Source organism: Tepidibacillus fermentans (assembly GCF_004342885.1).
In the GTDB taxonomy this organism is placed as follows: domain Bacteria; phylum Bacillota; class Bacilli; order Tepidibacillales; family Tepidibacillaceae; genus Tepidibacillus; species Tepidibacillus fermentans.
Window position 1 is genome coordinate 115344 of the sequence record NZ_SMAB01000002.1, and the last position, 115343, is coordinate 230686.

The 115343-nt window shown below is 35.1% G+C and carries 114 protein-coding genes, 3 tRNA genes and 2 pseudogenes (2 of these 119 cut by a window edge); 110 read left to right on the forward strand and 9 right to left on the reverse strand.

Features of this window, described 5'->3' with window-relative positions; genetic code table 11:
* The 14 genes from spoVAEA to EDD72_RS02020 form a co-directional block, all read left to right on the forward strand.
* Positions 1–169, forward strand: the final stretch of a protein-coding gene (gene spoVAEA, locus EDD72_RS01955) for a stage V sporulation protein SpoVABEA (protein WP_132766952.1). The gene continues 434 nt to the left of window position 1, outside the view; only the last 169 of its 603 coding nucleotides appear in the window; the start codon falls outside the window, past its left edge; its stop codon occupies positions 167–169.
* Entirely contained in the window at positions 129–1673 is a 1545-nt protein-coding gene (locus EDD72_RS01960; RefSeq protein ID WP_132766953.1) for a spore germination protein, read from the forward strand. Before spoVAEA ends, EDD72_RS01960 begins: the two co-directional genes overlap by 41 nt.
* Before the next feature lie 96 nt (positions 1674–1769).
* A complete protein-coding gene (gene lysA, locus EDD72_RS01965; RefSeq protein WP_132766954.1) occupies positions 1770–3104 on the forward strand; it encodes a diaminopimelate decarboxylase in 1335 nt (444 codons plus the stop codon).
* Positions 3105–3130: 26 nt separating this feature from the next.
* Positions 3131–3871 carry a segregation and condensation protein A gene (locus EDD72_RS01970; protein WP_132766955.1) on the forward strand — a complete coding sequence of 247 codons (741 nt, stop codon included), beginning with the start codon at positions 3131–3133 and terminating at the stop codon, positions 3869–3871.
* A gap of 22 nt (positions 3872–3893) precedes the next feature.
* A complete protein-coding gene (gene scpB / locus EDD72_RS01975) occupies positions 3894–4460 on the forward strand; it encodes an SMC-Scp complex subunit ScpB (RefSeq protein ID WP_132766956.1) in 567 nt (188 codons plus the stop codon).
* A gap of 76 nt (positions 4461–4536) precedes the next feature.
* Positions 4537–5202, forward strand: coding sequence for a DUF2953 domain-containing protein (locus EDD72_RS01980; RefSeq protein ID WP_132766957.1), 666 nt, complete (start codon positions 4537–4539; stop codon positions 5200–5202).
* Positions 5203–5268: 66 nt separating this feature from the next.
* The gene (gene ytfJ / locus EDD72_RS01985; protein WP_132766958.1) at positions 5269–5727 is read left to right on the forward strand and encodes a GerW family sporulation protein; all 459 of its coding nucleotides are present in this window, start codon (positions 5269–5271) and stop codon (positions 5725–5727) included.
* A gap of 100 nt (positions 5728–5827) precedes the next feature.
* Positions 5828–6943, forward strand: coding sequence for a D-alanyl-D-alanine carboxypeptidase family protein (locus EDD72_RS01990; protein ID WP_132766959.1), 1116 nt, complete (start codon positions 5828–5830; stop codon positions 6941–6943).
* Positions 6944–6946: 3 nt separating this feature from the next.
* On the forward strand, positions 6947–7525 hold the full coding sequence (locus tag EDD72_RS01995; RefSeq protein ID WP_132766960.1) for a nucleoside recognition domain-containing protein: 579 nt from the start codon (positions 6947–6949) through the stop codon (positions 7523–7525).
* Positions 7526–7550: 25 nt separating this feature from the next.
* On the forward strand, positions 7551–8081 hold the full coding sequence (locus EDD72_RS02000) for a spore maturation protein (RefSeq protein WP_132766961.1): 531 nt from the start codon (positions 7551–7553) through the stop codon (positions 8079–8081).
* 102 nt (positions 8082–8183) lie between these two features.
* Positions 8184–8912: a pseudouridine synthase gene (locus tag EDD72_RS02005; protein ID WP_132767080.1), complete on the forward strand. Its 729-nt coding sequence runs from the start codon at positions 8184–8186 to the stop codon at positions 8910–8912.
* Between the two features lie 67 nt (positions 8913–8979).
* Positions 8980–9702: a response regulator transcription factor gene (locus EDD72_RS02010; RefSeq protein ID WP_132766962.1), complete on the forward strand. Its 723-nt coding sequence runs from the start codon at positions 8980–8982 to the stop codon at positions 9700–9702.
* Complete coding sequence (locus EDD72_RS02015; protein WP_132766963.1) at positions 9703–11457, forward strand: ATP-binding protein; 1755 nt, start codon at positions 9703–9705, stop codon at positions 11455–11457.
* A gap of 212 nt (positions 11458–11669) precedes the next feature.
* Positions 11670–12866, forward strand: a complete 1197-nt coding sequence (locus EDD72_RS02020; RefSeq protein ID WP_132766964.1) for a M14 family metallopeptidase — start codon at positions 11670–11672, stop codon at positions 12864–12866.
* Between the two features lie 48 nt (positions 12867–12914).
* Here the strand turns inward: EDD72_RS02020 and EDD72_RS02025 are convergent, their stop codons facing one another.
* Both EDD72_RS02025 and EDD72_RS02030 read right to left on the reverse strand, forming a co-directional pair.
* Positions 12915–13409: an inorganic diphosphatase gene (locus EDD72_RS02025; protein ID WP_132766965.1), complete on the reverse strand. Its 495-nt coding sequence runs from the start codon at positions 13407–13409 to the stop codon at positions 12915–12917.
* 141 nt (positions 13410–13550) lie between these two features.
* Positions 13551–13760 (reverse strand): ferredoxin, encoded by a 210-nt coding sequence (locus EDD72_RS02030; protein ID WP_132766966.1) that lies wholly within the window; start codon positions 13758–13760, stop codon positions 13551–13553.
* Between the two features lie 310 nt (positions 13761–14070).
* Here EDD72_RS02030 and EDD72_RS02035 point away from each other — a divergent pair, with 310 nt between their 5' ends.
* The 15 genes from EDD72_RS02035 to EDD72_RS02105 all read left to right on the forward strand — a co-directional run bounded on the left by EDD72_RS02035 (position 14071) and on the right by EDD72_RS02105 (position 30858).
* Positions 14071–15174 carry a helix-turn-helix domain-containing protein gene (locus tag EDD72_RS02035; RefSeq protein WP_132766967.1) on the forward strand — a complete coding sequence of 368 codons (1104 nt, stop codon included), beginning with the start codon at positions 14071–14073 and terminating at the stop codon, positions 15172–15174.
* Positions 15168–16703 (forward strand): RecQ family ATP-dependent DNA helicase, encoded by a 1536-nt coding sequence (locus tag EDD72_RS02040; protein ID WP_132766968.1) that lies wholly within the window; start codon positions 15168–15170, stop codon positions 16701–16703. Before EDD72_RS02035 ends, EDD72_RS02040 begins: the two co-directional genes overlap by 7 nt.
* 5 nt (positions 16704–16708) lie before the next feature.
* The gene (locus tag EDD72_RS02045) at positions 16709–17299 is read left to right on the forward strand and encodes a CPBP family intramembrane glutamic endopeptidase (protein ID WP_165894926.1); all 591 of its coding nucleotides are present in this window, start codon (positions 16709–16711) and stop codon (positions 17297–17299) included.
* A 151-nt stretch (positions 17300–17450) separates the two neighbouring features.
* Positions 17451–18065, forward strand: coding sequence for a LysM peptidoglycan-binding domain-containing protein (locus EDD72_RS02050; protein ID WP_132766970.1), 615 nt, complete (start codon positions 17451–17453; stop codon positions 18063–18065).
* A gap of 403 nt (positions 18066–18468) precedes the next feature.
* Positions 18469–19464, forward strand: a complete 996-nt coding sequence (locus EDD72_RS02055; RefSeq protein ID WP_132766971.1) for a 2-oxoacid:acceptor oxidoreductase family protein — start codon at positions 18469–18471, stop codon at positions 19462–19464.
* Positions 19465–19480: 16 nt separating this feature from the next.
* The gene (locus EDD72_RS02060; protein WP_132766972.1) at positions 19481–21763 is read left to right on the forward strand and encodes a transketolase C-terminal domain-containing protein; all 2283 of its coding nucleotides are present in this window, start codon (positions 19481–19483) and stop codon (positions 21761–21763) included.
* A 170-nt stretch (positions 21764–21933) separates the two neighbouring features.
* Entirely contained in the window at positions 21934–22851 is a 918-nt protein-coding gene (locus tag EDD72_RS02065; protein WP_165894927.1) for a MerR family transcriptional regulator, read from the forward strand.
* 320 nt (positions 22852–23171) lie between these two features.
* On the forward strand, positions 23172–24797 hold the full coding sequence (locus tag EDD72_RS02070) for a lactate permease LctP family transporter (RefSeq protein WP_132766974.1): 1626 nt from the start codon (positions 23172–23174) through the stop codon (positions 24795–24797).
* Between the two features lie 112 nt (positions 24798–24909).
* Positions 24910–24985 (forward strand) — tRNA-Asn (locus tag EDD72_RS02075).
* A gap of 44 nt (positions 24986–25029) precedes the next feature.
* Positions 25030–25120 (forward strand) — tRNA-Ser (locus EDD72_RS02080).
* 142 nt (positions 25121–25262) lie between these two features.
* Positions 25263–25559: a hypothetical protein gene (locus EDD72_RS02085; RefSeq protein WP_132766975.1), complete on the forward strand. Its 297-nt coding sequence runs from the start codon at positions 25263–25265 to the stop codon at positions 25557–25559.
* A 479-nt stretch (positions 25560–26038) separates the two neighbouring features.
* On the forward strand, positions 26039–26629 hold the full coding sequence (locus EDD72_RS02090; protein ID WP_132766976.1) for a genetic competence negative regulator: 591 nt from the start codon (positions 26039–26041) through the stop codon (positions 26627–26629).
* A gap of 311 nt (positions 26630–26940) precedes the next feature.
* Positions 26941–27879, forward strand: a complete 939-nt coding sequence (locus tag EDD72_RS02095; RefSeq protein WP_132766977.1) for a D-alanine--D-alanine ligase family protein — start codon at positions 26941–26943, stop codon at positions 27877–27879.
* Positions 27880–27988: 109 nt separating this feature from the next.
* On the forward strand, positions 27989–29485 hold the full coding sequence (locus tag EDD72_RS02100; protein WP_132766978.1) for a DnaB-like helicase C-terminal domain-containing protein: 1497 nt from the start codon (positions 27989–27991) through the stop codon (positions 29483–29485).
* An 83-nt stretch (positions 29486–29568) separates the two neighbouring features.
* Positions 29569–30858 (forward strand): Glu/Leu/Phe/Val family dehydrogenase, encoded by a 1290-nt coding sequence (locus EDD72_RS02105; RefSeq protein WP_132766979.1) that lies wholly within the window; start codon positions 29569–29571, stop codon positions 30856–30858.
* Positions 30859–31035: 177 nt separating this feature from the next.
* Here the strand turns inward: EDD72_RS02105 and EDD72_RS02110 are convergent, their stop codons facing one another.
* Positions 31036–32013, reverse strand: a complete 978-nt coding sequence (locus EDD72_RS02110; RefSeq protein ID WP_165894928.1) for an asparaginase — start codon at positions 32011–32013, stop codon at positions 31036–31038.
* A 233-nt stretch (positions 32014–32246) separates the two neighbouring features.
* Here EDD72_RS02110 and ypeB point away from each other — a divergent pair, with 233 nt between their 5' ends.
* From ypeB to EDD72_RS02285, 35 genes are all read left to right on the forward strand, one after another.
* Positions 32247–33596, forward strand: coding sequence for a germination protein YpeB (gene ypeB / locus EDD72_RS02115; protein WP_132766980.1), 1350 nt, complete (start codon positions 32247–32249; stop codon positions 33594–33596).
* Between the two features lie 106 nt (positions 33597–33702).
* Positions 33703–34371 carry a flagellar brake protein gene (locus tag EDD72_RS02120; RefSeq protein WP_132766981.1) on the forward strand — a complete coding sequence of 223 codons (669 nt, stop codon included), beginning with the start codon at positions 33703–33705 and terminating at the stop codon, positions 34369–34371.
* A 363-nt stretch (positions 34372–34734) separates the two neighbouring features.
* Positions 34735–35418 carry a (d)CMP kinase gene (gene cmk / locus EDD72_RS02130; protein ID WP_132766983.1) on the forward strand — a complete coding sequence of 228 codons (684 nt, stop codon included), beginning with the start codon at positions 34735–34737 and terminating at the stop codon, positions 35416–35418.
* Positions 35405–35998 (forward strand): lysophospholipid acyltransferase family protein, encoded by a 594-nt coding sequence (locus EDD72_RS02135; RefSeq protein WP_132766984.1) that lies wholly within the window; start codon positions 35405–35407, stop codon positions 35996–35998. Before cmk ends, EDD72_RS02135 begins: the two co-directional genes overlap by 14 nt.
* 369 nt (positions 35999–36367) lie before the next feature.
* Positions 36368–37522 (forward strand): 30S ribosomal protein S1, encoded by a 1155-nt coding sequence (gene rpsA / locus EDD72_RS02140; RefSeq protein ID WP_132766985.1) that lies wholly within the window; start codon positions 36368–36370, stop codon positions 37520–37522.
* 187 nt (positions 37523–37709) lie between these two features.
* Positions 37710–38240 (forward strand): YphA family membrane protein, encoded by a 531-nt coding sequence (locus EDD72_RS02145; RefSeq protein ID WP_207893616.1) that lies wholly within the window; start codon positions 37710–37712, stop codon positions 38238–38240.
* Positions 38230–39114, forward strand: coding sequence for a YIEGIA family protein (locus EDD72_RS02150; RefSeq protein WP_132766987.1), 885 nt, complete (start codon positions 38230–38232; stop codon positions 39112–39114). The genes EDD72_RS02145 and EDD72_RS02150 overlap by 11 nt, the downstream gene beginning before the upstream one ends.
* A gap of 2 nt (positions 39115–39116) precedes the next feature.
* Positions 39117–39311, forward strand: coding sequence for a capping complex subunit for YIEGIA (locus tag EDD72_RS02155; RefSeq protein WP_132766988.1), 195 nt, complete (start codon positions 39117–39119; stop codon positions 39309–39311).
* 82 nt (positions 39312–39393) lie between these two features.
* On the forward strand, positions 39394–40713 hold the full coding sequence (gene der / locus EDD72_RS02160; RefSeq protein ID WP_132766989.1) for a ribosome biogenesis GTPase Der: 1320 nt from the start codon (positions 39394–39396) through the stop codon (positions 40711–40713).
* A 17-nt stretch (positions 40714–40730) separates the two neighbouring features.
* Entirely contained in the window at positions 40731–41777 is a 1047-nt protein-coding gene (locus EDD72_RS02165; RefSeq protein ID WP_132766990.1) for an NAD(P)H-dependent glycerol-3-phosphate dehydrogenase, read from the forward strand.
* A gap of 5 nt (positions 41778–41782) precedes the next feature.
* A complete protein-coding gene (locus tag EDD72_RS02170; RefSeq protein ID WP_132766991.1) occupies positions 41783–42139 on the forward strand; it encodes a 2Fe-2S iron-sulfur cluster-binding protein in 357 nt (118 codons plus the stop codon).
* Between the two features lie 307 nt (positions 42140–42446).
* Positions 42447–43928, forward strand: coding sequence for a stage IV sporulation protein A (spoIVA, locus tag EDD72_RS02175; RefSeq protein ID WP_132766992.1), 1482 nt, complete (start codon positions 42447–42449; stop codon positions 43926–43928).
* 220 nt (positions 43929–44148) lie between these two features.
* Positions 44149–44421, forward strand: coding sequence for an HU family DNA-binding protein (locus EDD72_RS02180; RefSeq protein ID WP_165894930.1), 273 nt, complete (start codon positions 44149–44151; stop codon positions 44419–44421).
* A gap of 126 nt (positions 44422–44547) precedes the next feature.
* A complete protein-coding gene (gene folE, locus EDD72_RS02185) occupies positions 44548–45111 on the forward strand; it encodes a GTP cyclohydrolase I FolE (protein ID WP_132766994.1) in 564 nt (187 codons plus the stop codon).
* A gap of 71 nt (positions 45112–45182) precedes the next feature.
* Positions 45183–45259: transfer RNA gene (locus tag EDD72_RS02190), tRNA-Pro, on the forward strand.
* Positions 45260–45487: 228 nt separating this feature from the next.
* Positions 45488–45709: a trp RNA-binding attenuation protein MtrB gene (mtrB, locus tag EDD72_RS02195; RefSeq protein WP_132766995.1), complete on the forward strand. Its 222-nt coding sequence runs from the start codon at positions 45488–45490 to the stop codon at positions 45707–45709.
* A gap of 66 nt (positions 45710–45775) precedes the next feature.
* Positions 45776–46297: a hypothetical protein gene (locus EDD72_RS02200; RefSeq protein WP_132766996.1), complete on the forward strand. Its 522-nt coding sequence runs from the start codon at positions 45776–45778 to the stop codon at positions 46295–46297.
* 111 nt (positions 46298–46408) lie between these two features.
* A complete protein-coding gene (locus EDD72_RS02205) occupies positions 46409–47299 on the forward strand; it encodes a heptaprenyl diphosphate synthase component 1 (RefSeq protein ID WP_132766997.1) in 891 nt (296 codons plus the stop codon).
* A 31-nt stretch (positions 47300–47330) separates the two neighbouring features.
* Positions 47331–48059, forward strand: coding sequence for a demethylmenaquinone methyltransferase (locus tag EDD72_RS02210; protein WP_132766998.1), 729 nt, complete (start codon positions 47331–47333; stop codon positions 48057–48059).
* A gap of 16 nt (positions 48060–48075) precedes the next feature.
* Positions 48076–49536, forward strand: a complete 1461-nt coding sequence (locus EDD72_RS02215) for a menaquinone biosynthesis decarboxylase (protein ID WP_132766999.1) — start codon at positions 48076–48078, stop codon at positions 49534–49536.
* The gene (locus tag EDD72_RS02220) at positions 49523–50389 is read left to right on the forward strand and encodes a UbiA-like polyprenyltransferase (protein WP_132767000.1); all 867 of its coding nucleotides are present in this window, start codon (positions 49523–49525) and stop codon (positions 50387–50389) included. The genes EDD72_RS02215 and EDD72_RS02220 overlap by 14 nt, the downstream gene beginning before the upstream one ends.
* Positions 50390–50391: 2 nt before the next feature.
* On the forward strand, positions 50392–51003 hold the full coding sequence (locus tag EDD72_RS02225; protein ID WP_132767001.1) for a UbiX family flavin prenyltransferase: 612 nt from the start codon (positions 50392–50394) through the stop codon (positions 51001–51003).
* Positions 50990–51853 carry a menaquinone biosynthetic enzyme MqnA/MqnD family protein gene (locus EDD72_RS02230; protein WP_243643751.1) on the forward strand — a complete coding sequence of 288 codons (864 nt, stop codon included), beginning with the start codon at positions 50990–50992 and terminating at the stop codon, positions 51851–51853. Before EDD72_RS02225 ends, EDD72_RS02230 begins: the two co-directional genes overlap by 14 nt.
* Before the next feature lie 41 nt (positions 51854–51894).
* Positions 51895–52860: a heptaprenyl diphosphate synthase component II gene (gene hepT, locus EDD72_RS02235; protein WP_132767003.1), complete on the forward strand. Its 966-nt coding sequence runs from the start codon at positions 51895–51897 to the stop codon at positions 52858–52860.
* Positions 52861–53036: 176 nt separating this feature from the next.
* Positions 53037–53480, forward strand: coding sequence for a nucleoside-diphosphate kinase (gene ndk / locus EDD72_RS02240; protein ID WP_132767004.1), 444 nt, complete (start codon positions 53037–53039; stop codon positions 53478–53480).
* 134 nt (positions 53481–53614) lie between these two features.
* A complete protein-coding gene (locus EDD72_RS02245; protein WP_132767005.1) occupies positions 53615–54394 on the forward strand; it encodes a CheR family methyltransferase in 780 nt (259 codons plus the stop codon).
* Between the two features lie 107 nt (positions 54395–54501).
* Entirely contained in the window at positions 54502–54654 is a 153-nt protein-coding gene (locus tag EDD72_RS12455) for a hypothetical protein (RefSeq protein WP_165894931.1), read from the forward strand.
* Between the two features lie 158 nt (positions 54655–54812).
* A complete protein-coding gene (gene aroC / locus EDD72_RS02250) occupies positions 54813–55982 on the forward strand; it encodes a chorismate synthase (protein WP_132767006.1) in 1170 nt (389 codons plus the stop codon).
* A gap of 1 nt (position 55983) precedes the next feature.
* Positions 55984–57072, forward strand: a complete 1089-nt coding sequence (aroB, locus tag EDD72_RS02255; RefSeq protein WP_132767007.1) for a 3-dehydroquinate synthase — start codon at positions 55984–55986, stop codon at positions 57070–57072.
* Between the two features lie 30 nt (positions 57073–57102).
* A complete protein-coding gene (aroA, locus tag EDD72_RS02260; RefSeq protein ID WP_132767008.1) occupies positions 57103–58386 on the forward strand; it encodes a 3-phosphoshikimate 1-carboxyvinyltransferase in 1284 nt (427 codons plus the stop codon).
* Positions 58387–58597: 211 nt separating this feature from the next.
* Positions 58598–59887 (forward strand): tetratricopeptide repeat protein, encoded by a 1290-nt coding sequence (locus EDD72_RS02265; RefSeq protein WP_132767009.1) that lies wholly within the window; start codon positions 58598–58600, stop codon positions 59885–59887.
* 269 nt (positions 59888–60156) lie between these two features.
* Positions 60157–61329 carry a hypothetical protein gene (locus EDD72_RS02270; RefSeq protein WP_132767010.1) on the forward strand — a complete coding sequence of 391 codons (1173 nt, stop codon included), beginning with the start codon at positions 60157–60159 and terminating at the stop codon, positions 61327–61329.
* 131 nt (positions 61330–61460) lie between these two features.
* Entirely contained in the window at positions 61461–62021 is a 561-nt protein-coding gene (locus tag EDD72_RS02275; RefSeq protein WP_243643752.1) for a ReoY family proteolytic degradation factor, read from the forward strand.
* A gap of 255 nt (positions 62022–62276) precedes the next feature.
* Positions 62277–62903 carry a DUF1405 domain-containing protein gene (locus EDD72_RS02280; RefSeq protein WP_132767011.1) on the forward strand — a complete coding sequence of 209 codons (627 nt, stop codon included), beginning with the start codon at positions 62277–62279 and terminating at the stop codon, positions 62901–62903.
* Between the two features lie 42 nt (positions 62904–62945).
* Positions 62946–63734 carry a sporulation protein YpjB gene (locus EDD72_RS02285; RefSeq protein ID WP_132767012.1) on the forward strand — a complete coding sequence of 263 codons (789 nt, stop codon included), beginning with the start codon at positions 62946–62948 and terminating at the stop codon, positions 63732–63734.
* Between the two features lie 216 nt (positions 63735–63950).
* On the opposite strand, the gene EDD72_RS02290 is transcribed toward EDD72_RS02285, so the two are convergent.
* Positions 63951–64781 (reverse strand): YitT family protein, encoded by an 831-nt coding sequence (locus tag EDD72_RS02290; protein ID WP_132767013.1) that lies wholly within the window; start codon positions 64779–64781, stop codon positions 63951–63953.
* A 210-nt stretch (positions 64782–64991) separates the two neighbouring features.
* On the opposite strand from EDD72_RS02290, the gene EDD72_RS02295 reads away from it, so the two are divergent.
* The 15 genes from EDD72_RS02295 to EDD72_RS02365 all read left to right on the forward strand — a co-directional run bounded on the left by EDD72_RS02295 (position 64992) and on the right by EDD72_RS02365 (position 80862).
* The gene (locus EDD72_RS02295) at positions 64992–65501 is read left to right on the forward strand and encodes a tetratricopeptide repeat protein (RefSeq protein WP_132767014.1); all 510 of its coding nucleotides are present in this window, start codon (positions 64992–64994) and stop codon (positions 65499–65501) included.
* 18 nt (positions 65502–65519) lie between these two features.
* A complete protein-coding gene (gene dapB, locus EDD72_RS02300; protein ID WP_132767083.1) occupies positions 65520–66281 on the forward strand; it encodes a 4-hydroxy-tetrahydrodipicolinate reductase in 762 nt (253 codons plus the stop codon).
* Between the two features lie 27 nt (positions 66282–66308).
* Positions 66309–66746, forward strand: coding sequence for a methylglyoxal synthase (gene mgsA / locus EDD72_RS02305; protein WP_132767015.1), 438 nt, complete (start codon positions 66309–66311; stop codon positions 66744–66746).
* Between the two features lie 136 nt (positions 66747–66882).
* Positions 66883–68121: a CCA tRNA nucleotidyltransferase gene (locus EDD72_RS02310; RefSeq protein ID WP_132767016.1), complete on the forward strand. Its 1239-nt coding sequence runs from the start codon at positions 66883–66885 to the stop codon at positions 68119–68121.
* Positions 68105–69064: a biotin--[acetyl-CoA-carboxylase] ligase gene (locus EDD72_RS02315; RefSeq protein ID WP_132767017.1), complete on the forward strand. Its 960-nt coding sequence runs from the start codon at positions 68105–68107 to the stop codon at positions 69062–69064. The genes EDD72_RS02310 and EDD72_RS02315 overlap by 17 nt, the downstream gene beginning before the upstream one ends.
* Before the next feature lie 237 nt (positions 69065–69301).
* The gene (panB, locus tag EDD72_RS02320; protein WP_132767018.1) at positions 69302–70147 is read left to right on the forward strand and encodes a 3-methyl-2-oxobutanoate hydroxymethyltransferase; all 846 of its coding nucleotides are present in this window, start codon (positions 69302–69304) and stop codon (positions 70145–70147) included.
* 2 nt (positions 70148–70149) lie between these two features.
* The gene (panC, locus tag EDD72_RS02325; protein ID WP_132767019.1) at positions 70150–71010 is read left to right on the forward strand and encodes a pantoate--beta-alanine ligase; all 861 of its coding nucleotides are present in this window, start codon (positions 70150–70152) and stop codon (positions 71008–71010) included.
* Positions 71011–71012: 2 nt separating this feature from the next.
* Positions 71013–71396 carry an aspartate 1-decarboxylase gene (gene panD, locus EDD72_RS02330; RefSeq protein WP_132767020.1) on the forward strand — a complete coding sequence of 128 codons (384 nt, stop codon included), beginning with the start codon at positions 71013–71015 and terminating at the stop codon, positions 71394–71396.
* A 68-nt stretch (positions 71397–71464) separates the two neighbouring features.
* Positions 71465–72880, forward strand: coding sequence for a tetratricopeptide repeat protein (locus EDD72_RS02335; RefSeq protein WP_165894933.1), 1416 nt, complete (start codon positions 71465–71467; stop codon positions 72878–72880).
* 157 nt (positions 72881–73037) lie between these two features.
* Positions 73038–75854 (forward strand): ATP-dependent DNA helicase DinG, encoded by a 2817-nt coding sequence (dinG, locus tag EDD72_RS02340; protein ID WP_165894934.1) that lies wholly within the window; start codon positions 73038–73040, stop codon positions 75852–75854.
* Between the two features lie 55 nt (positions 75855–75909).
* Complete coding sequence (locus EDD72_RS02345) at positions 75910–76788, forward strand: ComEC/Rec2 family competence protein (RefSeq protein ID WP_165894935.1); 879 nt, start codon at positions 75910–75912, stop codon at positions 76786–76788.
* 69 nt (positions 76789–76857) lie between these two features.
* Positions 76858–77673 (forward strand): non-homologous end joining protein Ku, encoded by an 816-nt coding sequence (gene ku / locus EDD72_RS02350; protein ID WP_132767024.1) that lies wholly within the window; start codon positions 76858–76860, stop codon positions 77671–77673.
* Positions 77674–77690: 17 nt separating this feature from the next.
* Positions 77691–78632 carry a non-homologous end-joining DNA ligase gene (ligD, locus tag EDD72_RS02355; RefSeq protein WP_132767025.1) on the forward strand — a complete coding sequence of 314 codons (942 nt, stop codon included), beginning with the start codon at positions 77691–77693 and terminating at the stop codon, positions 78630–78632.
* Positions 78633–79529 carry a non-homologous end-joining DNA ligase gene (ligD, locus tag EDD72_RS02360; protein ID WP_132767026.1) on the forward strand — a complete coding sequence of 299 codons (897 nt, stop codon included), beginning with the start codon at positions 78633–78635 and terminating at the stop codon, positions 79527–79529.
* A gap of 1 nt (position 79530) precedes the next feature.
* On the forward strand, positions 79531–80862 hold the full coding sequence (locus EDD72_RS02365) for an amidohydrolase (RefSeq protein ID WP_132767027.1): 1332 nt from the start codon (positions 79531–79533) through the stop codon (positions 80860–80862).
* Positions 80863–80981: 119 nt separating this feature from the next.
* Here EDD72_RS02365 and EDD72_RS12460 read toward each other — a convergent pair whose 3' ends face one another.
* A complete protein-coding gene (locus tag EDD72_RS12460; RefSeq protein ID WP_165894936.1) occupies positions 80982–81155 on the reverse strand; it encodes a hypothetical protein in 174 nt (57 codons plus the stop codon).
* A gap of 122 nt (positions 81156–81277) precedes the next feature.
* Between EDD72_RS12460 and EDD72_RS02370 the strand changes: the two genes are divergently transcribed.
* From EDD72_RS02370 to EDD72_RS02410, 9 genes are all read left to right on the forward strand, one after another.
* Positions 81278–81487, forward strand: coding sequence for a YpmA family protein (locus tag EDD72_RS02370; RefSeq protein WP_243643754.1), 210 nt, complete (start codon positions 81278–81280; stop codon positions 81485–81487).
* A gap of 40 nt (positions 81488–81527) precedes the next feature.
* Positions 81528–82013: a hypothetical protein gene (locus tag EDD72_RS02375; RefSeq protein ID WP_132767029.1), complete on the forward strand. Its 486-nt coding sequence runs from the start codon at positions 81528–81530 to the stop codon at positions 82011–82013.
* Between the two features lie 136 nt (positions 82014–82149).
* Positions 82150–82683, forward strand: a complete 534-nt coding sequence (locus tag EDD72_RS02380; RefSeq protein WP_132767030.1) for a hypothetical protein — start codon at positions 82150–82152, stop codon at positions 82681–82683.
* Positions 82676–84187, forward strand: coding sequence for an AAA family ATPase (locus EDD72_RS02385; RefSeq protein WP_132767031.1), 1512 nt, complete (start codon positions 82676–82678; stop codon positions 84185–84187). Before EDD72_RS02380 ends, EDD72_RS02385 begins: the two co-directional genes overlap by 8 nt.
* Positions 84188–84299: 112 nt before the next feature.
* The gene (locus EDD72_RS02390) at positions 84300–85169 is read left to right on the forward strand and encodes a 3-hydroxyacyl-CoA dehydrogenase family protein (RefSeq protein ID WP_132767032.1); all 870 of its coding nucleotides are present in this window, start codon (positions 84300–84302) and stop codon (positions 85167–85169) included.
* Between the two features lie 15 nt (positions 85170–85184).
* Positions 85185–86387 carry an acetate/propionate family kinase gene (locus EDD72_RS02395; RefSeq protein ID WP_132767033.1) on the forward strand — a complete coding sequence of 401 codons (1203 nt, stop codon included), beginning with the start codon at positions 85185–85187 and terminating at the stop codon, positions 86385–86387.
* Positions 86388–86432: 45 nt separating this feature from the next.
* Positions 86433–87623, forward strand: coding sequence for a pyridoxal phosphate-dependent aminotransferase (locus tag EDD72_RS02400; protein WP_132767034.1), 1191 nt, complete (start codon positions 86433–86435; stop codon positions 87621–87623).
* Between the two features lie 73 nt (positions 87624–87696).
* Positions 87697–88986, forward strand: a complete 1290-nt coding sequence (gene asnS, locus EDD72_RS02405) for an asparagine--tRNA ligase (protein ID WP_132767035.1) — start codon at positions 87697–87699, stop codon at positions 88984–88986.
* Positions 88987–89061: 75 nt separating this feature from the next.
* Positions 89062–89799: a DnaD domain-containing protein gene (locus EDD72_RS02410; protein WP_132767036.1), complete on the forward strand. Its 738-nt coding sequence runs from the start codon at positions 89062–89064 to the stop codon at positions 89797–89799.
* Here EDD72_RS02410 and EDD72_RS02415 read toward each other — a convergent pair.
* A complete protein-coding gene (locus EDD72_RS02415; protein ID WP_165894937.1) occupies positions 89796–90059 on the reverse strand; it encodes a hypothetical protein in 264 nt (87 codons plus the stop codon). The two genes, EDD72_RS02410 and EDD72_RS02415, sit on opposite strands and share 4 nt — an antisense overlap.
* A 191-nt stretch (positions 90060–90250) precedes the next feature.
* The gene (locus tag EDD72_RS02420; RefSeq protein ID WP_132767038.1) at positions 90251–90691 is read right to left on the reverse strand and encodes an OsmC family protein; all 441 of its coding nucleotides are present in this window, start codon (positions 90689–90691) and stop codon (positions 90251–90253) included.
* Between the two features lie 241 nt (positions 90692–90932).
* On the opposite strand from EDD72_RS02420, the gene EDD72_RS02425 reads away from it, so the two are divergent.
* The 3 genes from EDD72_RS02425 (at position 90933) to EDD72_RS02435 (ending at position 94403) form a co-directional block, all read left to right on the forward strand.
* Positions 90933–91886: a TAXI family TRAP transporter solute-binding subunit gene (locus tag EDD72_RS02425; protein ID WP_132767039.1), complete on the forward strand. Its 954-nt coding sequence runs from the start codon at positions 90933–90935 to the stop codon at positions 91884–91886.
* 74 nt (positions 91887–91960) lie between these two features.
* Positions 91961–92434: a DUF1850 domain-containing protein gene (locus EDD72_RS02430; protein WP_207893618.1), complete on the forward strand. Its 474-nt coding sequence runs from the start codon at positions 91961–91963 to the stop codon at positions 92432–92434.
* A gap of 1 nt (position 92435) precedes the next feature.
* A complete protein-coding gene (locus EDD72_RS02435) occupies positions 92436–94403 on the forward strand; it encodes a TRAP transporter permease (RefSeq protein ID WP_132767041.1) in 1968 nt (655 codons plus the stop codon).
* 55 nt (positions 94404–94458) lie between these two features.
* Here EDD72_RS02435 and EDD72_RS02440 read toward each other — a convergent pair whose 3' ends face one another.
* Positions 94459–94908, reverse strand: a complete 450-nt coding sequence (locus tag EDD72_RS02440) for an OsmC family protein (protein WP_132767042.1) — start codon at positions 94906–94908, stop codon at positions 94459–94461.
* 247 nt (positions 94909–95155) lie between these two features.
* On the opposite strand from EDD72_RS02440, the gene EDD72_RS02445 reads away from it, so the two are divergent.
* The 7 genes from EDD72_RS02445 to EDD72_RS02475 all read left to right on the forward strand — a co-directional run bounded on the left by EDD72_RS02445 (position 95156) and on the right by EDD72_RS02475 (position 103361).
* A complete protein-coding gene (locus tag EDD72_RS02445) occupies positions 95156–95521 on the forward strand; it encodes a hypothetical protein (protein ID WP_132767043.1) in 366 nt (121 codons plus the stop codon).
* 128 nt (positions 95522–95649) lie between these two features.
* Entirely contained in the window at positions 95650–96216 is a 567-nt protein-coding gene (locus tag EDD72_RS02450) for a non-canonical purine NTP pyrophosphatase (RefSeq protein ID WP_165894939.1), read from the forward strand.
* 34 nt (positions 96217–96250) lie between these two features.
* Positions 96251–97507 (forward strand): MFS transporter, encoded by a 1257-nt coding sequence (locus EDD72_RS02455; protein WP_132767045.1) that lies wholly within the window; start codon positions 96251–96253, stop codon positions 97505–97507.
* A gap of 15 nt (positions 97508–97522) precedes the next feature.
* Positions 97523–98779, forward strand: a complete 1257-nt coding sequence (locus tag EDD72_RS02460) for a metallophosphoesterase family protein (RefSeq protein WP_165894940.1) — start codon at positions 97523–97525, stop codon at positions 98777–98779.
* A 13-nt stretch (positions 98780–98792) separates the two neighbouring features.
* Positions 98793–101555 (forward strand): ATP-binding protein, encoded by a 2763-nt coding sequence (locus EDD72_RS02465; RefSeq protein ID WP_165894941.1) that lies wholly within the window; start codon positions 98793–98795, stop codon positions 101553–101555.
* A gap of 272 nt (positions 101556–101827) precedes the next feature.
* Positions 101828–103045, forward strand: a complete 1218-nt coding sequence (locus EDD72_RS02470) for an MDR family MFS transporter (RefSeq protein WP_132767048.1) — start codon at positions 101828–101830, stop codon at positions 103043–103045.
* Positions 103038–103361: a zinc dependent phospholipase C family protein gene (locus tag EDD72_RS02475; RefSeq protein ID WP_132767049.1), complete on the forward strand. Its 324-nt coding sequence runs from the start codon at positions 103038–103040 to the stop codon at positions 103359–103361. Before EDD72_RS02470 ends, EDD72_RS02475 begins: the two co-directional genes overlap by 8 nt.
* Positions 103362–103504: 143 nt before the next feature.
* Here EDD72_RS02475 and EDD72_RS13000 read toward each other — a convergent pair.
* Positions 103505–103944: pseudogene (locus tag EDD72_RS13000) on the reverse strand (MFS transporter).
* 829 nt (positions 103945–104773) lie between these two features.
* On the opposite strand from EDD72_RS13000, the gene EDD72_RS02485 reads away from it, so the two are divergent.
* The 12 genes and pseudogenes from EDD72_RS02485 to EDD72_RS02540 form a co-directional block, all read left to right on the forward strand.
* The gene (locus tag EDD72_RS02485; protein ID WP_132767050.1) at positions 104774–105226 is read left to right on the forward strand and encodes an Lrp/AsnC family transcriptional regulator; all 453 of its coding nucleotides are present in this window, start codon (positions 104774–104776) and stop codon (positions 105224–105226) included.
* 112 nt (positions 105227–105338) lie between these two features.
* Entirely contained in the window at positions 105339–105488 is a 150-nt protein-coding gene (locus tag EDD72_RS12675) for a hypothetical protein (RefSeq protein ID WP_207893619.1), read from the forward strand.
* 43 nt (positions 105489–105531) lie between these two features.
* Positions 105532–105789: pseudogene (locus EDD72_RS02495) on the forward strand (hypothetical protein).
* Positions 105790–105917: 128 nt separating this feature from the next.
* On the forward strand, positions 105918–106037 hold the full coding sequence (locus EDD72_RS02500; protein WP_132767052.1) for a hypothetical protein: 120 nt from the start codon (positions 105918–105920) through the stop codon (positions 106035–106037).
* Positions 106038–106060: 23 nt separating this feature from the next.
* Positions 106061–106909, forward strand: a complete 849-nt coding sequence (locus EDD72_RS02505) for a M55 family metallopeptidase (RefSeq protein WP_132767053.1) — start codon at positions 106061–106063, stop codon at positions 106907–106909.
* Positions 106910–106940: 31 nt separating this feature from the next.
* Positions 106941–108563: a peptide ABC transporter substrate-binding protein gene (locus tag EDD72_RS02510; RefSeq protein ID WP_132767054.1), complete on the forward strand. Its 1623-nt coding sequence runs from the start codon at positions 106941–106943 to the stop codon at positions 108561–108563.
* Between the two features lie 92 nt (positions 108564–108655).
* Positions 108656–109264, forward strand: coding sequence for a pyroglutamyl-peptidase I (gene pcp, locus EDD72_RS02515; protein WP_132767055.1), 609 nt, complete (start codon positions 108656–108658; stop codon positions 109262–109264).
* A gap of 55 nt (positions 109265–109319) precedes the next feature.
* The gene (locus tag EDD72_RS02520; RefSeq protein ID WP_132767056.1) at positions 109320–110231 is read left to right on the forward strand and encodes a fumarylacetoacetate hydrolase family protein; all 912 of its coding nucleotides are present in this window, start codon (positions 109320–109322) and stop codon (positions 110229–110231) included.
* A gap of 283 nt (positions 110232–110514) precedes the next feature.
* Positions 110515–111675, forward strand: coding sequence for a sugar diacid recognition domain-containing protein (locus tag EDD72_RS02525; RefSeq protein WP_132767057.1), 1161 nt, complete (start codon positions 110515–110517; stop codon positions 111673–111675).
* A 162-nt stretch (positions 111676–111837) separates the two neighbouring features.
* Positions 111838–113109, forward strand: a complete 1272-nt coding sequence (locus EDD72_RS02530) for a GntP family permease (protein ID WP_132767085.1) — start codon at positions 111838–111840, stop codon at positions 113107–113109.
* A gap of 28 nt (positions 113110–113137) precedes the next feature.
* Positions 113138–114274 (forward strand): glycerate kinase, encoded by a 1137-nt coding sequence (locus EDD72_RS02535; protein WP_132767058.1) that lies wholly within the window; start codon positions 113138–113140, stop codon positions 114272–114274.
* Positions 114275–114415: 141 nt separating this feature from the next.
* Positions 114416–115343: the 5' portion of a phospho-sugar mutase gene (locus EDD72_RS02540; protein WP_132767059.1), read on the forward strand. 806 nt of this gene lie beyond the right edge of the window; only the first 928 of its 1734 coding nucleotides appear in the window; it begins with the start codon at positions 114416–114418; its stop codon lies off the right edge, out of view.

Consider the following 115343-nt stretch of genomic DNA (forward strand, 5'->3'; position numbering starts at 1 on the left):
TAAACTAGACATCCCTGTGGTTGTTGGAATTGGTGATATTGGAAAAATGGGGGGACGTGATCAGGTTAAATATGGCTCTCCAATCACCTTAAAGGCCATTCAAACAATTTTAGATTGGGGTGAACAACATGAAAAAGGGAATAAAATTAAAAAGCAATGGAACAAATGAAAAAAAAGGGCCGGAAACAGCTACTATAGATACAACGGAAGAAAGTCTGCAAAAAACACTTCATATATCTCGGGATATCGAAGAAAATAAAAATATATTGGATGAAAAGCTTGGTGTGGGTAAAAGTTTTGATTTAATATGTCGTGAAATGAATTTTGGTGGAAAGGATTTTGCAATTTATTTTGTGAATGGATTTGCCAATTCTGATGTTATGACACAAATATTAAAAGAATTGGCGAATTTAAAGCGAGAAGATCTAGTTCCGAATACTTTAAAACATTTAATTGAAACTTATGTTTCCCATATTCAAGTAAATAAAATAAAGACAATCAATGAAGCGAATGACAATATTCTATCTGGTCAATTAGTTATGTTGATTGATGGTGAAAAAGAGGGATTAGTAATTGATGTACGAAGTTACCCTGGAAGAACACCTCAAGAACCAGATACAGAAAGAGTGGTTCGTGGTTCAAGGGATGGTTTTACCGAAACACTTGTCGTAAATACCGCATTAACAAGAAGAAGAATTCGGGATGAAAGACTTCGAATGGAAATACAACAAGTTGGTGAACGATCCAAAACTGATGTTTGTATCGCTTATTTACAAGACGTGGCAGATCCAGGATTGGTCAATTTAGTTAAACAAAAGATCCAAGAAATTAGTATCGATGGACTTCCAATGTCAGAAAGGTCATTAAATGAATTCTTGATTGGTAGAAGTTGGAATCCTTATCCGATGGTTCGTTATACAGAAAGACCTGATGTTGCAGCACAACATTTACTAGAAGGGCATGTCTTAATTTATGTGGATACCTCTCCGGGTGTAATAATCACTCCTACAACTTTTTTTCATCATGTTCAACATGCAGAAGAATCAAGACAAAACCCTATGACAGGTACATATATTCGGTGGATTCGTTTTTTTGGGGTAATAGCTTCGTTATTTTTATTACCATTATGGTTAATCTATGTTTATGAACCGAATCTACTACCTCATTCTTTAGAGTTCATTGGGCCTAAAGATACATCAAAAATACCCATTTTTTTTCAATTTATTTTAGCCGAATTAGGAATAGATCTCATGCGAATGGCAGCCGTACATACCCCAACACCTCTAGCGACTGCTATGGGGTTAATCGCAGCGGTTTTAATTGGTGAAGTTGCTATCAAAGTTGGACTTTTTGTTCCCGAGGTTATCCTTTATCTTTCCATCGCAGCGATAGGTATGTATGCTACACCAAGTTACGAATTGGGTTTAGCCAATAAAATTGCTAGACTGATCTTTTTGTTAGCGGTATATTTGTTTAAGATTCCTGGTTTTGTGTTTGCGACAACCATTTGGCTTATCGTTTTAACTATGACTAATTCTTTAAATACTCCATACTTATGGCCGTTTATTCCTTTTAATTTTCATGCGATGGTGAATATTTTACTGAGAAAACCTGTTCCATTTATGAATAAAAGACCAAGTATTGTCCATCCACAAAATCAGAACCGACAGTAAATCATGATTGAAAAATAAAAATCATTATGATATATTCACATATTAATATGAGCTAGTCTTTTTAGTTAGACATATGAAAAGGATGGGAGAGTATTTATGTATTTCACTGGTACGAGTAGAATAAATGAAAAACAACATTTAGAAATTGGTGGCGTTGATACTGTTGAACTAGCAAAACAATTTGGAACGCCTTTATATGTTTTGGATGAGTGGGAAATAAGAAGACGAATGAGAGAATTCGTTTCAACTTTTCAAGAACTAGATGTATCAGCTCAGGTTGCTTATGCTAGTAAAGCCTTATGTACGAAGACTTTATGCTATCTAGCGAATGAGGAAGGATTATCGTTAGATGTTGTATCAGGTGGAGAATTATACACAGCATTAGCATCTGGATTTCCAAAAGAACGCATTCATTTTCATGGGAATAATAAAACGATGGAAGAAATTGAAATGGCGATAGATAATGAAATTGGAGCATTTGTGATTGATAATTTTTATGAAATTGAATTAATCGAGAGAATAGCAAGAGAAAAAGGGAAAGTTGTCAATGCATTAATCCGTGTTAGTCCAGGGATTGAAGCCCATACCCACGAATATATCCAGACAGGTCAGGAAGATTCTAAATTTGGTTTCAATCTCATCGATCAAGCTCTACAAGCGACGGAAAGGGTTTATCATTCAAAGCAAATTAAACTTTTAGGATTTCATTTTCATATTGGATCACAAATTTTTGATATGAACGGTTTTGATAAAGCAATTGAACGTGTCGCTGATTTTTATCAGTTATTAAAAGAACAATTTCAGATGGAATTCTCGATCCTAAATACGGGTGGAGGATTTGGTATTCATTACACAGATGAGGACCAACCTTTAACGATTCGTAGTTATGTTCAGACATTAGTAGAAATGGTTCAAAAACATTTCACTATGAGAAATTTAGCTTTTCCTGAAATATGGATTGAACCAGGTCGTAGCATTATAGGGGAAGCAGGTACAACACTTTATACGATAGGATCCAATAAGACTATTCCCCATATTCGAAAATATGTTGCTGTAGATGGGGGAATGATGGACAATCCACGTCCAGCATTGTATCAAGCAAAATATGATGCAGTCATTGCGAACAAGATGAATAACAACCATAAAGAAAAGGTATCGATTGCAGGTAAAGCTTGCGAAAGTGGTGATATGTTAATTTGGGATATTGAATTATCTCAACCAGAACCTGGAGACATACTAGCTGTTTTTTCTACTGGAGCTTATAATTATTCAATGGCAAGTAATTATAATCGGGTTCCGCGACCAGCAATGGTTTTAGTAGGAGACGGAAAAGCGGATCTGATTGTACGCAGAGAAACTTATGATGATATTATTCAATACGATATAGTTCCTGAAAGATTTGAAGCCAAGAAGGCGATCCAATCAAAATAAATTTATAAGAAATTAGGTAGGGAAGTATGTCATATCAGGTAAAATTAGATACCTTTGAGGGTCCGTTAGATCTTTTATTGCACCTTATTGATAAAGAAGAAATGGACATTTATGATATTCAAATCTCAAAAATTACCGATCAATATCTAGAATATTTGGATACTATGCAATCGTTGAAATTAGACATCGCGAGTGAATTTTTAGTAATGGCCTCTACACTATTATCAATTAAAAGTAAAATGTTACTTCCAAGCCGAAATGAACATTCTTTCCAAGGTTCGTTCATTTTAGATGTAGAAGAAGACCCTAGGGATGAACTTGTTCGGCGATTGATTGAGTATAAAAAATATAAAGAAGTATCAATGGCTTTAAGAGAAAAAGAATTGGCAAGAAGCAAAATTTTTACTAAAGCACCGAGCGATCTTTTACCTTATGTTGAGGTAGGAGAAGTAAATCCAGTGGAAGGGATTAGTATTTATCATCTAATCGAAACTTTCCAAAAAGCATTAAAACGTTATTCTTACAAAGAGCCAATTAGCAAGGTTTCTCGAGAAGAAATTTCCATGAAAGATCGAATGGAACAAATCATCCAAATACTCCAATCATCAGGGAGAGAGCTTTTTTTTTCAGACCTTCTTGCAGATGTTTATTGTCGATCAGAGATAGTGATTACGTTTTTAAGTCTATTAGAATTAATTAAACAAAAACAAATTATCTGTATACAAAAGAACCCTTTTGATGATATTGTAATTCAGTATTCCCCATGATCGGAAAAAGGAGGGAATGTTGATGGATTATGATTATAATAAAATTAAAGCTGCTATAGAGGGATTGCTTTTTGTGGCAGGGGATGAAGGAATTGAAGCAAAACAACTCTCGCAAATTCTAGAAATTGATGTAGAGACGATCGAAGATATCATATATGATATGCAAGCTGATTATAGAAGAGAGAATCGGGGGCTTCAAATCATTCAAATGGCGAATATGTATCAATTAACCACATTACCTGAGCATGCGATTTATTTTGAAAGGTTGGCTGCATCACCTACACATGCCACTCTATCCCAAGCAGCCTTAGAGACATTATCAATTATTGCTTATAAACAACCCATTACTCGTTCAGAGATCGAAGAAATCAGAGGGGTTAAATCGGAAAAAGCAATAAATACTTTAACAAGTAAAGGGTTAATTAAAGAAGTAGGACGAATGGAAGGAATCGGTCGACCAATACTATATGGAACAACAACGGAGTTCCTTAATTATTTTGGTCTTAAAAATTTAAATGATTTACCACCTTTACCCGAGGACATTATGGTTGATGAAGATGAAGAATTTGAATTGTTTCGACGAGATTAACGAACTGAGGCTTTTTATAGCCTCTTTTTTGTATTCATTTCAAAGATTTGGGAATACTACCCATGGGTGATAAAGGATGGATGGACTCCTATGGCTTATTTTTATTTTATTTTTGATTGTTTTTCTTACTCTTATTTCTGAGATTAAAATCCAAGTTCGTATAAAAAAAGAAGACAAAGATGACCGAATTGAAATGGATGGTTGGTTATTTCGGTTCATTCACATTAAGAAAATAGTTTCTTTAGTCGTTTTGGAGTCGCTAAATGAAGGCGTGAAGTATAAGAGTCGTTCCAATCTAATCAATCAGCAAGAAAAAAAAGACCGGATCACGAAAAAAAAGATCAAGAAGTGGAGTTGGGATTACACTAAATTATTAGTACGCATTGACGATTTTTATGGGGTTTTTAAGGATTTTCTTAAAAAGGTTCATATTGATCAATTAAAATGGGAGACTAAAATTGGGTTGGACGAGGCTGTTGCAACAGGTATATTTGCAGGATTGATTTGGAGCATAAAAGGGAACCTAATTGGTTTCCTTTCCAAATATATTATCTTGGATGATAAACCTAACCTTAATGTGCATCCCGTGTTTAACAATATTCTTTTTCATACGTTTCTGGAAACAACGATTCGATTTCGGGTTGGATCGATTGTATCGTTAGGAATCAAGATCATCTTTCGATTCGTAAAAAAATGGTTTAAAAATCGAAAACATCTGATCACTTTATCAAAGAGTACATAGTTTCTTTGTTGATGGGTATTCTAAACTATATGGATCTTTTAAAAGGATGTAAAGGAGGAATTCAGTTTGTCAGAACATCCGATACAGGGCTTAATGAAGACTGCAATGGAAAATTTAAAAGAAATGGTTGATGTAAATACAATTGTCGGGGATCCTGTTGAAACCCCTGATGGAACAGTGATACTACCCATATCAAAGGTCGGTTTTGGTTTTGCTGCTGGTGGAAGCGAATTCCGTTTTGAAAATAATGTGGATCAACAAAACAATTCCGCAAAAAACCAAGAAAAACCATTTGGCGGTGGTAGTGGTGGCGGGGTATCGATCACTCCTGTCGCTTTCCTAGTCGTTGGGAAAACTAGCGTTCAATTACTTCCGCTCGATTCTGAAACTCATCTTTACCAAAAGTTAATGGATTTAGCACCACAAGTTATTGATAAAATCCAAAATGCTTTAAAATCAAAAAGTGAAGTTCAATCCAACCAAAACCAAAATCCTACGACAAACCAAACCAATATTATTGTATAAAAAGCGCATTACATTGCGCTTTTTACTTTGAGTCATATAGAAATTCATACTGACTTGAATTTTGCATATATATTGTTTTAGACAAGTTAGGAGGAAGACCATGTTTTTGGCAACTAAGAAAAGGATTTTCATTCTTATCATATTTCTATTTTGGAGTATCTCACAATCTGTATTTGCTTCGAGCCATATTGAAATTAGTGCACAGGGTGCCGCATTAATTGATGTGAATAGTGGCCGAATTTTGTACGAAAAAAATGGAGATCAACGAATGAGAATCGCTAGTCTAACCAAAATTATGACTGCGATTGTTGCCATTGAAAATGGAAATCTAAAAGATATGGTGACAACAAGTGATCATGCATTTGGCACAGAGGGTTCTTCGATTTATTTAAAAAAGGGTGAACAATTAACGTTAGAAGATATGTTGTATGGTTTAATGTTGCGATCAGGTAATGATGCAGCTGTTGCCATTGCAGAACATATTGGGGGATCTGAAGAAGGATTCGTATTTATGATGAATCAAAAAGCAGCTGCATTAGGTATGACTCGTTCACATTTTATGAATCCCCATGGGTTAGACCATAAAGAACACTATTCAACACCCAAAGATATGGCGATTTTAACAGCCTATGCATTGAAAAACCCAATATTTAAGAAAATTGTTAGTACTAAGGTAAAAACTGCTCCTTTGGCAGATGAACCTTGGGATCGAAAATGGTTGAACAAAAATAAATTATTACAAATGTATGAATATGCGGATGGTGTAAAAACAGGTTATACCAAATTAGCGAAAAGATGTTTAGCTTCCTCAGCTACCAAAAATGGGGTACAATTAGCAGCTATCACATTGAATGCACCAGATGATTGGAATGACTCCATTCAGTTATTAGAATATGGCTTTCAAGAATATAAACAAACCCCAATTGTTCAAACCAATCAAATTATCAAAAAAATAAAAATAGACAATAAAGAAAAAAATATCGTCCCTATTCGAGAATTTAAATATCCATTAAAACCTGGGGAAGAACAACAAATAAAAAAAGTCATCGAGCTGAATCAACCTGATCAATTGAATTTGAACAATCATATTGGTAAGATCAAAATTTATTTCGAGAAAAAATTTATTGGTGCGATACCTTTGCAAGTTCAAAAAGAGAAAGAAACGCTATCGGAAACAGTAAAAAGCGTGTGGAGAAGAGTATGGAAAGGGGATTAACAGTTGGTCAATTGGATTTGGTTGGTACTCATTTTGTTTGGAGTTCTTACGGCTGCCTTAAACGGTAATATCGGGGTATTAAATCATGCAATTTTTGAAGGAGCAAAGACAGGAGTAACGATTAGTTTTGGCTTAATCAGTATATTGGTTTTTTGGTTAGGAATGATGAAAATTGCTGAAGAAGCCGGCTTATTGACATGGATAAGCCGACTTCTTCGCCCTTTTATTCATTGGTTATTTCCTGAGCTACCTAAAAATCACCCTGTTGTAGGGTATATCTTATCAAATATGACGGCTAACATCTTCGGACTAGGAAATGCAGCAACTCCAATGGGAATAAAGGCCATGCAAGAACTGCAAAAATTGAACCCTACTAAAGAGAAAGCATCTCCCTCAATGGCCACATTATTAGCCATTAATACATCCAGTATAACAATTGTCCCCACTACAATCATATCCGTTCGTATGACTTACCATTCAGTAAACCCAACAGAGATTGTTGGTACTACTTTAATTGCTACAACTTGTTCTACAATCGCAGCATTATTATTGGATCGTTACTATAGAAACAGAAATCGCTAAAACATTATATGAGAAGAGGGTTATTATGCAATCTGTAATTACCTCTATTTCAATGTGGATTATACCAGGTATTATTAGCTTAATTATGGTATTTGCAATATGGAATCGGGTTCGTGTCTACGAAACATTTGTAGAAGGAGCAAAAGATGGGTTCTCAACGGCAATTCAAATTATGCCTCATCTTGTAGGAATGATGGTAGCCATTACGATATTTCAGGAGTCGGGCGCATTACAATTCATCATTAACCTTATTAAGCCAATCTTTGATTGGCTGCATTTTCCAACGGAAGTATTTCCTTTAGCGATTATGAAACCATTAAGTGGAACAGGATCATTAGCGATCGCAACTGATTTGATTGCTCGTTATGGTCCAGATTCGTATATTGGCCGTTTGGCTTCAACCATGCAAGGAAGTGCAGACACTACATTATTTATCGTAACCGTGTATTTCGGTGCAGTTGGTATAAAAAAAGTAGGTTATTCCATAAAAGTTGGGTTATTTGCGGACTTAATCGGAATTATTGCATCTCTCATCGTTGTTTCTTTGTATTTTTAATCAAAATTGCAAAAGATTCCTTTTTAGTTAGAGCATTGAAGAAAGATAAAAATATGTGATAAACTGAACATAATAATGAATACGGATAAAGTAGGGATGGTATTGCAACGTTTACAAAAAGTCATTTCTGAAGCTGGTATCGCTTCTAGAAGAAAAGCAGAGCAACTAATTATTGATGGGCAAGTTATGGTTAATGGAAAGACAGTAACTGAGTTAGGTTTTAAAGTAGATCCTCTTCATGATCAAATTCTTGTTAACGGAAAAGAAATAAAAATAAAGACGAAAAAGGTTGTTGTATTATTAAATAAACCAAAAAAAGTGATTACAAGCATGAAAGATCCTCAAGGAAGAAAAACAGTAATCGATCTGATCCGTTTGCAGGAAAGAATTTACCCAGTTGGAAGATTAGATTATGATACGGAGGGACTCTTATTATTAACAAATGACGGTGAACTGGCTAATCGTTTGATGCATCCCCGATTTGAATTGGATAAAACCTATGAAGCGATTGTTGCTGGAAATCCTTCAGAGGCTGAATTAGATCAACTAAGAAAAGGAATTCAATTAGAAGAAGGTGTAACATCACCAGCAAAGGTGGAAAAAATATTGATTAATAAAAAGAATCAAGCAAAGATTAAAATTACCATTCATGAAGGACGAAACAGGCAAGTACGAAGGATGTTTCAAGCCATTGGTCACCCAGTAGTCCATCTAAAAAGAATTCAATATGGGTTTCTAACTTTATCCGGTGTATCGGTAGGTAAATATCGTTTTCTTAGTGAAGATGAGATTTGTCAATTGAAACAACTCGTTTCCTTATCATGTAATTAGAAAGATAGTCAATTTTAAGAAAATCAGATAAAATGTTGAAAGGAATAAGAGTTGAGAGGTGAAACCAATGAATAGCGAAAGGGAATATACAATTCTTATTGTTGATGATGAGGAAAGAATCCGTCGTTTATTAAAAATGTACTTAGAAAGAGAAGGGTTTAAGATAGACGAAGCAGGGGATGGAGATACAGCTTATGGAAAGGCGATGCAATTTGACTATGATCTAATTATCCTAGACTTAATGTTACCTGGTATGGACGGAATTGAAGTATCAAAACTCATTAGAGAGACGAAATCTACACCGATCATTATGTTGACTGCAAAAGGAGAAGAGTCAAACAGGGTTCAGGGGTTTGAAGTAGGTGCAGATGATTATGTTGTGAAACCTTTTAGTCCAAGAGAGGTTGTCTATCGAGTGAAAGCTGTTTTAAGACGTGCATCTGCAACAGCATATTTAGTAACAGAGAAGAATTCAGCATCAAATGTCATTGTCTTAGATGACCTAGTGATTGACCATGATGCCCATCGTGTAACTGCGGGCGGTGTTGAAGTGAATTTAACTCCAAAAGAATATGAATTACTTTATTATTTAGCTAGTTCTCCTGACAAAGTTTACAGTCGTGAAGACTTGCTTCATGATGTATGGAATTATGAATTCTTTGGTGATCTTCGGACAGTAGATACTCATATCAAAAGATTAAGGGAAAAACTAAATAAAGTGTCATCAAAAGCCGCGAAAATGATTACGACAGTTTGGGGCGTAGGTTATAAATTAGAGGTGCATAAATAAGTGATTTTCCGTAAAGTAGTAGGGAAATTATGGTTGACAATCGTTGGACTTGTTTTTGTTATTTTATTGTTACTCAGTTTATTTCTCATTCAATATTTTGATCACTATTATTATCATGAACAATCCAAAAACCTTTCTAAGTTGGCTTATAAAGTTTCACAAACATTAGAAGCACATCCCGAACGAAAAAATGCAGTGAGTACAACAAGAGAATTGGTAGAAGCCTATGATATTGATTTAATTGTGATTGATTTACCATCAAAGAAAGAAGATTCTGATCCACCAATACAACTTCGTTCAATCATACCAAAAGAAGATTTAAATGATATTTATTCTGGCAAAGAATTAATTACTCGGATCAGCTATAAGACATCTCAAAATATAACATCAAACAATGAGAAAAGTGATCTATTAGTGGTATCTGTTCCAATTAAGAGGAACAATCAACTAGTTGGTGCTGTGGTCTTATCTCAATCCCTTGATATTGTGAACCAAACAACCAATGATTTAAAGAAGATTATATTTGGGTTTGCCGCCGTAGGTTTTATCATGGTAACTGTTTTTTCATTTTTTTTGTCAACAAAAATTACTGCTCCTATTCGACAAATGCAAAAAGCAGCCAACCTTGTAGCTCAAGGAGATTTCAACATACGTGTAAATATTCGAACCAATGATGAAATTGGTGATTTAGGAATAAGTTTCAATCAGATGGCAAGTCAACTGGAGCAGACGGTAAAAGATCTGTCAACGGAAAAAGAAAAATTATCGAATATTTTAAAAAGTATGGCCGATGGTGTGATAACGATGAATCCAGATAGTGAAATCATCATGGCGAATCCACCAGCCAAAAAGCTTTTAGATATTTATCAGTATGGGAATCAGCTTAATGACTTTTTAAAAGAAATGCTAGATATCGTCTTAAAACAAGAAATCAATTTAACTAAAGATTTGCATTACAATGGAAGAATATTATCTGTGATTATGACTCCGCTTTATTCTGGTCATGTCATCATTGGAGCTGTAACGATTTTACGAGATGTGACTTATGAACGAAAATTAGATAAACTACGAAAAGATTTTCTAGCGAATGTTTCCCATGAATTGAGAACACCTATTTCGATGCTTCAAGGTTATAGTGAAGCGATTATTGACGGAATTGCGGAAACAGATGAAGAAAAAAAGGAACTTGCCCAAATTATTTATGATGAATCGTTACGAATGGGCCGATTGGTTAATGAATTATTAGATTTAGCAAAAATGGAATCAGGAAACCTTCAGCTTCAATACTGCAAAACGGACATGGATAAATTGATCAAAAAAATTATTCGTAAATTTTTTAACATCGCTAAAGAACATGAAATCGAATTAGTTAGTGAGGTGGATTCTCGACTAATCAATGTCGTAATTGATCCGGATCGAATTGAACAAGTATTGACCAATTTAATTGATAATGCTCTACGACATACGAAGAAAAATGGAGAAATTAAAATTAAAGCAAGAAAAAAATCGTTAGGCGAGATGTTAATTGAAGTTTCAGATACTGGTGTAGGAATTCCAGAAGAAGACTTACCTTTTGTCTTTGAACGCTTCTATAAGGCAGATAAAGCTCGAACAAGAGGATCAGGTACCGGGTTAGGACTTTCAATTGTAAAAAATATCATTCAAGCACACGGAGGATCGATTTCAGTTTCCAGCAAAATTGGTCAAGGAACGACATTTTCAATCGTTTTACCTACTCATAATTTAGCTGATTAAAATTGATTTCGTCAAAAAAAGAATGAAAATCTTGTTTAACGTGAAACAATGAAACAATCCCTTTTATTAATTCTACAGGAAGTGCTAAAAGTTGCATTTCCCTTTTTTTGTTTTTCCAACTTTATTAACGGATCATAAAGCAATGGAATTTAGGCACCCTTATCGTGTAAAGACATATTGTATTATGAAGAGGGGGAAGGAGGTTAAACTTATTGAAATATATTGTAAAAAAAGGGGATACATTATATAAAATTGCGAATCGTTTTGGTTTAACAGTAAATGGAATTTTGGCGTTGAATCCGCAATTAGAAAAAGATGATTATCTCTATTCAGGACAAATCATAAATTTAGCAGATTCCAATCTCATGGAATATTCAGCTCAACTAGGAGACACGATCTATGCGATCGCAGAGAAGTTTGATTTAAGAATTGATCATTTATTAAAGGCAAATCCAGATATCTCTAATCCTGATAGAATTACTATTGGGCAGACCATTTATATCCCAAAAAGTATTTCATCTGAAATTGTTCAAACAAATCAAGAATATAGTTATGAAGATCTAACTACTTCTATTGAGGCACTAAAAACAAAATATCCATTTATTCATACAGAAATTATCGGTTCTTCTGTAATGGGAAAACCAATTTATGCCTTACGTTTAGGTAGGGGAGAAAAGGAAGTTTTTTATAGCGGCAATTGGCATGCAAATGAATATTTGACAGGACAATTGTTAATGAAATTTGTAGAAGACTACGCAAAAGCCTATAGCCAAAATAGAACCCTAAGAGGTTATGATATCAACTACCTTTATCATCATACTTCGATTTGGATCGTACCTATGGTAAATCCGGATGGAACTGAATTGGTAATCGAAGGAATTTTACCATCCCACCCGTATTACCAAACTGTACTTGATCTTAATTATGGTTCTAAGAATTTTAAAGGTTGGACAGCGAATATTCGCGGAGTAGATTTAAATCATCAGTGGCCAGCGGATTGGGAAGAAGAGAACGAAAGGAGTCCACAAGTACCTTCACCTCGAAAATATGGAGGGACTCAACCATTGACTGAGCCAGAAACAATTGCTGTCTATGAATTCACGCGAAAACATCATTTTAGAATGGTATTAGCTTTTCATTCACAAGGGCAAGTGATCTATTGGGGGTTTAAAGGAATGGAGCCACCCGAGTCGAAAAAAATCGTCAATCGCTTTGCAGTTTTAACAGGTTATCTAACAGAAAGGACAGCATACAGCGGGGCCGGTTTTAAAGATTGGTTTATTCAAGAGTATCGAAAGCCAGGATTTACGATTGAGGTAGGTATTGGGACAAATCCTTTACCCGTTACGCAATTTTCACAAATTTATCGAGAAAACCTAACCTTATTATTAGAAGCACCATTGTTATAAAAAAAAAAGAGTTCATCTTAAATCTTAAAGATGAACTCTTTAGTCGTATTATTTTCCTTCATGATATCTAGCTGAGCACTCTTCGTATAGTTTAATTGCTTCTTTTTTATCTTTCCATCCTTCAATTATCGTTGTTTTATTTTCTAAATCTTTATAAACTTTAAAGAAATGCTCGATCTCTTTTAATTTATGTGAAGGAACATCAGCAATAGAATTGATTTCTTTAAAACGTGGATCATCTACAGGAACAGCAAGTAGTTTCTCATCTTGTCCTTTATCGTCAGACATAATTAAGACCCCAATAACGCGAGAACTAATTACACATCCAGGAAAGGTGGGGAATGAAGTCAATACCAAAATATCTAGTGGATCTCCATCAAGTGCCAGTGTATTCTCTAAATAGCCATATTCAGTTGGATAATGTACAGCAGAGTAAAGTACTCGGTCTAACCGGAATACACCTTTTTCTTTGTCAAATTCATATTTATTTTGGCTACCTGTTGGGATTTCAATAAAAGCATCAACGATTAATTCTTTAGACATGAATGGTCCTCCTTGGATTATGTACTAAAATATGTTCTAGTTGCTATTATAATAAGTGTAGTAAAAAAAAGCAAAGTTTTTAAGAAAACTAAGAAAAAACCACCTAGATTTCTAGGTGGTATGTACTCTATAAAATTGAAACTATTCCTCAATTTTGATAGAATCTGTTGGACAACCTTCAGCAGCATCACGTACATCATCTTGCAATTCTTCAGGAATTTCAGCTGTCCTTTGGTTATTGTCTAAGATGTTATATGCAATACCATCATCATCATAATCGAATACATCTGGAGCAGTAGCACCGCAAGCACCGCAAGCGATACATGTCTCTTTATCTACCCAAGTTTTCATTAATTCTCACCTCCTATATCAGGTTAAATACCTTGTCCACTTCCTGTATCTATTTTAGAATGACTTTAGAGAGATTGCAAGTCAGATTTAACATTTTGTTAACAAAATTAAAACCGTTTTCATTAGCTCAATCATTTCAAAAATCGCTGGAACTTCGATACCTATTCGCTTGATTTTAGGAAAACTCTTCATAAATATCCTCTATTAGGTTGCGATTTGGCGCAATAGCGTTATCATAGTAAATATGGATTTCCTTTTCATTATATGGATTTTGCGTTTAAATTAAACGTTTATCAAAGGAGTTTTTTATATGGAAGAGGGTTCTAATCATTCCTTCTTGGTTTTTGATTTTATCTTATTTGAATTAATCGATAAATTAAAAGGGGAACGCAGCATAACGGGAATCGTTCGGATTTTAAAAGGTTCCGCTGCTAAACAAACCCTACAAGATGTTCATCTTTTTCATGTTGAAACATTTTATGGTATTTTTTATCTCTTCTCTGAAAATGAGATTACTCGTCGAATTGAGTTCTTTTTGCAAAAAGAATATTTGAGCAACATAGTGAACCGGTTACAAATTCAAGAAAAAGGAGTAAGATACCTTCAATGGTTACGAGCACAACAACTTGAACGAACGTTGCCAAAAATCGAATCCGTTCTTCTTCGAAATCGAAAGGAATTATTTTGGAAACGGTTGGTTTTATTAATCCAAACACTCTCCTACTTTGCCTACCAAAAAAAACGATTTGTACCCATTGTAGCTGATCAAGAGATTAAAGCTTGGGTGAAAAAATACATCAAACCTCTTCGTCAAGAACGCCTACAAAAACTGATCAAACAACTACGACTAGAATTAAATCAAATCAGAGATCACTTAAATGAAAGAGATCAACAATTACTGTTATATCGTTTACATGGAAGACATCGAAGTGCTTTTACTTGGAGACAATTAGAATCGATTCTTCAAATCCCGATTGCTGAACTTAAAATCCGTTTTAGCTTAACCTTGCTTCACATCTATTTGACGATTTGTAAGGAGAAAAATAGCTATCCTATATTTTCTTCGTTATTCGATTTACAAAATGAAACAAAGATATTATCTAAATCGACACAATACACCTTACAATTGTTAAAAAAAGGATTAACACTGAAACAAATCGCAATAAAAAGGAAATTAACCATTGGAACAATCTATGATCATTTGATGGAAATTATCTTGCAACTTCCAACACAACTTAAACTCGAAAATTATATAGAAAAATGGAAGATCAATCAAATTTCAGAATGGTATCAACAAATAGGCTCCTATCGGTTGTCCGATTATAAGAGTCTTCTTAATGAGGCAATTTCTTATCAAGATCTTCGGATTGTATTGGCATATTATCGTGCGATTGAGAGTGATTCAAGATGTTAGAAAAATTGCTTTATCAATATTTTGGTTATTCTTCATTCCGTCCTGGGCAAAAAGAAATCATTGAACAGGTTTTGCAAGGGAAGAACGTTTTGGGAATCTTACCTACTGGAAGTGGAAAATCGGTTTGTTACCAATTACCAAGTTTGATTCAATCTGGGTTAACTATTGTTGTCTCTCCATTAATCGCATTAATGGAAGATCAAGTGTATCAGTTAAGAGAAAAAGGACTTCCTATCGCTACTTATATCAATAGCCATACATCCTTTCAAGAATATCTACATCGATGGGAGCAAATAAAGAAAGGAAAATATAAATTACTTTATGTGTCACCGGAAAAGTTCCAACAAAAAAATTTTCTTGAGCGTTTAAAGAAAATGAAAGTATCGCTATTTGTTATTGATGAAGCCCATTGCATATCGGAATGGGGTCATGATTTTCGTGTAGATTATCTTCGATTAAAAAAGAGTATACAAGAATTAGGCGAGCCGCCTGTATTATGTTTAACAGCGACAGCTACCTCGTTTGTTCAAAAGGATATTATCCATCAATTAGGCTTAAAATCAGTCCAACAGGTTGTGACAACCTTTGACCGGGTAAATATCGCTTATCAAATCATCCCTGTTCAAACGATCGAAGAAAAAAGAAGAACATTATTTCAATCATTAAAACAATTAAAAGGAGCAGGTATTATTTATGTCAATATGAGAGCAACGAGTGAAGCGATAACGAATGAACTAAAAATGAATGGATTTTATGGTATAGAAGCTTACCATGCAGGGTTGTCTCCAGAAGATCGAATGATTATTCAACAACAATTTATGCGTGAGGAATTAAGAGTGATTGTGGCGACAAAAGCATTTGGAATGGGAATCGACAAAAAAAATATCCGATTTGTGATCCATTATGATATCCCAAATAGTATTGAAAGTTATGTTCAAGAGACAGGAAGAGTTGCTCGTGATGGAGGGCAAGGAATAGCAATCTTAATTTATCAACAAGGGAATGAGGATACGGTTCTTCATCTCATTGATTCTGAATACCCAGAAATAGGACAGATTGATTGGGTATGTCAGCAAATTAACCAACACTTAATCAATTCACCTATCATTTTCGACTTTGAAACGTATTCGTCGTTAGGACTTACGATGGAAAAACTAGAATTGATTCTTTTTTATATTGAAAAAGAGAATCAAATTATTTGGAGAAGGGAGCAAACTCAATTTGTCGTAACAAAAGTGATGAATGATCCCATCATGCCTCAAATCATCTCACGTTATTTTTTCATTCGAAAAAGGAAAAGAATAAAAGACCTAGAAGCGATGCGAAATTACATAACAGGGGCAACCTGTCGAAGAGAGCAAATTCTTCGCTATTTTGATGAAACAGTAAAACAAAAACCTGAATTATGCTGTGATATTTGTGGATTAAAACAACTTCCATTCGAAACAGGGGAATTTCAGGAACCACAACGAGAAGCTTTTCATTGGCAACAAGAGCTCGATCGATTATTACCATTAAGAGAAGGATGAATGTTATGCCTAAGTCAATCAATATCAGCATTGAGCAGTTAAATCCATCAATTCTATTAATGAATTTATATCTTACACAATTTATAACATTGACACTCGCTTTTTTATTGTATTACTTTTTTTATCACCTACATCCTATTGCAGTGATTCAGCAAGTAGTTATCATAGATATGGGTGTCTGGCCTTTCTTGTATGGTATCCTTTTTAGCCTCATCGTGATTCTAATTGATTTGACACTTACCTTTACTGTTCCAAAAGAGTGGATCGATGATGGAGGGATCAATGAAAAAATTTTTAAGAGTATTCCTGTTTGGCATATTGCAATCGTTTCGTTGATCGTAAGTTTTTCAGAAGAATTATTATTTCGTGGAGTCATCCAAAATTTTTTAGGAATTAGCTTAACGAGTTTTCTATTTACCATTATTCATTTTCGTTATTTGAATAAATGGGTATTAACCATCGAAACCTTTCTTATCAGTTTAGGTTTAGGTTTTTTATCTGCAAATGTTGGATGGACTAGTAATTTTGTTGCTCATTTCTTAATCGATTTTCTTTTAGGTATTTTATTACAAAGGGGTTTTTTGGAAAAGTCCTGAGAAAATGTTGAAATATGAAGGAATTTCGCAGATTTGTGTCGAATGAATTAAATAAGGAAACGCATATTTAAATAAGGAAACGGATATTGCAAACAGACATCAATAGAAGTTTTTGAATGAAGATGAAATCTTTGTGGGGGGGTTGTTATGCATGGAACAGCAAATTCAACAAGAAGAATGGTTTAACCACCCATTACCACCAAGAAGTATGGTACACCGCAAAGTGAAAACGAAAAAAAAGATACCATCTAAAATTAAGAAATGGAATTCACTTCAGATTATAGTCTTTCTTTTTATCTTTTTAATCATAGGTACTGCATATGGGGTATATCAATATGGGAAAACAAAAGATACAATTTATCAAAGGGAATCAATCCACCCTCCAATTTTACAAGATTCTAAGGAAACTGAGGCGAATGATAACCAGAGCGTGGACCAATCAGAATTAAAACAAGAACCACAGTCAATGATGAATAAATCAACCGAATCCAATCCTACGTTTGAACAAGAACTCAATCAACCACAAGAAGACTCAAAACCAGTAGAGCAGAACCCGGATGAACTTAAAAGAGATACACCAGATCAGGTAATCATTCATATTGTTCAACCAGGTGAAACGATGTTTCGAATATCATTAAAATACTATCAAACAGGAAGTTATGCTGATCGATTGGCCAAATATAATCAAATTAATAATCTCACTAAACTTCCTGCTGGTTCTACAATAAAGATCCCGGATAAAAAAGAATTGATGAAAATGAAATAAAACATAACAAAAAAATGAATAAGACACTAATTTTTAGATCCTTTATATATCAGGATCTTTTTTTATTCAATTGAAACGGTTTCATTTTTCATTGAAAAACTGTTTCATTTTTAAGAAACAAACTGTTATACATCTGATTTAAAGAACTTTGAAAAAAGAGATTATTAAAAATCAAGTTATGTCAATGGTTTACACTATGTAAATGTTGTAAAATAAAAAACGTAAATTTTTTTTGAATGAACTGTTGCTATATAAATATAGTACTGTTATAATCTGAATATAATCCAAAAAAATCTTAATTGTTTAGTAAAAAATGGAATGTAGCATGTTTTGATACAATATTTGTTACATTCTTTTTCAGTTAACTGTTTTAATCACAAATTGGGGTGAGGGGGTTTATATCATGTCAAAGCTACCTATTAAAAACGAACTTGGTTTTTTTGAAATTCGTTTAGAATCAATCGGGGGACTTGGTGCCCATTTAGCAGGTAAAATGTTAGCCGAAGCAGGAGTACTGGGTTTAGGGTTAAACGGTGCTCATTTCTCTTCTTATGGTTCAGAGAAAAAAGGTTCTCCAGTAAAATCATTTATAAGATTTGGTGAAGGAGAAATCCGTGCAAGTAGCCCTATTGAGCGTCCTCATATTGTGGGTGTATTTCACGAAAATCTATTTAAAACCATCGATGTTGCAAACGGATTATATCCAGACGGGGTTATTGTTGTAAATACAACAAAAACTCCTGATGAAATTCGGGAAAGATTCAATATTAAATCAGGAACAGTAGCTGTCGTTGATGCTTTAGGTATTTCTGTTGAAGAGAAAACACGCGTAAATACAGCAATGTTAGGTGCTATCTTCCGTGTAGCAAGCTTCTTAGATCCAGAATCAATGAGAAATGTTATTCGTCAAACTTTTGAAGAAAAATATCCAAAATTAGTTGATTCCAACATTCGTACATTTGATCGTGGATTTAATGAAGTCCAATTTAAAACCTATGAAGCTGAAGAAGGTGCGGTCGCAGAATATGTACGTCCTAAATCAGCGTTAGGTTATGAAACCCAACCAATTGGTGGTGTGATCATCAACCCTGGAAATAGCATCTTAAAAGACTTAAGTAGTTCCCGTCAAGGATTCTTACCAGCTTTTGAACAAGAAAAATGTATCAATTGTGCAAATTGTGACTTTGCATGTCCAGATCTTTGCTTTGTATGGGAAGAGAAAGAGGATAAAAAAGGTCGTCCGCAAATGTTCTTGCAAGGAATTGACTATCAATACTGCAAGGGTTGCATGAAGTGTGTTGCGGTATGTCCTACTGGTGCTTTAACGAAGGTTCGTGAAGTAGATGGTTATGCTGATGAACATCGTGTACCTCATCAATTCGTATTAGCGTCAAATTAAGGGGGAGGGGAATAATATGGCGATTGAAGAAAAAGATTTGAAAAACCAACAAAAAGTTGATATTAAAACCGGTAACGAAATGGCAGCTTTATCTGTTGCTCAAATCAACTTTCATGTAATGGGTTATTTCCCAATTACACCATCCACTGAAATTGCTGAATTTTTAGATGAAATGAAAACTCGTGGTGAGCATGATATTGTAATGATTCCTGCTGATGGTGAACATGGTTCAGCGGGTATCAACTATGGTGCTGCAACTGGTGGTGGGCGGGTATTTAACGCAACCAGTGCGAACGGTCTCTTATATATGTTGGAGCAATTACCAGTGCAATCTGGTACGCGTTTCCCAATGGTATTAGACTTGGTTACACGTTCTGTTAGCGGTCCATTAGATATTCGTGGTGATCATTCAGACCTTTATTATGCATTAAATACTGGTTGGCCAATTTTAATTGCAAGAGATCCTCAAGCAGTATATGATATGAACATTATTGCGACTCGTCTTGCTGAACATAAAGACGTACGCTTACCTGTCATCGTTGCATACGATGGGTTCGTTACATCTCACCAAAAACGAAGAGTACAATACTTTACTGATCGAAAGGTCGTTCAAGACTTCGTTGGTGAACCTCCAGAAGGGTTTGTCCATGCATTAGATCCAAAGAATCCTGTAACGATTGGCCCATACATGAATGATCCAGACTACATCAACAATAAATATCAACAATCTTTAGCAATGTATAAAGCAGGAGAAGTATTTAAAGAAATTGCTGCTGAATACAAAGAATTATCTGGACGTGAATATCCAGTTCTTGATGAATATATGATGGAAGATGCAGAAGTAGCATTATTCCTACTTGCTTCCGCTGCTGAAACAGCAAAAGACGTTGTTGATAAGTTGCGTAAACAAGGAATAAAGGCAGGGGTGATTTCTCCTAACATTATTCGTCCATTCCCAGCGGAAGAAATTCGTAAATCTTTAAAGAATGTAAAAGCTTTAGTAGTAGGTGAACGTGCTGATTCTTATGGTGCACATGGTGGTAATTTAACTCAAGAAATAAAAGCAGCCATTCAAGAGGATAAAGCGAATAAAACGATCGTGTTAAGCAGAATTTTCTCACTTGGTGGTAAAGACTTTTACGCTGATGAAGCTGAAGACTTCTTTAAACTTGCAATAGAAGCTGCTGAAAAAGGTTATGCAGAAGTACCATTTGATTATTATGGTGTTCACCCAGGTGATCCTGAGAAAGCACCTAAACGTTTACTTGAGCCAGTAAAAACTGAACAGTGGAAGACAGGTCTTATTAAAGTAGAAAAAGATGAGACAACTGGTAAGTTAAATGTGAAGATCCCACCACTTCGTGCATTGACAAAGAAACCTAAGCGTTTGGCACCAGGCCATGGAGCATGTCCAGGCTGCGGTATCTTCCCAGGTCTTGAAACTTTCTTCAAGGGAATTGAAGGAGACATCGTTGTTCTTTTCCATACTGGATGCGGAATGGTGGTTTCAACAGGATATCCTTATAGTGCACATAAAGCAACTTATATTCACAACTTATTCCAAAACGGTGCTGCAACCTTATCCGGTTTAGTTGAGATGTTCTACGAGAAGAAGCGCCGTGGTGAAATTGAAGTAAGTGATGATTTCACCTTCATCATGGTAACGGGTGATGGTGGTATGGATATTGGTATGGGTCCAGCAATCGGTGCGGCATTACGCAACCATAAGATGATTATTCTTGAATACGATAACGAAGGATATATGAATACGGGTAGCCAGTTGTCCTATTCCACCCCAATTGGTCATTTAACGACAACATCAGGTGTAGGCGAAAAGCAAGGAGGTAAAGCATTCCATCATAAAGATACTGCTCAAATTATGGCAGCTACTAATATTCCTTATGTATTTACTGGAACAGAAGCTTTCCCACAAGATTTAATTAAAAAAGCGGCAAAAGCTCAATGGTATGCTCAAAACGAAGGTCTTGTTTATGGAAAGATTCTGATCTCTTGTCCACTAAACTGGAAGGCAAAAGATGATCAAGGTACTGCAATTGTTGGTACTGCTGTTAACTCTTGCTTCTTCCCACTTTATGAAGTTGAACACGGTATAACAACGATTACTTATAATCCTGAAGATAAAGGTAAGAGGGTACCTGTTAGTGAATGGTTAGGAATGCTTGGTAAAACCAAACACCTATTGAAACCAGAATATGAAGCAACATTAAAATCCTTCGAAGAAGAAGTAGAGCGTCGTTGGCAGCGCCTAAAAGCTAAGCATGAAAACCCATTATTATAATCTATACACTTTAAAAGCTCGTAATGGAGATTGATTCATTACGAGTTTTTTTAATTGTTATAAAAAATATAAACAAAATTGAAAAAAATTTAGATTAAATAATCCTAATATTCAAAAATTTGTTATAATATAGTTAATTGAATAATTTTAAAATAAGGGGGGGGTGCTGGTTGACAAAAAAAGATTCTGAAAAGGGCATTTATAACGTGAAGGCAATTTCCAAAAAAATTGGAATTCAACCAGGAACTTTAAGAGCATGGGAAAGAAGATATCAAATTGTTACACCAAAAAGAAATGAAGTAGGTCATCGTATCTACAGTGAACAAGATTTAGTGATTTTGAAATGGTTAGTGGATAAAGTGAATCAGGGATTTACGATAAGTCAAGCAGTGGATTTATTATCAGAAAAGACAAAAGAATCTCCTTCTTTATTTACTACCGATGAGATTCTTGATTCAAAAAAAGAAGAAATTTCGCAAAACATATTAAAAGCACTTACCCAATTTAATGAAGTGGAAGCAGAATCACTGATGGAATATGCTCTAAGTCTTTACCGCATAGAAGTCGTACTTTTTGAAATCATCGCTCCATTGATTCAAATTAGCAATACAGGTAATCATACTGTTGAAAAGGGTCAGATTCAGTACGTTTGTAATTGGATTCGAATGAAACTCTTTAGAATATATCAGCAAATACCGCTTAAGCCTTTTTTGGCAAAAGTCTTAATTATTGCTCCACAAAATATAAATGACTATAGTAGCGAAATACGGATTTTGTTATATTCCATTTTCTTAAAACTGCGTGGCTTTGAAGTGTATTATCTTGGATCAGTTGATGAGTTAACTTTGCAACAATTATTACAAAAAATCGAACCGTTATTTGTATTTACCCTTCAAACTAAAGAGAATTCATCTATCCAAAATATTAAAAAATGGATAGAGGAGAATTATCCTAAAGTTAAATTAGGGGTTATTGGTCAGCAATCAAATGAACCAACCTCTGATATATTTATGGGAAATCAAATGAGTGAATGGATGGAATGGCTCAATCAATATTTACGTAAGAATCAAATAGTCATGAATGTCTAAAAGCTTCAGAATTGAAGCTTTTATTTTTTTAGTGCAACTATTTTCCCATGAAATCATTTTTAATATTTTTTCAAAAGGGAAATTTGATTATTCTATGTTGTTTTATAAGGAAGATTGAATCAATAAAAAAATTATTGATTATTTTAAAGATTTGTTATTTAATAAGAGTGTATAGTTTACAGGTTATCTGATGACCATGCAATCAATAAATATGATTTTTCTTTTTGAAAAAGAAAACGTTTTAATTCTTAGGGGGTGTCAAAGGGAATAAGGATAAAAGATTTATTCAATATGATTAATTTGATTATGGGGTGAGGTATATGTGGACTCAGATTTATGATCCAATGAATTCAATTTTTCTTTCAGCATTAATCTCTGCAATTCCAATGGTTTATTACCTTTGGGCTTTAGCCATTAAGAGGATGAAAGGCCATATTGCAGGAATAACAACTGTTCTTCTTTCTATTATTATCGCTATTCTTGTATATGGAATGCCAACAAATCTAGCCTTATTAACAACAGGGTATGGAGCATTATATGGTATTTGGCCAATCAGTTGGATTATTGTTACTGCCGTATTTTTGTATAAAATCACAGTAAAAACAGGACAATTTGATATTATTCGTTCATCTGTAGTTACAATTACAGAGGATAGACGTTTACAGGCATTATTGATTGCGTTTTCATTTGGTGCTTTTCTTGAGGGAGCAGCTGGTTATGGAACACCAGTTGCTATCTCAGCAGCGTTATTAGTTGGACTAGGATTTGAACCGTTATACGCTGCTGGTTTAGCGTTAATTGCAAATACGGCACCTGTAGCCTTTGGAGCGATTGGTATCCCAGTTATTGTTGCAGGAAATACAACAGGTATTGACCCTTTTTTGATTAGTCAAATGGTTGGCCGTCAGTTACCATTCTTATCATTCTTCGTTCCATTCTGGTTAGTCTTTATAATGTCAGGGTGGAAAGGTACAAAAGAGGTTATGCCAGCAATTCTTGTATCTGGTGGATCCTTTGCTATTGCACAGTATTTCACATCGAATTTTATCGGGCCAGAGCTTCCTGATATTACTTCCGCTTTATTCAGTTTAGTGGCTACAGCTTTGTTTTTAAAGGTTTGGAAACCAAAAACTATTTTCCGATTTAAAAATGAAACTGTTAAGTCAAATAGTCAAAATCATCAAACATATACTACTGGACAAATTATTAAGGCATGGTCTCCATTCATCTTATTAACAGCTTTTATTATCATCTGGGGTATTCCATCGATAAAAAATATTCTAGGTCAAACCACTATTAAATTCCATATTCCTGGATTAGATAAAGCAGTGATGCAAACGGCGCCTATCGTGACCAAAGCAACACCTTACGCAGCAGTGTTCAAATTTGATTGGCTTGCAGCAGCTGGTACCGCAATCTTATTAGCAGCTTTTATAAGCAAGTTTATCGTTGGAATGAGCATGAGAGATTGGTTAAATACATTTGCTGAGACACTTAATGAATTGAAGTTTCCGATCATTACGATTTCTTCTGTTTTAGGTCTTGCATATATTTATAACTATGCAGGTATGAGCGGAACACTGGGATTAGCATTGGCAAAAACAGGACACTTATTCCCATTCTTTGCACCAATTCTTGGTTGGTTAGGAGTATTTTTAACAGGTAGTGATACTTCTGCAAATGCATTATTTGGTAATTTACAAAAAATCACTGCTAATCAAATTGGCGTAAATCCGGTTCTAACCGTTGCAGCGAACTCAAGTGGTGGAGTAACAGGTAAAATGATTTCACCACAATCGATTGCTGTAGCAACCGCTTCTACTGGTTTAGTCGGAAAAGAAGGAGACCTTTTCCGTTTTACTTTTAAACATAGTATTATGTTTGTAATCATCATCAGTATTATGACCTATGTTCAAGCGTATTTTTTATCTTGGATGATTCCTTAAGAAAACGAGAAAAAAATATCCCTAATGCGAAAGCCATTAGGGATATTTTTCTTTAATTTTTCTAAAAAACTTGATTTTTTCTTTTGCTCTGATTAAAATATATAATGTACGTTCCTCGTTAGCTCAGTCGGTAGAGCACTCGGCTGTTAACCGAGTTGTCGCAGGTTCGAGTCCTGCACGAGGAGCCATTTTTTTGTCTTAAATTCCAATTTTAGTCGTTTAAAATCGGTTTGGAGAGATACTCAAGAGGCTGAAGAGGACGGTTTGCTAAACCGTTAGTGGGTGAATGCCCAGCGAGGGTTCGAATCCCTCTCTCTCCGCCATAACAGAACTCGAATATTCAGATGTCGGAAGTTAAATGGCTTTATCGTAACATACCAGAATTGGTATGTTTTTTCTGTATATCAGTCTTCCCCTAGGTAAAATCTATAATTGATGACATTTCTATTTAGGAGTTGACGCAAGATGATGTTCAATCGACATAAAAATCATAATCGTTCCTTCTTTTGGGGAATGGTTGCTGGATTAGTTGGCGGAATTTGGGTTTCAAATAAATGGATGCATAAAGATAATCAGCATCATGAACAAAATTCTGCTCAATCATTGACGAATCAAAGCCATAAAACTTCCCAACATCAACAAAATTTTAAATTTCATCATTTAAATGACTTGGAAAATAAACAAAAAGAAGCACTATTTGATGCTTTTCTACATGGATCAAAAGAAGAACTAGAATCAAAAGCCAAAGAATTTCAATCATAATTCAAAAAATCATAATTCAAAAATAAGAAATAAAAGTGTATCCGTATATTGGGTACACTTTTATTGTTTTTTTAACTAGATATTGGGTTTTTTATATTCCCAAAAATGCCTTGTATGTTCTAACGATACTCCTAACCTTATGGCTTTCATTAAATAAACGGTCGGTAGGAAAGCTCGCTCGTTCAAGCACCCATAAGGACAAGTCACGCTATGTAACTTAAGTTGCAAGTCGTGCTATGTCGTAGCTTATAGAACATACAAACCAGTGATATTTATAAAAAGTGTAAGTTTACAAATTTGAAACAAATAAAAAAAGCTTGCCGTTAATAATATGATATAAAAGTAACATATACGTTTTCATTTGAAACAATTACTGCTATAATAATTTTTATACTCTCTAAATTTTATTAAGGTTTAACGAAATTTTCTTTTTCAACATATTCTGTATTACAGTTTTAAAAAGAAGGGGGGACCCTTATATGCGTGTTGAGAGATTAGGTCAAGATAAAATTAAAATATTCCTAACTTTTGATGATTTAAGTGATCGGGGTATAAAAAAAGAAGACCTATGGAATGATGTACCAAAAGTTCATGATTTATTTAATGAAATTATGGATCAAGCATACCAGGAATTAGGATTCGAGTTATCTGGTCCTGTTGCTGTTGAAATATTTGCAATTCCTGCCCAAGGCATGGTGGTTATAGTTTCAAGGGGAAAACAAAGAATATGGAATGAAGAAGAGTTAGATGATGATTTATTTGCTTTAGAAGTAACTTTAGAAGAAAGTGATTCGATTATTTTTGCTTTTAAAGATTTTGAGGATGTGCTAAGTGCAGCCAAAACGATTAATCCATATCTGATGTATGGGGGAACACTTTACCATTATAAAGAACATTATATTCTAATCATTGACCCGATTGATGTTCGCGATAATGGGGTCGAAACCTTTATCGCGCTACTATCTGAATTTGGTGAGGTTTCACCAATTTCGAAAGCGGTCCTAGAAGAATACGGAACTGTAATTATAGAAGAAGATGCTGTAAAGGTTTTAGTTTCCCACTTTTCTTAATAAAAATAGTCGGTTCACGTCGAACCGATTTTTTCTTACCGCATAGGAAAGTTTAACCTCATTAAAGTAATAAATAGAAGTTAAACTTGAACTATCGGCATTATTAGAGCAACTTTAACTTCAGTTATTAATTTCTCTTATCTATTAGCATTAACTTCTAGCATCACATCGGGGAAAACTTCTGCTAAAGAAGGACTTGACTGCAGCTTTAACTGTCTAGCGTGAACTGTACACTTTGTGTATTTTTGGGAGTGTATTTATACAATTATATTCTGAATTGGATATTAATTTGATTGGGAGTTGAAAAGAAAGTGAATATAGCTGTAATTTATGGTGGCAAATCAAAAGAAAGAGAAGTTTCCTTAAGAAGTGGAAAAGGAGTAGCAAATGCTCTTCGCAGAAAGGGATGCAATGTGAAGGAAATTGACTTTGTATCAAGCAATTTTATTCGTGAATTACATGATATTGATGTCGTCTATTTAGCTTTACATGGTCGTTATGGAGAAGATGGGAAAATTCAAGGTCTTCTGGATATTTTAGAGATTCCTTATGTTGGTTCTGGGGTATTAGCTAGTGCATTAGCAATGGATAAGGCAAAGGCAAAAAGAATATTTGACTATGCAGGAATTCGTACTGCTAAAGATTTAGTATTAAAAAAGGAACAATCGATTGAATTAAAGCAAATTGAGGAAGAATTTGGTTATCCACTCGTTGTGAAACCGAACCAGGAAGGTTCAACAATTGGTCTATCAATAGTAAAAAAACGAGAAGAACTAGAAGAAGCCATAGAGAATGCATTCTTATATGATACAGAGATTTTGATTGAAGAATTTATTGAGGGGACAGAAGTTACGGTAGCGATCCTTGAAACCGAAAAAGGTATAGAGGCTTTACCAATTATTGAAATTGTACCAAACAAAAATACTTATTATGATTATGAGTCGAAATATTCGGCAGGGGGTAGTGAACACATTATTCCAGCAAGAATTGATAAGAATACTGAAAACATAGTAAAAAAATGGGCGATTGCCGCTCATCAAGCCCTAGGGTGTTCTACTCTTTCGAGAGTTGATTTTATCGTTCCTAAAGATCAGAGTTTACCCGTTATTTTGGAAGTGAATACTCTTCCTGGAATGACAGAAACTAGTTTGTATCCTGATGCTGCAAAAGCAATTGGTCTAAGTTATGAGGATATTGTCTATCGCCTCGTCGAAATTACATTACGTCGTTCGACAAAGCCTAACAATTAAAAGGTCCAAGAAAAGAACTCCTTGTTTTTTACAGGAAGTTCTTCTTTTTTAGGAAAAATAATTTTCTGACAATTCAATCTACGATAGAATAAAAGAAGGAGGGAGAAAAATGGAGGATGCTAACAAAAAAATACAAAGGTTAATCTCTGAGGAAGAGATGTTACGATTAGTTAAATATTATCAGGAACAATTAACGGAGGATGCATTATTGTATCTAAAGGGGAGAGGTATTGAACAAGATATAATTGAAAAATTTAGTATTGGCTTTGAAAAAGATACGATTGGGTTTCAACCATATCATCAAGATTTTAAAGGATATTTTCGAAATCGAATCGTATTTCCGTTGTATACAAAAGACAAAAAAGTGATTGATTTCATTGGCCGTAGCTTAGATGGAAGGGAACCAAAATATAAATCTCTTCTTGGTGTAGAAGATCATTTTTTTAATGAAGCGGTATTAGAAAAATCTCAAGATGTTATCTTTTGTAATTCAATATTTGATGTACTATCATTGGAACAAGTGAATTTACCGGCAATTTGTATGGTTGACAATCAAGTATATAATGAACAAATTGGGAAGATAAAAGGAAAAAGGGTTTTCTTTTGTTTTGGGAATGATGAATTGGGGAGAAGAGAAAGTATTCGTTTGGCTAAAATTTTTGAAAGTCATGTGAAAGAACTTTATATAATCCGATTACCCCAAGGCTTTAAAGATATCAATGATTTTTTTGTTAGAGTAAAGGATCCTGTTGATCAATTCATTAAATTGATTCATTTAACTTTAGAAGAAAGTATTTACCGTACGATTGCTCCAGAACAAAAAAATCTCATTATTTATCAAGAAGAATACAATAAAAGACACAAAGGAAACGTAACGGGTATAAAAACAGGTTTTCAAGATCTAGACTCCTTATTAATGGGTGGTTTGCAAGAAGGTTTATACGTATTAGGTGGAAATGTTTCAGTTGGTAAAACTACTTTTTTAAAGCAACTAACAGACCAAATTGCTCGACATGTTCCAGTGATTTATATATCATGGGATATGACCTCTTTTGAGTTATGGGCTAGAACGATGGCTCGATTATCAAAGCATCCTGTTCAGGCTGTTTTGTCTGGATCAGTTCCGATTAAGGATATTCAATTAGCAAATCAAAAATATGCGGATATTGCAAAGCGTATTTGGATTGTGGAGGCCACTTTATCATCAGGTTTAGAAGATATTGCGTTTTATATCAGCAAAATTTTGCAAGGCTTAAATACCAAGCCTGTTATCATCTTTGATCATTTACAAAGAATTCAGGTGAGCAAAGGAACTAGTCTCACGAATACGGAACAACAACTTCAAGTTACTCATCATCTGAATTCTTTATCAAGAACTTGGGGCTTACCGATTATTCTAGCAGCTTCAGAAACAGAAGAAGATTTACCAAGTGGATTACTCGCTTCCGTTGATGTCTATTTAAGTTTAGAAGAACACTCAAAAGATCAGAAGATCCCAGTCACATTGGAGTTAAGAAAAAATAGAAATGGAGCTTTAGGTAAAGTTCAATTTTTGTTTGATCGTGCGATAGGAGAGTTTTCGAAAGTACCAGAATATACTGATTAGATGAAAATATCTTCTCATTGCAAATTTAAAGATGTATACTACAAATAGAACTTATTAATATTTCCTATTAGAGGTGGTAAATAATGGGACAAAACGACGTGGTAACCGGTAAGAAGAGTGAGGTCAAAGAAAAAGAAAATTTAAATGTACTTCACTCAACTCAAGCAGTTATTAAAGAAGCACTAGATAAACTAGGTTATCCAGAAATTATGTATGAGTTGTTAAAAGAGCCTTTACGACTTCTTACAGTTCGTATACCAGTGAGAATGGATAATGGAGAAGTAAAGGTGTTTACCGGTTATCGTGCTCAGCACAATGATGCTGTCGGCCCAACAAAGGGTGGAGTTCGTTTTCATCCGGACGTCACAGAGGATGAAGTGAAAGCGCTTTCGATGTGGATGAGTATTAAGGCTGGCATTATGGATTTACCATATGGTGGTGGTAAAGGTGGAATTATCTGTGATCCTCGTGAAATGTCTTTTAGAGAACTAGAAAGACTAAGTCGTGGATATGTACGGGCAATTAGCCAAATTGTAGGACCCACAAAAGATATTCCAGCGCCAGATGTTTTTACGAATTCACAAATTATGGCCTGGATGATGGATGAATACAGTCGTATTCGTGAGTTTGACTCTCCTGGTTTTATTACAGGGAAACCCCTTGTTTTAGGTGGTTCACATGGGCGCGAGTCAGCAACGGCAAAAGGTGTTGCCATTATGATTCGTGAGGCTGCTAAGAAAAAAGGAATTCAATTAGAAGGAGCCAAAGTAATTATTCAGGGTTTTGGAAATGCTGGTAGCTACTTATCCAAGTTCATGTATGATGCCGGTGCAAAAGTCGTCGGAATTTCTGATGCATACGGTGCATTATACGACGAAAATGGTTTAGATATTGATTATTTACTAGATAAAAGGGACTCATTTGGTACTGTTACGAAACAATTTAAGAACACAATTACAAATAAAGAGTTACTTGAAAAAGAATGTGACATTTTGGTTCCTGCAGCAATAGAAAATCAGTTAACTGTAGAAAATGCTTATAATATTAAGGCGAAAATTATTGTTGAAGCGGCTAATGGACCAACAACAAATGAGGCGACAAGAATTTTAACAGAGCGAGGTATTCTAATCGTACCTGACGTTTTAGCTAATGCTGGCGGAGTTACCGTATCCTATTTTGAATGGGTACAAAATAACCAAGGATATTATTGGACGGAAGAAGAGGTTTGGAAGAAACTAGAAGATGTAATGGTGAAGGCATTTGAAAATGTATATAATACTGCAAATTCCCGCAAAGTGAATATGAGATTAGCTGCCTATATGGTCGGTGTTCGTAGAATGGCGGAAGCTGCACGTTTTCGTGGTTGGGTTTAGGATTCATCTGCAAGCAAAAAAAGGATTGCTCATTAAATTGGGCAATCCTTTTTTTCGCTTTCCTACCGACCGTTTGTTCAAGGAAAGCCGTAAGGTTAGGAGTAGCTTAGAACATACAAGCAACATCATCTTCGTATACGCTACACACAACGGAGCGCGTTGGAACATACTAACCATTTAGCGATCAAAATATTTTTGCAAATCTTCTTGACCATTTTTAAACAAATGATAGGTCACCATTAACTTAATTCTAGCTTTTTGCCCATTCAAACCATTCGAGAATATAACTCCTAATTTCTTTAATTGTTTTCCCCCACCTTCATAATCATAGACATCATCAACAAAACCGTTAAAAGACCTGGATACAAGAACTATCGGTATTTTATTTTCTACTGCTCTTTTAATTCCATTCAACATTTTAGGAGGCAAATTTCCTTGTCCTAATGCTTCAATTACAATTCCTTGGTAATTGTTATCAATATATGTATGAATCAACAAATCATCCATTCCAACAGCAGCCTTGATTAAACCGATTTTTCCATTAGGAGGAACCAATGGATAATTATCTCGAATTAATGGAGCGTGAGAAAAACGGATTCCTTTTTTCGTAACTGTACCGATAGGACCATTTGCAGGGGATTGGAATGTAGCAACATTACTAGTGTGTGTTTTTGTTACATATCGAGCGGCATGTATTTCATCATTAAAAACAACGAGAACCCCTTTTCCACGAGAAGTGGGGTCTTTTGCAACACGTACTGAATTCACTAAATTTAAAGGTCCATCTGCTCCAAGTTCATTACTACTTCTCATTGCTCCTGTAAGAACCACAGGCTTTTCACTTGTAATCAGTAAATCAAGAAAATAGGCCGTTTCTTCTAACGTATCTGTACCATGAGTAATCACGATACCAGAAACATCCTTATTTTCTAAATATTGATTCATATGTAAGGCTAATTGATACATAATTTCCGGTGTCATATGAGGACTAGGAATATTAATGAAATGGTCCATTTGAACTGGTCTGTAATCTTCTAAAAAAGGCATCATTTGGTCAAGAGTATCTTGATCGATTGGTTTAACTGTTCGACTCCTCAAATCTTCACTCATGGCAATCGTGCCACCTGTCGTAATGACGACAACTTTATTCATCATCATTATGTCCTCCATGCAGTTATAGTATTGTCTTTATATATTATATATGACTTAAGCAATAAACAACTAAATTTTTCATAATTCTGGACAAACCGAAAGATAGAACTGGAAAATTTGGGTCACAAATTCTGCAGGTATGTTAACGATTGTGCGCCAGGATACACGAATTTGCATAATAAGCTTATTCTGAACTCAAAATAAAAAAAAACATTATATGAAAAATGGAGTGAAATATCATGTTTAAAGGAATTGCTGGAGTATTAATTCCAATTTTACTTATTGCATTAGTAGGAGCTGGTTTTTGGGGATATCAAGAGAATCAAGAGAAAAATTCAATTTTGATTAAGGCTGAAAACCAATATCAACGGGCTTTTCATGATCTCAATTATCATATTGATTCACTGCATGATGAAATTGGAAAAGCTCTCGTTGTCAATTCTCGTAGACAACTTTCCCCTTCCTTAGCGAATGTCTGGAGACTTTCTTATGCCGCACAAAATGATGTAGGCCAGCTACCATTAACGTTAATGCCATTTAACAAAACTGAGGAGTTCTTAGCTAAAATTGCTGATTTTTCTTATCGAGTAGCAGTAAGAGATTTGGATAAAGATCCGTTAACCGATAAGGAATATAAAACATTAAAAAGTTTATACGAACATTCTAAGGACATCCAACATGAATTAGATCAAGTGCAAACAAAGATCCTTCAAAATCAATTACGATGGATGGACGTTGAGATCGCATTAGCACAACAAGATAAAAAAGCAGATAATACAATTATTGATGGATTTAAGACGATTGAGAAAAAAGTTCAGGAATACCCAGAAATTGATTGGGGTCCGGAAATGACGAAATTAGAGAAGAAAGAGAAAGAAAAAGGGAAAAATTTACGCGGAAGTTTAATTACATCAGACCAGGCAAAGCAAAATGCATTACGCTTTTTAGGTTTATCGGTAAACGACCAAGATATTCGAGTTGAACCATCAGGGAAAGGATCGAATTACCAAGTATATAGTGTTCATATTGAAAAAGATCCACAAATTAACCTCGATTTAACGAAGGTAGGCGGTTATGTCGTTTGGATGATTAAAAATCGACCTGTTAATGAAAGTAGATTAACAACGCAACAAGCTCTAGCAAAAGCAAAACAATTTTTACAAAAACATAATTATCAATCAATGGTTCCGATAGGGATCGATGATTTTGATAACACCAATATTTTTACATTTGCTTATCAACAAAATGGTGTAATTGTTTATCCAGATGTAGTACAAGTAAAAGTGGCCTTGGATAACGGAGAAGTTATTGGTTTTCAGTCGGCTGAATATATTTTTAATCATAAAGAGCGGAAATTGCCAACAGCAAAAGTAACAAAGGAAGTTGCTCGGCAAAAAGTAAATCCTAACTTAAAAATATTATCAACACGTCAAACATTGATCAATAATACGAATGGTGATGAAGTTTTAACTTATGAATTTACAACTTTATTTGATAAAAATCATTACAAAATTTATATTAATGCTTTAACAGGAGAAGAAGAATTAGTGGAAAAAATGAAAGATGGAGATTTTCTCAAAAAATAAAAGTATAACTTGCAAAGGAACTTTGTAGAGATTATCGAATCTCAAGAGGTTCCTTTTCATGATATAATAACAAAAAAGTTTTCGTTTAAAAAGCGGAGGGGAGAGAATGTTACTGCAAATCAATCAAGTGGTATTTCTTAGTATCAATCACAAACAGGAATTTTCACTCAAAACAAGAATAGCAGAAATAAATAATCAATATATCAGTATCGAGATACCAATAAACGAAAAAACAGGAAAGATAGAAAAAATACCAATTGGAAGAAGAATTTCATTGTTTTACATAGCCAAAGATCAAGGTAAATATATGTTTGATACAACTGTAATCGGTGAAAAAAGAGATCAAGTTGAATTATTGGTGCTAGAAATACCAAAACCTGAGCAAATTAAACAGGCACAACGAAGAAATTTTTTAAGAGTACCTACAAGTATTGAAACTTCATTCCAGCTTCAAGATGATCCTTTGAAAGAATGGTTTTTAGTGAAAACACTTGATTTAAGTGGTGGAGGAATGCAAATCATTGTTCCAGCACCAAATAAATTATATCAGGGGATGAAGATCAATGGTTGGTTAGCAATACCATATATTATCGAGGATAAGATTGAACATGTTCAATATGAAGCGGAAATTGTAAGGATTATGACACCGGCTGAAAATGAGAAGGTAAGATGGGTCTCTATAAAATTTACTTCAATTACTGAGACTTCAAGAGCAAAAGTGATTCGTTATTGCTATCAAAGACAAGTACAATTGAGAAAAAAAGGAATAATATAAATCAATGAATGTTCCCAAAATAAAGTGGAAAAGATAGGTAATGGGTGATATGATGGGAACAAAAAATCGTTACCAACCTTTTGATGAAAGATTTCTGCGATTTTCTGAAAAAGTAGAGTCGCTATTAAAAAAAATATTACTCTTTTTTTTCGTAATGCTTTTATTGGTACAACTATTACTTTCATTCGATTTCTTTCGAAAGACATTTGTTCCGATTGAGAAAATGGAAGGTTCTATCCGTATAAAAATTGATTTTCCATCTCAATTATAGTAATATATATATATCTATTTAAATAAATTTTCAGTCACCAGTAGCAGGCAAAAGTCCTGCTTTTTGTATGTCTTTATATGGAGGAACTTTAGATGAAGATTGCTATTGATGGACCAGCAGGAGCTGGAAAAAGTACTGTCGCAAAGAAAGTGGCACATGAATTGGGATATGTTTATATCGATACAGGTGCCATGTATCGTGCTTTAACTTATAAGGCAATTCAAGATCAAGTGGATTTACATAATGGGGAGGCCTTAGCTGCATTGCTTGCCAAATATCCAGTGGAACTTCTTGTGGAAAATAATCAACAAAAAGTAAAGATTAATCACCAAGATGTAACAGAATACATAAGAACACCAGAAATTTCTAAGTATGTATCGACCGTAGCTGCACAGGAACAAGTTAGAAAAACAATGTTAATGATTCAACGTTCCTTAGCGGCGAAAGGAAATGTAATTATGGATGGCCGTGATATCGGCACAAATGTCTTACCTGATGCTGATTTAAAAATATTTCTTACTGCTACCATTGAAGAAAGAGCGAAAAGGCGTTACCAAGAATTACTAACTAAAGGATATAAAGGATCTTTTGAAGAGATTAAGCAGGAAATAGCATCGCGAGATAAACAAGATCAAGAAAGGAAATATGCTCCATTAAAACAAGCAGGTGATGCCATTTTGATTGATACTTCAAAATTAACAATTGACCAAGTGGTAAACCATATCCTTCAATTAGTAAAAGAATATCAAGAGGGTGATAAAAATGAACTTATATAGAACCCTCAGACGTATTGTTCGAATCTATTTTCAATTATTTTTTCGCTTTCGAGTCAAAGGAGAGGAAAATATACCCTCCTCTGGTCCTGTAATCCTCATCGCAAACCATATAAGTAACTACGATCCGCCAGTTCTTGCCTGTGCGATTCAACGTCAAGTACACTTTATGGCAAAAGAGGAATTATTCTCTATTCCTATTTTAGGAGCGTTATTACTTAAGATTGGAGCTTTTCCTGTGAAAAGAGGAGGTAATGATCGAAAAGCGATAAAACAAGCTTTTCAAGTCCTAAATGAAAATCGAGTATTGGGTATTTTTCCAGAAGGAACTCGAAGCAAGACAGGAAAATTAGGAAAAGGAATGCCTGGAGCTGCCTTATTTGCAATCAAATCAGATGCGAAGGTTATACCGGTTGGGATTCAATCTCGTTATAAGTGGTTTCAGCCGATAAATGTAAATATTGGAAGTCCAATATCTTTAGATTCGTATAAGCAGGAAAAAGTAAGGACAGAAGACTTGGAGGAAATTGTTGATTTTTTAATGATGCAAATACAAAAACAACTTAATGAGATTAAAGGATAAACCAATGAAGATCATAGTTCTAATTGCTATCTATTTTGGAATGATCATTTTTATATTTAGGTTAAGTTCATTCATTGCCAGAAGATGCATATATAAAAATTGTTCTTTACTTGAAACCAAAAAAATGGTATGGAATTTTTTAAATAGCTTTATAATAAATTTAACGATCTTATTTATATTTATCCTATTCTACTATCTTCAGTTGATATCCGTTTATAGTGTATTGATCATACTCATGATAACAAGTCTTGTATTTATTATGATTCTGGTTTATTTTTTTCAAAAATTAAAATAGTGTATATGCACTTCACCTTTTGGCGAGTGTATGAATTATACTAATAAAAATGACTTTTTTCAGGAGGGAATCACATGGTTGGAGAAATGAATAATGAAATTTCAAACATAACAACATTACAAAAAGGGGATCTCGTAAAGGGGAAAGTACTTAAAATTGAAGACAAACAAGCGATCATTGACATCGGTTATAAATATGACGGAATTCTCCCGATCGGTGAGGTTACCAATGTTTATGTCGAAAATATACAAGATGTCATACAGATTGGAGATGAGTTAGAGCTAAAGGTTCTTCGCGTGAATGATGAGGAAGAGAAATTAATTCTTTCAAAGAAAGCAATTGATCAGGAAAAGGCTTGGGACATCTTAGAAAAAAGAAAGGAAAATAATGAGGTATTTGAAGTGAAAGTGGCTGAAATTGTAAAAGGTGGTTTGATTGCCGATGTAGGTGTTCGTGGCTTCATTCCTTCTTCATTGATAGAAAACCATTATATCGATGATTTTTCTGATTATAAAGGTAAGACATTACGTGTAAAAATTGTTGAACTTGATCGGCAAAAAAATAGGGTTATCCTCTCGCAAAAAGATGTTTTACAAGAGGAAAAAGAAAAAGAAAAGAACACTCTTTTCTCCCAACTTCAAGTAGGAGAGGTGAAGGATGGAATCGTTCGAAGAATTACTGATTTTGGCGTTTTTGTCGATATTGGTGGAATCGATGGACTTGTTCACATTTCTGAAATATCATGGGATCGTGTAGAAAAGCCTTCTGATGTCTTGAAAGAAGGGCAACAGGTTAAAGTGAAGATTGTTCGCTTAGATCCTGAAACGAAACGAATCAGTTTAAGCATCAAAGAAACGGAACCTAATCCATGGAAAAAGGCAATAAGCACGTTGAAAGTGGATGAAATCTATTTAGGTACCGTGAAAAGGCTAACTAACTTTGGGGCTTTTGTTGAAGTAATGCCTAATGTCGAAGGACTAGTACATATTTCCCAGATTTCTCATCGACACATTGGAACACCAGGAGAGGTACTAGAAGTAGGACAACAAGTAAAGGTGAAAATATTAGACATTGATCGTGAAAATCAACGAATCAGTTTAAGTATAAAAGAAGCAGAAGAAAAAGAAACAAAGGCAGAAGAAATCCCGCCAGAATATGAGAAAAAAGATACCGGTTTTTCCGTCACTTTAGGTGATGTGATTGGAGATAAATTAAAGGATTTAAAATAATAATACAATACCATTTCATTATACCCATGTGATCATGGGTTTTTTTTATTGGAAAAAAGAAATAATACCTAATAGAAAAGGTGGTTGAGACTGTAATGGGGTAACGGGAAGTCTACTTCTCATCATTTTTATCATTTTATATAGTACGGGTTGGTTTCGTTCAAGAATTCCTGTAGAACCAAAAAAAATGCTATTGATTATTGTTCTATTCTTTCTATTGTCTTGGATTGAAATTCCTTTATTTTATGGACTAAAAGTGAATCTTGGAGGATTTTTCTTGCCAATAATTGTCTATTTCTACCTATGGGTTCATGTTGACAATAATCGGATTTACTCATTCTTTTCCGTAATGCTATTAGGTGCAATTTATCTTAGTCTAAGAGTATTTTTACGATCAGATCCAATCCTCATCATTTTTGAAGAATCGATTCAAATTTCTTTATTCTTATCGATGATCATACTATTTATGGCTCAGAATTTGATTGATGCTTTTAGTTTGTATTTGGGTGGATACGTAATGGGTGAGCTATTCTTTTTATTCTACAATTGGGGGAATAGACAATCAGAGTTTGTTTTAGGAGATCAATTAGTAAGAGATATTCTCGTGTTTGGATCATTTGAAATCTGGATGGCATGGATGTTGATTGAGCTATTCAAACAATGGAATAAACAAAGAAAAATTCGCATATGGAGGAAAAGACAAATCAATGGTGAATAAAGAGATGATAGCTGTTACACTCGGGGTCATAGTAGGATTTTTAAATAGAATCTTCATGTTGCGCACAGATTACCGACAATACCCTACACATAAACATGGTAAAATGATTCATTTATCACTAGGATTTATTGCAGCAGGCTTAGGTGCTGTTGCTGTGCCAGCTCTTTTAGAAGAGAATTATACAGCGATTACTTTTTTAGGACTAGCTGCCCAACAGTTTCGTGATGTGCGAAATATGGAAAGACAAACATTATCAAGGCTAGATGAATTAGAGTTAGTTCCAAGAGGTTATACCTATATCGAAGGAATCGCGATGGTTTTTGAAGGGAGAAATTATTTAGTAATATTTGCAGCTTTTTTTACTTCAATGGTCACTAGTTTAACCAATTGGAAATTAGGAATCGTGGCTGGAATTTTAACCATTGTGATTAATCAAAGATATATGTCCGGTTTAAATATTAAAGATATAGCGGATGTAAGACCAGCGAAAATAAAAATAGAGGGGCCTCATCTATTTGTTGAAAATATTTATATCATGAACATTGGATTACAAACATCACAAAAAATAATTGAGGAACATGGCATGGGTATAATTATAACCCCTAAGGATATGAATAGTAGTGTAACGCTGGCTAATTTAGGACAACGACAAGCGATACTTCATAATTTATCAACGATCCTAGGTGTTTATCGAGATTCAGGAGAACCTTCACTTGTTCCATTAATTAAGAGGGATCTTAACGATGGAAGACTCGGTGTTTTTTTTCTTCCGTACAATAAGAATCCAGAAGAAGCAATACGGATTGTAAATCTGGTACCTGTACTAGAAAACGCAATTAGATTACCGTCTGAATCGAAAGAAAAAGAGGGATAAGAATGGGAACGACAATTCAAAATTATATTCTTGCTATTGTAACAATTAATGAAGATAAAGTAAAGAGTGGTAGTGCACCGATCTTTATTGCGAAGAGTGAAGAAGAATTACAAAGAACAGCATTTCTATTAGAAAAAATTTTAGATGGAATGGCTCATGATTTAGAGAACGGAACATTGATCATTGTGCGACACTAATTCATTGACTTGATAGATTGATGCTTTTGTTTATAATAGTATAGACACAAGAATTTTTATAGGATAGAAAGGCTGATCGGAGATGTCAAAACCAGTAGTAGCACTTGTAGGTCGACCAAATGTAGGAAAGTCTACACTTTTTAATCGAATAGCTCAAAAAAGAATTGCCATCGTTGAGGATACACCAGGAGTCACTCGTGATCGAATCTATAGTACGGCTGAGTGGCTTGACCATCAATTTCATATTATTGATACAGGCGGTATAGAAATCGAAGCTGAAGATGAGATTCTCATGCAAATAAAACATCAAGCCGAATTAGCCATAGACGAAGCGGATGTCATTATCTTCGTGGTTGATGGAAAAACAGGGGTAACTGAAGCGGATAAAGAAGTAGCAAATTTACTTTATCGTGCCAAAAAACCGATTGTGTTAGCTGTTAATAAAATCGATAATATTAAAATGCAGGAAGAGATTTATGAATTTTATTCTTTAGGATTTGGCGAACCTTATCCAGTGTCTGGAGTTCATATGATCGGCTTAGGTGATTTGTTAGATGCAGTTGTTTCCCATTTTCCTCCTCAGGAAGAAGAACCCAAAGATGAAGATGTAATTCGCGTGGCGTTGATTGGTCGTCCTAATGTTGGTAAATCTTCGCTTGTGAATGCGATCTTGGGAGAAGAACGAGTAATTGTAAGTAACGTAGCAGGTACGACTCGTGATGCCATCGATACACCGTTTTCAACACAGAATCAAGATTACATATTAGTTGATACAGCTGGAATGAGAAAAAGAGGGAAAGTATATGAAACAACAGAGAAATATAGTGTTTTAAGGGCTTTGAAGGCGATTGATGATGCTGATGTTGTTCTCGTGGTGTTAGATGGACATGCTGGGGTCATTGAACAAGATAAACGAATTGCTGGTTATGCTCATGAAGCAGGAAAAGCCAGTATTTTTGTCGTTAATAAGTGGGATATAGTAGAAAAAGATGATAAAACTATGACTCAATTTGTTAAAAAGATTCGTGATGAGTTTCAATTTATGGCTTACGCCCCTATTGTTTTTGTTTCTGCAAAAACAAAACAAAGAGTTCAAAAGATTTTACCGATTGTGGATGAAGTAGCAGAGGCTCATTCGATGAGAGTTGCAACATCGGTTCTAAATGATGTCATTGCAGATGCGGTCGTCATGACTCCACCACCTTCAGACAAAGGAAAACGTTTAAAGGTGAAATATGTTACTCAGGTAGCGGTAAAACCACCTACTTTTGTTGTTTTTGTGAATGATAAAGAACTAATGCATTTTTCTTATGAAAGGTATTTAGAGAATAAATTAAGGGAAGCTTTTGGATTTGAAGGTACCCCTATTCGCTTAATTGTTCGTGAGAAAGAGGAATCATAATTTGGAGGGGGATGAAGATGGGAAAAAATCTCTCTGTAGCGGTGATTGGCGCCGGAAGTTGGGGAACTGCTTTGGCAATGGTTCTAGCCAATAATGGGATTCAGGTGAACCTTTATACACGGCGAGAAGATCAAAAAGAAGAAATCAATCATCAACATAAGAATCAAAAATATCTCCCTGGAATATATCTACCTGTATCGATTAAGGCAGATACCGATTTACAAAGAGTTGTACATAAAAAACCTTTTGTCATTCTTGTTGTTCCTTCTCATGTAATGAGGGAAACCGTTAGAAGCATGAAAGAAATGATTACTGAGGATATGATACTCATTCATGCAACAAAAGGTTTAGAGGAAAATACCTACAAAAGAATGAGTGAATTGATTCACGAAGAATTGCCCCATCTTCATGAGAATCAGATCATGGTTTTATCAGGACCGAGCCATGCTGAAGAAGTAAGTAGACGATCTCCAACTACGGTTGTCGTTTCTGGTAAAGATCTAAATTTAGTCGAAAAAGGGCAAGATCTATTTATAAACAAGGATTTCCGTGTCTATACCAATACTGACTTAATTGGTGTAGAAATAGCGGGTTCATTAAAAAACATTATCGCATTAGGCGCAGGCTTATCAGATGGTCTGGGATTTGGGGATAATGCAAAAGCGGCACTTATTACTCGAGGCCTTGCCGAAATCACAAGATTAGGGATAGAATTAGGAGCAAATCCATTAACATTTCTTGGTTTAGCTGGAGTGGGGGACCTCGTTGTAACTTGTACGAGTAAACATAGTCGGAACTGGAGAGCGGGATATCAGTTAGGTAAGGGAGAAAAACTTGAACAAATCCTTCAACAGATGGGAATGGTTGTAGAGGGTGTAAAAACGACGAGAGTAGCCTTTGCTCTCTCTCAGCATTACCAAGTGAGAATGCCCATCACCTCAGAATTATATCGAGTGTTATTTGAAGGAAAGTCTCCTAAGCAGGCAGTGGAAGACTTAATGGGTAGGGTCAAAACTCATGAGATGGAAGAAATTGCATTCGAACAATTACTTCGATTTGATTAGAAAGGATGACATCATTGTCTGAAACAATTATCTTTTTCCATGATTATAAAAAGATCGAAATTAAACCTGGAATAACGATTTTAAAGGCAGCAATTCGGGCAAATGTTCATCTGGCACATAAATGTGGTGGAAGAGGGGCATGTCTGACTTGTAAAGTGAAAGTAGATGATCCAACAGCTGTATCCCCACCAACTAATAGTGAAAGACAAAAATTAGGATCCGCATTACTTCAACAAGGAATGAGATTAGGTTGTCAAGCAAAGATCATTAAGAGCTTGAAGGTCGAGATTCCAGAGGATCCTTTAAAGGCAGTTATACGTAAACAATTGGCAAAACAAAAAGAGGATCAAGAAAATTTCTAAAATGATTGGAGTGATCCAAATGGAAGAGCACCATTTGGATCACTTTTTTTTGCTTACAATGTTTGCGAAGCAGATTTTGTTCTATTTATGTTCTATTCCTCTTTAATATGTCATAGATATTTAGTGGTCAGAAACCAAGCATCTCGAAATGAAAAAGAAATTAATCGTTCGCGTCATAAACAAAATCGTCATCACATATATTTATACTGTCCAATTTTAGTGTACGAGTCACTGTGGCTACATAGGGAGGGATGGCAATCTATACCTGGTTTATTTATTTGCCGTGTGAAAATAGAGGAGGGATATTGTGGAAAACTTTGATATTTTCAAAGATATAGCTGAACGAACTGGCGGAGATATCTATATTGGTGTAGTCGGTGCCGTAAGAACTGGTAAATCAACATTTATTAAAAAATTCATGGAAACGTTAGTCTTACCAAAAATCTCAAATGAGAATGAAAAAGTAAGAGCAACGGATGAATTGCCTCAAAGCGCTGCTGGTAGAACCATTATGACAACCGAGCCAAAATTCGTTCCGAATCAAGCGGTTCAACTTCATGTTGATGAAGGGTTAAATATTAATGTGCGTTTGGTTGATTGTGTGGGTTATGCAGTACAAGGGGCAAAAGGATATGAGGATGAAAATGGTAGACCAAGGATGGTAAATACTCCTTGGTTTGACGAACCAATTCCATTTCAAGAAGCAGCGGAAATTGGAACAAGAAAAGTAATCCAAGAGCACTCCACCATTGGTGTAGTTGTCACGACTGATGGCTCAATAACAGATATCGCAAGAGAGGATTATATTGAAGCAGAAGAAAGAGTTGTAGCAGAATTAAAAGAACTAGGAAAACCCTTTGTGATGATTATTAACTCTGTTGATCCCGAATCGGAACAAGTAGGATTATTAAGAGAAGAGTTAAGTGAAAAGTATGATATTCCTGTCTTAGCAATGAGCGTAGCAAACATTCAGGAAGCAGATATTCTTAATGTGTTGAGAGAAGTATTATTCGAATTCCCTGTTCATGAGGTCAATGTGAATCTCCCAAGCTGGGTGATGGTTTTAAACGAGGATCACTGGCTATTAAAGAATTTCCAAGAAGCGGTTCAAAGCACGGTGAAAGATATTCGTCGATTACGTGATGTAAGAATGGTCGTCGACCAATTCAAAGAGTATGAATTCATTTCTGATGCAACATTAGCTGATATGAATATGGGTCAAGGAGTTGCCGAGATTGATTTATTTGCACCAGATGAACTCTACGATCAAATCTTGATGGAAATTGTTGGGGTCGAGATTAAAGGAAAAGACCATTTGTTACAATTAATGGTTGAATTCTCAAATGCAAAGAGAGAATATGACAAAGTTGCAGAGGCACTTGCCATGGTGAAACAAACCGGGTATGGCATTGCGAATCCATCACTTGAAGATATGACTTTGGCCGAGCCAGAATTAATCCGACAAGGTTCTAAATTTGGAGTTCGTTTGAAAGCAACCGCACCATCCATTCATATGGTCAAAGTCGACGTTGAGTCAGAATTCGCCCCAATTATTGGCTCAGAGAAGCAAAGTGAAGAGCTTTTAAGATATCTCATGCAAGATTTTGAAGAGGATCCATTAAAAATGTGGGAATCAGATATCTTTGGCCGTTCTTTAGCTAGTATCGTTCGTGAAGGAATTCAAGCAAAATTATCGATGATGCCTGAAAATGCGAGATATAAATTAAAAGAAACCCTAGAAAGAATCATTAATGAGGGATCAGGTGGACTCATCGCGATCATTTTATAAAAAATATGAATTTTTTTAACAAAAAAGCACTCATAGAGTGTCTTTTTTTTTTTTAAAAAGAACCTTTTTCAATAAAAAGCCTTGAATTTGCTGAATTTGTATATTACTATATGCTTGTCTAAGAAAAAAAATGAAAATCTCTGTTAATCGAGTATAATTTTTCAAAAAACGGTTAACACATGATATAACGAGATTTTTTCCTTGGGAGGAGGTGAAAAAATTGAATAAGACAGAATTAATCGCTAAAGTTGCTGAAATGGCTGAATTAACAAAGAAAGATGCTACAAAAGCTGTTGATGCTATCTTTGAAACCATTTCCGAGGCCCTTAAAGAGGGAGACAAAGTTCAAATTATTGGTTTTGGTAATTTTGAAGTTCGTGAGCGCTCTGCTCGTAAAGGTCGTAATCCTCAAACAGGAGAAGAGATCGAAATTGCTGCAAGCAAAGTTCCAGCTTTTAAACCTGGTAAGGCATTAAAAGATGTTGTAAAGTAATGATCTTACATATTTTTAGAAGAGTCACAGAGAGAACACTTTGTGACTCTTCTTTTTTTGATTTAACACTATAAAAATGTTAAAATTAATTCTGTTTTGGAGTTTTGTGAAGGAGGCAATATATAGATGAGTGTAAATCATGAACAGATAAAAGAAGCTGTCAAATTAATTTTAACATCCATAGGAGAAAATCCAGAAAGGGAAGGTTTAATTGATACTCCTGCCCGTGTAGCGAGAATGTATGAAGAGGTATTTTCAGGAATAGAGCAAGATCCAAAAGAATATTTTGATGTGGTATTTAGTGAAGAACATGAAGAAGTCGTTCTAGTGAAAGATATTCCATTCTACTCAATGTGTGAACATCATTTAGTACCTTTTTTTGGTGTGGCTCATGTAGCCTATATTCCTCGAAATGGCCGCGTAACTGGCCTTAGTAAACTGGCACGAGCTGTTGAAGCAGTTGCGAGAAGACCGCAATTGCAAGAACGAATTACCGATACTGTGGCTGATGCGATTATGGAAAAGCTAGAACCTTATGGTGTTTTTGTCATGATTGAAGCTGAACATATGTGTATGACCATGCGTGGAGTTAAAAAACCTGGTTCTAAAACAGTTACTACGGCTGCAAGAGGAATTTATCGAGAAGATGCTCTGTTACGTAATGAAATTCTTCAATTAATCCGCGGGTAAAAAATAGAAAAGTAAAACAATTTATGAATACCTTGAAAAATTTTTGTTTTTGGTTAAAATAGAAATATGTTCGGGACGTGGCGCAGCTCGGTAGCGCGCACCCTTGGGGTGGGTGAGGTCGCAGGTTCAAATCCTGTCGTTCCGACCATTATCGTATATGTAACATCTCGTAACGAAACGAGGTGTTTTTTTATTTATACATGGATAATTGGGCAACATTGCAAGAAACAATTCTTCCTGATGAAATTTGTGGTGCAATTTTGGTTTTTTCTGATTCATGAAGTAGATTTTATTCTTTATGGATGATTCTGTTTTGGATACAATATGAATTGAAAATCTGAAAAAGTTACATACCAATGCAAAGAGGGTGAAAACAATGTCTTACGATCAAAATGGTTTCTTTGTGATAAAAGCTAAGGAAAACGGCGTCAATGTGATTGGTTTAACTCGTGGTCAGGATACTAAATTTCATCATCTCGAAAAATTGGATAAAGGAGAAGTGATGATCGCCGAATTCACCGAACATACCTCGGCGGTAAAAGTGAGGGGAAAGGCAGAAATTCTAACTCCTTTTGGTAAGATCGACACCGATGAGTAGAAAATTTTGTATACATGCTGGCATAGCCAGCTTTTTTTTTTGTAGAATATAGTGGAGGTGTTTTCGATGCATAGTTTTCAACATGTCTCAAAGGGTATGATGGCTGCATTAATCTTATCAGTAGTTATAGCGTTTATGATTTCGCTTGTACCAAATGTACAACTTTCGCAATTTCAACCAGAATTACTGGTATTTAAACATCAAAACCAGTTTATTTTATCAGAAGAAAATCTTGTAGACTTTGTTTCATCAACACCATTTCACTTAATGATTAAAAAGGTAACTTGGAAAGAAGATACGCTATCGATCGATTTTTTAATTGACAAAAATCATCAAGTTGAGACAAATGATATGTTTAAAGATCTATATATGGTTACGGAAAAAGGCTTTATCCAAAGCAAAAATATAAAAAAAATCTTACTTCGAGTATTTCTGAATAATATGGATACGGTTTTTATGTCTGTATCTGCTGATAAGAAAGATATACTAAAAAATCCAACGATGGAATTAGAACCGTCTATGACCTACAAAGAATTTTTAGATAAGTATTTTAATACAAATTATGGGAATGTCATCAAACAGAACTAAAGAACAAAAAGTGGTATTGATAAATCCTGTTACCTAGATGATAATTATGTTATACTTGTCTGCGTAAGAAATATTCTACCCAATGATTATTATTTTTGGAGGACATTAATCATGATGATTACACATCGTTCTTTTCATCTAGAGCTAGATGAAATCTTGTCTGAACTTAAGAACAAGGTTGAACATATATTTATCAAAAAGTATGTAACAATTCCACAGTTTCCATTGGTTCGTTTGCAATTACTCAATCTGCTCTTGTATCATGCCTCTTTTCCTCGTTCATTAAGGAAACTCTATTGTGTTACAACAGGTCTTGTTCAGATGGGATTAGATGTGCATGAAGAGATTGTGAATCAAAGACAATACAGTGAAAAAGAAATTCGTTCTCGGCAATTGTCGATTCTAGCTGGGGATTATTATAGTAGCCAATATTATTCTTTACTATCTAAGGCGAATTTAGTAGATGGGGTGAAAAGAATAGCCTCAGGAATACGAGATATTAATATCGCAAAGATGAAGCTATATACTGAAAACAATGGCGATGGTTTTGAATCGATTGAACAATTGATCGAGATTGTGAAAGAAAAAGAGAGTGCTTTATATCTTCAATTTTTGGACCAGCTTAAAATAGAGGAAGAAAAACTATTCTGGAAAAAACTAATTGAGGATATGATTTTACTTTCCACTCTCGTAGAAGAACGGAAACAACATCAAATTTCTCGCCATCATGTTTCATATTTATTTGTGAACTATTTTGCAAACACGGTAGAAAAAAGAGAGATTGTCGATAACAAACCTGAATGGAGGATAAAAGTGAAAAAACTTTATCATAAATATGATATTTCTAATAAATTTACTGAATTGATTCGAAGGATTCAAGAGGATCTGAAGCAACGGATTAATCAAATTGATGATATCATCCTTAAAAAGGAGATTCGTAGTATTTTTGATCAAATTCAAGATTCCTTTCAACTAACAGAAAATGTCGTGAAAGATTTCTAAGAAATGGGATCTCTAGAGGGGGAGGAAATAGTTGGAGAAAGTTACCTATGTTAGAGGCAAGAAGAAAGAAGAATTTGTTCATTCGGTGTTTGATAACATCGCTGATAAATACGATATGATGAATACTTTACTCAGTTTTCGACGGCATAAAGCTTGGCGGAAATTCACTATGAAGAAAATGAATGTCGAAATAGGAGACACAGCATTAGATGTTGCCTGTGGAACAGCCGATTGGAGTATTGCCTTAGCAAAGGCTTCGAAAACTGGAAAAATCATTGGATTAGACTTTAGTGAAAAGATGTTAGAAGTGGGACAAAAAAAAGTGAATGAACTTCAATTGGACAAGCAGATCGAACTAATTCAGGGAAATGCAATGAAGCTTCCATTCAAAGATAATAGTTTTGACCATGCCACCATTGGTTTTGCTTTAAGGAATGTACCAGATATTGAAACCGTTTTAGCTGAAATGATGAGAGTGGTTAAACCAGGAGGAAAGGTGGTTTCTTTAGAACTATCTAAACCAAATTGGCCTCCATTTCGAAAAATCTATTATTTTTATTTTTACAAATTGCTTCCTTGGCTCGGGAAATTGTTTGTCAATCGTTATGAACAATATGCATGGCTTCCCGAGTCTTTAACAAACTTTCCAGATCAAAAAGAACTTGCCAAAATCTTTGAAAAGGTAGGCCTAGAAAGAGTAGAAGTTTATTCATTAACAGGTGGAATTGCCGCATTACACATAGGATATAAAAAGATATAAAAAGGGGAAATAAAGAATGGCATATCGTGATCTAAGAGAGTATATACAAGATCTCGAGAGGAATGGTTTACTAAAACGAATAAGAACAGAAGTCGATCCCGAACTTGAGATTGCAGAAATTACGGATCGGGTATCGAAAATGCCTGGAGGTGGTCCTGCACTTCTATTTGAGAATGTAAAAGGCTATGATATACCCGTATTGACGAATGCAATGGGTTCTTACGATCGAATTAAATTAGCATTAGAAGTAGATGATTTAGATGATATCGGCAAAAGAATTATGGAATTCTTAGATAATCCATCACCTACTGGTTTAATGGCAAAAATCAAAACTTTGCCTAAACTTGCTGAGATTAATTCCTTTATTCCCAAAATCGTAAAAAGTGGACCTGTTCAAGAAGTAGTTATTACTGATCAACCTTCATTAGATAAGTTCCCGATTTTAAAAACTTGGCCCCAAGATGGAGGTAAATTCATTACCATGCCACTTGTCTTTACAAAAGATCCAGAAACAGGTACACGCAACTGCGGAATGTATCGAATGCAGGTTTTCGATCATCAAACAACAGGGATGCATTGGCATAAACACAAAGATGGTGCACTACATCAACATAAATTAAAAAAAGACAAAGATAAACCTAGACGCATGGAAGTCGCAGTTGCTATTGGTGCTGATCCAGCAGTAATCTATTCTGCAACAGCACCATTACCACCAGAAATTGATGAAATGCTATTTGCTGGTTTTTTAAGAAAGTCTCCAGTTGAGTTAGTAAAATGCAAGACTGTTGATTTAGAGGTTCCTGCTCATGCGGAAATTGTTTTAGAGGGTTATGTTGATGTAGATGAGTTGCGGATGGAGGGGCCTTTTGGAGACCATACGGGTTACTATTCTTTAGCGGATCTATATCCTGTATTTCATTTGACGGCAATTACACATCGGAAGAACCCAATATACATAAGTACTTTAGTAGGGAAACCACCACAAGAAGATGTCTATCTTGGTAAGGCTACAGAACGAATCTTTTTACAGCTCTTAAAGGTAATGGTCCCTGAAATTAAAGATATGAACATGCCACCAGAAGGTGTTTTCCATAACTGTGTGATTGTTTCGATTAAAAAGAGATATCCTTTTCAAGCAAAAAAAGTAATGAATGCCCTATGGGGGTTAGGCTTAATGATGTTGTCCAAATTAATCATTGTCGTTGATGAAGAGGTAGATGTTCAGAATGTCTCTGAAGTTGCCTGGAGGGTGTTTAACAATATTGATCCACGTCGTGATATCACAATTATCGATGGTCCTTTAGATGATCTAGATCATTCCTCCCCAATGCCATTTATTGGTTCAAAAATGGGAATTGATGCAACCAAAAAATGGCCTTCAGAAGGTCATACTAGAGAATGGCCTGATGATGTAGAGATGTCCACAGAAATAAAAGCTTTAGTTGATAGGAAGTGGAAAGACTATGGGATTGAATAAATTAAAAACGATCTTAGAAATGATTAAGTTTGAACATACAATCTTTGCATTACCATTTGCTTATGTAGGAATGATATTAGGGAGCATGGAACAATTTGGCCATTTTCCTACATGGGGGCAGTTTTTCTGGATTACCTTAGCCATGGTTGGCGCAAGAAGCGCTGCTATGGCTTTAAATCGACTCATTGATCGGACGATAGATAAATTAAACCCAAGAACAGCAAATCGTGCAATCCCTGCGGGAAAGGTTGGGATTTCTGAAGTGTTCGTATTTATCATCGGTTCCTTTCTCTTACTATTTATTGCAGCATGGAATTTAAGTGACCTTGCTTTTAAATTATTACCTGTTGCCGTATTTGTATTAGTTTTGTATTCTTATACAAAACGCTTTACATGGACTTGCCATTTTGTTTTAGGGATAGCGATTGGATTGGCCCCATTAGGTGCGTGGGTGGCTGTTACGAACGCGATTACTTATCCAGCTATTATACTATTTATTTCTGTCGCTCTTTGGACAGCGGGATTTGATATTATTTATGCCACACAAGATATGGAATTTGACCAAAAACATGGTCTATTTTCGATCCCTTCACGATTTGGTCTAAAAACTTCATTAATTTTAGCTAGAGTGATCCATGGAATTACAATTCTTGGCTTACTTTATCTATTTTTTATCACTCACCTTGGTTGGTGGTATTTAGCAGGTGTGGTGATTGCCAATTTTATTTTACACTATGAACACTCCATTATTTCACCAAAGGATATGTCTAGACTAGATACAGCATTTTTCACAATGAATGGTGTCTTAAGTGTAGTGATTTTTATCTTTACTTTCACAGACTTGGTGATGTAATCATGGAACGATCAAAAATCTTTACAGTCGGAATCACTGGAGCTAGTGGGGTCATTTATGGTGTAAGATTAGTTCAAGAGTTATTGAAGTTAGGTCATAAAGTTCATCTTGTTGTAACAGAAGCAGGTTGGCAAGTATTTGAACAAGAATTAGATTGGAATGCAGGGAACCGTCAAAGTATAATCTTGGAACAATGGCAAAAGTTTGGTGGTGAGCTACATTATCATACATTACAGGATTTTTCTGCCCCGATTGCTAGCGGTTCATATCAAACAGATGGAATGGTTGTCATTCCTTGCTCCATGGGAACTTTATCTGGAATTGCTCATGGAGCATCAGGAAACTTACTAGAACGTGCTGCCGATGTGGTTTTAAAAGAAGGAAAAAAGTTAATTATCGTTCCTAGAGAGACACCATTAAATCAAATTCATCTTAAAAATATGTTAAAATTAGCACAAGCAGGAGCAAAAATCTTACCTGCGATGCCCGGATTTTATCACAAGCCAAAGACGATGGAGGAATTGGTGAATCATTTGATTGGGAAAGTATTAGATTCCCTAGAAGTAGAGCATTCATTATTTAAACGATGGGGGGAGAATATTGTCGAAACTTAGAATTGGTAGAATTACTTACACCAATATCTGGCCTATTTATCATTTTTTTGATCACTCACAATTTCAAAATGAAATTGAGCTCATTCCTCAAGTTCCTAGTCAACTGAACCAAAGAATGAAAGATGGTACAATAGATATGGGGGCGATTTCTGCTTTTGCTTATGCTGAACAAGCAGAAAACTATGTTTTATTACCGAATTTATCGGTTAGTGCCTATGGAAGGGTAGGCTCTATCTCTTTATTCTTGAAAAGTGATCTTGAAGATATTAAAAATAAAAAGATAGCTTTAACAAATACATCGGCAACGTCCGTTCATTTAGTAAAGATAATTTTAGAAGGGTTTTTAGATGGAAAACCTGAATATATAACAATGGAGCCTGATTTGGAGCAAATGATGAAAGTAGCAGATGCGGCTTTACTCATTGGAGACGAAGCTCTTACACAGGGTTGGGAGAATGGACGAACACAAAAATACCAGGTCATTGATCTTGGGGAAGAATGGAAAAAAAGAACGGGTCTTTGGATGACTTTCGCGGTATGGGCAGTTCGTAAAAACGTGGTTGAACAATATCCAGATTTATTATATAGAGTATATCATGCTTTTCTAAATAGTAAGAAGAAGGGATACCAAAAAAGAAATTTGATTGTTCAAGAATCGATGTCACGATTTGGTGGTACAAAACAATTCTGGGAAGACTATTTTCACGGCCTATCTTATGATTTTAGTGATCCTCAGATCCATGGATTGAATCATTATTATCAGATGGCTCAGCAGATTGGTGTGTTAAAGAAGGCGCCAAAGATTGAAATACTAAATATGGAAAAATTAACAGAGATTCATACCTATTGATTGCAGTATTGTTGTAAAAAAATATAAATAAGGTGAATTGAATGAAGCTTTTAGATATTTACGCTAAAATGAAGGGTGATATTAAAGAGATTGAAAAAGAACTCTCTCAAGCAGTATCAACCGATCAAATCATACTGAATGAATCGTCAAGCCATCTATTAAAAGCTGGTGGAAAACGGATCCGTCCGATATTTGTATTATTGTCTGGCCATTTTGGGAATTATCAATTTGAAAAATTAAAAAAGGTCGCCGCAGCTTTAGAATTAATTCATATGGCTTCACTTGTTCATGATGATGTGATCGATGATGCAGATAAAAGACGTGGTAAGCCAACAGTAAAAGCCCAATGGGATAATAAAGTGGCAATGTATACCGGTGATTATATTTTTGCTCAGGCTTTAATGCTAATTACTCAATTTGAGGATCCTGAGATTCATCAAACATTTTCAAAGGCGCTTGTGCAAATGAGTGTTGGAGAAATAGAACAGATCCGTGATTTTAATAACTGGAATCAGTCGTTTAAACAGTATTTACGAAGAATAAAACGAAAAACTGCCTTACTTATCGCAATTTCTTGTAAGCTCGGTGCATTAGCTAGTAATGCAGAAGAGAAAATTGTAAGAAGGCTTTATCAATATGGTTATAATGTTGGAATGGCTTTTCAAATCGTTGATGATATTCTGGACTTTACTGGCACCACAGAACAACTTGGAAAACCTGCTGGAAGTGATTTGCGTCAAGGTAATATCACGTTACCTGCTTTATATGCGTTACATTATTCAAAGGATCGGGAACGATTACAAAAAATTGTGCATAATGGTGAATTAGAAAAGCGAATGGATGAGGTCATTGATCTGATTCGTAAATCGGAAGGAATTAAATATGCGCAAAAATTAGCAGAGCGGTATATAGAAAAGTCAAAGAAAGCCTTGCTAGAACTTCCAAACATTCGTGAACGGAAAATGTTATTAGAAATTAGCGATTTCATTGTTGATCGAACATACTAAAAAGTAAAATTGTTTCGAAATTGAAAGGTTTGTATCCTCCCTAAGCTGACAACAGTGCGTTGGAAGATATAAACCTAAATTTAGGTTATTATTTTTCAGATAGTTGATACAATAAAAAAAATTTGTTAAAATCTTCGTTGGCAGCTTACTAGTTTTAGGATAGGAGGGGAATAAAAATGGAAAGAACATTTTTAATGGTTAAACCTGATGGAGTGCAACGTTCTTTAATTGGAGAAATCGTTTCTCGTTTTGAGAAAAAAGGATTTACCCTCGTAGGTGCAAAGCTTATGCAAATAGACTCTACCCTAGCAGAAAAACATTATCAAGAACATATTGGTAAACCATTCTTCCAAGAGTTAGTGGACTTTATCACATCAGGACCAGTATTTGCAATGGTTTGGGAAGGGAAGAACGTGATCTCTGTAGCCCGAAATATGATGGGAAAAACGAACCCAGCGGAGGCCCAAACTGGTACGGTACGTGGAGATTATGGTTTATCGGTAGGGATGAATATTATTCATGGTTCAGATTCTCCAGAAAGCGCAGCTAGAGAGATTAAGCTTTTCTTTACAGAAGAGGAATTACTTACATATGACAAAGTCATTAACCGTTGGATCTAGTATAAATACGAGAGTTGTTCAAGTAGGCTATTTTTTAGCCTATTTTTTTTGCTCGTAAAAGAGGTATTTCTTTTTCGATAGAGAAAAATGTTTAAGTGTGTGACTTTCAAGTTCTAAGTAAAGGGGTAAAGGTAATGACAACTTTAGATCAAGATTATCAATTATTCGTTAGTAATATCCGCAAGAAAACAGGGATCGACTTGAATCTATATAAAGAACAACAGATGAAAAGAAGGCTTAATTCTTTAAGAATCAAGAGAGGATTTCCCAATTTCCTTGAATATTTTAAAGCAATTGAAAAAGATGGAACACTATATCTCGAATTATTAGATCGAATTACGATTAACGTTTCCGAATTTTTTCGAAATCGACCCCGATGGAAAGTCCTCGAAGATAAAATCCTTCCCCAATTGCTGCAAACAAAGAAATTGAAAGCTTGGAGTGCGGCATGTTCTACCGGAGAAGAGCCTTATACATTAGCTATGATCATTCAACAAAAATATCCGATGACTCACCTTGATTTGTTAGCTTCTGATATTGACGAGGGAGCATTAAAAAAAGCGAAAGAAGGAATCTACCATGAAAGATCCATTCAAGAAGTTCCTAAAGAATATATTCATTCGTATTTTACGGTAAAAAATGGACTTTTTCATATCTCTGATAAAATTAAAAACAAAGTAAAGTTTAAGAAACATAATCTTTTAGCTGATCCATTTGATAAACAATACGATTTGATTATTTGCAGAAATGTCATGATTTATTTTACTGAAGAAGCTAAAAATCACCTTTATCAAAAGTTTAGTCAGGCACTGCGACCAGGTGGGATTTTATTTGTTGGTAGTACGGAACAAATCTTTAATCCAACTCAGTATCAAATAGAACCAGTTGAAACATTTTTTTATCGTAAAATGTAATAATTGTTCGTCTCATGAATCGAATGAAACGGTGAATAAAGAATAGGTATATGAATAGGTATTTTTTCCTATACTAAAAATAATAGATTTATTATTGGGGGTGTAGTATGGATAAAGGAACTATTATTGAAGCCTATGCCCGTGGCCTCTTATCAAAAGATGAATGTACCAAGTTATTAGGTATTGATCCAACGATATTATTAAAGGATGACGTGCCAAGCAGATGTGTTCAGCAAAACCATAAATCTTATTCCAATTAAAGCTTTTATAAAGAAGTCTGGTTTGTTTTGGCAAACTAGACTTCTAGAATTCTCATAGAAAAATAGACGCAATTGAAAAGCAAATGGAAATTTTGTGTCGTTTCTTAAGGTTTTATAATATAATAAAGCTTAAAAATAGAGAGAGAGGAGAGAAGGGAATGAGATTTTTAACCGCAGGGGAATCACATGGGCCTCAATTGACAGCGGTTATTGAGGGCATCCCCAGTGAGTTTCCAATATCCATTTCGAAGATCAATGAGAGTTTAGCAAAAAGACAAGGTGGTTATGGAAGAGGCAAACGTATGCAAATTGAAAAAGATCAGGTTGAAATTCTAAGTGGCGTACGTTTTGGCAAAACAACGGGTGCACCGATTACATTGGTGATTAAAAATAAAGATTACGTTCACTGGCAAAAAATCATGAGCGTAGATGGCCAAAATGTAGACAATTCTAGAAGGGTTTCACGGCCTCGGCCAGGACATGCTGATTTAAATGGTGGTCTGAAGTATCAAGTAAGAGATTTAAGAGATATTTTAGAGCGTTCAAGTGCTAGAGAAACGGCAATACGTGTAGCAATAGGTGCATTAGCTAAGCAACTCTTAAGTCCTTTTGGAATTCAAACATATAGCCATGTCATTAATATCGGTGGAATTGAATCTGCATCCTTTACACAGAGTAACCCAAAAAGTTTGGAAACATGGATCCAACAAGTAGAGGCCTCAGAGGTACGTTGTGCCGATATACAGAAGACAGAGCAAATGAAACAAAAGATTGATCAAGCCAAGGCTCAAGGAGATACAGTAGGTGGTATTGTCGAAGTGATTGTTTTTGGTTTGCCTATAGGATTAGGGAGTCATGTACAATGGGATCGCAAATTAGATGGTAGACTTGGACAAGCGATTCTAAGCATTCAGGCTTTTAAAGGGGTAGAAATAGGAATGGGCTTTGAGGTAGCTGATCATTACGGATCCGAAGTTCACGATGAGATTCTTTGGGATCAAGAGAAGGGATATCATCGAGCTACGAATCGCGCAGGAGGTATTGAAGGTGGGATGACAAACGGAGAACCTCTGATCGTTAGAGGGGCGATGAAACCAATCCCTACTCTATATAAACCTTTAAGAAGTGTGGATATCGATTCGAAACAATCATTTGAGGCAAGTATTGAACGTTCAGATGCTTGTGCTGTTCCTGCTGCAAGTATTGTTGCAGAGCATGTGGTGGCATGGGAGATTGCCAACGCTTTTTTTGAAAAGTTTTCGGGTGATTCTTATGTTGAGATTGAACAACAAGTAAAAAATTATCTGCATTTAGTGGAGAATTATTAATATGACTAGTAAACGTCTAAAAATAGAAACGAGAGATCATGATTATGACCTTCTCATTGGAACGGGAGTATCGAATCAATTTGCAAGTGAATTACAATCATTAGGAATCACAGCGAAAACTAAGATTTTGCTCATTACCGATCATCATGTAGCTCCATACTATCTTGAACCAGTAAAAAAAGTACTTTCTGAGTTTCAACTATTTGAGTACATTGTTCAAGCTGGAGAATCAGCAAAGTCATTAGAACAAGTAGACTCAATTATCACCTATATGATTCAACATGGATTTGATCGGACTTCGTATATTCTAGCTTTAGGCGGAGGGGTTATTGGGGATTTAAGCGGTTTTGTCGCTTCCATTTATATGCGGGGAATTCGTTTTATTCAATGCCCTACAACCATCTTAGCCCATGATAGTAGTATTGGTGGAAAAGTGGGGATTAATCATCCTTTAGGCAAAAACTTAATCGGTGCTTTTCATCAGCCATCATTTATACTTTATGACACTCAATTTTTAAAGACTTTACCTGCTAAAGAGATTCGTTCTGGTTTGGCTGAGGTAGTAAAACATGGGTTAATTGCTGATTCGAGCTTTACTCATTGGTTAAATCAACATGCGGAGTCTTTATTAAATCTAGATTTTGAAGCTCTAAATGAAGCACTTTATCAAGGTTCTCGAATTAAAGCAACTATCGTAAAGGAAGATGAGAAAGAACAAGGAATTCGTGCCTATTTGAATTTTGGTCACACGCTTGCTCATGCGATCGAGACCGTTTCTCATTATGATTATTCCCATGGAGAGGCAGTTGCGATTGGCATGGTGTTTGCCACGAGACTTTCTGAAAGAATCGGATATATTTCAAGAAAGATTGAAGATTATTATCTGAAGTTAATCGAACGATTTCAGCTCCCAACATCCATTCCAAAGGCTTACAATACGGAAGAAATCCTGCAGATTCTTATGAGAGATAAAAAATTTAAGCAAAGTCAAATCCGAATGGTACTACCCATTGAAATTGGCAAAGTGATGATTGTTGAGGGTATCGAAATCGACCTATTAAGAAAAATAATTGAAGAAATGAAAGCTTAAATATAAGGGTATTTAGAAAGGGGGAAAATGATGTATACGGTTCATTCTATTTCATCGTTGTCAGGTTCCATTCAAGTTCCAGGTGATAAATCGATTTCACACCGAGCAGTTATGTTTGGGTCAATTGCAAAAGGCATAACTGAAATCAACGGATTTCTAAATGGTGAAGATTGCCTACATACGATTAAAGTTTTCCAGCAGCTAGGTGTTAATATTGAACGGACAGGAGAAACGTCTTATAAAGTAAACGGAAAAGGACTTTATTCTTTAAAAGAGCCACAAGATGTATTATATGTTGGGAATTCGGGAACGACAATTCGTTTGACTGCGGGAATTTTATCTGGTCAACCATTTTATAGTGTATTAACAGGAGACAGTTCGATTATTCGTCGACCTATGAAAAGAGTGATCGAACCACTTTCAATGATGGGTGCAAAGATTGATGGAAAAGAGAATGGTCGATTTGCACCTTTAACAATTCGAGGTGGACATTTACAGGGGATTACCTATGAGTCACCAGTTGCGAGTGCTCAGGTAAAATCTGCAATTTTACTAGCAGGATTGTATGCCGATGGGAAGACGACAGTTATCGAACCTTATCGGTCAAGAGACCATAGTGAACGATTATTAGCTCAGTTTGGTGCAAAGTTAGAAGTTCAGGATGATCGAGTAACCATTTTTCCAAAACCAGATTTAGAAGCACAGTTGGTTCAAATTCCCGGAGATTTTTCTTCCGCAGCGTATTTTATTGCTGCAGCACTTATCGTTCCGAATAGTCGAATTGAAATTAAAAATGTGGGAATGAATGAAACGCGAATTGGTTTTCTTGAAGTAGTAAAGAAAATGAACGGAAAAGTAGAAATAACAGATATACGTTCTTTTGGACAAGAACCTGTTGCTAATCTTATTATTGAAACTAGTTCATTGACGGGAATAGAAATATCAGGAGAAATGATTCCTCGACTGATTGATGAGTTACCTCTTTTGGCTGTCCTAGCAACGCAAGCTGAAGGATTAACAAAGGTGACGGATGCAAAAGAGTTAAGAGTGAAAGAGACGGATCGCATTAAAACGATCTCCGTAGCCCTTCGTAATGTTGGGGTTGAAATCGAAGAACTTGTGGATGGTTTTGTCATCAAAGGAAAGCAAAAGATCTATGGTGGACAGATTTCTACAGAGGGAGATCATCGGATTGGAATGGCGATGGCAATTGCTGGTCTAATCGCTGAAACACCAATTATTATCCACCAGTCGGAGGCGATTCATGTCTCCTACCCACAATTCTTTGTAGATTTAAATCGATTGATCAAATAGAAGTTTAAATATTCTGAAAATTTATTGACTTTTTTAGGTGGACAATATATACTAAATTTAGCATAGTTAGTTGGTTTCTCTTCGCTCCTATCCTATTGCACTGATCGGTAATACCGGGACCACATCATTGAATAGATGTGGTTTTTTTGTTTTTTTATGTTAAACTAAAAAAAAAGTGTTAGTGGCACACGTATAGGTGAGGTGCACAAAAATGAAAGATTTTCATACAAACCGTATTCATTCAATCGTTACTTTGCTTGAATCAGGCAATTATGAAGAAGTCTTAGAACAATTAAATGAAATAAGCATCGACTCTCTTCAAAATGAAGAAAAGCTCGAAATTGCAAGGGTTTATTTGTCATTAGGATTTATTGATCAGGTAAGAAAAGTTCTTTCTCAATTAAAGAATTCAGGGATCAATACCTTAGATATTCAGCGATTGGTGGCTGAATTAGAATATAAAGAAGGGAATTATGACCAAGCGCTTAGCGTTATGCACGATTTGATTGAACAAGAAGATTACGATGATTATGATTTGGTCTTTCTCTCACAAATTTATTTTGATGATGGCTTACCAGAGGTAGCCTATCGATATATTGATAAAGCGATCAAACTGAATTCAGAGGTTCCGTTTTATCATTACCAGAAAGGCTTATATGCTTTTGAACTAGGGAATACTAAGGAAGCCTTAAAGAGTTTTCTAGAAGCTGTTTTGATAGAACCAGATGAACCACTCTACCATTTAGCATTAGGTGAAGCATACTACAGTGTTGGGCAATTTGAAGAGGCCTTAAAAGAATACGATGAGGTATTAACACAGCATCCTGATCAAGAAGAAGCGTTATATTTGAAGGGCTTACTTTTGGTTCAAATGGGGTATCCTGAAAAAGGTATTCATTATTTAAAGAAGGTAGCAAAGCTTCAACCAGAGAATCTTGATATTTTGATTTCACTTGTTGATGCGTATGAAAGAAATCATAACCATTCAGAAGCCCAAAATGTACTAGAGAAAATCTTAACCATTGATGAGTATTTTTTACCGGCTTTAAAACGATTAGGCGAAATCTACTTATATCAAGAAGAGTGGCAAAGGGCAAAGGAAGTATTAAATAAAGCTCTTGAAATTGACCCAGATGACATCACGTTACATGTGATGTATGCAAAAATATTAAAGGCATATGGGGATGTCCAAGAAGCGATTCAGCAATATGAATTGATCCATCATGATTCTCCTTATGAAGAAAAAGTATGTGAAAATTTAGGCGATCTCTATTTAAAGGCGGGCGATGTGAAAAAAGCCATTGAATGTTATGAAAAACAATTAACGATGACAAAAGACCCTAAAATTATGAATCAATTAGCTGCTTGTTATGCAGAGATAAAAGATTATCACAAAGCGTTATCCATGATCGAACAATCTTTAACAATTGACGATTCCCAAGAGAAATTGATCTTAATTAAAGAACAAATACTAGATTTACTTAAGTTCCAGGAGGGTTAATCTCCTGGTTTTTTTAACGTATTTGAGAAAGCATAAGATTTAGAGAGAAGTAGATATCTTGAGCGAGTTGGAATATATAAAATCTGATGTGGCTTGTATGTTCTAACGCCACTCCTAACCTTACGGCTTTCCTTGAATAAACGGTAAGTTTGAAAGCTTGCTCGCTAAAGTCGCAGAAAATAGAATATACAAGCCAATCAAAAGAAATACACGGACAACGGAGCGACGTAGGAATATACAAACCTATTTTTAATATTTTATTCTATTTGATGGAATATTTTGGGGTGAAAGTAGGGATAATATTAGAAATTGGAATTGGGGTGATGGAGTTGAATTTAGCTGAGATGTTATTATATGCGGATATCAATCATATCAAAAAAATTGCCGACCACTATCAATGTCAATGCGATCGTCACTCAAAACAGGATATGATTCAATCACTTATTTATAAAATCTTGCAGAGACAAACGATGATCAACACGATCAAACAAGTCGATCATACAGAGCAAACTTTTATTTTGCTATTATATCTTGACCAAAGAAATCAATTTATGATCGAAGATTTACTTGCTAAGGGGAAAAAAGCAATTCAACTTCACCAATCATCTCAAAAGCCTCGTGACTTAATTCTATTATCCTTAAAAAAAGGTTGGATCTTTCAAGGAGTTGGCAAGAAAAATACTCTCGTATATTTGATCCCGGAAGATCTAAAATCACAAATATTAGAATTGATTCGCGATCAATTTCTTTTAAAAATGCATACCTTAAAAGAACTTCCTTTTTATCGTGATGAAAAAAAAATGATTGCAGCAGATTGTCAAACGTTTTTAAAGTTTGTTGCCAATGAAGAAGTAGTACTCACTGGAGATGGTAATATATATAGAAGACAACAACAGTTGTTGTTCAATCAATTTTTAGTACCAGAAGAACCGATTAAAAAAATAGGTTGGAGATTCGGGTATGGTAGGAGATACCGTGATTATCCAGATCGCTTCTCTCTCATTTACGATTATGCTTATTATAAAAAATTTATTGAAGAAGATGAAAAAGGATTTTTGTATCTAACCGATTTAGGACGTAATCGATTAGATAATGGTAATCTAGATCATATTACAATGGATATCTACAAATTTTGGATTCGTTTATATAAATCCCCTATTCCGGATTTGCCTTTTATCGTTCGACTGATTGATCTTTTAACTGTTGATGATTGGCTTTTACTAGAGGATCTCCAAAGCACTATTTTGTTTTGGTTAAAAGATCGTTACTATGAAACAAGAGAGGTCATTTTTAACGAAAGAATTATTAAAATGTTACATCACCTTGGGATTATCCAAATCGGACAAGATCAAGGGAAAAAATATATTCGTTTGACCAAAGATGGCCATCGTTTCGTACATGGTTTTGAAATGTTTCAAGCAAAAGAAATTAAAATGAAATAGAGGATTTTGCAATTATCAGAGCGAAAATAAGAGTAATACATTTATTTCAGCCCATTATCTAAAAATGGGATAGAATCTTCATACTTTTAGTATTTAAAATAAAACTATCGTCATATGTATAAGATAGGAGGGTGGCATCTTCAAAAATGATCACGGTTGCAGAGAAAAAGGATTTCATTAAGTGGTTTCTGAATTCGTATACATTGGCAAAAAGGGAAGCAGCTTGGTTATTAACTTTTATTGCTTCCAATGAAAAATTATTAGAAAAAGTTCATTTTGTTGATGATATCCATGATTTGCCTAAATCCATCCTCATCTCTACGGAAGATGTAACCATGACTCCATTCAAATTTTATAAAAACAACCGTGTTACACCTGATGTAGAAACTGCTTTCTTAGACATTCGTTCCAATCCAGATGAAGACATCTTTATAGGTCTGTATTTTAAAGACCGGGATCATTCCCCGGAATACGCCGCGGTATTGGAGGGAAATCCAATGGAAAGACAGAACATGGTTAAAGACTCATTGTTGGAGTTGTTTGCGGAGATGGTATTGGATCAAGCTACATTTCAATTCACAAAAGAAAAATTATATATAGCGATTGATGAAGCACTAAAAAAAGGGGATAAAGTTGAGTTCATTAAACTCACGGAACAGCTTAACCAATTATTAAAAGATGTGGAACAATGAAGAATCCGGAAGAGCCTGGGTGAATCTCAGGCTTTTTCGTGAGTTTACATATAAAAAATTACATATAAAAAAAAGAGCAAAGTTGCAACCAATGGTTACACTTTGCTCTTTTTTAGTATAAGAAGGATAGTGACTTTGTATATTGCATAAGCAGCGACATAGCACCAGTGATATAAACCTATTTTTGTTTTTGGCAATATTATGATTGATTTGCTACAATGGTTAATGAGATTCATTTGAAAAGAGGAGCAACTTATGGCTTATCTATGGCAAAAAATTGACCAATATCTAGAACAGTCTTGGTTTATCTTGACATTAATCGTGATTAATTTTCTTGGATCGATTTACGGATTTTATTGGTATAAATATCAACTATTGGAGACACCGAAGAAATGGTTAATCTTTGTTCCAGATAGCCCAACTTCTAGTACTTTTTTTACACTATTCCTGATTTTCTATTATTTTCGTAAAAAATCGCCACTCATTGAAGCAATGGCTTCCATCACCTCATTTAAATATGGAATCTGGGCAGTAGTCATGATTCTATGGGGGGCTTTAGCAAGAGATTCCTCCTTGATTAAGATCTTGACTATTCAGTCAATCACCTGGTCTGATGTGATGTTAATGGGTTCCCATTTAGGTATGGCTTTAGAAGCAATCCTTTTTTTTAAGAAATACTCATATGGTATAATTTCTGTTTTATTGATCGCGGTCTGGACATTATTCAATGATTATATTGATTATTCGCAGGATGTTCATCCTTGGTTAGCTGAAAGTATTAGTAATATTGATCCAATCGTAGCACGTTTTACTGTAGGATTATCCATTCTAACCATTCTTTTATTCTATTTTTTATCCTATTTACGGAGAAAACAAGCATAATGTCGTACAACCCCCCATATCTTTAAATGAGGGGTGAATCTCATGATAAAAAAAATAGGATATGGAATCATTATTACCTTTCTATTTTTCTTTTTTTTCCTGACAGATACAAAAGCGAATTATTTAGAAAATCCATCTTTGGCTTCTATCCAACAATTAATCCAAAAATTAGTTGAATCTGTTCAAATAAAGGATTATGAACTAGCAAAACAAAGTATTGAACAATTATCTACGCAATTATCAGCGATCCCCTATAAAGGGATGACCACAATTGAAGGAATGGAAGCGATCACGTCTACAGCCATTCAAGTCAAAAGAAATCTTGCTGCACTTTCGCCAGATGATGACCAAATCGCTTATTCTACAACTCAACTTCAACTGGCAATTGATGCATTAAATCATAAGGAGCAGCCTTTATGGCATCGTTATTATTTAACATTACGAACGGATTTGAATGAAATTGAAAAAGCGATTAATTCGAATCAAAAGGAAAAATACGAAATGTCCGTTCAAAAATATCAAAAACACTACCAAATGATTAAACCCGCTATTCAAGTATCCAAACCAGCTTATGTCGTTGAGAAAATAGATTCCTTACATACTGCACTAGCAAGTCAAAAGATCGATCAAAATAAAGCGATTATTCTAACTCAACTAAAAGAAGCATTACATGAACTGTTTTATGGGGAAGAAAAGGATGTAATCGGAAAAATTGTTGAAGAAAAAACCTTGTGGAATACCACATTGGGTATGGGGTTTGTTATTTTTATCGTATTAAGCTATGTCATTTGGAAAAAATTTAAAGGAGCAAAAATTAACATTAGTACTTAAGAGCACATTCTAAATAAAAATAGGTTTGTATGTACCAACACACTCCGTTGTCCGTGTATTTCTTTCGTATCACTCTTGGCTTGTATGTTCTATAAGCTACGACTTTCGCGAGCGAGCTTTCCTACCAACTGTTTATTCAAGGAAAGCCGTGAGGGATCGGAGTAGCGTTAGAACATACAAACCATTTTATATTTATGCCTTTCTTATACGTAATCTTTATGCTTTTTCAAAGCCTTCGCCTAATACATCATGAACATCACTAACGACAACAAATGCCTTAGGATCGATAGAATGGACGATCTGTTTCAGACGAGGTAATTCGTTTCTACTGATTACACAATATAAGACTTCTTTCTCACTTCCAGTATATCCACCTTTTCCCTTCAACATCGTCGCTCCACGATCCATTTCCTTCATAATCTTCATCTTGATTTCAAGTGAATGGTCAGAGATAATTATTGCTGCCTTGGCTGCATAGGCTCCTTCTTGGGTAAAATCGATTACTCTTGCGGCGACAAAGACAGCGATTAATGTATACATGGCTTTTTGGATTCCAATATAAAATGCTGAAAGGGAAATAATAACAAAATCAAAAAGAAACATCGTTCTTCCCATACTGATTCCAAAATACTTAAAGGCTAATCTAGCAATTATATCGACACCGCCAGTCGTCCCACCATAGCGAAAAATGATTCCTAAACCAAGACCAATAGAGACACCAGCATATAATGACGCTAATAATAAATCGTTTAGCGGTTGTTGAAAACCTTCTGTAAGCCATAAAAAGAAAGAAACAAGGCTTGTTCCGACGATCGTATAAAACATAAATTGATGCCCAAGTTTTCTCCATCCCAAAATAAATAGAGGAATATTTAGTAGCATAATCACAACACTAGGAGAAAACCCAAAAATATATTTTAATAACAATGCAATTCCAGTAAAGCCTCCTTCAGAAAGGTGATTCGCAATTGTGAAATAATTTAAACCAAAGGAAAATATAAGAGCCCCTAGGGTAATAAAAAAGATATTCTGGATATGTTTAGCCATATATAAACTCCTTTACACATATTCCTATTCATTATACAAATACCTTGCAAAAAATAGCAATCATATCCAATATTAATATTTGATTTCTTAATAAAAATTAGGTACGATAACTGTAGCAAAGTTGGAGGTAGGCTGGACAAATAGACACACCGATTGTAAATTTTGTTCATATATTATGTCATAGGCCGAAAAATCAAAGGTGTGTTGTTTATGTCCACAGGTAGAAGTTATATTGATGCGGCTTATGATGCCATTTTCCAAAATGATTTTCATAAGGCTATTGAATTATTTAAACAAGCGATTCGTTGTGAACCGAATAATGCTTCCTATTATTACAGATTATCGATTACCTATGACCGTAGTGGGTTCATGAAAAAGGCGATAGAAACTGCAAAAAAAGCGAGTGAGCTTGAACCAGAGAACCAAAACTATCGTTACCATCTACAGATTCTTCAGTCGAAAAATTTGGTTCTTGTAGCTGTCGATTTAATGAGACGTAACATATTCACGAAAGAAACAAAAGGAATGCTCCTTCAAGCCAAAAAATTAGACCCATTAAATATAGATGCATATTTACTATTAGGTATATTTTATGGTGAAACCAATGCACTAGAACTTTCGTTAAAAGAGTTTAATTCTATCTTTTTTATTCAACCTTATCATCTACAAGCAAAACAATTAAAAGATTACTATCTTAATTTGTATCAAGAAGGTGATTGAGTGAATCGATTAAAGGTAATGGTATCAGGAGCAAACGGGAGAATGGGTAGAGAAGTCGTTAAGATGCTTAAAAAAGATGATGATCTTCTTTATGTCGGTGGAATTGATCCAATCGTCAGCTCACAGCAAGAAACGGATGATAATCCTATTTATCAAAGATTGGAAGAGGCATTAATAGCCGAAAAACCGGATGTTATTGTTGATTTTACGAATCCACATGTTGTAAAAGATAATGTTAGAACTGCAATCGAATTGGGGGTAAGCCCGGTTGTAGGTACGACTGGGCTTACTTTAGAAGATATTCTAATTTTGGACAAGCTAGCGAAAGAACACGAGATTGGTGGTGTTATTGCTCCAAACTTTGCGATTGGCGCTGTCTTAATGATGAAATTTGCGCAAACGGCAGCAAAATATATGCCAAATGTGGAAATCATTGAGTATCATCATGATCAAAAGCTAGATGCTCCATCTGGAACCGCCTTAAAAACGGCAGAATTGATTCAACAAGTACGTAAAGAGTTAAAACAAGGTCATCCAAATGAAAAGGAAACACTTATTGGGGCACGTGGTGGAGCATTTTCAGGTTTTCGTATACATAGTGTTAGACTTCCTGGATTAGTTGCTCATCAGGAAGTGATTCTCGGAGATTTGGGACAAACGTTAACGATTCGTCACGATTCAATTGACCGAGAATCTTTTATGCCCGGCGTGAATTTAGCTATTAAAAAAGTGAAAAGTTTACGAGGCATTATTTACGGTTTAGAACACTTACTTAACTAAAAATCTTTGATGGGTAGGGGATCATTTTTGAAAATTGCACTTATCGCACATGATCGAAAAAAATCTGAAATGGTTAATTTTATGATCGCGTATGAATCGATCTTTAAAGAACATGAACTCTATTCCACCGGTACAACGGGAGCTAAAATTATGGAACAAACGGATCTTAAGATTCACCGATTTCAATCTGGCCCATTGGGTGGAGATCAACAAGTTGGTGCATTAATTGCTGAAAATGAATTGGATTTACTCCTTTTCTTTCGCGATCCGTTAATGGCTCAACCACATGAACCAGATATTATTGCATTACTTCGCTTGTGCGATGTTTATGGAATACCTGTTGCAACAAATGTAGCTACCGCAGAAATCCTAGTTCGTGCATTAGGTAGAGGGGAATTTGCATGGCGGGATGTGGTTCATCGATATAAAGATGGATTGGAAAATGGATCAAGCCTTTCTGAATAGAAAGGCTTATTTCTTATCTGTTCCCTGTTTGAATATTTGAATGATTTTTGCTAAGAATACGAAGATTCCCATAATGATTCTCATTTTCTATTCCTCCAAATAAGATAGGAATGAATGGTTGATTAGGAGATCTAAGATGGAAAAAAAAGAAATTGCAAAAAATATATTGAAACGTTTAATGAATCAAGGTTATCAGGCTTATTTCGTTGGTGGATATGTACGTGACCAATTGTTAAATCGCCCAACCACTGATATTGATATTGCTACAGATGCAAAACCAGAAGCAATCCTTTCTTTATTTGAGAAGGCAGTACCTACAGGGCTGAAACATGGAACTGTCACCGTAATTGAACAGGGGCTTTCTATCGAAATTACAACGTTTCGTAAAGAAGGTAAATATTTAGATTACCGTCATCCCAAAGAAGTGAAATTTGTAACAAATTTATATGATGATTTAAGTCGAAGAGATTTTACGATGAATGCGATTGCATTGGATTACTATGAGCAGTTGATCGATCCTTTTAATGGTCAATCTGCCATTGTCAATCGGAACATTGAAAGTGTTGGCAATCCAAATGAACGATTTATGGAAGATCCATTACGAATGATGCGAGCAGTCCGATTTGCCGCTCAGTTACAATTTCAGATTGAGAAGAATACTTTGCGTGCAATAAGAGAGTTAGCTTTCTATCTACAATATATTTCAATTGAACGAGTAAAAATTGAATTGGACAAGATCATCAATGCGAATCATCCTGAAATCGGAATTGAACTTCTTTATTCTCTAGAACTCATTCGCTGGTTCAAGGGAATGATTGATGGGCCACTTTATTTCATTGATCATGGAAAAGTTCTTCAAACGATCAATCAAACCATGGACCCTTTCGTCCGTTGGTCCATATTGTTTGAACAATTGAATTCAACTGAGCGAAACAGGGTCATGGATGGACTCAGATTTTCTAATAAAGAAAAGCAAACAATTCTTAACATCTTTAAAGCTTATTCTATCATTCAAAAAGGACAGAAGATAGAGGAGTTAAAAAAATGTTTCATAGAAACAAATGAAGATGATTGTTTGAAATCGTTAGAATTGTCCTATTTACTGGGATATATTCAGAAAAAAGAACTGTTAGAATGGAAACTCACACTTTCGGAATTAAATAAACAATTAATGGTTCGGACATTAAAAGATTTAAAGGTTTCAGGAAAAGACGTACTTGAGATCGTCAAACAACCACCTGGCCCTTGGATTCACGATTTATTGCAAGAGTTATTTCATCAGGTTGTTTTTGACGGATTACCAAATCATAGAGAGATATTACTTCAAAGAATAGAAAATTTAAAGGAGAAGGTCTTTGATGAGGGAGAAGATTAAAGAAATCTTTATTCAATCCAGACATCAGTTTGTTTCAGGAGAAGAGATTAGTAAACAATTAAATATTTCAAGAACTGCGGTATGGAAACATATTGAGGAATTAAAAAAGGAAGGTTATCAATTTGAAGCAATCCGCAAAAGAGGATATCGTTTACTAAACGATCCAGATGATATATCAAAAGAACGACTAAAAGCCAATTTATCTACGCAATGGCTGGGTAAAGAGATCATTTACTTTTCTGAAGTCGATTCAACACAAAGAGTGGCCCATGAATTAGCTAAAAATGGTGTACCACACGGTACTGTAGTAATTACGGATGAGCAAACAGAGGGGAAAGGGCGTTTAGGTAGAACTTGGTTTTCAGAGAAAGGGAAAGGGATTTGGATGAGTTTCATTCTACGACCTTCCTTTGCTTATCATCAAGCTCTACAAATTACCCTTTTCACTTCAGTCGTTCTAGCAAATACGTTAAAAAAATTATATCAAAGGAATTTTTTAATCAAATGGCCAAATGATATATATATTAACGGTAAAAAAGTTTCTGGGATTCTAACAGAAATGCATGGGGAACAAGATCAGATTCACTATATGATTATTGGAATTGGCATTAACACGCATCAAATTACGTTTCCCGAAAACTTAAAAGAAATAGCGACTTCTATTCAGCAAGAAACAGGGTATATTCCAAAGCGAATCGAGTTGATTCAACATTTCTTTACAGAATTTGAACAAGATTATAGCCGCTTTGAAGGAGAAGGGTTTATGCCATTTTATAAACAATATAATGATGCATTATATGGAAAAGGAAGAAGGATACAATTAAAGCAGGTAAATCAACAAATCGAAGGAACAATTATGTGTATTGACTCAAATGGGTATTTAATTCTACAAGAAGATGATGGAAAAGAAGCGAAAGTTGTTTCGGGTGACATTTTTTTCTGATATAATCGTGTATATGAGGTAGTATCGTCAAGAACTACACTCAGCTTTTACATTTTTACATTTGAACAATTGAATGAACTATTGATATTCTGCTCTGAGCCTTAATGGACCGAGACAGAAGGAGAGAAGACTTGGACTTGTTAACCTTCTACCCGTCTATGGGCTGAAGGTTTTTTTGTTTCATTATCAATCTCGATGTTGGGCAAAAGAGTGGACAAAAATGACGGAGGTGATGAAATGGAGCAAAAAGCAATTACGACTCATGATCTCAAGCAATTAAAGGCGAAGAAAGAACCCATCACAATGGTAACTGCTTATGATTACCCCACTGCGAAATTAATTGATGAAAGTGGTATCGAAATGATATTGGTTGGTGATTCATTGGGTATGGTCGTTCTGGGATACGATACCACGATTCCGGTCACATTAGAGGATATGATCCATCATGGGAAAGCGGTAGTAAGAGGAGCAAAAAGAGCCTTTGTCGTTGTTGATATGCCCTTTTTAACTTATCATCTTGGAATTAAAAAAGCCGTCTATCATGCTGGACGAATTATTCAAGAAACAGGAGCAAAGGCAGTAAAAATCGAAGGCGGTAAGGAGATTGTTCCAGTTATTCAAGCGATTACTCAGGCTGGGATTCCTGTAGTAGGGCATATTGGTTTAACACCTCAATCGGTACATCAGCTTGGAGGTTTCAAAGTTCAAGGAAAAACGAAAGAAGATGCCTTAAAAATCATTGAAGATGCAAAAGCGTTAGAAGCCGCTGGTGTATTTAGCATTGTTCTAGAAGCTATTCCTCATGATCTAGCGAAATTAATCACGGAAACTGTTTCGGTACCCACTATTGGTATTGGTGCGGGAAATGCTTGTGACGGTCAGGTACTTGTCTTTCACGATATGATTCAATATGGGTTAGATCGATCACCCAAATTCGTAAAAATCTATGGGCAGATCGGGGAAATGATTAAAAGGAGTATATCCCAATATAAAGAAGAAGTGAAAAAGAGAAGTTTTCCAGCAAAAGAACATACATTTTCTATTCAAGAATCTGTTCTCGAACAATTATATGGGAAGGTGTAATGATGGAAGTTATCACAACAATAAGCGAAATTAGAACGAGAATAACAAAAGAAAGAAAAGCAGGAAAAGTAATTAGCCTCGTACCAACCATGGGTTATTTACACCGTGGTCATCAGAGTTTAATCGAAAAAGCTCGAGCAGAAAGTGATCTTGTGGTTGTGTCGATCTTTGTCAACCCATTACAATTTGGACCGAATGAAGATTATGATCGCTATCCAAGAGACTTGGAAAGAGACAAGGTCATAGCAGAAGTTGCAGGTGCCGATTTGATCTTTTTCCCATCTGTGAACGAGATGTATCCTGTAAAACCAAAAACCTATGTTGAAGTCAATGAGTTAACTAATCAATTATGTGGAAAATCAAGACCAGGACATTTTCGCGGAGTCACAACAGTAGTTTCAAAGCTATTTCATATTATCCAACCAGACTTTGCGTATTTTGGGTTAAAAGATGCTCAACAAGTAGCAGTTATTCAGCAAATGGTTGAAGATTTGAATATGCCAGTTACGATCGTTCCTTGTCCAATTGTTCGTGAAGAAGATGGGCTAGCTCTTAGTTCAAGGAATGTTTATTTAACCTCTGAGGAACGAAGTCAAGCCACAATTCTTTATCAAAGTTTACAAAAAGCAAAAGAATGGATCGGAGAGGGAATAACAGAAACAAAGAAACTGAAAGATCGAATCAGAAACTTCATTGAAACTCAACCCCTTGCTCGAATCGATTATGTTGAAATCCTTTCTTTTCCGTCCCTAGAACCAGTAACAGAGATTCATTCAACGAGCCAAGCGATTATTGCTTTAGCCGTTTGGTTTGACAAAACAAGATTAATCGATAATCTCATCATCAATCAAAATGAGGTGTAATTATGTGGTTACAAATGATGAAGTCTAAAATTCATAGAGCAACTGTCACGGAAGCAAATCTGAACTATGTTGGAAGTATTACGATTGATGAAGCCATTATGGAGGCGGTTGGTATTTTACCTAATGAAAAGGTTCAGATTGTCAATAACAATAATGGAGCAAGGTTTGAAACTTATGTGATTAAAGGCGAAAGAAATTCAGGAACGATTTGTTTGAATGGGGCTGCAGCTCGTCTTGTTCAACCAGGAGATACGGTGATTATTATTGCCTATGCTTATATGACAGAAGAAGAGGCCAAATATTTTACTCCGAAAGTAGCAATCATGAATGAAAAAAATCATATTGTCCAAATGATTGATCACGAACAAGAGGCTACTGTTCTCTAAACCAAATGCTCCTTCTCGTATATTCTCTACTTCTCTGGCAAAAAATGAGAAAGAGGAGGAGCGAATTTATGATTCAGCAATTATTTTCCTATATGCACCAAACGATCAACGAATTAGAACATGAGTTCAATGAACCAATTGGTATGGATCAAGAGTTAAATTTATTAGAAAAATATCTTACCATCAAAGAAATGATTGAAGATATTTCTGACGAATTAGAACAACTAATAGAAAAACTAAAACAATTTGAGAAAAATCATGGATTGAATCTTTCTGCTAATGAACTAACAACAAAAGATACGAATGAAGAAGTTGTCATCGAACTTGATGAAAGTGATTTTTTGGAATTTGAAAAAGGAATCGGATTCTTTGATTTATGGATGTATGACCGGGCGATTATTCATTTAGAAAAGATAATGGATAAGTATCCTGACTTCAATTTAGCAAGATTGTATACGTCAATGACCTATTTTCAAAAGGGAGATTACCTTGAGACGAAAAAGCAATTAAAGATCCTATTCCAAAATACCGACGATCCCGACCTTCTTTCATTAGGCCATAATCTTTTAGGGATGATCTATGGTAAAAATGAACAATATGGGCAAGCGATCAACGAATTTCAACAGGCGGTTCAATATCGATATGATTGGTATGAACCGAGATTTAATCTAGCTATCCTTTATTATCGATTAGGTCATTTTGAAGATACCATTTTACTTCTAAAAGAGATCTTAAAGCAAAAACCTTTAGATTGGGGAATTGCATATTATCTGGGAAAGTCATATCAAAAATTAAATCAAGATCATCATGCCAATGAATGGTTTAAAAAAGTTTATGATATGACAAAACAATCGAAGATGATTCAACAAATTGCAATCAGTTTTGAAAAACGCAAACAATTTCAGCAAGCGATCTATTGGTTTGAAAAATGGCGAAATCTTGAACCGACTCGACCAGAACCACTGTTATCACTCAGCAAAAATGTGTGGTTGTCTGGAGATAAAGCGAAAGCAAAGACATTAATCAAAAAATATTTTTCTGCTTACCAAGAAACTCCTGAAGCATTACTACTTTATGCTTGGATCTTAACGGATGAGGGAGAGTTAAATAAACTCGATTCAATCTTAAGCAAATTAATCTCGAATCAATTAGAAAACTTGACGAAAATGGACCCCTTTTTTTTGGCGAGTCTAGCAAGATTATATACACTTCATCAATATCATCACCTGTCAAATGACTTTATCAATCTTCTTATGAGAGCAGACAATCCTCATATACAAGGGTTAGCTCACTTGATCCAAGGATTGATTCAATTAGATCAAGAAAAACCAGATCAAGCGCTACAACATTTTCTAAAGACTTCAAGTACAGGAGTCCATTTTCCTTATTTCGAATTTTACTTAGGGTATACTCATTATCTTCTTGGGAATACAGATGAAGCAAAACAGTGTTGGGCTAAATTGAGTGTAAGGAAAGAACATTAGCTACTGTAATTAATAACCCGAATTTTGGAGACTTAAAAAAAGAGTTCCGAAATCCGGGTTTTTGTTTTGGGGTTCGTTCTGTTCTTTAAAGTTTTTTTGTTTTTTTCGATTTCCTTGTGTAGTATAATGAGTGCGAACATTTTTTGAGGTGAAAAAAGTGAATCGTTTTATTGTTATAGATATAGAAACAACAGGGAATCAACCAAATAAAGATGCAATTACCCAAGTTGGTGCGGTGCTTATCGAGAATGAGGAAATCAAGAAGATCTATTCATCTTTTGTTTATACGGATCAGCCTATACCAGAGTATATTCAAGCATTAACCGGTATTACTCATGAGGTGATTAAGGATGCTGCATTGCTTGAAGATGTGATGATGGAATTGCTACCATTAATGGAAGGTGCTATTTTTGTCGCTCATCATGCTGCTTTTGATCTTGGATTTATTCAAAAGGCATTGGAAAAATCGGGATACAGCCCCTTTTCTGGTCCTGTAGTCGATACCTTAGACTTAGCTCGTATTTTATTACCTATGGTACAAAGTTATAAGTTGGGTGAGATGACACAAGAGTTAAAAATTAAACATGAAAATCCACACCGAGCAGTTGATGATGCCTTGGCAACTGCCCAACTTTTTTTACAACTGGTTGAACAGTTAAAAAAAATGCCACTTATTTATTTACAGCGACTATATGAAATCACAAAGAATTTAGATGATGATCTCGCCTTCTTTATTGATCATTTTGTTGAAGATCGAATCATTCATCCAATAGAGGAAGACCAGTTCTTCGTTTATCAACAAATGGCTTTACAAAAAATCATGGATGAGGATGATTCATCTTCAAATGAACATATAGGTGATCTCGAATTTGAAGAGATGTTTTCTGTACAAGGATTTCTTTCCGAACGCTTTCCTAATTTTGAAATTAGACCATCACAAAAAGAAATGTCACTTGATGTAATGGAAGCTTTTATTGAGCAAAAGCATTTAATGATTGAAGCAGGTACAGGTACAGGTAAATCTCTCGCGTATTTAATCCCTTCCATCTTTTGGGCAAAAGAACATAATGAGAAAGTGGTTGTTTCTACCCATACGATTAATTTACAAGAACAGCTTTATCAAAGGGATATTCCTGTACTCAAAGAAATTTTGCCATTCGATTTTCATGCTACGGTTTTAAAAGGGCGCAACCATTATTTATGTTTAAGAAAATTTGAACAACAAATTCTACAATCTTCAAGTGAACGGAATAAAGAAGAAATGATTTACCTTGCTCAATTGCTTACATGGGTCGCTTTAACCAAAACTGGGGATGTCGAAGAGTTAAACTTGTCGCCAAATCATAAAAACTTATGGAATGAAGTGAAAAGTGATGCTGAAACTTGCTTGAATCGTAATTGCCCTTGGTTCCGTGTATGCTTCTATCATCGTGCCAAACAAAAAGCACAGACGGCTGATCTGATTTTAACGAACCACTCTTTACTTTTAACGGACCTGCAATCCGAAAATCGAATTCTTCCAAATTACAAAAAATTAGTGATTGATGAAGCCCACCATTTTGAAGATGTAGCATCAAAACACTTAGGTTATGAGTTAACTCAATATGGAATTAATCAATATTTTCAGCGTTTATACAAAGATGCGAAGCATGGATTATTGATTCAAATCATGAACGAATGTTATCGTTCTCAAGATCCTGATCAATTTGCGGTTGCAAATCAGATTCAAAATCAGCTGTTGCCGATTTTAATCGAAATCGAACAGAACTTTCAAGAATACTTTAACCAGATCGGGAAGTTTGTCGACCATCTAGTCGTAAAACAAGAAACTGGTAGGAAAACATTAAGGATTACAGAACGTATCAAAAGTAAAAAAGAATGGAAGATCATTTGTGAAATTTATCGAAATTTATATATTCAGTTGACAGAAATGGATAATCTAATCGAGGAAACTCTACGAAAATTAAAAGATCTTCAATTAGAAGAGAACTTTATCGCCGACTTAAAAGGGATTCATAAAGAATTAAAAGAACTCAATCATATTCTATCTGAATGGAACGAAGCTCAAGATTTAAAAATGGTGTTTTGGGTGGAAACAGAAAGTAGAGGAAAAAAATTCGTTTCTTATCTCTATGCAAGTCCAATTGATGTGGGACCATTTATTAAAGAATTTCTTTTTGATCAGAAAGATAGCATTATCCTCACTTCTGCAACATTAAGTGTCAATGGATCATTTCAATATAGTAGTGAAAAATTTGGCTTTGATCCAACCGATCATAATTTGAGAAAAAAGACTCTTTCATCGCCTTTTGATTATCGAAAACAAGCTATTATTTCGATTCCAAATGATTTTCCTAATATTCAAGAAGTGGACGAACCAGAGTTTGTTCAATATTTAATCAAGAATATTCGTGAATTAGTTCTTCAACTAAATGGGAAAACATTAATCTTATTTACATCTTATCAAATGCTAAATCAAGTATATGAAGAGTTGAAGAAATTACTTGAGCCTGTTGGAATTAAAGTACTTGGTCACGGTATCGATAGTTCAAGTCGAACAAAACTGGTAAAACAATTTCAATCCCAAACACCAACTGTATTATTAGGTACCAGTAGTTTTTGGGAAGGTGTAGACATTCCAGGAGAATCCTTAAGTGCTCTTGTCATTGTTCGTCTTCCATTTACACCGCCAAACCATCCGATCTATGAAGCGAAAACAGAAAAATTAAAAGTAGCAAAACGGAATCCATTTATGGAGATGGCTGTTCCCCAAGCGGTAATCCGCTTTAAACAAGGGTTTGGTCGATTAATTCGTACACAGAAAGATCGTGGAGTAGTCATTGTATTTGACAGGAGAATCATAGAGTCTAAGTATGGAAAATACTTTCTTCAATCCTTACCCGACATTGATGTCCGATATCAACCTTTTTCAAAAATTTTAAGTGACACTAAGGAATGGATCAAAAAGGAATAATTTTATAGACCGGTCATATGATGAGGATAGAGTGTTAGACAAGAAGGTGAACATGATGAAAGCCACTAAGATTGTCTTCTCTTTGATCCTCATTTTTTTTCTTATTTCCTTTCTTTTCTATAAGTCGTATTCTTCGATATTTGTTCGTTCGATTTTTGCCAATCAGCCAGAAGAACAAAAACATTTACAGGGAAACGAAGTGCTAGTTTCTTTTTTACCATTAGAACAAGGAGAAGCAACGCTAGTTCAATTGGCAAATGGGAAGACTTATCTTATTGATACAGGTAACAAAAATAGTTCTGAGCAATTGCTAAAGTTATTACACGACCATAAAGTCGTTCAAATCAAAGCTATCCTACTTACGAATGCATGTGATGATCATGTAGGAGGGTTCTTGGATGTATTGCAAGAATTCCATGTTGAACAAATTTATCTACCCGAATTAATTGCTTCATCATTTTCGATTCCTACCTCTTATCAAACAAAAATAAAATATTTAAAGAAAGATGATATAGAACAATGGAGTCAGGTAAAAGTGACAGTTCTTGCTCCTGAAGAACCTTTATCCTTATCTCCTCAGGATAATTCTCTCGTTTTTCAACTCACACATCAGGATATTTATTTTTTATTTACCAGTGATATTGGTGATGAGATAGAAAAAAGAGTGATGAAACAATACCCTTTAAAATCAGAGATCTTAAAAGTAAGTGATTTTGGCAATAATACAGCATCTTCCCTCGAATTTTTGGAAAAAGTTGATCCACAAGTCGGAATCATCTTCTCCAGTGATCAAGATCTATATCAAGCTAGTCAAGATGTCATTGATCGGTTAAATGAGACATGGACTGAAGTTTATGAGTTAAGTAAGGTAGGGGAAGTTCAAATCACAAGCAATGGAAAAGATTATCAAATTGAAGTGATAAAAGGAGACTAGGTGGGCCTTGCCCATTGAATGAGCAAAACTTCATTTGCAAATAATACTTCTTAATGGAGGTGTTTTTATATGCATACGATGTGGAAAGGCTCAATTAGTTTTGGCCTAGTAAATATTCCGATCAAGATGTTTGCCTCAACCGAGGATAAAGAGATAAAGTTCCGCTATTTACATAAAGAATGTAAGACTCCATTAAAATATGTTCGCACCTGTCCTACGTGTAATGTAGAAGTGGAATGGAATGATATCGTCAGGGGGTTCGAATATGAACCTGGTCGTTTTGTATTGATCGAAGATGAAGCTTTAGCAAGTCTTCAGCCTGAAATCAACAAAGCAATCGAGATTCTTGATTTTGTAAATTTGTCTGAAATCGATCCCATCTATTTCGATAAATCGTATTATCTATCTCCACAAGATACAGGGGGCAAAGCCTATAACTTACTTAGACAAGGGTTAAAGGAAACGGGTAAGATTGGTATCGCAAAGATCACGATTCGCTCGAAACAATCTTTAGCAGCCATTCGTGTCTATCAAAATTTACTTGTTTTAGAAACACTCTATTTCCCTGATGAAGTTAGGTCAGTAGAATTGGTACCTGGAATTCCGCAAAATATGGATGTGAATGAAAAAGAATTAAGCATGGCGATTCAATTAATTGAAAATTTGTCTGCTCCATTTGAACCGAACAAATATACGGATGATTACCGAGAAGCCTTAAGAGAATTAATTAATAAGAAAATCGAAGGGGAAGAGATTGAAATTCCCAAAGAGGCACCGCAGAAAAATATCATCGATCTCATGCAAGCATTAAAAGCTAGTATTGAGCAAACGACACCAACGAAAAAAACAACAAGAGGAAGGAACAAGAAAACAACGGCAAGTTAAGAAATAGGTGAGCTTACGTGGAGTGGTTACAACCAATGGAACCAATTTTACGACCTGATATTCCTTCAGGGGATGCATGGATTCATCAAATTAAATGGGATGGTATTCGTGGTCTTACTTATATCGACCAAACAGGTATCCGTCTCTATACAAAGAAAGGTAAAGAAAGAACAGAATTCTACCCAGAATTACAGCAGTTATCTAAGCTCGTGGAAGGAGATTCCATGATACTTGATGGGGAAATCGTCGTTCTTAATGATGAGCATAAGCCTTCATTTGAATTGGTGTTGACAAGAGAAAGAGTTCGGACAACAGAGAAGATTCCATTTTACGTCAAGAAATATCCAATTAAATATATTTTGTTTGATATTTTATTTCTTAATGGGAAAAATTTGACAAAGAGGGCGTTAATCGAAAGAAAAAACCTTCTTCTTCAATCCGTTCATCAGAATGAAACAATTGCGATTACAGATGATTTTAAAGATGGTATAAAATTATTTTCATTAATGCGGGAAAAGGGATGGGAGGGTATCGTATCCAAACATCTGGATAGTGCATATATCGGTGGGAAAAACCACAAGGAGTGGTTTAAAGTCAAACTTCAACGCAAGATGTTAGTTGTTGTTGGAGGAGTATCATGGAAGAATGAATTTCCTAATTCCTTGTTATTAGGGGTCTATAGAAAAGATCGATTATTGTTTATAGGCAAAGCTTCTTTAGGTTTAAAGGAATCAGATTTTCAAATGATCAAAGAGTTTGTACCACAACTTATGCAAAACCATTCCCCATTTTACCAGTTGCCGACAAAGATAAAAGATGTAACTTGGATAAAACCCGCACTAACTTGCTGGGTACAATTTCTGGAATGGACGAATGATGGGCAATTGCGACATCCAAAAATCCTTGGCTTTAGTCCCTATTCTCCTTATCAAGCAATAGGAAAGGATTATGTGATGTAAATGGAGATCATTATTGACAACTTTCCACTTCAGATTACCAATCCTGAGAAAATCTTTTGGCCTGAAATGGGAATAAGAAAAATTGATTATATTATGAAATTGATGGAGCTGACTCCTTATCTAATCCCTCATGCCCAAAATCGTCTTTTGACCACAATCCGCTATCCTGATGGAATCGATGGAAAATCATTTTATCAAAAGAATATTCCTTCGTATGCACCTACATGGGTTGATCATCATCGTTGGCAAGATACAGAATATATTTTATTAAATAAACGAGCGACTTTAGCTTGGTTAGGTAATCAAGCTGCTCTCGAATTCCATACTGCGTTTAATCGTTATAACCGTGATCAATATCCTAGTTCTTTAGTATTTGATCTTGACCCTTCAAAAGGACAAACATTCGAACAAGTCGTAGAGGTTGCATTATTGATTCACGAAACCCTTGGATCTTTAGGTTTAAAAAGCTGGATCAAAACCTCAGGAGCGACTGGAATGCAAATTTATATTCCAATCGGCGAAAAGTATACATATGAGCAAGCAAGAAAAATGAATGAATTTTTTGGAAAGTATTTTAGTGAAAAATACCCACAATTGATTACAATCGAACGAATGGTGAAGAAACGAGAAAGCAAATTATATTTTGATTACTTACAGATGTGGCAAGGAAAAACAATTACCTTGGTTTATTCAACAAGAGCTACAAAAGAGGCAACAGTTTCGACACCGATTGAATGGGAGGAACTGGAGAAAGGGATTCGACCCACTGACTTTCATTTGCTCAATATCAAGGATCGGATTGAGCAGAAAGGAGATTTATTTGCTCCGCTGCTGGGAAAAAGTTCAATACAAAATCTCGATCATATTCTTCAATTTATCAATAAGCAAAAAATCTGATATGATTATATGGAAACGTTTGGGTAGAGGAGAGATCAATTTGCGTTCTATTGTCATCAATGCAATGATTGTTACGGTTAATGCAGAAAATGAAGTGATTCATAATGGAAGTATGATCTTTGAAGAAGATACAATCACCTATATTGGTGAATCACCGGAAAATCTAGCATCATTTGATCAGGTGATTAATGCCCATGGAAAAATTGTCATGCCAGGACTGATTAATACACATACCCATGCTGCGATGTCTTTGCTTCGCGGTTATGGTGATGACCTTCCATTACAAGAATGGCTAGAACAAAAAATGTGGCCGATTGAAGGGAAGTTTCAAGAAGAACATATTCGTTTGGGAACAGAATTATCCGTGATCGAAATGTTAAAATCTGGTACTACAACATTTGCTGATATGTATAACCAAATGGATATTGTGGCAGACATTGTTCGCCAATCAGGTAGTCGTGCCAGCTTATCACGTGGGATGTTAGGGTTCGGTTCAAAAGAGATGCTCACTCAAAAATTAAAGGATACAGTCCGGTTTGCTAAACAATGGCATCTGCAAGCCGAAGGAAGAGTACGGGTCATGATTTCCCCACATTCCCCTTATACCTGTTCACCTGATTTCATTAAAGAAGCATTAGTCATTGCCAAAGAATTAGATTTACCGATTCATATTCATGTATCAGAAACGGAACGGGAAGTGAAACTAAATATGGATCGGTATAAAAAAAGACCGGTTGAACATTTATATCATTTAGGAGTGTTTGATCATCCTACTCTTATTGCTCACGCTGTGCATGTGAATCAAGAGGAAATTAACTTACTGGAGAAAATGGGTGTAAAAATTTCCTATAATCCGGGAAGTAATTTGAAACTAGGTAGTGGAATTGCGCCTGTGCCTGAAATGCTAAAAGTTGGAATTCGCGTTGCTCTAGGAACAGATAGTGCTGCAAGCAATAATAATCTAGATATGTTTGAAGAAATGCGTTTGGCTTCATTAATCCATAAAGGATATCACCAAGACCCCTTAGCGATTTCTGCAAAGATCGCCATTCAAATGGCCACTCGTTATGGCGCTGAGGCTCTGTTTATGGAGGATGAGATTGGTTCCTTAGAAGTAGGCAAGAAAGCAGACTTTATTATTCTAAATACGAATCAAGCGCATTTTCACCCAATGTATGATCCGATTTCTCACATTGTTTATTCCGCGTCTGGAAAAGATGTTCAAGATGTTTTTATTAATGGAAAACAAGTGGTCAAATATGGAGAGGTTCTTACTTTAGATGAACAACGAATCATTTTTGAAGTCGAACAGATTGTAAATCAATGGAGATAAGAAATCTGAATCAGAACTTATTTCTGAAAAAAGCCTGCGAGATGCAGGCTGGATGAAAATGGAAGTGTAATAGGTATAAAATTTTAATTGAATGGAAAATCTAACTTTGTAAAAATTTCTTATTCTAATGATTCGAATAAGTTATCTTTCATTCGAAAATCGGGAAGATCTTCTTCATCATCGTAATAACCTGTTGGACTCACATGTAACCAAGCTTTGATTTCATTAAAATGAATCAGTGGTAATGGTTCTAATTCTACCGGTGATTTTTGACCATTGGAGATGTTGTTCATTCCCATCACCTCCTTAGGTGTAATGTTATTATTGCCTGAAACTACTCAAATATGAAATCCTAATTTAGTACAGACTCACATTTATTTGTGAGTCTGTTTTTTCTATCCATTTTTGTTGTATAATGATTGAAGTAAATAATCAACTTAGAAAAAGGATGATCAAAGATATGGGGATTCAATTAATTGCAACAGTTAAAATTACAGCTACTCCTGACCTTTATAAAATTGTCGATATCTTAAATAAGAATTTAAAATATGATGATTTGATGTTTGGTTTAGCAAAAGACGAAGAAGATCCAAACTTAATGGTATTTAGCATTTATCGTACATAGGTTTAAAGGGTAGGAGCAAATGACCTAAAGGGGAAGAGTCATGAAAAGGTTTATATTGGTGAGTTCCAGTATCATTATTTTATTTTTGTTTATTTCTTTTCTCTTTTTATATAGTATCTGGGCGGAAAAAAATACAATTGAAAAACAAATGATTGATAAAGTGAAGGATCGCCTGCCTATGATAAACCAAATTGAACAGGTTGACTATTATGCAGGGGAAAAAGCTTATTATGTCATGTTCGCAAAAGATCGGTTTGGGGATCCGCTTTTCATTTGGACAAATGAAGAGGAATTACGTTACCGTTATCTGAATCATTACTTAACCAAAGAACAAATCAAGAAGCTTGTATCTCATTCCGAAAAAAATTTAACGGTAAAACGGATTACCACTGGGATTATCGATCAAGAACGTTTAATCTATGAAGTACTATATGAAGATCAAGGGGGAAGATTAGGTTATCTTTATTATGATCTTCAAAATGGAGGATTTATTAAAAAATATCGATTAGGGGTTACCACATCGTAACCCACTTAGGCTATGGTAAAAAATAACCATAGCCTTTTATATTGGAAGATTTACAAACATTTCCCTCCATCAATGTTCTATACTCTGTGATATACTCTAATATGTAATGTTATGATAGAAAGGAGTATATTAAAAGATGCAATTAAAAAATTGGCACCTAACAGTGATTGTTTTTATGATATCTTTGCTTGTCCTATTTGGTGGACGATTCATATATCAGAATTATCGTATCGAGCAACCTATTCAAGTTGCAATGAGTGAGATTAAGGGGGTTAAGCTGAACCAAATTCAATATGATCAGCAAAAAGTTGAGCTAACGATTGTTGTTCAAGATGTCGAAAATTTTGTAGACACCTATCACCAAATTGAAAATAAGATTCAACCAATGATTGGTAAAAGAGAATTACAACTTCATTTTGTAAATAATCAAGATCAAACTTTACTGCGTGCCTGGAATCAAGCTTACTTTAACATTGCTCAAGCAATGGACAAAAATGAATATAGCACCATTCCAATTGTATTAGAGAAGTTGAAGAAACAGTCTCGTCTCGACAAAGTGGGCTATGGAATAGATGAGAAGAACGTCTACGTTGATTTGCATGTAGGGAAAAAGTCACTTTATTTTATCCTTCCAAGAAGGGTTAATCAGGGGGTGAATAACGTTGGCTAAAGATGTATTTTTGGGTTTTATCCCTGCTTTAATTATATTTCTAGGTATAAGTGGTTATAATGTTGGACCATTTGTCTTTTTGTTTTTCATTGTACTAGCAGGTATATTTTTATTTTCTGATAAAAAGGGTAACATTCTTGGTCTACGACGAGATGGAAAAAGTCGTGCCCATGCAGTCGTTAAAACAAATGTAAAATTTGAAGATATCGGCGGGCAAGAACGAGCGAAAAATGAGCTAAAAGAAGCATTAGATTTTTTGATCTATCAAGATAAAATTGAACAATATGGCATTCGTCCTTTAAAAGGGATTTTACTATTTGGTCCACCAGGAACGGGTAAAACCTTAATGGCTAAGGCTGCAGCGGATTATACTGATTCTGTCTTTGTCGTTGCTTCCGGTAGTGAATTTGTTGAAATGTATGTTGGTGTAGGAGCACAACGGATCCGTGATCTTTTTGATGAAGCGAAAATGTTGGCTAAAAGAAACAAAAAAAATAGTGCGATCATCTTTATTGATGAAATTGATGTAATTGGTGGCAAGAGAGATGGGAATGGTCTAAAAGAATATGACCAGACATTAAACCAATTACTAACTGAAATGGATGGTATGAAAGCAAATGATCATCCACAAATCCTTGTGATTGCTGCAACGAACCGAAAAGATCTTCTTGATCCAGCTTTGCTTCGTCCTGGTCGATTTGATCGTCATATTATTGTAGATTTACCTGATAAAAATGCAAGAAAAAAAATCTTAGAAATTCATACGAAATCAAAGCCATTGGCTACGGATATTGATTTAAATCAGTTATCGATGGAAACATATGGTTTTTCTGGCGCTCAATTAGAAAGTGTGGCCAATGAGGCTGCCATCTATGCTTTACGAGAAAATAAGTTAGAGATTACTGCAAAACATTTTTCCAATGCAATTGATAAAGTTTTAATGGGAGAACAAACCGATCGTGAAGCATCTAAGGAAGAAAAAAGAAGGGTAGCGATTCACGAATTAGGCCATGCCATAGTTGCTGAAAAAGTAAAACCGGGTTCGGTCTCACAAGTTGCATTACGACCACGAGGGCAGGCGCTTGGTTATGTTCGTCATAACCCTTCTGATGAGCAATATTTACACACCCGTAAATCTATAGAACAACAAATCATGATTGCTTTAGGTGGGGCTGTAGCTGAAGAGATTTTTTATGGTACTAGAAGTACTGGATCAAAAAATGACTTTGACCAAGTCTTAAATCTAATTCAACATATGATTGAAACAGGTTTAACTTCTTTGGGAATCGTTAATACTAATTATGTTGCAAAAGATGAATTAGTCAAAGAAACAAATGAAATTTTAGATCTGTTATTAACGAAAACGAGAGTGTTGTTACAACATCATAAAACGGTGATAGAAGAAGCGCTCGATCAATTAGAAAAAGAGGAAGTCTTATCAGGAGAAGAGTTTAGGCAAATGATTGATAAAATCTCAAAAAATGAAAAAAGCCAAATCGTTTGATTTGGCTTTTTTTAAACTGTTTCATAAAAATCTAACAAATATATATAACACATAGAAGGCAGATTATGATACTATAATTTTTGTATGAAAAATCTAGTAAGGAGGAAAAAGTATGACCATTCGAAAAGTTGGGGTTATTGGTGCAGGTGTCATGGGTACTGGGATTACTCAGATGCTTGCAGAACATGGAATTGATGTGATCGTCATTGATAAAGAAAAGAGTATTTTGGAGGATTCCAAAGAAAATTTAATTGTTACTTTAGATAAATCGATTGAAAAATGGGGAATTACAGTAACTGAGAAAAAAGTGATTTTATCTAAAATTCACTATACACTGGATAAACAGTCTCTAACAGAAGTCGATTTAGTGATTGAAAGTATTGATGAAATACTTGAAGAGAAAAAAAATCTCTTTCAAGAGATTGATCAGATCTGTAAACCAGAAACAATCTTTGCAACCAATACTTCCACATTAAGTGTAACGGAATTAGCGAGTCAAACAGGAAGACCAGATAAATTTATCGGTTTAAACTTTACATACCCGGTTGTTAAACGTAAACTTGTTCAGATCATTCGTGGATTAAAAACTTCAGATTCTACATATCAAATTGCAAAAGAATTTATTGAGACAATGGGAAAAACTGGGATACAGGTTTTTGAATCGCCCGGTTATGTTACTGTTCGATTAATGATCCCTTTAATTAATGAGGCGATTAATATCGTAATGGAAGGAGTCGCTTCCGAAGAAGATGTAGATATTGCCATGAAACTTGGTTTTGGTTTTCCATATGGTCCATTAGAAATGGCGGATCGTATGGGATTAGACGCCGTGTTACGTGCTAGTGAAGCGATGTATAGAGAATATGGTGATGGTCGTTACCGTCCTGCCTTAGCATTAAAAAAATTAGTTCGAGCAGGGCATCTTGGAGAGAAAACAGGTCAAGGTTTCTTTAAATACGAAAATGGTGAACGCATTAAGTAAAGGAGAGGTTAATAAATGAAAATTTTTGTTTTGAATTGCGGGAGCTCATCGTTAAAATACCAGCTTTTTGATATGAAGGATGAATCTGTGATTGCCTCAGGAAAAGTAGAACGAATCGGTATGGAAGATGCCATTTTAACCCATGAACCTACTGGAAAAGAAGACGTGAAATTAGTTACTGAGATTCTTGACCATACTACAGCCATTGAAAAAGTTTTCAACTATCTTGTTGATCCGAAATATGGAGTTATCTCTGACATCAATGAGATTGAAGCAGTTGGCCATCGCGTCGTTCACGGTGGAGAGGTTTTTTCTGATTCTGTCAAAGTAGATGCTCAAGTAAAAGCGGCGATAAAAGGAACATTTGATTTGGCGCCTTTACATAATCCAGCTAACTTGGTTGGGATCGAAGCCGTTGAAACAGTACTACCTGGTGTTCCCAATGTTGCTGTTTTTGATACCGCTTTTCATCAAACAATGCCTAAAAAAGCATATATGTATGCATTACCTCGAATCTTATACAAAAAGCATAAAATTAGAAGATACGGATTTCATGGAACTTCACATAAATATGTAAGCCAAAAAGCAGCCGAGTTTTTAAGTAAGTCGATCGAAGATTTAAAAATCGTATCATGTCATATTGGAAATGGGGCGAGTATAGCAGCAATCGACAAAGGAAAATCCGTGGATACCAGTATGGGAATGACCCCGTTAGAAGGGCTAATGATGGGAACACGTAGTGGTGATATCGATCCGGCAATTATTCCCTTTGTCATGGAGAAAGAAGGTTTAACCTTAAATGAAGTGAATTCAATGTTAAATAAACATAGTGGTTTGCTCGGAGTTTCTGGCATTGGAAGCGATATGAGAGATATTGAAGAAAATATGGATTCTAATGAAAATGCGAAACTTGCTTTTGAAATGTATGAGTATCGAATTCGCAAATACATCGGAGCATATGCTGCTGCAATGAACGGAATTGATGTACTGATTTTCACTGCTGGAGTAGGTGAGAACTCGAATATTTTAAGAAAAGCGATTACGGATCATCTAAGCTATTTGGGAATTGAGATTGATGAGGAGATCAATAATACTAGATCAAAACAAGTTAGAAGAATCAGTACACCCAATTCCAAAGTAGAAGTATTAGTTGTTCCAACTAATGAAGAGTTAATGATTGCCAGAGATACCTTAAGAATAGTAAAATCAAGTAAATAAATATAATTATATTTGTATAATCTTGATTTTGGGGAGGTAATGTCTGTGCAATTAGCAAAAAGGGTTTCAGAGTTAACCCCTTCTTCCACTTTAGCAATTACGGCTAAAGCAAAGGAATTGCGGAGTAAAGGAATTGATGTTGTAGGGTTGGGTGCAGGTGAACCGGATTTTAATACACCGGATCACATTATCGAGGCAGCAACGCAGGCGATGAAAAAAGGATTTACGAAGTATACTCCTGCTTCCGGTATTCCTGAACTTAAACAAGCAATTGTTGACAAATTTAAACGAGATAATGGATTACATTATGAAATGAACCAGGTAATGGTTACGTTAGGAGCAAAACATGCGTTATATAATTTCTTTCAAGCAGTATGTAATCCCGGAGACGAGGTTATTATTCCAATACCTTATTGGGTAAGTTATCCCGAACAGGTAAAATTAGCAGAAGCTGTTCCAGTCTTTGTGGAAGGAAATAAAGATAACCAATATAAAATTACAGCAGAACAATTAGAAAAGGCGATTACGAAGCGAACCAAAGCATTCATCCTCAATTCACCAAGTAATCCAACTGGAACCGTTTATACAAAAGAAGAGCTATCTGAAATTGCTGAAGTATGTAAAAAGTATGACCTCTATGTGGTATCGGACGAAATATATGAAAAACTGATATATGATGGGGTCGAGCATGTCAGTATTGCCAGCCTTAGTGAAGATGCTTATCAGCGAACTGTAATTGTTAACGGTGTTTCTAAACCTTATTCGATGACCGGTTGGAGGATTGGCTACATTGCGGGAAACAAGGAACTGATTAAAGTCATGACCGATTTGGCTAGTCACAGTACATCCAATCCAGTTTCTTTTGCTCAATATGGTGCATTAGAAGCAATAAACGGCCCTCAAGATGAACTAGAAAAAATGAGAGAAACCTTTGAACAACGACGAAACATTCTTTTAAATTTGATTGATGAAATTCCAGGATTAAAAGCAATTCGGCCTCAAGGAGCATTTTATGTTTTTATCGATGTTTCAGAAGTTCTAACAACGAAAAGTAGACAATTTAAAGATGCTGACGAATGGGCGAAAGCTTTATTGGAAGAAGCAAAAGTAGCTGTGATTCCTGGGTCGGGCTTTGGAGCACCTAATCATATTAGAGTTTCCTATGCTACTTCAATCGAGCAGTTGCAAGAAGGAATGAGACGAATTAAGGAATTTATTCATTCTTTAAATGCGTAAAATTGATTTTTCCTAGTAATAAATAGTATAATTGATGGGCTAACTTATCGTTGAAAATCGGAGGGAATCAGCTTTGCTTGTTACCATTCGAAATATAGCACAATATGTAAATCAAGAAGTAAAACTAGGAGTTTGGTTATATAATAAACGTTCTAGTGGTAAGATCCAATTTCTTCAACTGCGTGATGGGACCAGTTTTATTCAGGGAGTTGTCGTAAAAAATGAAGTCCCAGAACAAGTTTGGAATGATAGTAAATCATTAACCCAAGAAAGTTCTTTTTATGTTACAGGCATTGTTAGAGAAGACCAACGTTCAAAACTTGGTTACGAACTAGCGATTACGAATATTGAAATCATTCAAATTGCGGAGGATTATCCTATTACAAAGAAAGAACATGGAACAGACTTTTTAATGGACCATCGTCATCTTTGGATGAGAACTCCTCGTCAAAATGCAATCTTACGTATTCGAAGCGAAATTATCCGTGCGATTCAAGAATTTTTAAATGAAAAAGGTTTTACATTAGTGGATCCACCGATCTTGACCCCAACTTCTGCAGAAGGAACCACTAACCTTTTCCATACGAAATATTTTGACGAAGATGCGTATTTGTCTCAGAGTGGTCAATTATATATGGAAGCGGCAGCTATGGCATTAGGCCGTGTTTATTCATTTGGACCTACATTCCGTGCGGAAAAGTCAAAAACTAGACGACATTTGATTGAATTTTGGATGATTGAACCAGAAATGGCCTTTGTTGAACACGAGGAAAACTTACAAATCCAAGAGGAGTTTGTCTCACACGTAATTCAATCTGTCGTTACGAACTGCCGATATGAATTAGAAACACTTGGTCGTGACATTTCCAAGTTAGAAAAGGTTCAAGCTCCATTCCCACGTATTACATATGACGAAGCAATTAAGCTGTTGCAGGAACAAGGGCATGAGATTCAGTGGGGTGATGATTTTGGAGCACCACATGAGACAGCAATTGCAGAAAGCTTTGACCGACCTGTTTTCATTACCCATTACCCGACAGAATTAAAAGCATTCTATATGAAGCCAGATCCAAATCGTCCTGATGTTGTGTTATGTGCAGATTTAATTGCTCCAGAAGGATACGGCGAGATCATTGGTGGAAGTCAACGGATTGACGATCCTAAGTTATTAGAACAACGGTTCAAAGAGCATCATTTATCGCCGGAGGCTTATAAATGGTATCTCGATATTAGAAAATATGGTAGTGTGCCACATAGTGGCTTTGGTTTAGGACTCGAGCGAACTGTGGCTTGGATCTGTGGATTAGATCATGTTCGTGAAACGATTCCATTCCCTCGACTCTTGAATCGACTCTACCCATAAAAAATACTCATACTTTCTTTACAATTAAAAAGAGCACCCAATTGGTGCTCTTTTTAAGTAAATGAGGTGTAACCATTGCAAAATGAAAATCAATTTTTTCTCGAGTTACTTGAAGAAGGTTCAACGACAATTTCTAACCTATTACTTTCTCATTATAAAGAGCTAGGGCTATCTGACCAAGAAATGATGCTCATTATCCACTTGCTTTATTATCAAGGGAAAGGTAATTCGTTTCCTGCTGTCACAGAATTAGAACGGCGAATGACATTAAATACTGAAGAGATGATGCGCCTCTTACAAAGATTAGTCCGTCAAAATTATATTCGTATTGATGAAAAAAAGGATGAAGTAACTGGAATATTATCTGAAGTCTATAATCTAACTCCGCTTTATCAAAAATTGATACATTTGATGATTCATCAGTATCAAAAACAACAAATAGAAATAAGACAACAAGAAAAAAAAGAAGAGGTAATCAACATTTTTCAAACCTTTGAACAAGAATTTGGCCGACCGTTATCCCCTATGGAAATTGAAATGATTAATACATGGATCGATCAAGATCATTATTCGATTGAACTTATCCATTATGCATTAAAAGAAGCTGTATTCTCTAATAAACTTAGTTTTCGTTACATTGATAAGATTCTATTTGAATGGCAAAGAAAAAATTTAAAAACAGTTGACCAGATTAAATTACATCTCAAAAAATTTCGTGAAAAACAACCAACAATTAAGAACCAACCCTTTGAGGAGAAGAAAGAGTATCCTGAATTTGAATTTTATAATTGGTTAGAAAATGATGAATCTTAATCGAATACAAAATCTAATCCTTCCCTGATCCCAGTAATGAACAAAGCTTGTTTTGTATCGCCTGTTTGAATATCAAATTCATGAAGAATTCCCAGACTATGGATCTCCTGATTTTCTCTTAATAATTGAACCTGTTCTCCATAAAAAACAAGTGAAATTAACCCTATGGGTTCTGGCCATTCTAGATGAAGAAAAAGTTCCTCCACGTCTTTTTCATTCTTTCTTAACTCCCATAAGGTTGGTAAGTTCAAACTTAACATCTCGCTTTTCTTTGGAAAAACATTTTCAAAAATTTTTGATAATGAGTGGTCCGCAACAAAAAGAATATTGGATTGTACAAAAGCAATGTAAGGTTTTATCATATTTTTCATTTGATCTAAACAGTCTCCTTAAATACGAGATTATGTAGATCATTGTAACAAAAAAAGGGCCCTTCTAGAAGGCCCACTTTTTATCTCACAATCTTCACATCGCCGATCACTTCTACGCCCTTTAGAGTATCGGAAACCGGACATTTCTCTTCTACCATTTGCATCAATTTTTTAATTTTATCTTCGGGAGAATTTGATACCAACTCTACTTGGTAACGGATCTGAGTAAATCCCTTCCTTACATCTTTGTTTAATCCTAAAAAACCATCTGGATCTAAATCACCAGTCACATGTACCTTACAATCCTCAATCTCAACATGAGCTGCTTTGCTAAATGCTGCAATCGTGATTGATAGACATCCCCCTAGTGCTGACAATAACATTTCTACGGGGTTCATCGCTTTGTTTGTTCCACCAAGTTGTTCAGGTTCATCCATTTGAACGGTAAACCCTCTTGCATTTGCCTCCACAAATAATCCTTCTTTTAATGAAACAGTTGCTTTGAATTCTTGAATTGCCATTTATTTCTCCTCCAATTACATCTTAGTTTTTACTTTCAAGTCAAATTATATGCTTGAGTTTATATTATACAGAGATTGAAGTACATTTATTCAAAAGTTGTTTAATAAATTAAGCTTTTTATGACAAAATTATCCAAAAAAATGTATTAGCAATAATAATTATAAAAAAATATACAATAACTAGAATTTAGTGTATAATAATTTTGGAAAAGTTCAAAACAATTAAAAGAGGGGGAAAATGATGAAGAAGAGTTATGTTTTACTAGCGATCGTACTTTTGTTATCCCTAAGCTTGGTTGGATGTGGGGGTGGAAAAGCCAGTCAATTAATCATTGCAACTGGAGGCACTGGTGGAACATATTATCCTCTTGGTGGAGGAATTGCCCAAATTATTAAAGATAATACAAAAATGGATGCAACTGCTCAAGTTACAGGAGCATCTGTTGAAAATATGCGTTTACTAAGTAAAGGCGATGTAGATTTAGCTTTTACTCAATCCGATATTGCTGATTATGCAAGTAAGGGTACAGAAATGTTTAAAGATACTCCGGTAAAAAATTTAAAAGCTATTTCTTCCTTATATAATGAAACCGTTCAAATTGTAACAACTGTAAATAGTGGGATTAATTCTGTTGCCGATCTTAAAGGGAAACGTGTTTCTGTTGGAGCTGCTGGTAGTGGAGTAGAGGCAAACGCAAAACAAATCCTTGAAGTCTATGGGTTAAAGTTTGAAGATTTAAAAGCAGAGCATTTATCATTCGGTGATTCTTCTCAAAGAATTCAAGACGGACAACTGGATGCAGCTTTTATTACTGCTGGTGCACCTACAGCAGCTGTCAACGAATTATCTGCAACCACTAAATTTAAAATTCTTTCTCTAGATCAGGATAAAATTAAAGAATTAATAACGAAATACCCATACTATGTTGAAGATGTAATTCCGGCAAAAACATATGCTGGTCAAGATCAAGATGTAAAAACTGTTGCCGTAAAATCCATTCTTGTTGCTAGAGGAGATTTATCAGAAGATCAAGTCTATGATATAACAAAGTCCCTTTTTGAGCACCTAGACAAACTAGTCGCGATAAATAAAAAAGCCGAGTCGATAAAATTAGAAACAGCATTAGATGGGATAAATTTAGAAATTCACCCAGGTGCTGCGAAATACTATAAAGAAAAGGAAATTTTAAAGTAATGTTTAAATATAAACAACCGAGGCGGCTTTTTTCCCCTCGGTTTTTTTTAAGGACTATATGGAAATCCTCGATTGTGATAATTCTCATCATGCTGTTACTTTATAATCTTCCTTTAGTACCTATGTTAACACTTATCGAAGGAGATTCGGGAAAAATATTACTCCGTATCCCCGTTAATGGAAATGATCACTTTTCTATTGAATATATCCATTCCATTCATAAAACACCTGTTATTGACACTTTTTATATTGACTCCAATCAAAATATTGTAGTAGATCAAACCACTTTTGACACTTATGGTGTTGGCATGCCATCAGACGTAGAAAAAGGTGAAACATTTACCATTAAAAATGGGAAATTCGTATTGAATCATCTCAATCGAGTTCTTCCATATTTTGATATGAGGGTTGGCCAAGTGATTGCAAACCATCAATTCATTGTACACCAGAGAAAAATACCATTAGCAAAGTTAACTAGACCTGGGAATTGGGTCCGATTTAAAGTGCAAAAATTAAGCTTATTGCAACTGATGAAGGGAGGTAGTTAAAATGAGTCAAGATATTAAACATTTAACTGAAAAAGAGATGCATCAGTTATTAAGTAAATACGATAGAGAGTCAAATTTTTATAAATATACAGGATTTATGAAATGGTTGGTGACCATTTTGGCAGCTGGCTTTTCACTTTTTCAGATTTACGCTGCACTTTTTGGTAATATCCCACTTCAATTATTAGTTCCTGTACATTTAGGTTTCGGTTTAACATTGATCTATATTTTGTTTCCTACAAAAAAATATGTTAAAAAAAGCAATTTGTTTACAATAATTCTTGATTTTTTATTACCTATATTAAGTGCAGGGGTTGGTTTTTATTGGGTTTTTGAGTATAAAGATTTAATTATAAGAGCTGGGAATTATAACCAATTGGATTTTGTTATGGGGTTGATCGCTATACTTCTAGTAGTAGAAGCTTCTAGAAGAGTAGTTGGAATTCCAATTACAGTGATTGCTTTATTTTTCTTGATTTATGCTAAATTTGGCAATTATTTTCCATCGTTTTTAAGTTTTCGGGGGCTATCTTATGAACGTATCGTGTCACATATGTATTATACTTTAGACGGTATTCTTGGAACTCCTTTACAAGTGTCGGCAAAGTTTATCTTCTTATTTTTGTTGTTCGGAGCATTTTTAGAAAAAACAGGAGTAGGTCAGTATTTCAATGATCTAGCATTATTGATTGCTGGAAAACGTGTAGGTGGTCCTGCAAAAGTAGCTGTATTTTCAAGTGCATTACAGGGGACTATTAGTGGAAGTTCAGTTGCCAACGTAGTTACTTCTGGATCATTTACCATTCCAATGATGAGAAAATTGGGGTATCGTAAAGAGTTTGCTGGAGCAGTAGAAGCAGCAGCTTCTACTGGTGGACAAATTATGCCACCTATTATGGGAGCTGCAGCCTTTTTGATGGCTGAATTTATTGGGATGTCTTATTGGGATATTGCAAAAGCGGCTGCAGTACCTGCAATTCTATATTTCACAGGGATCTGGATTATGGTTCACTTTGAAGCAAAAAGAACGGGGCTACGGGGTTTAACTGATGAAGAGTTGCCTGATAAAAAAGAAATTTTAAAGAAACTATATTTACTAATTCCTTTATTTGTTATTATTGGACTTCTCATGAGTGGAAAGTCTGCAACCTTTTCTGCAATTAGTGGGATATTGAGTACAATTATTGTTGGAATAATCGGTATGTTGCTAGGACATAACGAAATGAAATTAAAAGATATATTTTTTGCTTTGGAAGATGGAGCAAAAGCATCATTAGGAGTTATTGCGGCTACTGCCGCTGCAGGGATTATAGTAGGTACTGTTACACTAACTGGATTAGGGTTAAAATTCGCCAATGGATTAATTGAATTTTCGGGTGGATTACTTATTCCAACTCTCTTTTTAACGATGATTTCATCAATTATATTAGGAATGGGTTCTCCAACAACAGCGAATTATATTATCACTTCAACAATCGCTGCACCAGCGATTATACAATTAGGAGTTCCAGCACTTGCAGCTCATATGTTCACATTCTATTTTGGAATTGTGGCCGATATCACCCCACCAGTTGCGCTTGCAGCTTTTGCGGCATCAGGAATAGCTGGAGGTAAACCGATTCGAACGGGTGCAGAAGCAACAAGATTAGCGATTGCAGCATTTATTATTCCATATATTTTTGTGTTATCTCCTCAATTACTACTTGTTAATACAACGATATTAAAAACATTGTGGATTATCACTACAGCATTCGTTGGTATGTTGGGAATAAGTGCAGGATTAATGGGATACTGGTTCAGACCAATGTATTGGATTGAAAGAGTATTAGCAATACCTGCAGGGCTTATGCTCATCGTTCCAGGATTATGGACCGATTCGGTTGGATTAGGTATCTTAGTGTTACTATTTATCATTCAATTCACAACGAGAAAAAAAATGAAAAAAATTGCAAATGCTGAAGTCAAATAAATAAATGAAATCAAAAAGGACATCCTAATAGATGTCCTTTTTATTTTATATTAAATTATGCCGACACTGTCTCTAATTCTACAGAATTGTTGATAGTAACACCAACACGCAATGTATCACTAACTGGGCACTTTGATTCAGCCATTTTAATTAAGCGCTCGATACGGTTTTGTGGTGCATCAGAGACAATGTGTACATGTACACGAATATTTTGATAACCACTTCTAGCATCTGACTTACCCATAGCAGCCATTGGGTCGAGCTCCCCTTCAACCTCAACACGTAAATCTTTAATATCTACGTGGAATGCTTTAGAGAAGAGACTAATTGTAATTGTTAAACAACTTCCTAAAGCAGAAAGTAATAATTCTGTAGGAGCCATTCCTTGGTTAGAACCACCGATTTGTTCTGGTTCGTCAACAGTAACTTTAAAACCGCGAGCTTCAGCTTCTACACGTGTCCCCTCAATTAAGCGAACGGATGAACGAAAAACTTGATTTGCCATTTTTAAAAACCTCCCACTTAATAATCATTCGTAAATAAGAATTTATTCTTTGTGAACTTTTCTACAAACAGTATACAAGAGGTTTTTTGAAAAAGATAGATATAAAAGAATATGTTAATAAATTTGTCATAATTATTATTTTAGATTGTAACAAAAAATACACAATTTAAACTCGTGGCATATACGAATGAAGAAATTTCGTTTACAATAAATATGGTTTTAATCGTTTATTAGGAGGATTGAATTAATGACAGTGGATGAAAAAAAGGTACAATTTATATATGATGATCGATTAGGAATTCACATACCTGATTTCCGAGTAGATTGGGAAGACTTATCGCTGAACGAACAGTTAAAAGTGATTGATCGATGGGAAAAGGAAAGGGCAAAGATTCCGGATCGTATTAAGGAATTAGAAGAAGAAATTATGAAAAAGCAGGATGAAATGTTTGAGATACCTTTTGAAGAATTTGTGGAAGTACATAAAGAAATTGTCGACCTGTCAAGTGCAATTAATGATTTGAATATTTGGTTTCGAACTCATGGACATGTTACAGAAGAAAATAATAATGGTAAAGAAAATCATAAAGAAGAACAAAATATACATTTGTAAAATTTGAGCAACCCTATTTTAAATGCGGGTTGTTTTTTTCTTGTACAACGTATATCAAAGAGAATAAAAATATGATACTCTATAGTTTATGAATGATAATCAATGAACTTCGAGAGGAGTCATTCGTAATGAAACTTATTTTTGTCACAACAAATCCTGAAAAATTAGCTGAAGCCCAATTAGCATTGGCCCCATTTGGGCATCAAGTAGAAGGAAAAAGTTTCCCATTTATTGAACCAACTGAAGGTACACTAGAAGAGATCGCAAGATATAAGTTAGAACAGATAAAAGAGGATGAGGAAATACCAATTTTTGTAGACGATTCTGGAATATTTTTTGAATCTTATCCTCAATTTCCAGGTATTTTAACGAAAAGAATTTTTCAGTTAATTGGTTATAAGGGGATCGACAAATTATTATCAGGTGAGAGTCGAAAAGCTTATTTTCGTGGTGTCATTGCTGTGAAGTGGAAAGGAAAAATCGATGTTTTTCACGGAATTACATCCGGCAGGATTATCTCTGAGATACCCTATAACTTACCAAAGGATTTACGCTTTCCTTTTGATCCGATTTTTATTCCCGACGGTGATACACAAGTGTTAGGAAATATGTCTTTAGAACAACGAGTCTATTATTCCTACCGAAGAAAGGCCTTAGAAAAGATGGGACATTGGCTTTATAGTTATCAAAAGTAAAAATACATGATATGAAAGGCCAGGGATTTAGAAAATGCAGTATCCATTGGAGATCGTGAAAAAGAATAAACGTTACAGTATTATTAATGGCGCTCATTCAATGATTATGAATACGTACTCCAGTTTTTTGGCGTTATATGCCATTCATATTTTACATGCGAATCACCAGCAGGTCGGTTTATTAAATTCCCTGGCTGCAGTCGTTAGTTTAGTAACAACGATCGTGGGAGGATATTGGTTTAGCCAACTAGAATTAAAAAAAAGGTTCTGTGGCTTTTCGATTCTGTTTGCTCGAATTGCTCTTTTATTGTTTGCTTTGATTCCTTATATTCCGATCTACCAGGCATGGATCTTGGTTATTTTAGTGGGTCTGATGAATATTCCAGCTAGTTTGGCCAATCTATCTTGGCAATCTTTGATGGGTGATTTAATTCCAGAGAAAGAACGAGGAAAGTTTTTTAGTTATCGAAATCAAATCTTAACGATCGTAGGAATGATTGCAACCGCAACCGTAGGGGTTATACTTAATTTATTTGATAAAGATAACCCTGTTCCATATCAGGGGTTATTTATCATTACATTTATCTTTGGTGTGTTAGAAGCTTATTATCTATTTAAGCACATCGAACTTAAAGAATATAGTTCAAAGGGAACGGTAGAAAAGGACTCCCTTATTGTGGCAATGAAAAAAATGTGGCAAACCAAACCCTTTCTCTTTTTTCTAATCAGTTCGATTCTATTTAATTTTGGTTGGCAAATGGCTTGGCCGCTTTTTAATATCTATCAGATCGAGTATGTTCATGCAAGTGCTTTTTGGTTAAGTTTGTTTACTGTTGCGAATCAACTCTCACAAATTCTTACCTATAAATGGTGGGGGAGAATGGCTGACCGTTTTGGTAATTCGATGATGCTTTTTGTAGCCAGTGTAGGAATGGCAACGGTTCCATTTTTAACGGTTCTATCAAAAAATCTCTATTATTTAGTCTTCACAAACTTTTGGAGCGGTGTTTCTTTATCAGGAACAACTCTATTATTATTTAATCAATTATTAGCTGTTTCGTCTGAAAAGAGTCGGTCTTCTTATATTACGCTTTATACGATCTTTATTGGTTTTGTTGGTTTTATTGCTCCACAGGTCGGGGTATGGATACTGTCTATTTTTGGGATGAACGCAGCGATGGATCTATCCGCATTGATTCGTTTATTAGGTGGAGTAGCTTTTATCTTGGTTGCTTTCCGCGTTGAACAGCAAAGACATAAGCCATTGAAGGACAAATCAATCACTCAATAAATAGGGGTGTTACGTTTGGCATCATTTCGTTTTATACATACAGCTGACTTGCATTTAGATAGCCCTTTTAAAGGATTAAGACATCTTCCAAAACAAATCGTATCAGAAATTTATGAATCTACTTTTCGCAGTTTTGATCGGATCGTAGAGTATTGTATTGAAAAAGAAGTAGACTTCTTATTGATAGCAGGAGATGTGTATGATCTAGAAGTGCAAAGTCTAAGAGCACAAATCTATCTGAAAAGATCATTGGAAAAATTGAATCAACATGGAATTCATACCTTTATCATTCATGGGAATCATGACCCGATCGATCAGCAAAAAGCACAAATAAAATGGCCTGAAAGGGTTCATTTTTTCTCTGGAGATCGTGTAGAAGGAATATCTTTTCTCAAAGAAAACAAAGAAATCGCTAGAATCGTGGGCAGGAGTTATCCGATGAAAGCATTTATGGAGAATATTGTGAAAGATTATCATAGACAAAATCCGAATCTGTTTCATATCGGTTTGCTTCACACCAATGTAGATGGTCAACAAAACCATGATCCCTATTGTCCTTCTCGTTTACAAGAATTGATTTCTGGGGAGATGGATTATTGGGCATTGGGACACATTCACAAACAAATGATTTTACATCGTGGTCCATACGTAATCTATCCTGGTAACCCACAAGGAAGACATATTCAGGAGACAGGGGACAAAGGGTGTTACTATGTTGAAGTAGTGGACAATGAAGTTCAGTCCATCCAATGGTTATCAACGGCGCAAATTCGCTGGGAAACAATTGAACTAGATATTTCCCAGATTACGACCATTGATGATCTGATAAACCTTATCGAGATGGAGATTGAGGAAAGACTGATTCAAATCAAACGTCCAATGTTAACTCGTGTTATCTTAAAAGGTCAAACCTCCCTTCATATTTTAATAAACGAAGAAGATCAACGAAAAGAAATTGAAGAAGTATTAAATGTTCATTTGATTGAACAACAACCTTGGGCATGGATTGAAACGATTCAGGCTGGAACACAACCACCCATATCGATCGAAAAAATTGGAGAACAAGGAAGTTTTTTAGCAGATTACCTTTCTCAAATTGAACATTTTTTTAAAAAGATGGATACTGAGACGATAAAAAAAGAAATTTTATCAGAACTGTTTCGACATCGAGGGATAAAAAAACATTTTTCATCGTTGACGAATGAAGATATGGAAGAGATAAAGAACCAAATTATCAATTATGCGTATGAGTATTTGCTGGGAAAAGAATGAAGGAGGGTTATTATTGTGGATTGAATCTTTAGAAATTTATGGTTTTGGCAAATTAGTAGAGAGAACGTTCAGGTTGCAACCAGGTTTAAATCTCATCGAAGGTTTTAATGAAGCTGGTAAGAGTACAATGAAAGCATTTATTCAAGCGGTCCTATTTGGTTTTGAAAGTAGAAGGAACCCTCATTTGCGTTATGAACCATTAAACGGAGGAAAATTTGGTGGAGCAATACAAATGATTGATCAGGAAGGGCAATCCTATCGAATCGAGCGAGTCTATCATCATAAGATTTCTGGCGATGTTCGAATTTATTTACCAAATGGAGACATTGTCGGTGAAGAGTATTTACCGATTTTACTTCATCAGATCAATGAAAAAGTTTACCGTCAGATTTTTTCTTTTGGTTTAAATGAGATTCAACACCTTGATTCCCTACAAGATCAACAAATCAATAGTTTTTTGTATCATGCAGGTACTGGTGTAGCAAAGCAAATTCTTCAAATGAACCAGGAATTAACAAAAAAAGAACAAGAACTATTTAAAATGGGAGGGAAAAACCCCATTATTAATTCATTGTTTACAGAGATGGACGATATCTCGAATAGAATGAATTTACTAAAGAGAAAACACCTACAACATAAAGAAATTTTGTTGAAAATTGAGCAATTGAATCGTAACATTGATGAAATTGATCGGAAAATGGACAACATCAAACAAGAACTAAAGGAATATGAGAAAGCTGCACATTACTATCGTACTTATCGAGATTTAAAAGAAATAAAATGGAAACTGAGCAAGTACTCAGATGAACCTATCTTCCCTGAGAATGGGATTGAGCGACTTGAAATGATTGAATCTAAAGTTAATGAAATTGAGGTTGAAAAAAAACAACTTGAAATCAAAAAAATGGATTTAACTAAACAAGTAACAACGATTCAGTCTCAGCTATTAACGGAACAAGTGAGACGGCAAATTGAATATCTTCGTGATCATTTACCCTACTATCAGCAAAATAAAAGCAGATTCTTTCAACTTCAAAATGATTTGAAACATCGAAATGAAGAAATAAATGAAAGTCGAAAGATGTTAGGGCATTTTTATTCGGAAGAGGCCATACGCATGTTTGAGTATTCGATTGCAGATAAACAAACGCTTCAAACCATTATCCACCATTTAGATTTAAAAGAAAAAGACCTTCTCACACTTGATCTCAAATTTAACGAATTAAAACAGAGGTACGAGTCGAACAAGTTAAATCTCTTAGAAATCGATAATCTCAGTAAAAAGGATCAAAGAACGAAACTGATGATCACTTCTTGGTTACGATATTTTATTCCATTGATCGGACTGATCAGTAGTTTTGTTTTTATCTATTATAAACAATGGTGGACAGCAGGCATATTTATATTATTATCTTTTCTAACGACAAAACAATACCATCATTTATTCACGCATCTTAATCAGTTATCTGATCAACAAGTAGTTCAAGTAAAAAACGAAATCTCACGGTTGGAAAAGGAAATCGTTGAATTACGACAAACGAAAGAAAAAATAAAGGAAGAGTATCGTCAGCAAAAAGACCTCTTGCAAAAATGGTTACAACAACATCGTCTGCGGCCAGATATATCCCCGATCATAATCTTTGATACGATTTCGTTCATTCAAAAAACAAAAGAGTTATATAAGGCTCAGGATCTTCTAAATGAAGAAATCCAGGCACTTCAACAAGAAATCCAAGATTTTGAAGCTCGAGTAATCTCACTACATGCGGATGGACTTACTGATCCTAATAGAATAGAAGAAAAGGTGTATCAATGGATTCAATCTTATCAACAAGATCAGGAGAACCGGTCAAAACTTGATCAATTAAATCTGCAAATCAATGACGTAATCGGGGAAATGAAACGATTGGAAGATCGAAATCATATTGAACAAGAGAAAATAAGCCAATTGTTCAATTATGCACGGGTAACAAGTAAAGAAGAATTTTACTATCGTGCAAAAGACTATGCGACTTACCAACAATTACGTTTACAATATAAACAATATTTTTTTTCGATTCGAAATGGTTGCACCACGGATGAAGAATATCAACAAATCATACAGAAATTAGAACAATTTGAAGAAAATGAAATGATACACATGATCGATCAACGAAAAGAACGACAAAACCAATTACAAAGTCAACTAAAAAATCTTTTGGAAGCTAAAGGAGAATTACAGAATCAACTAAAGGAAATGGAAGAAGATAGGAGTTTATCCGTTCTGCAACACGAATATTTTGTTTTACAATCCCGTTTACATGAAAATGTAAAAAATTGGGCAACAATCTCGATTGCCAAGTATCTTCTTCAACAAACAATGAAAATTTACGAAACAGAGAAACAACCTGAAGTGATCCGAAAAGCTTCAGAATACTTTCGTTTAATGACAGGAAATCAATATAAAAGAGTATTCGCTCCGTTAGATGAGGCAACCATAAAGGTATTACGAATGGATGGTCGAATATTTGAACCGCAATACTTAAGTCGGGGAACAGTAGAGCAACTTTTTATTGCGATGAGATTTGCTTTAATCGAAGAATTTACAAAGAAAGTAGAGCTACCCTTAATCTTTGATGATATTTTTGTCAATTTTGATCAGCAACGATTACAACATACACTAAAAGCAATAACGGAGCTATCAAAAAACCACCAAGTTTTAATTTTTACATGTCATACTTATCTTGTTTCTAAAATGAAAGAAATGATCGGAAATATTTATACCATTCGCATATAATGTTGAATTCAATCATTTATTCTTTTGGTAAACAAATGGCAATCCGCCAAGTGAGATGTTTATAAAAATAATAATCAAGAACAGCTGAACCGGATAAGAAACCAAGAAGGCGCCAATCGATTGTTTTCATCCATTCCATCCTCATCACCTCTACTATAGTATATGTTCTATAGGTTTAGGACGACCCAGTAAAGTATCACGAAGATAAAAATGTTTGATTCAATGACAATGGAAATTCGTCAATTTCGGTCAACTAGAAAAGAGGAGAATCAATGAAAAAAAAATCTCTATACCCCATAGGTCTTTGGATTTTGGCGATTGGAATGACAATCAACGTAACAGGTAATTCATTCTTATGGCCATTGAATACGATTTATATTACAGGAGTATTGCATAAATCGATGTCAATCGCAGGCTTTGTCCTTATGCTCCAACAAGGATCTGGTATTTTAGGGAATTTGGCAGGTGGATGGTTATTTGATAAATGGGGTGGAAAAAAGACCATAGTGATTGGAATCATCTTTTCCGCTATCACTGTTTTATCATTGGCTTTCTTTCATCAATGGCTTCTTTATGTTTTACTTATGCTCCTTCTTGGATTTAGCAACGGACTTGTTTTTCCCTCGATGTATGCGATGGCTGGTTCGGTATGGCCGGAAGGAGGGCCAAAGGCTTTTAATTTAATTTATGTGGCGCAGAATTTGGGTGTGGCAATTGGATCAACATTAGGTGGGGTTGTAGCCCAGATATCATTCACTTGGATTTTTATCGTCAATTCCATCACCTTTTTAATATTTCTTTTATTGGTAATCTTTGGTTTTCGCAAAGAACAATGGCAACAGGCTGTGGTTTTTTCTGGAGTTGAGATATCCGATCAAGAAGAGGGTAGGGAGTCAAAAGAAGCTTCGAGAGCTTTTGTATCATTAATGATCTTGGCCACCGCCTTTGTGATCGCATGGATGCCCTATGTACAATGGCAAACTAGTTTATCCAAATATATTTCTAATTTAGGAATTCCTTTATCAAAGTACACGTTGTTATGGACGATTAATGGCGCCTTAATCGTTCTAGGGCAACCACTTTTTTCATTGATCACGAAAAAATTCTTAACTACAATCAAAAAACAAATGATGGCTGGAATCGTCATCTTTATTCTATCATTTGCGATTATGTTACATAATTCCCTTTATATCGGTTTTGTATTTGCCATGATCACGATGACCCTTGCAGAAATGTTAGTTTGGCCTGCTGTTCCTGCTGCCGCTGCTGATCTAGCTCCAGAAAATAAGGCTGGGTTTTATCAGGGAGTAGTAAGTAGTGCTGGTGCTGGGGGAAGAATGTTGGGCTTTTTAATTGGCGGTTGGCTCTATGACCATACATCTATACCCAACTTGTTGTGGATAATGATGGGGCTTTTTGTGATTTCAGGTTTGGCCTTTATGAATTATGATCGTGGATTAAAAAGGAAAGGAAAAAAATCTTATGCCTAATGATTGGACGCATCTCCTATTTTGGGAAAGGGTAGCGGCACAATCAGGGATATATTTTTCTTCACAGCAAAAAGAATTTCAACTTGGTACACAAGGACCTGATCACTTCTTCTACTATTATTTATGGCCTTGGAAGAAGAAGGATCGATCGGTTATCGAAATAGGGACTCAAATTCATAAGGAACATTGTGGTAAGTTTTTACTTCACACGATTGATTATCTAAAAGAAAATCCTAATCCTATCTTGAAAGCCTATGTATATGGCTTTATTAGTCACCATATCCTAGATCGGAACCCGTATATTTTTATCGTTTGACCCAATTTTATGATTTTGGGGGCAAATATATAAACAACGGGCGTGTTAGAATATACAAAGCTGATGTAGGCTTGTATGTTCTAATGCTGCTCTGATATCTTGCGGTTTTCCTTGAATAAACAGATCGTAGGAAAACTCGCTCGCTAAAGTCGCAGTATATAGAACATACAAGTCAGGTTCAAAGATAGTGGGTTTGCATATTGACCAACCAACCCAAAAACAAACGGACCTAATATATCCGAAAATTTACTCGAGATTCCGTAGAAACCAAAGAATTCTGCTGTCCGTTTCACAGGAACCATACTTCCAAAGATCGTACGACTGATCGCTTGACTTCCCCCTTGAACAAAATCAACGGCTGTCGCAAGCATATAAAAATGAACGGTAGATTGCATAAAATAGCCAAAGACCACAATGATGACATAAGTCCATAACGAGAGGTATATGCCCTTTTTGATCCAATCTTGTTCGCTAATGTTCCAAATAATAGAGAAAAGGGAATGCCTACAAACTGGGTAATGAGAAGTGCAACAATGAGATCTGTTGTATCTATTCCGGTTTCATGACCATAGATCGTGGCCATTTTTATAATCGTACTGATTCCATCATTATAGAGCCAAAAGGCAAGAAGGAATTTCAATCAAGGGGGATAATTTCCGACAAAAAAGCATCATAAAAAACATTTCCTCCTGAAAAACCAATCATACCGAAAATAAAGAGAAAAGAGACGAGAAGATAATCGCCTTTTCCAGTAAAAAATAATAGACCAGTTGCAATTGCCTCCATATAATCAAAGAAACGTAAAAATTTTTTTTTGAACGGGAGTAATCCGCTATTGCTCCTAAAATCGGTGCAAGAACAGCAATGATGAACATGTCAATTGAAGAAGTGTAACCCCAATAGGCGGTAGCAGTCGTAATGGGTAGATTTGCTCCTGCAACATCAGTATAGTAGATCGGTTAAACGACCGCCATAATCGTGGTAGCGAAAGCAGAATCCGCCCAATCATACATCGTCCAACCCCAAATCGCTTTTTTATTCATATATACACTCCTCCCCTATCGTTTTATCTACATCATATCATGGGTAACCCCATTAGTGATAAAACAAATATTCTTTAATTAATTTTTTACATTTTTCATTTCATACAGTGATTCATCCGATGCTTTTAATATTTTATATTTGATTGGTAACGTTTACAAATTATTAAAAAATCAATAAATTCTATCTAATTATTTTTTTCGAAAAAAAATATTGTTTAAACAATTATTATAAATTATAATAACATTCAAATATTTACGTTTTTCGATACTAAAATAAGAAATGAATAGTGAATTTAGTAATAAAAAAATAAAAGTTATAACTAATCAGATAACTAAAATACTATTTTAGTAACGAAATGGAGAAGTTATATGGATAATGTACAAATAATAGATGAGTTAGATAAGGAAATCATTAAACTTTTATCCAAAGATGGTAGAATGGCATTTACAGAGATTGCAAGTCAATTAAACGTCACAGAAAAAACGGTGAGAGCTAGATATAAAAATTTAGTCGAAAATCAAATCCTTGAAGTAGTGGGGATCGTTAATCCGATCTCAATAGGAGTGAAAACAAGCGCAATTATTCAATTAGGTATTCAAGCTAACACCCTGGAAAATATAGTGAATCGGTTACGTAATTTTAAGGAAATTCGCTACATTTCCTTAACTTCTGGCGATTATCAATTGTTGATCCAAGTACATGTACATACCTATGATGAATTGACAGAAACTTTGAAAAAATTAAATCAAATCGAAGGGGTTACCCGTACCAATGTCATTGTTCAGTTTGAAGTGTATAAGAATTCTTTTGAGTTTTTATAGGAAATATTTTTTTACTCATTACTTTAACACTATAAAGCTTTCAATTATCTATCATATGAATTTTCAAATCATGTGAGTCTAATGGTATCTCTTGAAGTTTATTTAAAAGGGAGTGATTTGGATATATAAGCTTTTAAAAGAGTTAACCCAGTTACATAGACCAAGCGGGTTTGAACAACCCATAAGCTATCATGTGAAAGAATATATAGCAAAGCTGACAGATTCAGTCGAAATGGACAAGCTAGGAAATGTGATTGCCTAAAAAAAGTACAAGACTTGGGCCTTAAGTAATCTTAACTGCCCACATGGATGAGGTTGGTTTCATTGTCAAAAAGATTGAGTCAAACGGTTTAATTCGCTTTTAAAAACTAGGAGAGCATGACGATCGTATCTTAGCACAAAAAGTAACCATTCGTACGGAAAAGAGACTGTTAAGAGGGGTGATTGGAACGATTTCTGCTCATTATGTGAAATTTGAAGATGCAAAAAAAGTACGTTCCTATCAACAATTGTATATCGATATTGGGGCTACTGCCAAAGAAGAAGCAAAAAAATGGGAGTAAAAGTAGGAGACCCTATTACTTGGGCGACATAACTTGAATACCTTGGAGATGATCATACTGGCAAATTACTTGGTAAAGGATTTGATGACAGAGCGGGAGTAGCTTTGGTTATAAAGATTTTGGAATAATTGCAAGATTTTTACTTAGCAGGAGAGTTGGTCATTATCTTTTCTATTCAAGAAGAAGTGGGTTTAAGAGGGGCAAAAGTTACTTCCGCAAATCTTGAAGCAGATAGATACATAAATTGAATTTTAGGAAAGGGAGTAGGAGAATGAAAATCTATATTTCAGTGGACATGGAAGGAATTTCAGGTGTAGCGACAAACATGCAATTGAAAAAAAATGATGAGTATAATCGTTTTCGCAAACTGATGACCCAGGATGTCAATGCGGCGATTGAAGGAGCATTTCGAGGAGGAGCGACTGAAGTTGTTGTTGCTGATGGACATGGGAATATGTCAAACATTCTGATTGAGGAATTAGATCCTAGGGCTCGTTTAATATCAGGTAATAATCGGGTCATGTGTCAAATGGAAGGAATTGATGATAGTTTTGATGGAGTGTTCTTTGTTGGCTACCATGGGAGAGAAGGTGGATCAGAACGTTCAGTGATTAGTCATACCTTAGCTGGGATTGCTGTTAATGAGATGAAAATTAATGGTAAAGTGGTTGGGGAAAGTGAATTAAATGCAGGAGTAGCGGGCTTTTTTGGTGTACCTGTTTTACTAGTAACAGGAGATGATGTGGTTACTTCAGAGATTAAGTCCACGTTGCCTGATGTGGAAACTGTAGTTGTTAAGCGTGGGATTGATCGTTTTGCTGCAGAATTACTACCTTTACAACAAGCACATGAATTAATCCGAACAAAAGCAGAACTTGCTGTAAAAAAAGCAAAGCAGATCAAACCATATCATATAGAAGGACCAATTACTTTTGAAATTGAGTTTAAAGGAAGTAACCAAGCGTTAATGACAACGACGATTCCATCAGTAGAATTGATTGGACCTAAAAGGATTCGTTTTACCTGTAATGATTACATAACGGCTTATAAAATGATGTGGGGGTTAGTCATTATTGGGATGTCCGCAACAAATGGTGTTTTAGGACATGCCAATGCATAGATCAAATACATATACAAGGGGGAAAAAAGAAATGAAAAAAAGTTTATTAACACTAATGGTTTTAGTATTATTGATGGTTCCTGTTTTATCCGCTTGTGGATCAACTCAAACGACCTCTAGCTCAGGAAAAAGCGAAATTAAACAAGAAATTACGTTAAATTTAATGAGTGAACCACCAACCTTAGACCCAGCACTAGCAACAGATACTACTTCCGGTTGGGTTATTGAAAATCTATTTGAAGGGCTATATACTACGAATAAAAATGGAGATGTTGTAAAAGGTCTTGTTAAGGATGTTAAGGTTTCTGATGATGGCAAAACTTATACTTTTACTATTCGTGATGATGCGAAATGGTCTGATGGTACTCCAGTAACCGCTCAAGATTTTGAATATGCTTGGAAGCGTGTTTTAAATCCAGAAACAGCAAGTGAATTTGCTTTTTATTTGTATTATCTTAAAGGGGCAGAAGCTTACAATAAAGGAAAAGGTTCTGCCGATCAAGTCGGTGTAAAAGCAACTGACGATCATACTCTTGTTGTAAATTTAGAAGAACCAGTGGGCTATTTTGATAAATTATTAACATTCTGGGTGTATTTCCCTGTCAAAAAATCTTTAGTTGAATCAAATAAAAACTGGGCTGCAGAAGAAAATACATTAGTAAGTAATGGAGCCTACAAGCTAACCAGTTGGGAACATGATTCTAAAGTAGTCGTTGAAAAGAATGATCAATACTATAACAAAGATGAAATTACGATGGAGAAAATTACATGGGTTATGATTAACGAGGCTACCACTTATTATCAAATGTATAAAGGTGGACAAATTGATCTCATTACAGATATCCCTTCAGATGCAGTTGCACAAGAAAGATCAAACCCAGAATTTAAGATAACTCCATACTTTGGTACTTATATGTATATGTTTAATGTAAACAAAGAACCATTTAACAATCCAAAGGTTCGTCAAGCTTTTAATTTAGCCATTGATCGTGAAGCGATTACTAATCAGGTTACCCAAACTGGTCAAATTCCAGCATATGCTTTCGTACCAGAAGGAGTGAAAACTCCATCAGGTGAGGATTTCCGTAAACAAAAAGAAGCATATTTCAAACAAGACATTGAAAAAGCAAAACAATTAATTAAAGAAGCAATGCAAGAAGAAGGATGGACGAAGTTCCCAGAAGTAACACTCATCTATAATACTTCTGAGAATCACAAGAAAGTCGCTGAAAGTATTCAAAATATGTTATCCAAAAATCTGGGTATCAATGTGAACCTTGAAAATCAAGAATGGAAATCTTATTTGGCTAGAACTAACAGTTCAGATTTCCAAATGGCTCGTATGGGTTGGGTCGGTATCTTCTTAGATCCTGCTGTTATTCTTGATTATTTCTTAGGGGATAGTCCTAATAACAGAACCTTATGGGTGAATCCAAAATATGACGAGTTATTGCATAAAGGCAAAGTAGAAGCTGATCAAACGAAACGGATGGAATATTTACATCAAGCAGAAGACGTCCTTATGCAAGATCTACCATTCATGCCAATTTACTTTTATTCTCAAAACTATCTAACTTCTAAAAAGTTTGAAGGTATTGTTTACCCATATAATCGCTATCCAAACGTTCGATGGGCGAAAAAAATAGCAGAATAATGGTTTTAAAAATGATAGATCTACTCTTTCTTGAGTAGGTCTTTCATCTTTTTATATGGAAAGAAACCTTAAAGTGGATGGAGGAGAGAAACATGAAAAAATTACTATTAACTGGCTTTGAGCCTTTTCTAGAATATCCAATCAATCCTACCGAAAAAATCGTAAAAGAGTTAAATGGGAAAACCGTCGGACATTACCAAATATTTGGACATATTCTACCTGTTGATTACAAAAAAGCTGCTGACGAACTGTTTAACGTATTTGATCAAGTAAAACCAGACGTTGTTATTTCTCTAGGATTAGCAGCTGGAAGAAATCGGGTAACTCCTGAACGAGTTGCTATAAATTGTAATGATGGTCCAGTCGATAATCAAGGGAACGTTTTAACAGATGAAGAGATTGTTCAAGATGGGCCAGCAGCATATTTTTCGACATTGCCTATACGTAAAATGGTTCAAGCTTTGCAAGAAGTAGGTTTACCAAGTGAAATATCAAATACAGCAGGTACCTATTTATGTAATCATGTGATGTACAGTATGTTACACAAAATTGCTAAGGAAGGTTTATCCGTTCGCGCTGGATTTATTCATATCCCAGCCTCTCATGAATTAGCCATTAAAAATCGATCCTTACCAAGTTGGTCGCATACCCAATTGGTACAAGCAATTGAGACGATTATACGTGTGTTGGACGAAGAATAAACTCATGGTATAGTAAAAGAAAATCAAGTTTTAATAAATGGGGGGAATTATAAAAATGAAATTTGTTACGTTTAGACGACAAGAGGAAGAAAAAATAGGACTTCTTATTCATCACGATCAAGAGATTCTAGACTTAAAAACAGCTGAAATAGCTATGTCTGGACAAAATCTTATCCCTAATACCATGATAGAAGGTATTGAATTAGGGGAGAATTTCCTAAAGAGATGCATAGAAATTTATGAATGGGTTAGCAAAAAAGACAATAGAGAATGGACCTATTCTCTTGATAGTAATGAAATCCAATTACTTTCACCAATTCCAAAACCAAGAAAGAATATTTTTTGCATAGGAAAAAACTATGTTGCTCATGCTTTAGAAATTGGTAAAGCTGAGGATATTCCAGAATATCCAATGGTATTTACAAAAGCACCAACGGCGGTTACTGGACATTTAGCAAACGTATATAGTCATCACTCTATCACTCAGAAATTAGATTATGAAGGGGAATTAGCAGTCGTTATTGGGAAAAGAGGAGTATCGATCCCAAAAGAAGAAGCGATGGACTACGTATTTGGTTATACGATTGTCAATGATATTACGGCTCGTGATATACAGCAACGACACAAACAGTACTTTTTGGGCAAAAGTCTTGATACAACTTGCCCGATAGGACCAAGTATCGTACATAAATCCTTAATTCCTGATCCACATCATCTTCAAATTACAACGAAAGTGAATGGGGAAGTTAGACAAAATGGAAATACGAAGGACTTTATTTTTGATATTCCAACTTTGATTTCTGTATTGTCACAAGGAATGACGCTAGAACCAGGAGATATCATATCTACTGGAACACCCTCAGGAGTAGGTCATGGGATGAATCCGCCGAAATATCTAAAAGCTGGAGATGTGATTGAAGTTAAGATTGAAGGAATCGGGGTATTAAAAAATAGAATTGTAGATTAAGCTTCTTTATCGGGCCTTGTATATTCTAACGCTGCTCCTAACCTTAAGGCTTTCCCTGAATAAACGGTCAGTAGGAAAGCTCGCTCTAAAGAATCAGCTTATAGAACATACAAGCCAAGCTTATTAGGTTTGTATATTCCATAAGTGTTGGAATATACAAACCTATTTTAATTACATAATTATATTATGGTTAAATTGAAAAATTTCTAATCCTATGATTATTGTATAATATCAGTGAATCATTATATTTTAAAAAGCTTCAACTACTACGGAGAGATGCAGATTGAAATTGTTAACGCGAGAACTTGCACAAAAGATTGTTGAAAGAACGATGGGAATCATTAACCGAAATATCAATGTGATGAATGAAAAAGGAATTATTATTGGTTCTGGAGATTCAAGTCGTATCAACCAAGTACATGCCGGAGCAGTTGCGGTTATTGAAAGAGGAGATATCGTTGAGATCGATGAAGAAGAGGCACAGTTTCTAAAAGGAGCAAAACCTGGTGTCAATCTTCCTATTTATTTTAAAAATGAAATTGTTGGTGTTGTGGGGATTACTGGTAAGCCAGAGAAAGTTAGGGGATTTGGTTTGCTGATTAAAATGGCGGCAGAAATGATTTTGGATCAAGCGTTTTTAATGGAGCAAATTCAATGGGATGAGCGTTTAAAAGAAGAAATATTGCATCAGTTGATTACAGGGGAAAATACCTCCGACCCATGGTTTAAAGAAAGAGCGAAAACATTAGGTATTGATCTCGATGTCCCTAGAATAGTAGTTATTCTTGAACTAAGATCCAATTCCTTAACGGAAGAAGCATTGAGTAAAAAAAGAAAAAAAGTTGTATCCATTTTAAAATCATTAATTGAGCCTGAAGACTTGCTAACTTTAGCTTACACTACAGAAATTATTCTTCTAAAAAAAATTCGTTTAAAAGGTTTAGAGACGGATAAGGATCATTTATTTCAACAATTAAATGTTTGGAAATCTCGATTATACCATTCCGCCAAAGTAAAAATAAAAATAGGAATTGGTACATATTATCAAGATTTTAAAGAATTGGCCCAATCTTATGATGAGGCGAAAAAGACATTAAAAGTAGGATTAACCCTTTATCCAGATCAAGATATCTACTGGTATAATGAGATGGGTTTTCCTATTTTAATCCAACAAATTTCTGCCATGAATAATCATCCTTTGTTAGAACATTTTAAAAAGATCGTATACAGGGATAAAAAAGGAGAGTTACAACAAACTCTAAAGGTGTTTATTGAAGAAAACGGTGAGATTAATAAAACCGCGGAACGACTGTTCATTCATCGAAATACATTACATTATCGATTAGATAAAATGAAAGAAATTACGGGAAAAGATCCAAAAAAGCTAAATGAATTGATTGAATTATACACATCAATGCTTATACATACTCTGAGAAATAATTAATTTTTTTGTGCAAAAGCCCAAAAACTTTACCTCAATTTTTGGACTATTTTTGTTTTAATGAATGATGTTTATTTCCAGGAAAACGCTTACTATGGAAGTATAAAATAATCTATCATGAATCTGAAAAAATTGTTTGTTCATACAAAAAAAGGAGGATATGAAATGGCTGCTCAAGTACAAGTTACAGCTTTAGGAGCTATTATTGCATTAGTGATTGCGATCATTCTTATTTTACGTAAAGTTCCACCAGCATATGGAATGATTGCTGGAGCTTTGGTGGGTGGAATTATTGGTGGAGCTAGTTTGGTTGATACCGTTTCATTGATGATGGATGGTGCCAAGGGTATTATTCCAGCTGTATTAAGAATTCTAGCAGCTGGTGTATTAGCAGGAGTTTTAATAGAATCGGGTGCAGCTTCAACGATTGCTGAAACGATTGTTAAAAAACTAGGGGAAACAAGGGCTTTACTCGCTTTAGCGATTGCCACAATGATTTTAACTGCAGTAGGGGTATTTATTGATGTAGCTGTTATTACCGTTTCACCAATTGCACTAGCGATTGCAAAGAGAGCAAATATCTCTAAACTAGCGATCTTATTAGCCATGATCGGTGGAGGTAAAGCAGGGAATATAATTTCTCCAAATCCAAATGCCATTGCAGCCTCAGATGCGTTTCACTTACCTTTAACTTCTCTTATGGCTGCAGGACTGATTCCAGCTATTGTCGGCGTAATTCTTACCTATTTTGTGGCAAAACGATTAATTCAAAGGGGATCACAAGTAGAAATTAGCGAAGTGCAAAATCATGCTGAAGGGAATTTACCAGGATTCCTAACTTCAATCACTGCCCCTATTATAACTATTTTGTTACTTGCATTACGCCCTCTATTTAAGATCAATATCGATCCCATGATTGCATTACCTGTTGGTGGACTTGTAGGGGCACTTGCAATGGGACGAATTAAAAAGATTAACGATTATGCCGTATCAGGTCTTGGGAAAATGTCTGGTGTTGCGATCATGCTATTAGGAACTGGTACATTAGCAGGTATCATTTCCAATTCTGGGTTAAAAGGCTTAATCATTGATGCATTAAATGCATCAGGATTACCTGCGTACCTACTTGCACCAATAGCTGGTATTTTAATGTCTGGTGCTACAGCATCGACCACTGCTGGTACTGCAGTTGCAAGCCAAGTCTTTGGTCCAACCATTTTACAATTAGGTATCTCAGCATTAGCAAGTGCTGCAATGATTCATGTAGGGGCAACTGTATTAGACCATTTACCACATGGTAGTTTCTTCCATGCAACAGGTGGTAGTGTCAATATGCAAATTAAAGAACGTCTTAAATTGATTCCTTATGAATCTTTGATTGGTTTAACGATGACAATTATTTCTACTTTAATCTTTGGTGTTTTTCGCTTGTTATAATGGTGTCAAATAGATGGGAGTGGTACGAATGAAGATTGTAATTGCACCAGACTCTTTTAAAGAAAGTCTTACAGCACTTCAGGTTGCCAATGCAATAGAGAAAGGATTTAAAGATATCCTAAACAATGCAGAATATATCAAGATTCCAATGGCAGATGGCGGAGAAGGAACGGTTCAATCATTGGTCGATGCAACGAATGGAAAAATCATTAAAAAAGAAGTGACCGGTCCACTAGGAAAACCAGTTGAAGCCTTTTTCGGTATTCTCGGAAATGAGAAAACGGCAGTTATCGAAATGGCAGCTGCCTCAGGATTACATCTTGTTCCTCAAGATGAAAGGAATCCACTGATTACAACGACATGGGGTACAGGAGAATTAATTTTGGCAGCTTTAGAATATGGAGTAGATCATATTATCATCGGAATTGGTGGTAGTGCGACTAATGATGGCGGAGCAGGAATGGCGCAGGCATTAGGTGCAAAGTTACTGAATCAAGAAGGAAAACAGATTGGTTATGGTGGAGGATCATTGTATCAAATAGCTACGATTGATATTACAGAAATGGACACTAGACTCCAGAATGTTAAAATTGAAGTAGCTTGTGACGTAACCAATCCTTTAACAGGACCAAAAGGAGCTTCGGCGATCTACGGACCACAAAAAGGTGCTACTCCCGAAATGGTTAAATTTCTTGATCAAAACTTGAACCATTATGCAGAGATCATAAGACGGGATTTAAATATAGATGTAAAAGAAATTCCAGGTTCTGGAGCAGCAGGTGGACTTGGTGCAGGATTACTTGCTTTTCTTTCAGCAGAACTAAAACGAGGAGTTGATATTGTCATCACAGCAACGAAGCTGGAAGAGCACATACATGGTGCATCCTTAGTCATTACTGGAGAAGGGAAGATTGATTCTCAAACCATTAATGGAAAAACGCCAATCGGGGTCGCGAAAATAGCGAAAAAATATCATATTCCGGTAATCGGAATCGCTGGTAACATTTCCAATGATAGTACAGTCGTCCATGAACATGGGATTGACGCTTTATTTAGTATTGTGCCACGGGTTACAACTTTACAGGATGCGATGGAGAATGCCGAGGAATATGTAACGCAAATAGCAAGAAATATTGCTGCTATTTGGAATTTTGCTAAGAAATAAGACTTTATAAAAATGGGGCTAAACAATTATGTTTATGCCTCTTTTTTGCTGTTTGTGTTGTTGATTTCATGCCTTTATTGAGTACAATTAAAAGAGTGGGCAAATAATGTCAAAATTTCATTAAATAATGGTGGTGTCAAAGTGGAAGATTTTATTAAACGATATGAAACATGGTTGAATCATCCAAACTTGGAAAAAGAACTTTATCAAGAACTACAAGCAATAAAGGATAACCTCGAAGGGATTGAAGAACGTTTTTACAAGGATCTAGAATTTGGTACAGGTGGACTTAGGGGAATTATTGGCGCTGGAACTAATCGTATGAATGTTTATACGATCCGAAAAGCAACAATGGGCTTGGCCAATTATATCCTGAAACAAGGAAATGAAGCAATGCAAAGAGGAGTCGCCATTGCTTTTGATTCCCGTAAATTTTCTAAAGATTTTGCGAAAGAAGCTGCCAGAGTTCTTGCTTCCAACAAAATTAAGGTATATTTGTTTGAAGAGTTACGACCAACTCCTTTACTCTCTTTTGCGGTGCGTTATCTTCAAACATTCGCAGGAATCGTAATCACAGCGAGTCACAATCCACCAGAGTACAATGGGTATAAAGTCTACAACCAAGATGGAAATCAAATTACGGAGGAAATGGCAAACGAAATCTATCAAGAGATTCAAATGGTTGATAATCCTCTAAATGTTCAAATGGAAAACTTCCAAACACTTTTCGCTGAAAAATTGATTACATATATTTCGGATGAAGTAGATCAAGTTTATGATCGGATGGTAAGATCCTTATTATTAAATTTTGATCTCATCCAAAGAAAAGGTAACGATATTACAATTGTCTATACTCCATTACACGGAACTGGGAATAAACCCGTGAGACGAATCTTAACTAATGTGGGATTAAAAAATGTGTTTGTCGTTCCTCAGCAAGAATTGCCTGATCCGCGGTTTTCAACTGTTAAGGCTCCAAACCCTGAGGAAAGAGAAGTGTTTAGGTTGGCGATTCAACTTGCTAATGAGAAAAATGCGGATATCATTATGGCGACAGATCCCGATGCTG

Coding starts and splice junctions, on each gene's coding strand:
- EDD72_RS02335 (WP_165894933.1), top strand. CDS start 71,465: ATGATTCAGCAATTATTTTCCTATATGCACCAAACGATCAACGAATTA.
- EDD72_RS02280 (WP_132767011.1), top strand. CDS start 62,277: ATGGCTTATCTATGGCAAAAAATTGACCAATATCTAGAACAGTCTTGG.
- hepT (WP_132767003.1), top strand. CDS start 51,895: ATGAAGCTTTTAGATATTTACGCTAAAATGAAGGGTGATATTAAAGAG.
- EDD72_RS02245 (WP_132767005.1), top strand. CDS start 53,615: ATGACAACTTTAGATCAAGATTATCAATTATTCGTTAGTAATATCCGC.
- EDD72_RS02295 (WP_132767014.1), top strand. CDS start 64,992: ATGTCCACAGGTAGAAGTTATATTGATGCGGCTTATGATGCCATTTTC.
- EDD72_RS02050 (WP_132766970.1), top strand. CDS start 17,451: ATGGAACAGCAAATTCAACAAGAAGAATGGTTTAACCACCCATTACCA.
- EDD72_RS02105 (WP_132766979.1), top strand. CDS start 29,569: ATGGGACAAAACGACGTGGTAACCGGTAAGAAGAGTGAGGTCAAAGAA.
- folE (WP_132766994.1), top strand. CDS start 44,548: ATGAGTGTAAATCATGAACAGATAAAAGAAGCTGTCAAATTAATTTTA.
- EDD72_RS01980 (WP_132766957.1), top strand. CDS start 4,537: ATGGATGGACTCCTATGGCTTATTTTTATTTTATTTTTGATTGTTTTT.
- rpsA (WP_132766985.1), top strand. CDS start 36,368: ATGGTTGGAGAAATGAATAATGAAATTTCAAACATAACAACATTACAA.
- EDD72_RS02040 (WP_132766968.1), top strand. CDS start 15,168: ATGTTAGAAAAATTGCTTTATCAATATTTTGGTTATTCTTCATTCCGT.
- EDD72_RS02420 (WP_132767038.1), bottom strand. CDS start 90,691: ATGGCAATTCAAGAATTCAAAGCAACTGTTTCATTAAAAGAAGGATTA.
- EDD72_RS02315 (WP_132767017.1), top strand. CDS start 68,105: ATGAGGGAGAAGATTAAAGAAATCTTTATTCAATCCAGACATCAGTTT.
- EDD72_RS02060 (WP_132766972.1), top strand. CDS start 19,481: ATGGCGATTGAAGAAAAAGATTTGAAAAACCAACAAAAAGTTGATATT.
- EDD72_RS02380 (WP_132767030.1), top strand. CDS start 82,150: ATGCAATTAAAAAATTGGCACCTAACAGTGATTGTTTTTATGATATCT.
- EDD72_RS02045 (WP_165894926.1), top strand. CDS start 16,709: ATGCCTAAGTCAATCAATATCAGCATTGAGCAGTTAAATCCATCAATT.
- cmk (WP_132766983.1), top strand. CDS start 34,735: ATGAAGATTGCTATTGATGGACCAGCAGGAGCTGGAAAAAGTACTGTC.
- EDD72_RS02425 (WP_132767039.1), top strand. CDS start 90,933: ATGAAGAAGAGTTATGTTTTACTAGCGATCGTACTTTTGTTATCCCTA.
- EDD72_RS02530 (WP_132767085.1), top strand. CDS start 111,838: ATGGCTGCTCAAGTACAAGTTACAGCTTTAGGAGCTATTATTGCATTA.
- EDD72_RS02510 (WP_132767054.1), top strand. CDS start 106,941: ATGAAAAAAAGTTTATTAACACTAATGGTTTTAGTATTATTGATGGTT.
- EDD72_RS12455 (WP_165894931.1), top strand. CDS start 54,502: ATGGATAAAGGAACTATTATTGAAGCCTATGCCCGTGGCCTCTTATCA.
- EDD72_RS02155 (WP_132766988.1), top strand. CDS start 39,117: ATGGGAACGACAATTCAAAATTATATTCTTGCTATTGTAACAATTAAT.
- EDD72_RS02200 (WP_132766996.1), top strand. CDS start 45,776: ATGCATAGTTTTCAACATGTCTCAAAGGGTATGATGGCTGCATTAATC.
- EDD72_RS02010 (WP_132766962.1), top strand. CDS start 8,980: ATGAATAGCGAAAGGGAATATACAATTCTTATTGTTGATGATGAGGAA.
- EDD72_RS02285 (WP_132767012.1), top strand. CDS start 62,946: ATGATAAAAAAAATAGGATATGGAATCATTATTACCTTTCTATTTTTC.
- aroB (WP_132767007.1), top strand. CDS start 55,984: ATGACTAGTAAACGTCTAAAAATAGAAACGAGAGATCATGATTATGAC.
- pcp (WP_132767055.1), top strand. CDS start 108,656: ATGAAAAAATTACTATTAACTGGCTTTGAGCCTTTTCTAGAATATCCA.
- EDD72_RS02475 (WP_132767049.1), top strand. CDS start 103,038: ATGCCTAATGATTGGACGCATCTCCTATTTTGGGAAAGGGTAGCGGCA.
- EDD72_RS02165 (WP_132766990.1), top strand. CDS start 40,731: ATGGGAAAAAATCTCTCTGTAGCGGTGATTGGCGCCGGAAGTTGGGGA.
- EDD72_RS02000 (WP_132766961.1), top strand. CDS start 7,551: ATGCAATCTGTAATTACCTCTATTTCAATGTGGATTATACCAGGTATT.
- EDD72_RS02450 (WP_165894939.1), top strand. CDS start 95,650: ATGAAACTTATTTTTGTCACAACAAATCCTGAAAAATTAGCTGAAGCC.
- EDD72_RS02030 (WP_132766966.1), bottom strand. CDS start 13,760: ATGAAAACTTGGGTAGATAAAGAGACATGTATCGCTTGCGGTGCTTGC.
- EDD72_RS02135 (WP_132766984.1), top strand. CDS start 35,405: ATGAACTTATATAGAACCCTCAGACGTATTGTTCGAATCTATTTTCAA.
- EDD72_RS02090 (WP_132766976.1), top strand. CDS start 26,039: ATGCGTGTTGAGAGATTAGGTCAAGATAAAATTAAAATATTCCTAACT.
- EDD72_RS02445 (WP_132767043.1), top strand. CDS start 95,156: ATGACAGTGGATGAAAAAAAGGTACAATTTATATATGATGATCGATTA.
- aroC (WP_132767006.1), top strand. CDS start 54,813: ATGAGATTTTTAACCGCAGGGGAATCACATGGGCCTCAATTGACAGCG.
- EDD72_RS02270 (WP_132767010.1), top strand. CDS start 60,157: ATGGAATATTTTGGGGTGAAAGTAGGGATAATATTAGAAATTGGAATT.
- EDD72_RS02100 (WP_132766978.1), top strand. CDS start 27,989: ATGGAGGATGCTAACAAAAAAATACAAAGGTTAATCTCTGAGGAAGAG.
- EDD72_RS02290 (WP_132767013.1), bottom strand. CDS start 64,781: ATGGCTAAACATATCCAGAATATCTTTTTTATTACCCTAGGGGCTCTT.
- EDD72_RS02225 (WP_132767001.1), top strand. CDS start 50,392: ATGGAACGATCAAAAATCTTTACAGTCGGAATCACTGGAGCTAGTGGG.
- EDD72_RS02265 (WP_132767009.1), top strand. CDS start 58,598: ATGAAAGATTTTCATACAAACCGTATTCATTCAATCGTTACTTTGCTT.
- EDD72_RS02070 (WP_132766974.1), top strand. CDS start 23,172: ATGTGGACTCAGATTTATGATCCAATGAATTCAATTTTTCTTTCAGCA.
- der (WP_132766989.1), top strand. CDS start 39,394: ATGTCAAAACCAGTAGTAGCACTTGTAGGTCGACCAAATGTAGGAAAG.
- EDD72_RS02520 (WP_132767056.1), top strand. CDS start 109,320: ATGAAATTTGTTACGTTTAGACGACAAGAGGAAGAAAAAATAGGACTT.
- aroA (WP_132767008.1), top strand. CDS start 57,103: ATGTATACGGTTCATTCTATTTCATCGTTGTCAGGTTCCATTCAAGTT.
- EDD72_RS02310 (WP_132767016.1), top strand. CDS start 66,883: ATGGAAAAAAAAGAAATTGCAAAAAATATATTGAAACGTTTAATGAAT.
- EDD72_RS02170 (WP_132766991.1), top strand. CDS start 41,783: ATGACATCATTGTCTGAAACAATTATCTTTTTCCATGATTATAAAAAG.
- EDD72_RS01990 (WP_132766959.1), top strand. CDS start 5,828: ATGTTTTTGGCAACTAAGAAAAGGATTTTCATTCTTATCATATTTCTA.
- ligD (WP_132767026.1), top strand. CDS start 78,633: ATGGAGATCATTATTGACAACTTTCCACTTCAGATTACCAATCCTGAG.
- EDD72_RS02120 (WP_132766981.1), top strand. CDS start 33,703: ATGTTACTGCAAATCAATCAAGTGGTATTTCTTAGTATCAATCACAAA.
- panD (WP_132767020.1), top strand. CDS start 71,013: ATGTGGTTACAAATGATGAAGTCTAAAATTCATAGAGCAACTGTCACG.
- EDD72_RS02455 (WP_132767045.1), top strand. CDS start 96,251: ATGCAGTATCCATTGGAGATCGTGAAAAAGAATAAACGTTACAGTATT.
- EDD72_RS02150 (WP_132766987.1), top strand. CDS start 38,230: ATGGTGAATAAAGAGATGATAGCTGTTACACTCGGGGTCATAGTAGGA.
- EDD72_RS02345 (WP_165894935.1), top strand. CDS start 75,910: ATGAAAGCCACTAAGATTGTCTTCTCTTTGATCCTCATTTTTTTTCTT.
- dapB (WP_132767083.1), top strand. CDS start 65,520: ATGGTATCAGGAGCAAACGGGAGAATGGGTAGAGAAGTCGTTAAGATG.
- EDD72_RS01970 (WP_132766955.1), top strand. CDS start 3,131: ATGTCATATCAGGTAAAATTAGATACCTTTGAGGGTCCGTTAGATCTT.
- EDD72_RS02435 (WP_132767041.1), top strand. CDS start 92,436: ATGAGTCAAGATATTAAACATTTAACTGAAAAAGAGATGCATCAGTTA.
- ndk (WP_132767004.1), top strand. CDS start 53,037: ATGGAAAGAACATTTTTAATGGTTAAACCTGATGGAGTGCAACGTTCT.
- EDD72_RS02470 (WP_132767048.1), top strand. CDS start 101,828: ATGAAAAAAAAATCTCTATACCCCATAGGTCTTTGGATTTTGGCGATT.
- EDD72_RS02110 (WP_165894928.1), bottom strand. CDS start 32,013: ATGATGAATAAAGTTGTCGTCATTACGACAGGTGGCACGATTGCCATG.
- ku (WP_132767024.1), top strand. CDS start 76,858: ATGCATACGATGTGGAAAGGCTCAATTAGTTTTGGCCTAGTAAATATT.
- EDD72_RS02485 (WP_132767050.1), top strand. CDS start 104,774: ATGGATAATGTACAAATAATAGATGAGTTAGATAAGGAAATCATTAAA.
- EDD72_RS02415 (WP_165894937.1), bottom strand. CDS start 90,059: ATGTTAAGTTTGAACTTACCAACCTTATGGGAGTTAAGAAAGAATGAA.
- EDD72_RS02145 (WP_207893616.1), top strand. CDS start 37,710: ATGCTATTGATTATTGTTCTATTCTTTCTATTGTCTTGGATTGAAATT.
- EDD72_RS12460 (WP_165894936.1), bottom strand. CDS start 81,155: ATGAACAACATCTCCAATGGTCAAAAATCACCGGTAGAATTAGAACCA.
- EDD72_RS02205 (WP_132766997.1), top strand. CDS start 46,409: ATGATGATTACACATCGTTCTTTTCATCTAGAGCTAGATGAAATCTTG.
- EDD72_RS02370 (WP_243643754.1), top strand. CDS start 81,278: ATGATTGAAGTAAATAATCAACTTAGAAAAAGGATGATCAAAGATATG.
- mtrB (WP_132766995.1), top strand. CDS start 45,488: ATGTCTTACGATCAAAATGGTTTCTTTGTGATAAAAGCTAAGGAAAAC.
- EDD72_RS02440 (WP_132767042.1), bottom strand. CDS start 94,908: ATGGCAAATCAAGTTTTTCGTTCATCCGTTCGCTTAATTGAGGGGACA.
- lysA (WP_132766954.1), top strand. CDS start 1,770: ATGTATTTCACTGGTACGAGTAGAATAAATGAAAAACAACATTTAGAA.
- EDD72_RS02505 (WP_132767053.1), top strand. CDS start 106,061: ATGAAAATCTATATTTCAGTGGACATGGAAGGAATTTCAGGTGTAGCG.
- EDD72_RS02220 (WP_132767000.1), top strand. CDS start 49,523: ATGGGATTGAATAAATTAAAAACGATCTTAGAAATGATTAAGTTTGAA.
- EDD72_RS02390 (WP_132767032.1), top strand. CDS start 84,300: ATGACCATTCGAAAAGTTGGGGTTATTGGTGCAGGTGTCATGGGTACT.
- EDD72_RS01960 (WP_132766953.1), top strand. CDS start 129: ATGAAAAAGGGAATAAAATTAAAAAGCAATGGAACAAATGAAAAAAAA.
- EDD72_RS02025 (WP_132766965.1), bottom strand. CDS start 13,409: ATGTCTAAAGAATTAATCGTTGATGCTTTTATTGAAATCCCAACAGGT.
- EDD72_RS02375 (WP_132767029.1), top strand. CDS start 81,528: ATGAAAAGGTTTATATTGGTGAGTTCCAGTATCATTATTTTATTTTTG.
- EDD72_RS02055 (WP_132766971.1), top strand. CDS start 18,469: ATGTCAAAGCTACCTATTAAAAACGAACTTGGTTTTTTTGAAATTCGT.
- EDD72_RS02365 (WP_132767027.1), top strand. CDS start 79,531: ATGATTATATGGAAACGTTTGGGTAGAGGAGAGATCAATTTGCGTTCT.
- EDD72_RS02215 (WP_132766999.1), top strand. CDS start 48,076: ATGGCATATCGTGATCTAAGAGAGTATATACAAGATCTCGAGAGGAAT.
- EDD72_RS02535 (WP_132767058.1), top strand. CDS start 113,138: ATGAAGATTGTAATTGCACCAGACTCTTTTAAAGAAAGTCTTACAGCA.
- panB (WP_132767018.1), top strand. CDS start 69,302: ATGGAGCAAAAAGCAATTACGACTCATGATCTCAAGCAATTAAAGGCG.
- EDD72_RS02035 (WP_132766967.1), top strand. CDS start 14,071: ATGGAAGAGGGTTCTAATCATTCCTTCTTGGTTTTTGATTTTATCTTA.
- EDD72_RS02395 (WP_132767033.1), top strand. CDS start 85,185: ATGAAAATTTTTGTTTTGAATTGCGGGAGCTCATCGTTAAAATACCAG.
- EDD72_RS02085 (WP_132766975.1), top strand. CDS start 25,263: ATGATGTTCAATCGACATAAAAATCATAATCGTTCCTTCTTTTGGGGA.
- scpB (WP_132766956.1), top strand. CDS start 3,894: ATGGATTATGATTATAATAAAATTAAAGCTGCTATAGAGGGATTGCTT.
- panC (WP_132767019.1), top strand. CDS start 70,150: ATGGAAGTTATCACAACAATAAGCGAAATTAGAACGAGAATAACAAAA.